Genomic DNA, 110303 nt, shown 5'->3' on the forward strand with positions numbered 1-110303 from the left:
CGCCGCGATCTGGCACAACCGCGCCACCGGCCAGCCCTTGACCAGGTCCTTGATCGCCTACGACCACTGACCTGAGTTAGGACTTACTCGTCTAGGACGTCTGCGACGAGGTGTACGCGCTGTCCGGGTGTCGCGGGTCGGCCCGCCACCTGGCGAGTGACATGGTGTTCCGTGACGACCTGGCCGCCACCCGGACCGCGGTCATGACCGGTGACCCGGCACGGGGCCTGCGGGCCGCCCTGACCGTCGATGTGCGGCGCTGGTGGCTTCACTCGGTTGACGCTTGAACCTCTTGCGCGACCCGGTTCGCGAGTGCCGTACCTAATAGCTTTAGGTTTTCGCCTTATGCCTGTAGTTTGTTGGTGTGGCACGCGCGAACCTGACCTCGGCGGCCGTCATCGCCGCGGCCGCCGACCTGGCCGACCGGGACGGCTTCGACACGATCACCCTGTCCGCCCTGGCTCGCGGTCTCGGAGTGCAGACCGCGAGCCTCTACTCCCACGTCCGTGACCGGTCGGCGCTCGTCGAGGGTGTGCACCGGCTGGCCCTCGGCGAGCTCGCCGATCGGATCGCCCTGGCGATCGGCGGCCGCGCCGGCCACGACGCGCTCACCGCCCTGGCCGGCGCGCACCGCGACTACGCCCGGGAGTTCCCCGGCCGCTGGACGGCCCTGCAACGGCCCGCCACCGAGGCGACCGTCCGGTCCGAGGCGGCCGGCCGGGTGGCCGGGCTGACCCTGGCGGTGCTGCGCGGATACCCCCTGCCGGAGAGCGAGCTGGTCCACGCCGTGCGGCTGCTCGCCGCGACCGTCAACGGGTTCCTCGCGCTGCAGGCCAACGGCAGTATCGCGCACCGCGAGCCCGACCCCGATCTCTCCTGGCGGCGGGCGCTCGACGCGCTCGACGTCGCCTTCCGATCCTGGCCGGCGCCCGCCGCCGGATCGTCGCCCGCTGAAAGGAAATCCTGATGCCAGTCCCGTCCGAGCTGCTGCGCGGCGCCGCCGAGACCGAGGTCACCGCCCGCGGGTTGCGGCCGCACCGGCTGCCCGCGTGGGTGCGCGACCAGTTCCCGGACGGGCAGCTGCTGTCGATGCAGAGCCAGCCGTCCGGTGTCCGTCTCGTCTTCGCCACCACGGCGACCCGTATCGAGCTGGTCACCCACCCGACCCGCATCGCCTATCCCGGCGTGGAGCGGCCCCGCGGCCGCGTCGACGTCCGGATCGACGGTGACCTGGCCCTGCGTGACGAGCTGACCGGCGGCGACACCATCGAGGTCGACCTCGCCACCGGCGCGACCGCCTTCCACGCCGGCCCGTCGCACACCACCACCGTCGCCGGGCTGCCCGCCGGCCGCCGCCAGGTCGAGATCTGGCTGCCGCACAACGAGAGCATCGAGCTGGTCGACCTGCGTGCCGACGCCCCGATCGAGCCCGACACCACCGTGCGCCGGCTGTGGGTGCACCACGGCAGCTCGATCAGCCATGGTTCGAACGCGACGGCGCCCAGCGAGATCTGGCCGGCCGTCGCCGCCCGCCGTGCCGGGGTGGAGCTGCGCAACCTCGGCCTGGGCGGCAGCGCGCTCGTCGACGCGTTCCTGGCCCGGGTCATCCGCGACAGCCCCGCCGACCTGATCAGCCTCAAGCTCGGCATCAACGTGGTCAACCTGGACGGGATGCGGGTCCGCACGTTCGTCCCGGCCGTCCACGGTTTCCTCGACACCATCCGCGACGGCCACCCCGACGTGCCGCTGGTGCTGATCTCGCCACTGTTCTGCGGCATCCACGAGGACACGCCCGGCCCCGGCGCGATCGACCCCGCCTCGATCGGCAGCGGCCAGGTGCGGTTCCTGGCCACCGGGACGCCCGGCGACACCGCCGGCGGCCGCCTGACGCTGCAGGTCATCCGGCGTGAGCTGCGTTCGCTGGCCGACCGCCGGGCCGCCGACAAGAACCTGCACTTCCTGGAGGGCACCTCGCTGTACGGTCCGGACGACGCCGCCGACCTGCCGCTCCCCGACGGGCTGCACCCCGGCGCGGAGGCCCACCAGCTGATCGGCGCCCGCTTCGCCGATTACGCCTTCACCGGGGCGGGCCCGTTCGCCGGCGGTTGATCCCGGCCGTCACAGCCAGCCCGCCCGGCGCAGCGAACGGTACAGGGCGGTGCCGCTGAGCAGCATGAACAGGGCAACCGTCGGGTATCCGTAGCGCCAGCCCAGCTCCGGCATGTGGGTGAAGTTCATGCCGTAGACGCCGGCGATCGTGGTGACCAGCGCGGCGATGGCGGCCCACGAGGCGATCCGGCGCATGTCGTTGTTCTGTTCCACGGTGACCTGGGTGAGGCGGGCCTGCAGCAGCACGTTGAGCACCTCGTCGAGGGCGACGACCTCCTCGACCGCCGCGGTGTGGTGGTCGGCGACGTCGCGCAGGTAGCGGTGGATCTCCTTCGGCAGGTCGGCGAACTGCTTGCCAGCCAGCGCCACCAGCGGGCGGTGCAGCGGCAGCACCGCCGCCTTGAACTTCATCAGCTGACGCTTGAGCTGGTAGATCTGCTCGATCGCCACCGTCGAGCCGGGGGTGAAGACGGCCGCCTCGGTCAGGTCGACGTCGGTCTGCATGGCGCCCGCGATGTCCACGTAGCCGTCGACGAGCCGGTCCAGGATCTCGTGCGCCACCGCCCACGGGCCGCCGGCCAGCCGCTCCGGGATGGCGGTCAGGTCCAGGCGCAGCGAGCCCAGCTCCACCACCGTGCCCTGACGGACGGCGATCACGAAGTGCGGGCCGACGAAGAGACGCACGAAACCGGTGCTGACGATCTCGCTGGTCGCGGTGAACCGCTCGTGCTCGGCGTAGTGGGCGGCCCGCACCACCAGGAACACCACGTCGTCGTACCGCTCGACCTTGACCCGCTGCTCCCGCTGCAGGATGTCCTCGATCGCGAGCGGGTGCAGCCCGAACACCGTGGCGACCCGGGTGAGCGCCGCCTCGGTGGGCTCGTGCAGGTCGAGCCAGACGAACCCGCCGTCGCGCTCGCGCGCCCGCTCGTGCAGCAGCGCCAGGTCGGCGGCCGAGCCGGGGCTCTCCACCGCCACGCCGTCGAGGAACAGGTCGCAACCCACGATCGCGGTGTGGTCGGCCCGCCGCACCGGCGGCCGGGAGCCTCGTATGTCCACCGTCGTGTCACCCCCGAGGGGCAAGCCTAGAGGGGTGCCCCGGCGCCGCGGGCACCCCTCCGATCGCGGTCAGCCCGCCATGATGGCGTCGATGATGCCCTGCTGGGTCACCGTCGCGGAGTTCCTGTCGAACAGCGCGAAACCGTACTGCCCGTTGTGGCCGTTGTCCCAGTACGCGGTGGCCGCACCGTACTTCTTGGCGGTGGACACCAGGGTTCGCGCGTAGTCGGCGCGGTACCTGTTGTTCGCCGGGTCGGCCGACGTCTTGTCGATCGAGCCGTACTCGCCGACGAAGACCGGGTAGCCCCGCACCACGAACGTGTCGTACATCTTCTTCAGCTGCGCGTCCATGAAGTCCTGCTGGCCCCACGTCGACTTCTTCGACGCGTCGGTCGCGTTCGGGCCCCACTGGGTGATGGCGCCGCTCTCGGTCCCGGTGAAGTCCCACGGGTCGTAGTAGTGGACCGAGATCATGATCCGCTGCTCGGCGGCCGGGATGGCGGACGACCGGTACTGGTCGGTGGGCAGGGCGAAGCCGTAGTTGCCGGCGGTGTAGTCGATGTTGGTGTTCCAGCCCGGCACCAGCAGCCACCGCGACGTGTTGTTGCCGCCGGTACGCCGGACGGTGTCCACGAAGATCTGGTTGTAGGCGTTGATGTTGGAGTAGCACGGCTGGGTCGGGTTGCCGTACTGGCCGTCGAAGTTCTCGTTCATCGACTCGAAGATCAGGCGCCCGCTGTAGCTCTGGAACCTCGACGCCACCTGCTGCCAGACCTTCTGGTACTTCTCCCTGATCGCCGTCTGGGAGGCCGCGTCGCAGATCAGCCAGGCGCCGCCGATCGTCTTGTAGCCGTCGCCGTGCATGTTGATCAGCACGTAGAGGCCCCGGTTGTGGGCCAGGTCGACGACCTCCTGGATCCGGGTGAGCCAGGCGGCGTCGACGGTGTAGCCGGGCGCGGCCCCGATCTTGCCCAGGTAGGAGACCGGGATGCGGATCGTCTTGAAGCCGGCCGCCTTGACCCGGTCGATGAGCGCGCCGGTGATCACCGGGTTGCCCCAGGCGGTCTCACTGGGGATCCCGTTGCTGTTGGCCTCCAGCTGGTTGCCGAGGTTCCAGCCCTTGCCCATGTCGGCGATCAGCTGGGCGGCGTTGCCGGTCACCGGCCCGGTGCCCGGGCTGGTGCTGGGGCTCGGCGGCGTGCTGGGGGAGGCCGCCGGTGAGCTGCTCGGGGTCGTGACGCCGCCGGTGCAGGCGGCGCCGTTGAGGGTGAAGGCGCCGGGCACCGGGTTGCCGGTGGTGAACGCGCCGTTGAAGCCGAACGACGCCGTGCCGTTGGTGGCGATCGCCCCGTTGTAGGAGGCGTTGCGCACGGTGACGGCGGCGCCGGACTGGGTGAAGGAGCCGTTCCACAGCTGGGTGACGGTCTGGCCGGCGCCGAAGGAGAAGCCGAGGCTCCACTGGGTGATCGGGTCGCCCAGGTTGGTGATCTTCACGGCGGCGCCGAAGCCGCCCTGCCACTGGCTGGACACCGTGTAGTCGACCTGGCAGCCGGCGGCCGCGCTCGCTTGCAGCGCGACCGCGACCGAACCGCCGGCGGCGACCACGGCCATCGCAGCCATGGACAGCACTTTTCGGGTTCGAGACATGGGGATGAATTCCTCGAGGGGTCGGGAGCGCTCCCATTTGGGGGATGGGTGGCGGCTCCGATAGGGATAGGGGTTGATGCATACTATGCCGGATCCTGCCGGGCCGGGCGGGCGGCCACCGGCCGATCGGCCGGAGCCTCGCCGGAATCGCGTTACTTCCGTTCCGGGCCGGATAGCCTCATTCGAGCGGTCCGATCAGCCGAATGGGTGTCTGTGGCTTCGTTGACGATGGTGCCGGCCCGTGGCCGATGGTGGCTGCGGGCCGCCTTCGGGCTCGGCACGGTGCTGTTGATCATCCAGTCCGCGGCGGTCTTCCCGGCGGGCCGGGCATGGCTGGAGGCCAACCTCGGCTTCCGCACCGTCGTGCAGGACGGGATCTATCTGCTGGCCGCCGGCCTCGTGCTGGCGCGGGCCCTGCTGGTGCGCCAGGACCGGGGCGCCTGGCTGCTGATGGCCGGCGGGCTGGCCTTCTACGCCGCCGGCACCGTCTACTGGGTCGCCGTCCTGGCGCACATCAGCCCGACGCCGTATCCCTCGGTCTCCGACTTCATGTGGCTGGCGTACTACCCGTTCGCCTATGCCGCGGTGCTGCGGCTGCTGCGGGCCCGGGAGTCGCGGATCAGGCTGTCCTCGTGGCTGGACGGGGTCATCGCGGCCGCCTGCGCGGCGGCGTACGCCTCCGTGGTGTTCCTCGGCGGCGTCACCGTCGACTCGTTCGGGTCGGGGCTGACCATGCTGGTCAGCATCGCCTACCCGATGGCCGACATCGTGCTGGCCGGCGTCCTGCTCGGCTCGTGGGCGCTGAGCAACTGGCGCCTGGACCGGGTGTGGACGCTGCTGCTGACCGGCATGGGGATCAACACCACGGCCAACGGGCTGCGGATGCTGCAGACGACCAGCGGGGTCTACACGCCGAGCGGCTGGGTCGACGTGCTGTGGGCGGTCGCGCTGGCCCTGATCGCGGCCGCGGCCTGGCGGTGCCCGGGGGCCGGCGCCCAGCAGCGTCCGGCGCGGGCAATGGTCGGGATGCTGCTGCCCGCCGTGCTGGCCTGGGCGTCGATGCTGCTGCTCGTCAGCGACAGCTGGCGTCACCGCGGGCTGTCCGTGATCAGCGGCGGTCTCGCGGCCACCGCCATCACCGGCGCGATCGTGCGGATGCTGCTCACCGTGCGTACCGTCGAGAAGCTCTCCGACGCTCGCAGGCAGGCCCGCACCGACGACCTGACCGGGCTGCCCAACCGGCGCCGGTTCCTGGAGATCCTGCGCCGGGAGCTGCCCGAGGGCGACGGCGGCGCGCCGATGGCCGTCGCGATCATCGACCTCGACCGGTTCAAGGAGATCAACGACAGCTTCGGCCACGACCTCGGCGACCGGCTGCTGCAGATGGTCGCCGCGCGGCTGACCGAGGCGGTCGGCGACGACGGCGAGCTGGCCCGGCTCGGCGGCGACGAGTTCGGCGTGATCATGCGTGACGCCGACACCGCGGGCGCGCAGAAGATCGCCCTCGGGCTGCTCACGGCGCTGCGCCGGCCCTTCGACCTGGACCAGATCGAGCTGCACGTCGACGCCAGCATCGGCGTGGCGGTGCACCCCGATCACGGCGCCGACCACAGCATGCTGCTGCGTCAGGCGGGCAACGCCATGTACGCCGCGAAGAACGACCACCGCGGGGTGGCCCTGGCGACCGGCGAGGCCGACGACGTCGCCGGCCGGCAGCGCCTGACCACCCTGGAGGAACTGCGGGTCGGCCTGGACCGGGGCGAGCTGACCCTGCACTACCAGCCGCAGATGCACCTCGCGTCCGGCACGGTGACCGGCGTGGAGGCGCTGGTCCGCTGGGAGCACCCGCGCCGGGGGCTGGTCTTCCCGGACGTGTTCCTGCCGCTGGCCGAGCACGCCGGGCTGATGGGCCGGCTCACCCTGCAGGTCCTCGACATCGCCCTGGCGCAGTGCCGCGACTGGCGTGCCGCCGGGCTGCACCTGGTCGTGGCGGTCAACCTGTCCGCGTCGAACCTGCAGGACACCACGCTGCCCGGGCACGTCGCCGACGCTCTGTCGCGCTACGACGTGCCGCCGGCCGCGCTGCATCTGGAGGTCACCGAGGAGATCCTGATGCGCGACGCGGCCCGGGCCACCGCCGTGCTCGCCGAGCTGCGCGCCATGGGTGTCCGGCTGGCCGTCGACGACTACGGCACCGGTTACTCCAGCCTCGCCTACCTGCACGCGCTGCCGGTGGACGACCTGAAGCTCGACCGGGCGTTCGTCACGCACTGCGACTCCGACCCGCGCAGCGCGGCCATCGTGAAGAGCACCGTCGAGCTGGCCCACAACCTCGGGATGCGGATGATCGCCGAGGGTGTGGAGTCCGAGGCGGCGCTCGACCGCCTGCGCGAGTGGGGCTGCGACCTGGTCCAGGGTTACCACCTCAGCCGCCCGCAGTCCGCCGACCGGTTCACCGCCTGGCTCGACGAGCGGTATCCCCGGCGCGGCGCCGAGGCGGAGATCGCCCTGCACTGACGGCTCAGGCCGGGCGGCGGCGCAACCCGTCGAGCACCAGCGTGACCACGCCGTCGGCGTCAGCCCGGGAACCCGGCTCGCCGCAGACCGAGCAGATCCCCTGCAGCGCCATCAGCACGGCGCCGGGGCCCACGTCGTCGCGCACGACGCCCTGCTCGACGCCCGCGGTGAGCAGCTCCGCCACGGCCTGGCTCAGCTCCCGTCCGCCCTCCGCCAGCGTCCCGGCACGGGTGGCCATCAGGGTGGCGAGCGTCCGGGCCAGCCCCTCGTTGCTGTGCAGGTGGCTGACGAACCCGCGCAGGAACGCGGCCAGCGCCTCGCCCGCGGGCCGGCTCTCCCGCAGCCGCCGCGCGTCGGCGCAGATCGCGGCGAGCTCCTCGCGGTAGACCGCCTCGGCCAGCGCCTCCCGGGTGGGAAAGTGCCGGTAGAGGGTGCCGACGCCGACGCCGGCCAGCTTGGCGAAGTCGTCGAAGCGCAGGTCGAAACAGCCGCCGGCGAACAGCTCACGGGCCTTGGCGAGCAGCGCGTCCCGGTTGCGGCGGGCGTCGGCGCGCAGCGGTTTGGGGGTGGTCACCCAGCGCCTCCTTTGACAAACGGAAACTGTCTCCATATTTTGAAGTGGAGACGATCTCCAGATTCTAGAGGGTGGACATGCGGATCCTGATGTTCGGCCGGGGCGTCATCGCCACGGCGTACGGGTGGGCGCTCGAGCGGGCCGGGCACGACGTCGAGTTCTACGTGCGCCCCGGGCGGGCCGCGGCGTACGGCGACACGATCGGCCTCGACCTGCTCGACGCGCGGCGCCGTCTGCGCGGGCGGCGCGTCACCGAGCAGTGGCCGGTGCGCTACCGCGAGACGCTGGAGCCCGGCCACGACTTCGACCTCATCGTGGTCAGCGTCCAGCACTACCACTTCGCCGAGGCCGTGGCCTGGCTGGCGCCGCGCGTGGGCAATGCGACGGTGCTCGTCTTCAACAATCTCTGGGTCGAGCCGCACGAGGCGGTCGCCGCCCTGCCGGCCGGTCAGGTGGCGTGGGGCTTCCCGGGCGCGGGCGGCGGCTTCGGCGACGACGGTGTGCTGCACGCGGCCCTGCTGCCCATGCTGTTCCTCGGCACGCTCGGCGGCCCGCCGACCGAGCGCGAGCGGGCGGTCCGCGCGGTGTTCCGGGAGGCGGGGTTCCGGGTCCAGGAAAGCGACGACTTCCGGGGCTGGCTGATGATCCACTTCATTCAGAACGCCGGGCTGCACACCCAGACCCTGCGGCAGGACTCCTTCGCCGCGCTGGCCGGGCAGCCCCGGGCCGTGCGCGAGGCGATCCTCGCCACCCGTGAGTTGCTGCCCCTCGTCCGAGCGCGGGGCGTCGACCTGCGCCGGCACCGTGGCTCGCTGCTGCCGTTCACCCTGCCGGTGTGGCTGACGGCGCCGCTGATGTCCTGGGCCTTCGGGCACTTCCCGCCGGTGCGTACCGTGATGGAGGCCCACGCCAACCCCGAGGAGCCCCGCGCGGTCTGCCGCGACACGCTCGCCGAGGCCCGCCGTCTCGGCGTGCCGGTCCCGCGGCTGGAGGCGGCCGAGCCCCATTTCGCGGCGGAGGTGATCGAATGAGGCGGTGACCGTCACCTTCAGCGCCGCCGAGGCGGCCGCCCTCCAGGCGATCGACGAGCAGGCCGTCGCCCGCGATCTCCTGGAGATCCTCGCCGTCCCCAGCATCACCGGCAGTCCCGCCGAGAGCGAGCTGCAGCACCTGCTCGCGGCCCGCCTGGACCGCCTCGGCCTCGACGTCGACCTGTGGTCGATGGACCTGCCCGCCCTGCGCGCCGACCCCGGTTTTCCCGGCACCGAGGCCCCGCGCGAGGAGGCGTGGGGGCTGGTCGCGACGACCCCGGGCGACGGGGACGGGCCGACCGTCGTCCTGCAGGGGCACGTCGACGTCGTGCCGCCGGGCGATCGCGGGCAATGGGCGGGCGACCCGTTCGTCCCGCGCGCCGACGGCGACGACATCCACGCCCGCGGCGCCTGTGACATGAAGGCCGGCGTGGTCGCCAACCTCGCGGCGATCGCCGCGATCCGGGCGTCCGGCGTCCGGCTGCACGGGCGCATCGCCGCCCACTGCGTGGTCAGCGAGGAGGACGGCGGGCTGGGCGCCTTCGGCACGCTGCGGCGCGGCCACACCGGCGACGCCTGCGTCATCACCGAGCCCACCGGCGGCACGGTGATCACCGCCAACGGCGGGGCGCTCACCTTCCGCATCGAGGTGCCCGGCCGGGCCACCCACGCCAGCACCCGGTACGCCGGGGTCAGCGCCGTCGACGCCTACCTGCCCCTGCACGCGGCGCTGGCCCGGCTGGAGACCGAGCGCAACGCCGGCGCCGACCCGCTGATGAGCGAGTACCCGATTCCGTACCCGCTGGCCGTCGGCGTCGTCCGCGCCGGCGACTGGGCCAGCACCGTGCCCGACCTGCTGGTCGCCGAGGGCCGGCTCGGGGTGCGTCTCGGCGAGGACCCGGCCGCCGCCCGCGCCGACCTGGAGCGCTGTGTCGCCGAGGCGGCGGCGGCCGACCCGTGGCTGCGGGCGCACCCGCCGGTCGTGGCCTGGACCGGCGGCCAGTTCGCCAGCGGGCGCCTGCCGGCCGGGCACGCCCTGCGCGACCTGGTCCGCGACGCGCACCAGGACGTCACCGGCGAGCCCGGCCTGCGGGAGCGCGGCGCGCCGTACGGCAGTGACCTGCGCCTGTATGCCGCGGCCGGGGTGCCGACCCTGCAGTACGGGCCGGGTGACGTACGCCTGGCGCACAGCCCGTTCGAGAAGGTGTCGGTGGCCGAGACCGTCCGGGTGGCCCGCACCCTGGTCCTCGCCACGCTGCGCAGCCTCGGATAGCTGGCGGCACCCCGTACACATTTATTAGGTTGGATTCCTTATAGGTCTTTGAGGAGTCCGCCCATGAGCCTGCGACTGCTGCTGGCCGCCGCGACCGCCGTCGTGCTCACCGCGGGGCCGGCCGCGGCCGCCGACCCGCCCGAGCCCCTGCCCACGGCCGGCCCCGGCACCGCCTTCCTCGACCGGGACGCCTTCGTCGGCGGGTTCGACGACCCCGCCTGGTACCGGGCCAACATCCCGTTCCTCGAGGTCCCCGACCGGCAGATCCAGGACGTCTACTACTACCGCTGGAAGACCTGGAAGGAGCACCTGGTCTACACCGGGCCGCAGTACGGCTGGATCTCCAGCGAGTTCCTCGACCCGGTCTCCTACGGCGCCCCCTACGGCGGCATCTCGGCCGCAGCGGGACACCACATCAACGAGGGCCGGTGGGTACGCGACAACCGGTACCTCGACGACTACATCGACTACTGGCTCACCGGCCCCGGCGCCGGCCCCAAACCGGCGGAGGAGTCGGTCAACCCGAACACCACCGACTGGGGTCACGAGTACAGCTTCTGGGCGGCGTCCGCCGTGTGGAACCGGTACCTCGCCAACGGCGACCGGGCCTTCGTGACCGCCCGCCAGTCCGTCCTGCAACGGTTCTACGACCGGTGGAACGTGCAGTACGACGCCGCTCTCGGCCTGTACTGGCAGGTGCCGGTCTGGGACGCCAGCGAACTGTCCGCCGCCTCCTACCAGTCCAGCGACCCCTACCACGGCGGCGCCGGATACCGGCCCAGCATCAACGCCTACCAGTACGGCGACGCCCGCGCGATCGCCGCCATCGCCGGCCTGCGCGGCGACACCGCCACCGCCGGCCTCTACAGCGGGCGGGCGGCGGCCCTCAAGACGGCCATGGACGCCCGGCTGTGGGACCCGCAGCGCGCCTTCTACTACCACGTCATGCGCGACCAGAACCCCGCACTGGCCAGACTCGACACCCGCGAGCACATCGGGTTCGTGCCGTGGATGTTCGACATGCCGGAGGCGAGCCGGTCGGTCGCGTGGGCACAGATCACCGACCCGCAAGGCTTCTTCTCGGCGTACGGGCCGACGACCGCCGAACGCCGCAGCCCGCAGTTCATGCGCGACGCGCTCACCGGATGCTGCCGCTGGAACGGGCCGTCCTGGCCGTACGCCACCTCGCAGGTCCTGTCCGGTCTGGCGAACCTGTTGCAGGACTACCCGGCGCAGCCGTACGCCGACGGCGCCGACTACCTGGACCTCCTGCGCAGATACGCGCTCACCCAGTACCGCGACGGCGTGCCCTACGTGGCCGAGGCGCACCACCCCGACGAGAACCGGTGGATCTACGACGGCGCCGGGCACAGCGAGGACTACAACCACTCCACCTACGTCGACAACGTCATCTCCGGCCTGATCGGCGTCGACGCGCGGGCCGACGACGCCGTCACGATCAAGCCGCTGGCCCCGGCGAGCTGGGACTACTTCCTCCTGGAGAACGCGCCCTACCACGGCCACAACCTCACGGTTCTCTGGGACCGGACCGGTTCGCGGTACGGCCGGGGCGCCGGACTGCGGATCTTCGTGGACGGCGTACCGCAGGCGGCGCAGCCCGATCTGACGCCGTTGACCGTCGCCGTCGGGAGCCCGGTCGCCCCGCCGGCCGGGGAACGGGTGAACGTCGCCGCCAACCCGCAGCGCCACGGCAACGGCTCCACCAGCCCGTTCGCGTCGTACACGTTCACCGTCGACAACGCGTGGCGGGCCATCGACGGCGCCGTCTTCGACAGCGACGTCCCGCAGAACACCCGCTGGACCACCTACAGCTCACCGAACGCCACCGACCACCTCGGCATCGACCTCGGCCGCCCGGTGACCGTCGACGACGTGCGGCTGTACTTCTACGACGACGGCGGGGGAGTACGGGTGCCCACCTCCTACGAGCTGCAGTACTGGACCGGCGCCCAGTGGCGCACCGTCGCGACCGGCGCGTCACCGCTCGCCAACGGGCTCACCCGGCACACGTTCGCCCCGGTCGCCACGTCCCGCCTGCGGGTGCTGGCGCCCAACCGCGGCGGTGGCGTCGGCTGGGGCCTGAGCGAGCTGCAGGTGTGGACCCGCCCCACCTTCAAGATCTTCAACCGGCACAGCGGCAAGCTCCTCGCCGTCCGGAACGCCTCCACCGCCGACAGCGCACCGGTCCAGCAGTACAGCGACACCGGCACCCTCGACCACCGCTGGGAGCTCGTCGACAACGGCGACGGCTGGTTCCGGATCAGGAACCTGAACAGTGGCAAGGTCCTCGGCGTGGCCGGCATGTCGACCGCCGACAGCGCCCAGGTCGTCCAGTACGCCGACAACGGCACCGCCGACCACCTGTGGCTGCCGGTGGACGCCGGGGACGGCAACTACCAGCTGCTCAACCGGCACAGCGGCAAGCTCCTGGCCGTCGACGCGATGTCCACCGCCGACAGCGCCGCCGTCCAGCAGTACCGCGACAACCACACCGACGACCAGCAGTGGCAGCTGCGGCCCAGCGTCGGCCGTTAGCGCACGCCTTCGGCGAGGATGAGCAGGCCGATGCCGATCAGCACGACCGGCAGCAGCACGTGGCCCCAGCGGCTGAGCGCCCGCGCGACGACCGGCCGGGTGGCGAAGAACCGGCCGGCGGCGACCCAGACGGCGACCAGCAGCAGGAAGACGGCCACGAACACGGTCATGCCGGCGGCTCCGGAGGTGGCGAAGACCGGCACGTAGACGCCGATGTTGTCGCCGCCGTTGGCGAACGTGACGGCGGCGACGGTCAGCACGCCGGGACCGCCGTCACCGCCCGGGCTGTCGTCGTCATCGTCGTCGTGCCGGCGCCGCCACGCCTGCACGGCGGCCTTGACACCCAGCGCCAGCGGCAGCAGGCCGAGCAGCGGGATCGCGCGGCCGGGCAGGAAGGTCGCGCCGACCGCGGCCGCCACGGCGACCGCGAGGATGCCGGCGAACCCCAGATACTGCCCGGCGCCGATGGTCCGGGTCGTGTGCGGCTTTCCCGCGCCCTGCGCGAAGAACAGCGCCAGGATCACGATGTCGTCGATGTTGGTGACGGCGAACAGGCCTGCCGCCTGCCCGATGAGGCCCGGATCCATGCGCTCCCCGCCGTGCTCCGCCGTCCACGAGAGACCGGATCATCTCATGCGGCGACCCGGCGGGCGTCCTTCGCCTGGTACATCGACCGGTCCGCCTCCTGCAGCAGGTGGTCCACGGTGGTCGTCGGGCCGCACTCGGCGGTGCCGATGCTCACCCCGATGTGCACGGCCTCGTCACCGAGCTGGAACGGCGACCCGATGGCCGTCGCGATCCGCTCGACCACGTCCTCCAGCTCCGGGCCGGCGGCGATGTCATCGAGCAGGACCAGGAACTCGTCACCGCCGAACCGGCCGATCACGTCCTCCCGGCGCAGGCAGTGCCGCAGCCGCTCGGCGACACACACCAGCAGACGGTCACCGGTGTGATGCCCCAGCGAGTCGTTGACCCGCTTGAACCCGTCGAGGTCGAGGAAGAGCACGACAGCGGGCCGGCTCTCGGTACGGCGCCGCGCGATCGCCGACTCCAGCGACGCCACGAACGACGCCCGGTTCGGCAGCCCGGTCAGCCGGTCCGACTGGGCCTCCCGTTCGAGGCGCTGCTGCTGCTCCCGCAGGTCCAGCGCGATGGTCAGCAGCGCCGCGCACTGGTTGACCATCTCCCGGCCGTCCTCGACCCGGCTCTCCACCGCGTCGACCAGGGCGAGCCACCCGCGGTCGCTGTCGCCGACCTTCGCCTTCACCACGAACACCGTCTCCCCGGGCTGCGCCGCCTCCAGCAGCTCCACCGGCGGGAACGCCGCGTCGGAGGTCGGGCCGGGCGGGATCATCGGGCCGGGCCGGCGCCGCCACCCCCGGGTCCTCGACAGCCTCCCGTCGGAGCGGCGCAACGCGATCGAACCGGCCGTCGCCGGCGTCAGCCCCAGCCACGACGGGTCCTGCGGCTCGACGTCACGGCGGTGCAGCAGCGCCCGGTTGAGCGTGTAGTTGACGCTGATCAGCGACCGCAGGTGCAGCTTGTCACCCAGCTGCGCGTGGGCGCCGGCCCGGCCCAGCGACAACACCAGCGCCTGCACCGCAGCGCCGGCCCGGGTGGCGGCCTCGGCATCGGCGGCGGGCATCTCGTCGGCGTACTCCTGGATCGCCCGGCACATCACCCGCAGCGCGTCCGGATCGGTGCTCCCGGTCAGCAGCGTCTGCAGCTCGGCCGCCGCCGCGCCGATCGCCGAGGTGTCCCCGGCCGCCGCCTGAGCCAGCGCGTGGGCGGTCAGCTCGGCGGCGCGTGCCCCCGGGCCCTCCGGCGTCACACCGGCCAGGCGCGCGCCCAGAAGCCGTACCCCGTCGTCGTCCGCCGCCGGGGTCGGCAGCTGCTCGGCGAAGTCGACGCACCCGCACGAGCTGCGCGGCACGAAACCGGTCGGCAGCACGTACGGCCCCGGCGCCACCTCCGCCCCGTCCAGCAGGCCCACCAGCAGATCCACCGCCCGCCGGCCCATCGCGTCCAGCGGCTGGCTGACACTGGCCAGCTCGGCCCGCAGCAGACGGGCCTCCTCGATGTCGTCGAACCCGGTCACCAGGATGTCGTCCGGGCAGTCCAGGCCGGCCGCCGCGAGCACCTGCAGCGCCGCGATCGCGTTCCGGTCGGTCGCCGCGACCAGGGCGTCCGGCCGGCCGTGCCGCAGCAGGTCGGCGGCGTCCCAGCCGACGCCGCTCTCCACGTTGTTGTGCGCCGGCAGGAACACGCCCGGCTCCAGGCCGTGCGCGGCCAGCACCTCCAGGTACGCGTCGTGGCGCTCACGGACGTCGCTCGCCCCGAGATGACCGGTGAACGCGAACCGGCGGCACCCGTGCTCCCGGATCAGGTGGGTGACCACGGCCCGGATGCCGGCGCCGTTGTCGGACAGCACCGCCGGCAGGTCCATTCCCGCGACCGTGTGCCCGACCAGCACCACCGGCTTGCCGGCCTGCGCCAGCCGGGCCAGATAGGCGGGGTGCACGGCGTCGGCGAGGGCGACGAACCCGCTGATGTGATCCCACGCGACCGGGTCGTCGAACCCCGGATCCCCGCCGGTGACCGCCAGGTCCGCCGCGGCGTCCAGCGTCTGGATCGCGATGAGCCGCCGCCCGTGGAGCTCGGCCGCCGCGGCGACACCGGCGACCAGACTGCCGTAGTACGTCCCACCGACGAACGGCGACAGCAGTCCCAGAGCCCCGGCATCAACCATGCCCGGGCTATCGGCCGCCCCCGGACCGACCTGAGCAGAAAGTTCACACGAGCGGTGCGCGAGAATGGGCCGGTGGCGAAGAGCGAATCCCGTACCGTGCTGCATCCGGACGTCGCCCAGGGCGACCTCGAAGGCTTCCTGCTGGTACGCCCGGACGCGTCCCTGACCGGCGAGGTCGAGCACGTGCAGTGGGAGGACAACCATCCGGCCGGCCCCGACACGCACGTGACAGTGTCGTTCGACGACGGCACGAACGTCGAGTTCCCCTTCGGCGTCCCGGTCGTGAAGGTCGCGGCGCGAGACGTGCCGTCGCTGACCCCGGCCCAGCTGACCGCTGCCGCGCCGGCGCGCTGGGGTCGCGACGCCGGCCGCTGGGACGACGCCTGACCGCGCCGGAGCACCAAACTCAGCGAGCGGGTGCTCCGGCGTACCGTCACCGGACGATCACCCGGTGGTGCCGCGCCGCCTGGTCGTGACCACCGCCGCCACGCCCGCCAGCACGAGGATCAGGCCGGCGGCCGCGAACCAGATCGTGTTCGGGCCGGTGATGGGCAGCCCGCCCCCGCCGCCGGGCACCGGAGAGGCGGTCACCGACGGTGACACCGTGGCGGACGGTGACGCCGACCGCGAGGCCGACGGGGACGCGGACGCCGCAGTGGACGCCGACGGGGACGCCGACGCCGACCGGGAGGGTGACGGCGACGCCGACGGGGGAGGGGCCGGCACGCACACGTTGACCAGGTGGAACGTCTCCGCCTCGGCCGCGTCGGCCTGGATCTGCAGGCCGCCGGCGATCAGGATCCAGTCCTCCGGGGCACGCAGCCACAGGCCACCGGGGCCGCCGTCGATCAGCGCGCCCGCCATGCCCTCGGGCAGTGGCGCGCCTTCCGGCTGCAGCCGCTGGACGCCCTCGGGGTTCACGCCGATCACCGCCTCCTCACCGGCGGGCGTCGCGAACCAGATGACGTACGCGACCCGGGCCGTGCCGCCCGCGGGCTGGTCGAACACCCAGCCCGCGGTGCCGGCGACCGCGCCGCCGGGGACCTTCGCGCAGCCGCGCAGCGACGCCGGCTGCTGCGCGGCGGTCTTGGCCGTCGGAGCCTCCTCCAGGTGCAGGATGACCGCGGCGTGGGCGGGCGGCGCGGTGAGAGCCACGAGCCCGGAGGCGAGCACGCCCGCGGTGAGCAGCCGGGCGCAAGGACGATTCATCTGTCTCTCCTGATTCGGTTGAACAGGCGGGTGGGACGGCGCTGCCGGGGCAGCAGGTCACGGATCCGGCCGGCGTGCCGCCAGGCGGTGGCGGCGTCGGCGGCGGTCGGCTGGTGGGCGGCGAACAGGCCACGGTCCAGAAGCCGGGTCAGCGCCGCCAGTTCGGTCAGCGCGGGTATCCAGCGGCGCGTCACGATCTCGGGGTCCGCGTGGGTGGACACCGCGGCGGCGCCGATGTGGACCGTGCGGTGGCTGTCGCCCGGCCCGGCCCGGTAACCGGCCCGGGCCAGGGTGTCCAGGGTGTCGGCGAAGGCGCCCGCGAGGCTGTCGGCGGGCGGGCCGGCACGCCGCCGTCGCCGCCGGAGACGAATTGCCGCCGCGACGATGATCCATCGGCCGAGGAGCAGGGCGAGCACCACTGCCGGTACGAGCCACAGCAGGTCACGGCGGCCGTCGAGCACACCGGGGCTCGGCGCCGCCGCCGGCGGGATCGCGGTGGTGATGATGTCGGGAACGGGTTCCGCCGAGACGGCCGGCGCCGCCGACGGGGCGGGCATCGTCAGCGCCGGAGGTCCGGGCCGGGGCCCCGGGGCGGCGACGCCGAGCGGGTCGAGGGCCACCCAGCCCACGCCGTCGAAACGGACCTCCGGCCAGACCGCGACGTCTCCGGCCCGGACCCGGCGGACACCGCCGGGATCCGCGGCGGGCGGGTCGAAACCGACCACGATCCGGGCCGGCAGGCCGAGCCGCCGGGCGGCGAGCACGAAGATCGGGACGATCTGCTCGGCGCTTCCGGCCCCGCCGGTGAGCACCGCTGCCAGCCGTGCGGGGCTGTGCCCGGGTTCGCCGGACGGCCGGTTCGCCAGGGTCCGCAGGCGGGCGGCGAGCAGGGTGGCGCGCCGGCCGGGGCTCGGCTCGGCCGCGATCGGGCCGGTGAGGGCGAGGACCTCCGGCGGCGTTCCCGGTGGCAACCGCAGCGCCGGATCCGTCCCGTCGTCGACACCCACGGTGAGCGCGGCGATGTCCGCGGACGAGGTGACGGCGTCCGACGGCGGCGGGAACGAGGCGACCCGGTAGGTGAACCCGGCGTGCAGTGGGTCGGTGCTCAGGACCAGGCCGGTCGACGGGTCGGCGGCGAACACGTCACCGTCACCGGTGGCCAGCCGGGCGCCGGCGGGCGCGGGAAGGGCGTGACCGCGCAGGCCGTCCACGGTGATCACGGTGGTGACGGCGCCGGGCGGGACGGCCGGTCCGGTGCGCCGATAGCGGGCCGCGCTCGACCAGCGCAATCCGTCGTACGTGTCCAGGGCGGCCAGCCGCAGCCGTCCGCCGGCGGCCGGGCCGTCCACGTGGAACAGCGGTGTCTCCGGGGCGGCCAGCCAGCCCGCGACCTGGTCAAGAGGGCTGCGACCGCCGAGCGGCAGCCCCGCCTGGGTCAGGTGATCCCGCGGATCGATCCGGTCCCGGACGGGCAGCGGCACCGCGATCAGCGCCACGGCCACGACCGCCGCGCCCGAAGCCACGGCCGCGGGCCATCGGCCGTGTCCCCGCGCGGTGAACCTTGCCGTGATCAAGGCTGCGACCAGCAATATCGCGGGTCCCGGGCCGCCCGGCGTCAGCGTTCCGGTGCTCAGGGGCACGGCGGCCAGCAGCGGTACGACCGCGGGCAGCGCCGCCCACCAGCTGCCCGTTGCGCGTAGCGCGAGGGTCGTGGCGATCCAGACCAGCCCGAACGGCACGGCCATCGCCGCCGGATCCGGGTAGGCGGGCGGTGTCGTGGCCAGCAGCCGCCCCCAGCCGTCCCAGAACCCGGCCGGCACGGCTGTCAGCGCCTGCCGGCCGAGTGAGCCGCTGAGCGTCATCGCGCCGGCCGGCACCAGCAGGGCCAGCGACAACGCCGTGCCGGCCACGGTGGCGACGAGCGGCACCGTGACTGCCACCAGGACCGGTGTCACCACGGCCGTGCCGAGCACCGGCACGAACGCCAGGCCGCTCGCGAAACACGCCACCGCGACCAGCACCCGCGCCACCACCAGCCGGATCATCGGCTGCTCCGGTGCCGCAGCGCGGCGTGCCAGCCGGCGGCGAGGTCGGCCGCGCTTCCGGCGGTGACGACCTGCCAGCGGGTGGCGGTGCCGGCCGCTCTTCCAGTGGTGACGGTCTGCGGGCCGGAGGCGGGGTCGGTCGGGTTTCCGGTGGTGGCGGGGTGCGGGCGGGCGATGAGGGGCGGGCCGGTGGTGGCGGGCGCCTCGGTCGTGCGTACCACCAAGGTCTGTTCGAAGCCCTGCGCCGCTCGGCTGAGCGCCCGCGTCCGTGGGTCGGCGTCGGAGATCACGGCGAGGATCGCGGCGCGTGTGGACGGCGGGCGTGCCGCCCACAGACCGCCCGTGCCGGCAGCGTCGGGCCCGATCCGGGCGAGCGTGTCGAGGATCCGGGTCCGGTCCGCGGGCCGCCCGGCACCGGACAGCCGCAACCCGCCGGTGGTGAGCAGCCGGAACGCGACCCCGGACGCCGCGCAGGCGCACAGCAGGGTGGCGGCCAGGTCGAGGCGCGTCTCGAAGCCGTCGTCGTCCGGGCCGGTCGTGTCGAGCAGCACCACCAGCTCGCCGGTCTCGGTGCGGGCCGGTGGCCGGACCAGCAGCGTGCCCCGATGGGCGGACGGACGCCAGGCGATGTGCCGCACGTCGTCGCCGTGGTGGTAGTCGCGTAGCGCGTCGCCGGCCGTGATGGCGGTGGAACGGCGACGGCCCAGCGGATCGGTGAGGGCCGCCGCCACCGGATGGACCAGAACGGTCACAGCCGTGCCGCCGGCGGGACCGTCGCGGCGGGCGAGGCCGAACGGGTCGGTGCGGTGGCAGCGGGCCGGGCCGACGGTGAGTTCCCCGCGCCGGGCGGTCGGCAGGGCGGCCCGCAGCGGGAGCTGTTCGCCGCCGGCGAGCCGGGGGATCACCGCGGGCGTGGCCGGGGCGAGGCCGAGCACCGCCGGGCGGGTGCGGCCGCCCCGCGCCGTCATCGTCGTCCCGACCGCCACGTCGGCGCCGCGGGGCACCCGCAGCGCGGTCGCCGACAGCGGGCCGGGGACCGGGAACCGCCCGGCGACCTGCAGGACCCCGGCGAGCGGCGCGCACACGGCGGCCGCGGCGAGCGGCACCAGCTCCGGATAGCCGAGCAGCCACGCGCCGGCGCCGACCAGCGACCCGGCGCCGAGCAGGGCCCGGCCGGCGGCGGTGAGCACGCCGGTCACCGGTCCGTGCGGTGGCGCGGCACCGGGACCGTCGCCAGCGCGTCGGTCACCACGTCGGCGGCGGTGCGCCCGTCCGCCTCCTCGGCGGGGCCGAGCAGGATCCGGTGGGTGAAGACGTACGGCGCCAGCCCACGCACGTCGTCGGGATGCACGTGGTCGCGCCCGTCGACGGCCGCCCACACCTGCACGGCCCGCTGCAGGGCGACCGCGCCGCGCGGGCTGACGCCGAGCGAGTCCCCGGCGCGTTCCCGGGTCGCCGCGGCGAGCCGCACGACGTACCGGGCCAGTTCGGCGCCGACGTGCACCCGGCGGGCCGCGGCGGTCATCGCGGCGACCTGCTCGGCGGTGAGGACGGTGCCGGCCCGGCGCTCGGCGGGCCCGCGGCCCTCCCGGTCGGCGGCGAGGATGGCCAACTCGGACGCCTCGTCGGGGTAGCCCATGGCGATCCGCATCAGGAACCGGTCGAGCTGTGCCTCGGGCAGCGGGTAGGTGCCCTCCATGCCGATCGGGTTCTGGGTGGCCAGCACCATGAACGGCCGGGCTGTCGGGCGGGCCGTGCCGTCGACCGTGACCTGCCGTTCGGCCATCACCTCCAGCAGCGCCGACTGTGTCTTGGGCGAGGCCCGGTTGACCTCGTCGGCGATGACCAGGTTGGCGAAGACCGGGCCCTCGTGGAACTGGAACAGCCCGGTGCCGGGGTGGTAGACGGTGACGCCGGTGATGTCGGCGGGCATCGAGTCCGACGTGAACTGGATCCGGGCGAGGGTTCCGTCGATCGAGTCGGCGAGCGCCCGGGCCAGCGACGTCTTGCCGACGCCCGGCACGTCCTCGATGAGCAGGTGCCCCTCGGCGAGCAGGCAGGTCACGGCGAGCCGCACCTGCTCGTGTTTGCCGGCCACCACCTGTTCGACGTTGGCGGCCAGGGCCGCGGCGAGATCCCGGAACCGTTCGAACGGCATCTCCGGCGCGGTGGTGAGGATCGTGCTCTGGGCCATCGGTCCTGCCTCGTTGCTCGATGTGGACGTGCGGGTGTGGCCTACGACGCGGCCAGCGTGACGGTGGCGGTGAACCGGTTCACCACCAGCGAGTGGAACTTCTGCCCGTTGACCTCGGCCCACGTCTCGGACCGGGCGGTGTAGGTGAGCGTCATGACGTCGGGTTCGCCGAGCCGTACGGTCCCGGTGACCTCGAGGGTGTTGTGGGCGGTGTCCGGGATGTCGAACTCGGACGAGGCGGCCCAGGTGACCCGGGAACCGTTGACCCGGTAGCCGCCGGTGGCCGGGAGCAGGGTCGAGGCGATGCCGGGCGCCCGGAAGCCGATGCCGCCGCCCCGGGTCAGCCGCCAGGTGGCGCCGCTGAGCTTGGCCCGGTCGCGGGCCGCCGATCCGGGTCCTTCGAGGTGCTGCAGGGAGCGGATCGACGCGACCCGGTAGGTGACCGGCACGGTCAGCGCCGGCCCGGTCGGCGTGGGTTTCGGTCTCGGTCTCGTCGGCTCCGGTTTCGAAGGCGCCGGTTCCGGCCGGGAGGTGGGCGGCGAGCTACGGGACGGCCTGGGGCTGGACGTCCGTGACGGCCGTGGCGAGGCGCTCGGCGACGGCGAGGCGCTCGGTGTCGGAGAGGCGCTGGGCGACGCGCTCGGTGTCGGAGAGGGCGCCGGCCGCCGCGTGTACTTCAGGATCGGCCGGACCGTCTCCCCGTCGCTGACCAGGGCGTGCGGCCCGCCCGGCTCGTTGGCCCAGAGCAGCTCGTTGACGACGGAGACCTCGACGCCGGCCGGATACCCGGTGACCACCAGCGGCGGCAGCGGCTCGCCGGTGTCCAGGTCGTGACGCAGCACCCGGCCGGAGCCGGGCACGTACACGACGGAGCCGTACACCGCCGGCGGCCCGCGGTCGCCGGGCCCGCCGTCGAGCGGGACCTGCCGGACCGGCTGGTCGCGCCGCAGCAACAGCAGGACCCCGGCGTCCACGTCCACGATCGGCAGCACCGGCCCGGCCGTCGCGGGCGGTGTCGCGAGGTCCCCGGACGTGCCCGGGGGCAGCGCCGGCCACGACGTGACCGCCCCACCGGCGTCGACCTCGACGACCATCCGTTTCGTCCGGTCGACCAGGATCGCGCCGTCCCCGTGTCCGACGAGCGCGACGTCGTCGCCGTAGAAGGCGGTGGCCACGGCCGGCCCGGCACGGCCGTCGCGGATCGGCACGACAGCGCCGAGCGGGATGCTGTACGCCCACAGGCCGCCGTCCGGACGCCCGAGGACCGCGCCGATCGGCGGCAGCAGACCGACCGGCTCCCCGCGTGGCTCCAGCGTGTCCGGGTCGACCTCGGCGACCGATCCGTCGCCCGGCGTGACGACGTAGCGCCGGTCACCGGCGACGGCGAGGAGCACCTCGGCCGGATAGTCCCGCTCGGCCGCGACGGTGAGGGTCCGGGCGCTGATCCGGCTGATCCGGCGGGCGTCGACGTCGGTGACGTACACGTCCGGGTCCGCGTGGTCCACCCGGAGGCGGTGGCCGGCGGATCCGGCCGGCTCGACGGTGGCGCCGACCCGCGCCGCGAGCCCGTTCACCTCCGACAGCACGCCGGGTACGGTGCTGGGCAGCCACGCGGTCGCGCCGGCCGGCTCCGGCTCCGGGCGGGCCGGGTCGCCGGTGCCGCTCACCACGACCGCGGCGGCCAGCGCGGCCGCCGTCGCGCCGGTGGCCACGCCGTTGCGGCGGGCCAGCCGCGCCAGGCGGGCGATCACCGGCCGGCCTCGACCGCGAGGACCACCGTCGCCGACACGTCGCTGGCCGGGCCGGTGGCCGGTACGCGCGTCCACAGCAGCCGTCCCGACGGGGGAGCGCCGCCCAGGTCGGCGTGCAGTTCCGCGGAGCCGGTCCCGCCGCCGGGCAGCGCCTCGTGGACGACCACCCGATATCCGCCGGACGACACCTTCCAGCAGGTCCCGGAGACCTGCCGGCCGGTCCGCGGGAAAAGCCACGTGGCGGTGCCCCGCTCGGGCAGCGTCCAGACGGTGCCGATCACCGTCGCGCGGATCGTCCCGGCGCTGTCCGGTCCGGCGTGCACCGCCACGTCACGCGCGTCGACGACCCGGACCACGACCGGGTCGCGGCCCGTCCGGGACGGCACGGCGGCGTCCGGCCCGGCGAACCGCTCGCCGGGCGTGAACGGATAGTCCGCACCCCAACCCTGGAGATCCGGCGCGGGACGCAGCGCCAGCAGCAGCGCGGCCGTCGTGATCATGGCCACCACGGGCGCGCCGGCCGTCGTACGGCGCGCCGGCGCCACCGTCCGGACGCCGGACCACGCGCGCGTCCACGACCTCGCGGCCAGGGGCCACACGATCAGCACCACCGCGCCGACGGCACAGATTGACGTCCCGGAGCGGATCAGCCAGCTGTAGGCGGGCCCGTACCAGTAGGCCACCCGCGGCCCGAACCCGTCCTCGGCCACCCAGGTCACGCCCGCGGCGACGGCGAGCAGCACGGCCTCCCCGGCGAGCACCACCGGGACGGCGACCGCCATGGCCGTGCCCGAGCCCGGCGCGAGAGTGCGCACCAGCCGCCGCAGCGCCTTCGGCGGGTGGGTCAGGAGATTGCGGGGGTACGATCGGCCGCTCCCGACAGCACGACCCAGATCGGCCTCACCCGCGACCGCGACGGCGAACCGGTCGGCCGCCAGCTCCGCGGCCCACAGCACCGCGACGGGTGTCACGACCGCGCCGGGCGCCGCGGCCAGCGCGAGCGGCAGGAGCCGGTTGACCGGGACGAACACGCGCCAGTCCAGATCGAGCAGCGCGGGCGGGATCAGCACCAGGATCGTGTAGAGCGGCGCCCACGCCCTGGCCAGCAGCGGATACGGTCCGAGCATGCCGAGCAGCACGTGATCACCGGCGCGCAGGTGGCCGATCTCGTGCAGCAGCAGCGCCCTGGCCGCGCCGGGATCCTCACGCCAGAGCTTGTGGAACGGCCGCAGCACGATGATCACCGGCCGCCACCCGGCTCGGATGCACACCTTGGCCGTGCCGTGCGGTGGGCGCTCGTGGGTCACGACAGTGGCCCGTGGCACGTACCGCTGAACGTAGACGGTCATCTCGCCGACGACCCCGGACGGATCCCGGTCGTCGCGGCTTCCCCGCCGGTCGGCGCGCGTGCCACGCAGGCCGGGGAGCAGGGCGAGCGCGAGCGCGGCCGCCACCGACACGCCGGGCAGGATCGCGCCGAGATCCAGCGCCGCCACCGCCAGGGCGCTGTGCCAGTCACCGTCGCGGACCAGCGCGGACAGCACCGTGCCGATCTCCGGCTGCAGGCGCAGCACCGCGGGCAGCGACCAGGCGGTGGCCGCCACGCCGGCGGCGCCGAAGATCCACGGCCACGGCGGATCGGCGTCGGGCAGCCGGTCAGCGGCGGTCACGACGGAACCATCGGGTACGCCGTGAGCCCTGCTCGGCAGCCGCGATCGCGGCGAGGAACCTGGCCGCCTCCTCCGGTGAGGACGCCAGGATGCGGACCGTCACCTCGACCCGGGCCGTCGCGATCTCCGGTGGCGTGTCCCGGCGGACCAGCTCCTGCTCCATCCGCTCGGCCCCGGCCAGCGCGTGCGCGGCCAGCTCCGGGTCGGCGCCGAGCGGCGGGCGGAACTGCTCGGCCGGCTTCGACCGCCGGTCCTGCAGGTACGCGGCGACCGAGGTGACCAGGCTCGCCACGGCCACGGTGTTGGCCAGCACCGCCGACTCGAGGAAGGCCCGCAGGTGCGGGCCGGCCGCCTCCAGCGCCTGCAGCAGCGCCACCATGTCGAGGACGGCGTCGACGCCGGACGCCCCGGTCCCCGAGGACGCGCGGCCGGTCAGCCCGGCACGCTGCGATCCGCCGGCCGCGAATCGTACGGCGACGCCGGGCGCGTCCACGGCCTCGTGCGGCAGCACCTCCGCCGCCAGCCGCGCCGCCCAGGCCTCCACCAGCTGCTGGTCGCCGGGCGTTTGGTGGGTCGTGTGTCGAGCGCTCAAAAGGGTCACCGCACTTTGTGATCGGTCGATTGCGGATAGGTGATACCACGGCCGAAATCGTGATCGGAACAACCCGCAACGGTGAACGGAACGAAGACTGGCCCACCGGTGCGGACCTCCCGCCGCCCGGACGATCGCCGATCGGATGATCGTCGGGAGGTGCCGGTCACCTACCCTCAACGACTGTCCGATGCGGTGGGTCACTCGCCGTCCCGGACGGAGTGACACTCCATTGCGGACAGACCTGGAGCGCCGTCCGGTTGCCCTGGCGGACGCTTTCTATGCTGTCCGCGTGATCGACATCGTCCCGGACCGGCATCCGGTCGCCTGCCGGCGATGCCGGACGCAACCCGTGGGCGCACACGGGTTCCACGTCGACGCGACGACCAGGTCCTGACCGTCCGACCGAGAGGGATGCCCATGTCGCGCCGTGCTTCCGGGATCCTGCTGTTCGTGCTGAGCGTCCCGCTGCTGCTGCTCGGCGTCACCGCCGGGAAGGACGCCGCCCGCGAGACCGATGTGCGTGCCTGGCAGCTGTCGCAGGCCGCCGGCACCACCGACGCCATGGAGCGCGAACGGTTCACCGAGTACGCCGAGAGCACGCAGCGGCGCATCGACGAGGCCGCCTACAACCGGACCATGCTGCTCGTGGCCGCCGCGGCCGGGATCGCCGGCGGGATCGTGGTGCTGGCCACCGGCCGGCGACGGCGGCAGACCGAGCCCGCCGATCCGGCGACCGCGCCGGTCTTCGTGGCCTGCGCGGCGTGCGGCTGGAGGATCTCGAACGCGGCGACCGCCTGCCCGCAGTGCGGCCACCCGCACCAGCTCGTCGCGCCCGCGGCGGACGCCCCGCCCACCCGCGCCGGCCAGGCGCTGCGGGTGTTCTACGCCGGCCTGATCGTCGCCGGTCTCGGCGCCGCCGTGGTGATCTACACGGTGCTGTTCGACAGCCTGTCCGAGACCACGCTGGTCCGCGTCTCGCCGTTCTGGATCTTCCCGGCCGTGTTCGGCTACTACGGCCTGGTCGCGCAGCGCATGGAGGCCCGGCTCCAGGCCACCCACCTGGACACCGTCTCCGACCAGTTGCTGCGGGTCATCCGGGAGACCGGCACGCTCGGCCAGATCTTCTCGTTCCTGGTCCACGCCCCGTTCCTGCTGGTCAAGAGCCGCCAGCCGTGGGTGACCGCACTGGTCGGCTCACTGATCTGGGCGATCGCCCTGACCCTGTTCTTCAGCGTGGTCTTCCCGACGCTCTGAGACGGCGGTCGCGGCGAGCGAGTCCCCGAGCGCGGTACGCCAGTAGAGCACCTCGCGCCCGGCCCGGCGGCGCAGCACCAGCCCGGCGTCGAGCAGCACCCGCAGATGGTTGCCGACCGCGCCGAGCGGCAGCCCGGAGAGCGCCGTGAGCTGGGTCGTCGACCGGGGATCGGCGAGCGCGTGCAGCAGGCCCGCCCGGTTCGCGCCGATCAGGCGGGCCAGCCCGGCGCCGCTCGCCGTGCCGGTCGGCGCCAGCACGCCGGTGACCGGGTAGACGATGGCGTACCGGCGGGGCTCGTTCCAGGCCACCCACGAGCCGTTGCTGTGCACCGGCACGAACAGCAGCGACTCGGCGGCGGAGAGATCGCGTTCGGGTAGGTCGTACCGATTGATCTGCAGTAATCCGTCGCCGAGCCACCTGCGTGTCGCGCCCAGGGTGGGTATCACCCCGGACCAGCCGTGCGCGGCCAGCGTCGCCGTGCGGGACACGATGTCGGCGCGCAGCACCCGCTGCCGGCGCGGCCAGTCGGCGGCCACCGTCACCGTCCACACCCACCGCAGCAGCGCGAGCAGTTCGGCCCGCAGACCCGGTCCCCGCAGCCCGGCGGCCGGCGGGCCGGGCTGTGCCGACCGCAGCTCGGCGCGGATCGTGTCGTCGTCCCACTCGTCGCCGAGCTGGGCGAGCTCCTCGTCGAACGACATCCCGGCAACCGCGGGGACGGTGCCGAGGAAGTCGGCCATCCAGCCCGGCCGGTCACCGCGGCGCGGGCGCCAGGCATGGCGCACCAGCTCCCGGCGTACCGGATGACGCGCCAGCATCTCCTCGAAGGCGTCCCGGTTCGCCGCGTGGAATGCCTGCTGCCAGGGACCCCGCGGCGCCTCCAGAAGGGTCAGCGCCGCCACCGTCTCCTGGATCGGTGACATCACGAACCGGCTCGACGCCAGCAGATCGGCCGACACGGGGTCACCACCTACGCCACCACCGGCTCCCCGGTCCTCACCGCGCTGTCGATGTTCGGCGGGCCGCTGATCACCCTGCTCGGCTCGGCCACCGTGCTGAGCATGTCGGACTCGACGGGCCCGCGCCGGGCGGCGATGGTCATGCCGATCGCGTACGTCGCCGCATACGCGTTGCAGGCGCTGCCGCACCTGGCGTGGGGATGGCGCTTCGCGATCCTGGCGATCCCGTTTCTCGCCGGATCGGCCACCGGCGGGTCGACGATGCGGCTGCTGCACGACATCGTGCCGGCCGGCGGTTTCGTGCTCGGCCGGGCCACCCTCAACATCGCCACCGGGGTCATGCAGATCGCCGGGTACGGCCTCGGCGGCCTCCTGCTGGCCGGGTTCGCCACGCCCGCCCTGTTCCTGATCGCCGCGGCCGCCTCCGCGACGGCCGTGCTGATCCTGCGCTTCGGCATCGGCGAACGGCCGGGAGTGACAGCCGGCAAGGGCGTGGTCGAGCGGACCCGCGAGGTGAACCGCACCCTGCTGGGCTCCCCGGTCACCCGCCCGCTGTACCTGGCGATGTGGGTCCCCAACGGCCTCGTCGTCGGATGCGAGGCCCTGTACGTCCCGTACGCCGGCCGGTCGGGCGCCGGATACCTGTTCGCCGCCGGCGCGGCCGGGATGCTGCTCGGCGACGTCGTCGTGGGCCGGTTCGTCGCGCCCCGGCGCCGCGACCGGATGATCGGGCCGTTGCGTCTGCTGCTGGCTCTGCCGTACCTCGGATTCTGGCTCTTCCCGCCGTTCGGGGTCGCCGTGGCGCTCGCCTTCGTCGCGGCGGCCGGGTTCGCCGCCTCGCTGCCGCTGACCGAGCGGCTCGCCACCACCATCGGGCCGGACATCCGCGGCCAGGCGTTCGGCCTCTACTCGACCGGGCTGATGCTGGGGCAGGCGATCGGCGCGGTGATCGGTGGCGCGCTCGCGACCGGGCTCGGCGCCGCGCGGGCGATGGGCGTGCTGGCGGTGGTGTCACTGGCCGTCACCCTCGCCCTGAACCCGGGGCTGCGCCGGTCCGGGCCGGCCGCGGCTCCCGTCACGGCCGGTCCCCCCGCGCCGGCGCCGCGGTGAGCCCCCGGACCGGTGCCGGAGAGCAGCCCGGCGTGGGCGGCCGGACTACCGTCGTGTGTACCGGTGCTTGACGCCCTTGGGGAAGAACTCCGGATCGTCCGCCGCCCGCAACTCGACCCGCGGAGTCTGCGATCCCTCGGGCACATAATGGGCGAACTCGCTGTTGAGCCGCACCAGCTCCGACCGGATCGACGACGCCGCGATCCGCTCCCGCTCCGCGCTGGCGCCGGCCCCCGGCGCCAGCTCCACCACCACCGACAGATGCCGGTCGCGGTCCTCGTCCTCCACGGTGCTCAGCACGAACCGCCCGGTCGTCCAGGCGCTGATGTCCGCGCGTTCCAGCCCGACGGTCACGTTCTCCGGATAGACGTTGGCACCGAAGAACGACACCGTGAACAGCGAACGCCCGAACACGTACACGAACGGCTGGTCCGGACCGTCGCCCGGATCGAACCCGTGCTCCCGGCAGAACCCGACCAGCTCCTCCTTCGGCAGCACGCCACCCTCGTCGGCGATGTGGTACCGCACCAGCGGAACGGTGCCGTCGGCACTGAACACCAGCGTGCCGTCCGGCGCCGTCTCGAACAGCCGGGTCGCCGGGTCGTACTGCACGAGCGTCGGCAGGCGGGGCTCACCGAAGACGGCCGCGGCCAGGTCGGGCCGCCCGGCGAGAAAACGCCTCAGCCGTACGCTCAAAGGTGTCTCGTTGCCGAGCACCCCCGCATCGGCCGTCCCGTACAGCGACGCGACGCCCGTCTCGGGATCGGAGATCCCGGCCCGCGCGGCGACCAGGTCACGCCACTGCTCGCTGAAGACCTCACCGGCCAGCACCAGCTTGACCCGCAGCGACGGCCAGTCCACCCCGCGGGCCACCCCGGCGTCGATCACGTTCTTGACGAACGGCGGATAGCCCAGCAGCACCGTCTGCTCGAAGTGGCCGCCGAGTTCGCCGACGACGCGCAGGATCTCGTCGATGTCGTTGCCGGGCGCCGCCACGGTGACCGGCAGCCGGCGGCACGCCGCGACCGTGTACATGCCGCCGACCCAGTTGCCGAGCGCGAAACACACCACGGCGAGGGTGCTGCGCTCGCCGGCCCGGAACCCGTCGAGGAACACCTGCGCGAACCGGTCCGTCACCGGCGCCTCGTCGGCGATCGTTCGCGGCCAGACGGTGGGCCGCCCGGACGAGCCGGACGACACCGCCACGGTCGCCGCCGCGTCCAGCCGCCCGCCCCGGCAGCGCTGCGGCAGGTCGAACCGCTGGTGATAGCCCTGCTTGGTCATCAGCGGGATCTGTGCCGGATCGGTCACCGACGCCGGGTCGACACCCTGCTCGCGAAGGAAGACCGGATAGGCGGGGACACTCTCGACCGCGTCGCGGAACAGCTCCAGCACCTGCATGCCCCCAGATTAGACGGGCCCGAGGGGTGGAGATCCCGGTCTGACAGCCTCTGTCACAACGAGCGCCCGCGTGGTGACATGGAGTCCGGAGACATCGACGAATACCGGTGTCCCGCGCTCCCGGGGAGGTGACGCGACCATGGGCGCCGTGCTCGTCCTGTTCGCAGTGATCCTGCTGATGAAGGTGGTCGGCTTGATCGCCCTGTCCTGGCTCGACCGCCCGGCCGCCACGCTCCCGCACCCCGATCCGTGCCTGGGCCCGCTGATGGACCTGCCGCTGCCCCCGCCCGACCCGGAGAGGTCACTGCTGACGAGCCTGGCCGCCGGCCGGATCACCCGGGCCGACTACCGGGCCGCCATGGCCGCGCTGGCCGCCCGTGAAGCCGCGACCCACCCCTTGCAGACCCCCGGCGGCCCGGATTCCTAGGCCGCTGCCGGGCCGGCTCGACCTGCCGTCTGCGGCCGATGGTCCCGGGCAGGCGGGTCGTTGAGTCCTGCCGTACCGGCCCGGTCCGCGCCTAGCGTCGGTGTCGGGAGGGAACGAAGATGAGGATCTGGCATGTCAGTGATGTGATGACCAGCGATGTCGTCACGGTCGGCCCGGCGACGCCCTACCGGGAGGTGGTGGCCTTGCTGGCGGCCTACCGGATCAACGCGGTGCCGGTGGTCGACGCCGACCGGCGGGTGCTCGGGGTGGTCTCCGAGTCGGACCTGCTCCGCAAGGTCGAGTATGCGGGCGCCGATCGCCCCCAGTGGTTCGAGATCCGTGGACGGGCCGCCCGCCGCAAGGCCGGCGCGCTGACCGCTGGCGAACTGATGTCCGCCCCCGCCGAGGTCGCCCTCGCCACGACCGGCATTCGCGCCGCCGCCCGCCGCATGGACGAGGCCCACGTCAAACAGCTGCCGGTGGAGGACCTGCTGGGCCGGCTGGTGGGCATGGTCAGCCGCAGCGACCTGCTGAAGGAGCACCTGCGCCACGACGACGACATCCGCGTCGACGTGCAGGAGGCCGTCCGGGAGGCAACCCTCACCGAACGCGACGCCACCGTCGAGACGACTGTGGAACGCGGCCAGGTGACCCTGTCCGGCCACGTCGAACGCTGGTCCACCGCGGTCCTCGTCGAACGCCTGGTCCGTCTGGTGGCCGGCGTGGTCTTCGTGGACTCCCGGGTCGCCTTCGACATCGACGACCACGACCTGGTGGATCCGGCCCCCGCCTATTTCGTGGCCTGACCGTACGTCGCCCGGGACTTCGGGCCTCCGAACCGGAGGCCCGAACCCGGCGGGCTCAGAAGAGCCCCACCAGCGCCGCGGCCCGCCGGATCGGCGCACTCCGGGAGGCGCGAACCACGAGCACCGGCCCGCGGGCATGATGCAGCAACGCTTGACTCACCGATCCGAGCAATCCGTGGTACGGCAACTCGCCCCGCGCCCCCACGACCACCAGGGACGCCTCCCGTGACCGCTGCCGGAGCACCGCGGCCGGATCGCCGGCCACCACGTCGAACCGGACGCCGACCCCGTAGGCGAGCGCCCGCGAGGTGATCACGTCCTCGAGCACCCGCACCCGCTGCGACACCTCGCCGACGTGCACGACATCGAGGCCGACGGCCCGTCCGGCCGCCGCCTCGCACGCGCGCGCCAGCACCGCCCCCGACATGGTCGACCCGCTCACCCCGACCAGCACCGGCCCCTGTGGAGCCGCCGGCGCCCGCACGACCAGCACGGTGCTGAACGCCCGAGCCGCCACCTGCACGGTCGTGGCCTCCCGGGGCAGGCAGACCTGCTCGCCGAGACTCCCGTCCCCGAGAACGGTCAGCGCGGCCTGCCGGGACAGGCGCAGCAGGCCCGTCACCGGATCGCCCTCGACCAGCTCGACGGTCGTCCACAGTCCCGGCGCGGTGGCGAGCGCGGTCTCTCGTGCCTGCCGCAACAGGTCACCGGCCTGCCGGGCCTGATCGATCACCCCGTGCCGATACTGCAGAGCGTGCACCAGCCGCAGCGGAAGCCCGCGAACCGCCGCTTCCCGAGCGGCCATCTCCACGGCGCGCGAGCCGGCCGCCGATCCACTCACGCCGGCGACGACCGGTGTCACTGCGGAACCGTTCATGCCTGCACCTCGGCGTTCCTGTCCCCATCGCCGGGCTCTCCCGGCGAGCTGTCCGGTTTGTCCAACCGTCAGGCTATGCCCGCGAACCGGCGGCACGACAGGGCCGAAGGGCCCGCACGACGGGACACACCGGGCATCGGCCGGCGGTCAGTGGGGCTGGACCTGGCCGGTCAGTTCGCTGATGCGGCCCAGGTGGTCGAAGGAGACGCGCATGTGGGAGCCGTCGGAGTGCCGGCCGAGCACGCCGCCCTTGCCGTCGTCGACGCGCCACCCCTGCTGGCGCAGGAACGACACGACGACCGTCCGGTGGTCGACGGCGAACGCCTGCAGCACCTGGCCGAGGACGGTGAACGCCCGCTCCGGCGACACCGCCCCCTGGACCTTCGACGGGAGGTTCTCCAGGTGGAAGAAGATCGCGCCGCCGTTGTAGGTGCCCCGGTAGTAGGGGCGCCCGGTCAGTCCCGAGGCGACCAGCGACAGCCGGTGGCCGTCGATGTGGTCGAGCCGCAGCGACGGCTCGTACAGCTCACGGATGCCCTCGCTGCGGCCGTGCTCGCGCAACCAGCCGGCCAGCTGCAGCAGGGCCGGGTCCAGGCTGCTGGCGCTGTTCGCCCACGCCCACAGCCAGGTGCGGTCGGCGTGACTCTCGGTGCCCAGTAGCTGCACGGGGTAGCGGAGGTCGTCGCCGAACGTGACCAGTCCGGCGTTCAGGTCGAGCTGCCAGCCGCGGTCGCCGAGCAGGTCGGCGAGCGCCAGCTGGCGGGCCATGCCGGTGGCGACATGGTGGGCGAACAGGTCTTCGAACGGGGACACGGACCGGCCTTTCGATCAAGGGAGCCGGTGCAGTGTGACACGCCTTTGCGCCGGTGCCGACCCCGCGGGTCGGCACCGGCGGGTCGGACTTCAGACAGCGGGGAAGGGAGCGACGTCCTGCGAGCACCGCGTGCCGGCCGGGGGCAGCTCTCCGTTGATCAGATAGCGGGTGTACCACCCGGTGACGCACGCGCTGTAGCGGCTCGTGTGGCCGAAGCCGTCCAGTGTCAGCAACCGTGCGTTACCGAGCTGGCGGGTCATCCGGACCGCGAAGTCGTACCGTGTCGCCGGGTCGAAGGTGGGGTTGACGACCAGGACCGTCTGCGCGGTACGGCGGTTCCACGGCCCGTCGTACGCCTCCTTGATGATCGGCCAGTTGGCGCAGCCGACCTCGCTGAACGCCTCGGACCGGCCGAAGGTCGGATGAGCCTTCTCGAAGGCCGCCGCGAACGCGGGGTACAGCGCCGGGTTGCGGGGCAGCGGCGCGTCCGCGCAGTTGACCGCGAAGAACGAGTCGTTGCCGTTGTACGAGTACGCGTCACCGAGCCAGCCGCGTGCGGGCGGCGCCTTCGGCAGTCCCGCGGCGGTCGAGCGCAGCGCCGCCGGGTCGCCGAAGACGGCGTCGTAGGCGTCCTGCAGGGTCTGTGCCGCGACCGGGAAGCTCGCCATGTTGTAGAGAGCCTGGCCGATGTATCCGGTCAGATCGTCGATGGTGACGGTGCCCTCGCCGGGGATCTCGGCCGGTCCCTGGCGCAGGCGGTCGCGCAGCCTGTCGAACTTGCCGCGCGCGTCACCGGAGAACGCGCACGCCGCCCCGGCCTTGTCGCACTCGGCGAGGAAGCCGGCGAGGGCGATCTCGAAGCCGCCGGCCCGGCCGAACTTGTTCGCGAGCCGGTGGTTGGTGCGCTGATCGGGGTCGACGTTGCCGTCGATGACGATCGCCCGGACCTTCGCCGGGAACAGGTTGGCGTACGTGGCGCCGATCAGCGTGCCGTAGGAGTAGCCGATGTAGCTGAGCCGGGAGTCGCCGGCGCCCTGACGGAGCAGGTCGAGGTCCTTGGCGACGTTCAGTGTGCTCATGTGGGTCAGCAGCGGGCCCATGTTCTTCTTGCAGGCCTCGGTGTACTCCCGGTTCGCCGAGAGGGTGCTGCGGATCTCCTCCTTGGTGATCGGCACGCCCTTGATCCTGCTCAGCACGGCCTCCGCCTCCGCGTCGGTCGGGTAGCACTGCACGGGATCGCTGGCCCCGATGCCGCGCGGGTCGAAACCGACGAGGTCGAACCGGGCGAGCACCTCGGGCGAGGCGATCCGGGCCGACGAGCGCACCATGCCCCGTCCGGCGCCGCCGGGGCCGCCGGGGTTCACGAAGATCGTGCCGATCTTCTGGGCCGGGTTGTCGGCGGGACGCCGGGACAGGGCGATGGTCGTGGTCGGGCCGCCTGGTCTGTCGTGATCCAGGGGCACCTCGTAGGTGGCGCAGTCGAAACCCAGCAGCGCGGTCTCGGTGCACGCGGACCAGGAGATCGACGGGGCTGCCGCGGTTGCGGCGCCGGGTACGGCCAGTGCTGCTGCGGTGAGCGCGAGAGCGGCGCCCGCCCGAACGGCGAGTCGGCGCATGGACACTCCTTCCGGTGGGAAGCAGGAACCAGCGCATGCTCTCACGTATTCAGATGCGTCGCTGCCTCATGCCGGTCGCGGGCGGGGCCCGCGACCGGGTCCGGCAGCGGATGCGGCGGCGGCCGACGGCCGTGGCGGTGGCTACGGCCGGGCGTGTCCGGTGGCGCGGCGTCGTGCCCGGACGGCCGCCCGCAGGGCCGGCCACAGGCGCAGACGGCGTGAGCTGTCGCAGGCGGCGAGCAGGCGGGCCAGCCCGTCGCGTTCGTGCGGTGGGACGAACAGCAGGACGATCACCATCGGCAGCACCGCCGCGGCGATCTCGGTCAGCACCAGCAGAGCGATCGTGGTGGCCGCGGTGACGGCGAGGGCTTGCTCGAACACGGGCTTGCTCCTGTCTTCCGCGGCGGATTCACGACGTGAACGCGACCACGGCGACCATCGCCAGGGCCGCCAGGGTGGTGAGGGTGACGACGACGGCAGCCGCTGTCGCGCGCAGCAGCGGCGCGAGCGGTGCCAGCGCCCGCTTGAGAGCCGCCAGCCCCACGAACAGGCAGGCGGCCGCGACGGCCAGGCAGACGACCGGCACGTCGGGAAGTGACATCAGAGAGGTGGAGAAAGACATGGTCGACCTCCATTCCAGCGATGCGCCGGATCCCGACGCATGTGCACCGGTGAGGGCCTGACCTCGATGTCAGAGGCCACGACGCCCCGTTGCCGTGACCTTTCCGTGACCCTCGCACTGAGAATGAGGCCTAATCCCTACAAAAGGCAATATTCATCGCTAAGGTTGAATGGACAAAAATCGGTGGGAGGCCGGAAAAATGCTGTTTCACGCACCGGCAATCGCCCGCCGGGAGCCAGACGGGGACGTACCCCTCACAGGCCTGAACGGTGGAGGGCACGCATCACGAAGCCGCGTGTGGCGCGGGACCAGCCGGGGACGTCGCGGAGGGTTTCCCGGTCGGCGGCGTCGATCAGCAGGGACACGGCCGCGGGGTGGGTGTCCGGGCCGTTGCGGTACGCGCAGGCGACCGCGGCGGTGACGGCGACGAGTTCGCCGCCGGTCGGGGACGGCGTGTCCAGCATCTCCTGGAGAGCCGCGTCGACGGAGGCGCCCGGGGAGGGGCAGCAGGCGAGGGCCAGGTTCGCCGAGGCGCGTGGGCCCTCGCGGTCGCGGGGGACCGCCAGCCAGGCGGTGACGGCCGGCGGGTTCGGCGGGAGCCAGGCGGTGAGCGCGGCCGCCCCGGCTGCCACCTCGTCGTCCGGGTCGGCCAGCCAGCCGGTGATCGTCGGCGCCAGGGCCGCGGTCCGGTGGTAGCAGTCCGACGCCCAGCGGACCGCCACCGCGTCCAGGAGGCCGGCCTCCTCGTCGGTGTACTCGTCGCCCTCGCTGTGGAAACGGGCCACCAGCGCCGTCACGTCGGCGTGGTCGAGGATCCGGGCCGCCGCGAACGCCGTGTCCGGGTCGAGCGGCGGCTCGTCGTGGTTGCCGACGGTGATCGCCGTCAGCAGGCGGAGGATCCCGGCGCGGCCGGGAGTGCCGGGGGACTCGATCAGCGCGGCCAGGAACGGGATCACCTCCCGGCTCGCCTCCCACGTCGTCCCCTGGTGGCAGACACTTCCGGCGAGGGCGTTCAGCGCCTCGCCCCGGGCGCCGGGGTCCGGCGAGCGCAGCGCGGCCAGACGGCCGGGCACGTCGGCGGCGGGGCCGTACGCGTGATGCAGCTCGCCCCACCGGACCGTGTCGAGGCCGGCCAGCGGGTCGCCGGGCTCAGTCATGGCGATCCTCCTGCCCTTCGGGGACGCCGTACGCGGCGCGGCTCAGGCGCACCAGGTCCGGCAGATGCGCCGGTGGGTCGTCGCGCCACCAGGCCAGCCACACGTCGATGCGCGGGACCCGGCGCAGGGTGCGGTAGGCGACGCCGGGACGCGGGTTCTGGTTGGCGGTCGCCTCGGACGTGACGCCGACGGCCTGGCCGGCCGCGATCAGCAGCAGCCACTCGTCGACGCCGGTGGTGTCGCGGACGTTCGACGGGCCGGGGCCGGGCGCCCACAGGTCGAGGGTGGTGGTGCCGGTACGGGCGTCGATGGCGACCGGGTAGCGGGCCAGATCGCTGACGTGCAGGGTGCGCCGGCGGGCGAGCGGGTTGTCGGTGGCGACGGCCGCGCACCGGGCCTCGGTGCCGATGTGCGCCGAGGCGAACCGCGGATCGTCGAGGGCGCGGCGCACCACCGCCACGTCGGCGGTCCCGTCGCTGAGCCCGGCGCTGGGGGTGTTGGTGTGCACGAACACGAGCGGCGTGCCCGGGTGCAGGGCCGCCCACGTGCGCTGCAGGCGGCGGGTGTGTTTGCCGAGGGCCGCCCACGCGTACCCGATGCGCAGCTCGCTGCGCTGCCGCTCGGCGAGACGGCCCAGGTGGGCGACCTCGTCGAGGATCCGGCGGGCGCCGGCCAGGACCTGCGTACCGGTCCCGGTGAGCGTGACGTGGCGGGTGGTGCGTTGCAGCACGCGTACGCCGAGCGCCCCCTCCAGCGCCGCGATCGACCGGGACACCGCGGCCTGCGAGACGCCCAGCTCGGCGGCGGCGTCGGTGAACGTGCCCGTGTCGACGACGGCGACGAGCGCGCGCAGGTGACGCAGTTGCAGATCCATGCGCCCAGCGTATAGATCGCGCACGCCGCGTATTTCCCCCCACCCCGTCACGACGCCCACACTCGAGACATGACGGCTGTGGTCGAGGAGAGAACGGTGACGGGGCGCGGCTCGCGGCTCGCCGGGCTGGCGATGATGGCGGGCGGCGCGGCCAGCAACCAGACCGGCGCGGCGATCGGCGCGCACGCGTTCGGCCTGATCGGCCCGTCCGGTGTGGTCGCGGTACGGCAGCTGGTGGCCGCATCGGTGCTGCTGCCGGTGGTCCGGCCGAACCTGCGCCGGTTCACCTGGGCCCAGTGGTGGCCGACGATCCTGCTCGGGGTGGTGTTCGTCTCGATGAACCTCACTCTCTACACGGCCATCGACCGGATCGGGCTGGGCCTCGCGGTCACCCTGGAGTTCCTCGGCCCGCTCGCGGTCGCGCTCGCCGGCTCCCGTAGCCGCCTCGACCTGCTGTGCGCGGCCGGCGCGGGCGTGGGGGTGTATGTGCTGGTCCTGCCGTCCGGCGCCAGCGACTGGACCGGCATCGGCTGCGGCCTGGTCGCGGCGTGCTGCTGGGCGTCGTACATCCTGCTCAACCGGCTGCTCGGCCGCCGTCTGCCCGGCCTGCAGGCGACCGCGGCCGCCACCACCGTCGCCGCGGTGCTCACCCTCCCGATCGTGATCATGCTCGTCGTCCAGGGCCGGATGACACCCCTGGCGCTGGTGTACGGCCTGGCCGCCGGCCTGATGGCGTCGGTCGTCCCGTACGCGATCGACCTGCTCGCGCTGCGCCGCGTGCCGACCGCCTACTTCGGTGTGGTGATGAGTGTCCACCCGGTCTTCGCGGCGCTCGCCGGGTTGATCCTTCTCGGACAGGTCCTGGCGCTGCACGAGTGGATCGGGATCGCCGTCGTGGTGGCGGTCAACGTGGTGGCCGTCCGGCAGAATGCGGGGCGTGGCGGAGCAACTGGTTCACTCGACGGCCAATGAGGTCACCGGCGGGGTGTGGCGGATCCGCCACGGCGGCGGCACGGCGATCCGCAAGATCGTCAACGCGCGCCGGGACGGGGCCGCCGCCCACCTGGCCGCCAGCGACGATCCGGGGCATTTCAACTACTGGCGGCGCGAGCCCCTCGTCTACCAGACCGGGCTGGCGGCGTCGGCGTTCGCGGCCGGCGGGCTCCGGGGTCCGTCGCTGATCGCGCTGAACGAGCTCGGCGACGGTGTGGCCGAGATGATCCTCGAGGACGTCCAGGGCACGGCCGGAATGTCCCTTGAGACCGGTGAGCTGGGCGACTGTGCGTACCGGCTGGGGGTGGCGCAGAGCGGATGGGCCGGGGACCCGCCGCGGACCGCCTGGCTGGCCCGCGATTTCCTCACCGACTACACGCTCGCCCAGCCGGTTCCGGACGATCTGCGCTGGGATCATCCGGCGGCCGAGGCCGCGCTCGCGGCGCCGCTGCGGGCCGGTCTGCTGCGGCTGTGGGAGCGGCGACGCGAGCTGATCGAGGCCTCGGCGGCGCTGCCGCGCACTCTCTGCCACCACGACGTCTGGCCGATGAATCTGATCGGTTCCGGTCGCGGACCTGTCCTTCTCGATTGGGCGTACGCGGGACCCGGCGCCCTGGGTGAGGACGCCGCCAACCTCGCGCTCGACACGTTCTGGGACGGCTACGCCGACGTGACCCGTCTGCCCGCCGTCGTCGACGCGGTGATCAGCGGATATGCGCGTGGCGTCGCGGACGTGCTGCCACCGGAGCAGGCGCGGCGGGCGATCATGGTGACCGGGGCGACGAAGTACTTCTGGCTGCTGCCGCGCATGCTGGCGTCGGCATGGAGCAGCCCCCGCGGCAAGGGTTACGACACCCGCGACTGGGAGTCGATGTTCACCGGCCGCGCCCCGATGTTCCAGCTGATCGTGGACTGGTCCGAGGCCGTGTGACCGGCTGCCGGGTGGAGGTCACCGGCCGGTGAGACGGCCGGTGGCGGCGGCGCGCACCTCGGCCGTCTCCATCGGGTCGTCGCGTAGGTACTCCAGGCGCCGGCGAAGGAGGTCGTCCATCGGTGTGTGCCGCACGGCCAGCAGACGGACGTCGGCCTCGCAGTCCCACAACCCCTCGACGATCTTGCGCTGCGCGCCGTCGGCATCCAGGGTGACCAGGGCGTCCAGGTATCCGGCGCGTTCATAGGAGTGCGGACTGAACCACAGCTGATGCAGGCGGGACACCACTGCCACGGCTGCCGGACCGCCGACACGGGCCAGGCCGCGCGCCAGATCGTGGTAGCCGCATCGATCATTCGGCCGCGCGTCGAGCCACTCCAGCCCCGCGGCCAGCGCCGGCGCGTCACCGGCGTCGCCGTGCGCGGCCAGCACCCGCAGCGCCGTCCAGGTCAACGGATGATCGGCCACCGTGACCCAGCGCCGGGCGGCGGGTACGGCGACGTCACCCATCTCCTCGATCACACCGTGCAGTCGTCCCGCGCCCCGCTCGCCCGCGAGGTCCTCGGCGATCTCCAGCACCGCCGGCTCGGGCGGGCGGCGACGCAACTCGCCCAGCGCCGCGGACCAGTCATCGGCCCGTTGGCCCTGCCGCAACAGATCCAGCAGCGTGGCCGCCGGTGTGTCGGCGAACGGGCGGCGCGGGCGTTCGTGCCTGTTGCTCGTGGCCTGGATCGCGGCGGCGATGCGCTCGTCCCGGTCTGCCCACACCGTCCACGGCGCCGCCGGCCACCAGGCGTCGTACTCGCCGATGCCGTCGATGCGGTCCGCGACCAGTGGATACAGATCTTCCCAGTACTCCGGAGGCCAGGTCCGGGCCACCGTCTCCAGCGCGTCCACCCAGCGCACGCCTCGGCGGACGTGGTCGCGTACCCCGTCGACGGCCGCACCGATCCCGGCCCGGCCCAGCGCTTCGAGCACACCGAGGGCGACCGGATACGACTTCTCACCGTCCAGCAGGCCGATGACCGGCGCGATCGGCATCCGCAGGTCACGGACGAGCCGCGCCAGATACACTTCGCGCTCGTCGACCTGCGTATCCCAGCGCCAGTCGTCCTCGAGGCAGGCGGTGACCGGGCCGGCCGCGCCGAGCGTCGACGCGGCCCCGTGGGCGCCGCGCCCGAGTCCGCGCTGCAGCGCACCGAGAACGGTGTTCGGGCTCGCGTAGTAATCCATCGACGGACAGTGTGGCGGCTGATTTTAATGATCACCATGAACATCCGGTATGACGACGTCCTCGATCCGCTGCGCCAGGCCTACGACAACCGTGCCGGCTGGCGCGACGGCCTCACCAAGGAACCGTGGAAGCTGGTGGAGCGGCAGGCCTTCCGCGACCGGCTGGCCCCCGGCGCCCGCCTGCTGGAGGTGGGGGCGGGCACCGGGCAGGACAGCCTGTTCTTCCAGGAGCAGGGCCTGACCGTGGTCGCCGCCGACCTGTCGCCGGTGATGGTGGAGCACTGCCGGGCCAAGGGCCTCGACGCGCACGTGATGGACTTCCTGCACCTGGACTTCCCGGCCGGCTCGTTCGACGCCGTCTTCGCGATGAACTGCCTGCTGCACGTGCCGAACCGGGATCTGCCGACAGTGCTGGCCGCGATCCGGTCCGTACTGCGGCCCGGGGGTCTGATGTTCGCCGGGGTCTACGGCGGTGACGGCGACAGCTGGGAGGGCACCGTCGACACCGACGAACACGTGCCGCCGCGGTTCTTCTCGTGGCGCAGCGACGAGCAGCTGATCGGATTCGCCACCGGCGCCGGGTTCGCGGTGGTCGACTTCCACCCGGTCGACACCGGCCGCGGGTTCCGGTTTCAGTCGCTGACCCTCACGGCCACGGCAGCGACTCCCACAGCCGAGGGTGACGGGTGAGGTGGATCAGCCGGTCGGCGAGGCGACGGTGAGCGGGGCTCCCGGCTGAGCCGCCCCACAGCGGGGCGCTGCTCATGCCGTCGGCGGCGGCCACCACCAGGGCCAGCACGTCCTCCGGCAGACCGTCGGCGGCCAGGGCCGCGTCGATGCGCTCGGCGTCGGCCCGGGCCACCTCGGCGACCGCGGGCAGCGTCATCAGCTGGGTGATCAGGGCCAGCGACTCGCGGGCCTCGTCGTCGCCGCCGGACAGCACCGCCCGGATGTAGGCGCGGGTCAGCCGCCCGGGCGCGGCGTCGGCCGGGTCGAGCGCGGCGTCGACGGCGGCCTGGAACGCCGCCAGCTCGGTGCGGACCAGCTCCAGGATCAGCTCGTCCTTGCTGGCGAAGTGATAGATCAGCCCGCCCTTGGAGACACCGGCGAAGCGGGCGATCTCGTCCAGGGAGGCGTGGATGCCGCGCACCCGGATCGCCTCGGCGGCGGCTGCCAGCAGCGACCGCCTCGTCTCCTCCGGTGACCGGCCGGCTGTGCGTCCCACGACCGACAACCTACCCACGGCCGGGCCGCGGACGGCGCCGGGGCCGGGTCGGGGTGGGCGACGGGCCTACGGCTGGGCCTACGGCTGGGCCGGGGTCGGCGATGGGCCTGCCGTGGGTCGGCTGGGTCTACGGCCGGGCCGGGGACGGTGACGGCGCCTGCTGCGGGCGCGACGGGATGAGGCGCCACGCCAGCAGGGCGGCCGCGAACGTCAGGGCCGCCGCGACCAGGGACGTGACCTGCATGCCGGCGATGAACGCGGCGCGGGCGGCGTCGGCGGCCGGGGACTGCGGGCCCAGCACCTGCAGGGCCGGGCCGAGCGAGTCCCGTACCGCCGCGGTGTCCTCGGCCGAAAGGCCGGAAGGGATCATCACGGTGCCGCGGTAGACGAACGACACCAGCGATCCCAGGACCGCGATGCCCAGCACGACGCCGAGCTCGTTGGCGGCCTCGGTGATCGCCGACACCGAGCCGGCCTTGCGCGGCGGCGCTGCGGAGACGATCGCGTCGCCGGTCAGCGTCATCGCCAGCCCGATGCCGAGACCGATGGGGACAAGAGCAAAACCCATCCAGAGGTACGGGCCACGCGCGGCCGCCGCGACCAGCGTGAGCCCGGCCGCGGCCGTGGCGAGACCGAAAGCGATCGCCCGGCCCCGTCCCAGGCGCGTCACCGCGACGCCGATCAGCGCGACGACGGCGATCGAGGCGACCGTCGCCGGTAGCTCGGCCAGGCCGGCCCGCAGCGGGGTGAGCCCGCGGGCGAGCTGCAGGTACTGCGAGAAGAAGAACAGCAGCCCGGTCAGCGCGAAGATCGCGATCACGTTCGCGGCGACGGCCCCGGAGAACGCGGGGCTGCGGAACAGCCGCACGTCGAGCATCGGCTGGTCCAGGCGCCGCTGCCGGCGCACGAACAGCCACCCCGCGGTCACGCCGGCCAGCACGCACCCGGCCGTCACCGCGTCGGCGCCGTGCCCCGCGACGTGCTTGATCGCGAACACCAGCGGGACGATCGCGGCCATCGACAGCGCCGCCGACAGCACGTCGAACCGGCCCGGCTGTGGATCACGCGACTCCGGCAGCAGCAGCCACCCGGAGACCAGCACCACGATCATCACCGGCACGTTGATCAGGAAGACCGACCCCCACCAGAAGTGCTCCAGCAGGAAACCGCCGGTCAGCGGGCCGATCGCGGAGCCGGCGCCGAACGCCGTCGACCAGATGGCGATGGCCCGGGCCCGCTCGGTGTCGTCGGGGAACAGGTTGCGGATCAGCGAGAGCGTCGACGGCATCAGCGTCGCCCCGGCCACCCCCAGCGCCAGCCGGGCGGCGATCAGCTGCCCCGGGCTCCCGGCGAACGCGGCCAGCAGTGACACCGCGCCGAACGTGGCCGCGCCGAGCAGCAGGACACGCTTGCGGCCGAAGCGGTCGGCCAGGTTGCCCATCAGCACCAGCAGACCGGCGAGCGCCAGGGAGTAGACGTCGCCGATCCACAGGACCTGCTCGGCGGTGGGGGAGAGGTCGGCCGTCAGGGCGGGCACGGCCAGGGCCAGCACGGTGTTGTCGATGGCGAGCAGGAGCACGGCCGCGGCCAGGACGGCGAGCGCCGCCCAGCGGTGCGGAGAAGGAAGCATGCCAAAACTTTACCGACCAGTCGGTAAAGTTTGCCAGCCGGCTGTTCAGGCCAGGTCGAGCAGGGCCGTGCCGGCGTCCGGGACCAGCCAGTCGTCCCAGAAGCCGAGGCGTCCACACTCCACGCAGCGGCTCGTCACGGCCAGGGCGCGGACCGTGTCGCGGCGCTCGCCCAGCGCGAAACCGACCGCCAGGTTGAAGTCGTCGCTGCCGCAGTCGCAGCCCAGCAGCGTCACCTCGTCGTCCGGGAAGTGCCCGGCGCCGGCGGCGATGACGTGGGTGCCCGCACAGCCCCGGCAGTCGCGCCGTGCCGCCCGCCGGGCCAGGTCGCCGCGAAGCCCGAAGACCCGGCCACCGCAGCCGGCGCAGGCACACAGGCGTACCTCGTCGATGTCGTAGCCGGCGGCGCCCTGCTCACGTGCGTACCCGATCAGGTCCTCGATGGACGTCATGGGAGACATCATGGTGCCCGGCCGCCCGCAGCGTGGCCCCTCCGGGCCATGGCCGAGAAACCTGGCTGTCTTCCTAGGATGATTTAGGGAGTGTGGCGTCGGTCGGCCGGTACTCACTCCGGCGAGTCGATGAGGTCGAGTGTCTCCAGATGGGCGCGGATCTCGGCGGCCGTGGGCATGCCGAGTTCGGTGTAGAGACCCAGGGCCACTTCGCACTGGCCCTGGGTCTCTACACCGTTACTCCTCTGCCCGGCCATTCCCGCGTGTGCCGCGGCCTGCTCGTCCCGAGCGTTCATACCGAGCGTGATCGTCGAACGGCGGTCCAGCTTCGGCGTCTGCGGCAACATGGTCGGCGCCGGTTGGCAAGGAGCGCGCGTTGTCCGGAGAAGGGCGGCGCCCGGGGAGACACGCCGATCCCACTAGTATCCTAGGATGGCCTAGAGCACGTGGCCCTGAGAACCAGAACGACGGCTTCGCCGGCTGACCCCTGTCGAGTGGTCTGTGGGGGAGGGCCGGGAGCTGTCGGGCTTTGGTGGTTAGCGTCGCGGTGGGGTGGAACGATCGGCGACTCAGGAGAGTTCACATGCGATCGCCAGCGCGTCAGCTCCTGGCGGCGGTGTCGGCGGCCGCCGGTCTGGTCCTGGTTCCGGCGCCGGTCGCCGCTCACGACCGTGGTCCGGTGCGGGGCTTTCAGGTGCCGGGGCCCTCGCCGCGCCCGGATCTCAAGGGCAAGCGGCTGCGGTGTGACGGCGGGCCGGCGACGTTCCTGATCGATCCCGAGGGCTATCGGCGGGGCATCCCGACGGCGGCGGTGGGGACGAAGCTGTTCGCCGACACGGTCAAGGTCGAGTTCAAGGGGTGTGACTCGATTCCGCTGGCCGGGTATTTCAGCCAGGACGCGTACCTGGCCCGGTTGTCCGGGACGTTCGATCTGTTCCTGGTCACCAACGGGGTCAGGTACGCGATCGCGGACGCGGCCACCTTCGACGCGTTCCACTTCGACTGGGACAAGGTCATAGTGCTGTCGGTGGGCGAGCTGCGGCGGATACCGCTCGCGGCGACCTGGCGTATCTGAGCGCCGCATCAGGCATTGCTCACCCGGGACCGGCCCGGCCCGCGCGCTGTCGTGGGCCGGGTTCGGCCCTGTGACGCTTCAGGGCTGGGGCCGCAGCCGGCTGCCCGGGCGCAGCCGGCCCTGGTCGTCGAGGTCGTCGAGCAGGGTGGGCAGTCCCTTGGACAGCATCGTGCGCCGGACCCGGGCGAGCAGCCGGGACATGACGAAGCCTTCGATGCCGCGGAAGCCGGTGTGCTGGTAGGTGAGACGGGTGCCGGTGGCGGTCTCGTCGAGGCGGCAGGTGACGAGGCTCGGGGTGTCGGTCTCCTTGTTGCGCCAGGTGAAGCGCAGCAGTGCCGGGCGGTCGGCGGTGAGGACCTCGCAGCGGACGATTCCGTCCCAGCCGGGGACCGGCTTGCCGACGAAGCGGAACCGGGTGCCGGCCACGGGCTCGAATCCTTCCGGCCGGCCGCCCTGTCCGGTCGAGGTCCACAGCGGCACCAGCGCCGGGTCGGTCAGCGCCTGCCACACCACCGGCCGTGGGCGGGGGTACTCGTTGACGATGGTGAACTCGCTCATGTGACCGTCTCTCCCTCAGGCAATTTTTTACAGTCACTGTAAACAAGTGGGTTGCTGTACGCCAGCTTCGGGAGCCGGTATCTTCGAGGCGTGCCCGATCTGCCTGCGCCCGCACGAACCTCGTCGCCGGGGCGCGACCACCTCGCCGGGAACGGGTCCGAGCCCCTGCGCGAGCGGCGCCGGCGGGAGCTGCGGCGGCAGCTGTCGGAGGTGGCGACCCGCATGTTTCTGGATCGTGGCTTCGACGCGGTGCGCGTGGCGGATGTCGCGCGGGCCTGCGGGGTGGCCGAGAAGACTGTCTTCAATCATTTCCGTACCAAGGAATCCCTGCTGGTGGACCGTTGGGAGGAGCAGACCCGGGCACTGTGCGACGGCCTGGCCGACCCGGACACCGCGCCGGTGGACGCGGCGCTGGCGGTTCTGGACGGCGAGCTGGCCTTCCTCACCTCGCCGGCCAGTCAGCGGGCGGGTGGATTCGGCGTCGACGAGCTACGCCGCTTCAGCCGGCTCGTCGCCTCCACGCCGTCGCTCGTGGCACACAACCGGGAAGCTCTGGACCGGCTGACGGCGGCGGCCGCCGCGGCGCTCGCCGGCCGTACCCGGAGCGCTCCTGAGGATCCGGAGGCGTGGATCACGGCTGTCGCGCTGGCCGGGCTCTGGCAGGTCTACACGGTCAGCCTGCACCGGCACCTGGACGGTGACGACCCGGCCGCGATCGGCCGAGCCGTCACCGTCGACCTGCGGCGCGCCGCGGGCAAGCTGCGTGGTGGCATCTGACGACGAGGTCGCGTCGTTCCATCCTAGGATGCGTTAGAGGTGGTGCGGCAAGCCGCACCCGGTCAAAACCTATAAGGACGGCTTCGCCGACACGACAAGGGATTCGGTAAGGTGTCGTTCGTGACTGCCGGGTCGGCCTTGGGCCATTACCGAGTGGGGCACCCGGCTGACGCGTGATCGCCGGGCGGCCGCCACGGTCGCCTGTTGCCCGCGCTCGTTCGCCGCCTGATCGTTCGTCTTTCTCTGCGTGTGGCCGTCTGTGTGACGGCGGATTTCTGCTGCCCGCCGGTGTGCGGGTTTTCTGGGTGGACTACCGAAAGCTGAGAATGTCGAACGATTTCAACTCTTCTGTCATCGCCGAGTTCCGGGCCAATCAGGGCCGGGTCGGTGGGATGTTCGAGGGTGGCCGGCTGTTGCTGTTGACGACGACCGGTGCCCGCAGTGGGCGGCCGCACACCGTGCCGCTGGGTTATCTGCCGGATCAGGATCGGGTTCTGGTGATCGGGTCGGCTGGTGGGTCCCGTCGTCATCCGGCGTGGTTCCACAATGTGCTCGCGGATCCGGTGGTCCGGGTCGAGGACGGTCCGTTCGTGTACGAGGCGACGGCGACCGTGCTGACCGGTGCGGAGCGGGACGAGGTGTTCGCGCGGGCTGTCGAGCAGGATTCCGGGTGGGCCGATTATGAGCGGCGTTCCGGGCGGGTGTTGCCGGTGGTGGCGTTGCGGGCGGTGCCGGTCGCGGGGCCGCCGCGGTCGAGTGGTGGGTCGCCGTCGTCGCCGGTGGAGGTGTTGCGGCTGGTGCACGGCGCGTTCCGGCGGGAGCTGGAGTTGATCCGGCGCGAGGTGGTGGCGTCGGGTGCGGTGGTGGGGGCGCAGTTGCGGGTGAACTGCTTGACGTTGTGCGCGAATCTGCACGGCCACCATGTGAAGGAGGATCAGGGGCTGTTCGCGATGCTGGAGTATGCGCATCCGGAGCTGGCTTCGGCGGTCGGGGAGTTGCGGGCCGAGCACGGTGTGGTGGCTGTGTTGCTGGAGCGGTTGCGGTCGGTGCTGGGGGAGCCGGGTGTGAGCCGGGAGGCGTTGCTGGCCGAGGTGGATGCGTTGACCGGTGATCTGATCGCGCATCTGGATCGTGAGGAAGCGGTTCTGGCCGGGGTCCGGTAGGGGCTGGGGGCTGTCCCGGAGGTTTGCTGTCAGGTCTCCGGGACAGCGTCGGCGAGGGTGCGTGCGGGTGCGCCGAAGTGGCGGGTGAGGGCGGCGCGGAGGGTGTCGTGGGTGCCGGCTGACCAGGCGGTGAAGCAGTCGGGGCGGACGAGGAGGGCGGTGGCGGTGGTGCCTTCGAGGTGGCCGGTGAAGATGTCGACGCGGTCGTTCCAGGGTGCGGCGGTGGGTGCGTAGGCGCCGGTGGAGTCGAGGAGCAGTGGCCGGGCGGTCCGGGTGAGCTCGGCGAGGGTGCGGGGGCCGTGGTCGGTGTGGATGGTGAGGTCGGGGGTGATGCGGCCGGCGAGGGGGTCGGTGGGGTCGCTGGGGTAGTGGGTGTCGGCGCCGGACATGAGGGCGGCGATGTGGGCGGTGACTTCGGGTTTGTGGAGTAGTTCGGTGAAGAGCTGGCGTAGGCCGGTGATGTCGTCGCCGGGGCTGATGAGTGCGGATTGGGCGCGGGTGGACATGACGACGCGTTCGGCGACGGGGCGGCGTTCGGTTTCGTAGGTGTCGAGCAGGTCGGGTGGTGCCCAGCCGTGGAGGGTGGCGGCGAGTTTCCAGCCGAGGTTGGCGGCGTCCTGGAGGCCGAGGTTGAGGCCGGGGCCGCCGATGGCGGGGTGGACGTGGGCGGCGTCGCCGAGCAGGAGGATGCGGCCGGTGCGGTATCGGGTGGCGATGCGGGTGTTGCCGGCGGTGAGTCGTCGGAGGAGTCCGGGGTGGTCGGGTGGGTTGATGGGGATTTCGGTGCCGAGGACGCGGGTGACGCTGGTGCGGAGTTCGTCGAGGGTCATGGGGGTGTCGTCGTCGGTGGTGGGGGTGTCGGGCCATTCGGTGGTGCCGAGGATGGCGGGGCGGCCGGGGAAGGGTGCCCAGACGATGAGGCCGTGGGGTGTGCGGGTGTGCTGGAAGGGTGGGACGGTGCCGTATCCGGGGGCGTTGATGGCGCCGGTGTGGGGGTCGAGGGCGCTGGTGGGGATGGTGACGTTTGCGGTGCGGGAGATGGTGCGGTCGTGGGTGACGCCGGGGAAGTCGATGCCGGCGAGGCGGCGTACGGTGCTGCGGCCGCCGTCGGCGCCGATGAGGTATCGGGTGGTGATCCGGGTGCCGTCGGCGAGGGTGGCTTCGATGCTGTCGGGGTGTTGGTGCAGGTCGGTGAGGTGGTGTCCGCGGCGGATGTCGGCGCCGAGTTCGAGGGCGCGGGTGGTGAGGGCGGCTTCGAGTTGGGCTTGGGGTATGCCGAGGCCGTAGTGGGGGTTGTCGTGGAGGGTGGTGAGGTCGAGGGGGAAGCCGCCGAAGGTGAAGGCGGGTTGGGGGGTGGGTGGGTCGGGGTTGCCGGTGAGTCGGCTGTGGAGGCCGCGGCGGTCGAGGAGTTTGACGACTTGGCCGATGAGGCCGTTGGCGCGGGGTTCGTGGGTGGGTGTGGGGTGGCGTTCGAGGATGACGGGGTGGATGCCGGCGAGGGCGAGTTCGCAGGCGAGCATGAGGCCGTTGGGTCCGGCGCCGATGATGAGGGCGTCGATCATGGTGTGGTCCTTTGTGGGCGTGGGTGATCGCCGCGGGGCCCGGTGGGGTCGCGGTGGTGGGTGGGTGTGGGTCAGGGGGTTGGGGTGGGGAGTCCGGCGGCGATCTGGGTGAAGGCGTCGGTGATGAGGTTTTGGATGGGGGTGGGTGTGGGGTTGTCGAGGTAGTGCTGCATGGCGACGGAGATGGCGGCGGTGGCGGCGGCGGCGACGAGCCGGGGGTACATGTCGGTGGGGTGGGTGCCGGTGCGGTCGGCGATGGCGGCGACGAGTTCGGTTTCGGCGATGGCGGTGGCGCGGAGTCGTTCGCCTTCGAGTGCGGGTTCGGCGAGCATGGCGCGGATGCCGGTGGCCCAGTGGGGGTGGGCGGGGGTGGGCATGGCGTCGACTTCGGGGCCGCGGGTGAATTGTTCGAGGGCGGCGGCGGTGAGGGCGGTCCAGAGGGGTTCGTCGGTGGGGCGTTGGCGGAGGGCGGTGGCGGTGCGGAGGCTGCGGTCGAGGTGGCGTGAGGCGATGGCTTCGGCTTTGCTGGAGAAGTAGTTGTTGAAGGTGCGGGGGGAGACGCCGGCTGCTTCGGCGATGTCTTCGACGCGGACGTTGTCGTAGCCGCGTTCGGCGGTGAGGTGGATGGCGGCCCAGCCGAGGGCTGCGCGGGTTTCGGCTTTTTTGCGTTCGCGGAGGCCGCTCATGTGTCCACCGTAGCTTGAATTGCGTGGCACGCAAAGATGCGTGCCACGCAATTTTCTTAGCCCCAGGGGTCCGTGAGGTCCATCCACGGGTCGGTGGGGCCGAGCGGGTCCGGCCACCGGTCGGGGCACGGGTCGTCGGGGTCCGGGTAGGGCCAGGTCAGGTAGTCGTACTCGGAGTAGTCGCCGACGATCGGCAGCGGTGGCGGGTCGGCGGCTCGGGCGGGGCCCGGGGTGAGCAGCAGGGCCCCGCCGGCGAGGCTGCCGATGAGGATCAGTGCGCGCATGAGATGCCTCCTGGTGATGGGTTGTCACCCAGAAGGGTGATCCGCTGTGCGTCCCGGTGTGGCGGGTTTCCGTAGCTGTCTCTGAACCGCTTCGCCGGTGAACCGCCGCCGGCCGGCGACCCACTCGAGCCCGCGTTGCAGTGCGGGCGCCTCATCGCTCGTTCACCCGGGCCGCGACGATCCGGGCGCGGCAGGCCTCTCAACTCGATCGTGAGGGAGGGGCGGGCGCTCAGGGGCGGACGAGGACGGTCCGGGTATGGGCGGGGCGGAATCCGGCGGCCTGGTAGAAGGCGGCGGCGGGGGTGTCGCGGCCGGTCAGCAGATACCAGTGGGTGACGTCGGGCAGCTGCTGGGCGAGGTCGGTGAGCAGCCGGGCGCCGAGGCCCCGGCGCTGGTGGGCGGGGTGGACGCACATCTCCTGGAGCAGGAAGTGGTCGGTGGCGCCGTAGCGTTCGCGGTGGCCGATGGCGAACCCGGTGACGGCGCCGTCGTGGCCGGTGGTGTGGGTGGCGTGGGCGCGGGGTGTGGTGAGCATGTCGTGCAGGCGCTGGGTGGCGTCGGCCGGGTGCCAGGTCTCGTTCCACGGTGGGCGGGAGAACACGTCAACGTAGAGGCGGGCGTAGGCGTCGAGGTGGTCGAGCATTCCTCAGAGGGTAAGGCTCAGGTGGACGCTGTTGGGGTCGGGGCGGTAGCCGGCGAACGGCGGGCACGGCTGGAACCCGAATCGCCGGTAGAGGGTGCGGGCGGGGTGGAAGAAGTCGCCGGCGCCGGTCTCCAGGTAGAGGTGCTGGTATCCGCGGTGGCGGGCCTCGGTGATGAGGTGGGTGAGCAGCGCGGCGGCGACACCGCGGCGCTGGGCGGTCGTGGCGGTGCGCATGGATTTGATCTCGGCGCCGGCCGGGTCGAGGTGTTTGAGGGCGGCGCAGCCGACGAGGTTGCCGTCGTCGTGGGCGGTCCAGACGGTGATGCCGGGGGCGCGGAGGCTGTCGAGGTCGAGGGCGTGTTTGCTCTCGGGTGGGGTGATGGCGCGCATCTGGTCGACGTGTTCGCGCAGGAGGGCGGCGATGGCGGGGCCGGTGAGGTCGTCGACGGTGATGTGCAGGGTCACGGCGGCTGATTTTACGGCGCCGTCACAGGTGCAGGGTCCATCCGCGGTGGTGGGTGAGGCGGATGACGGTGAGCGGGGCGACGGCGAGGCGGGGTGTGCCGGGTGGCAGGCCGAGGGCGGCGGCGACGATCAGGCGGATCACCAGGGGGTGTGCTATGGCCGTACCTCTGGTGGTGGTTTGTCGTTGCAGCCAGCCGGTGAGGCGGCCGGACGCGGTGGTGAGGGATTCGCCGCCGTGGGGTGCCGCGGTGGGATCGGTGAGGAATCGCTGGAGGGCGGCCGGGTCGATCTGGTCGAGGGGGCGGCCGGTCCAGGCGCCGAAGCCGGGTTCGGCCAGGGCCGGGTCCTCGGTGGTGGCGGGGGCGTCGAGCAGGTGTGCGGTCTGGCGGGCGGCTCGGGTGGGTGCGATGAGCCAGGGCCGGTCGTCGGGGAACAAGCGTGGCAGCAGCGCCGGGGAGTCCTTGAGGGCGCGGGTGGCGGTGCGGCCGGCGTCGTCGAGGGGGTCGTCGCCGCCGAACACGGCCCGGCGCAGGGCGGGGGTGTGTCCGGCGGCGATCAGCCGTAGTGCGGTCATGCGGCGGTGACGGTGGCTTTCTGCCGGGCGGGGGTGATCAGTCCGGCGAAGCCGATGCCGAGGGCGGTCCAGAGGATCGCCTGGGTGCCCAGTGACGAGATCCGGAAATCCCACAGCAGGGTGGCCGGGAAGTCGGCGGGGACCTCGTGGAAGGTCGGCAGCAGGGTGTAGGCGATGCCGACGACCACCAGGAACGCGGCCGTGCCGGCGGCCGCGCGGCGCCACTGGTGGCTCTGGGTGCGGGCGGCGAGGACGGCGGCCCAGACGGCGACCAGGCCCAGGGCGAGCACTGCCAGGTAGGCGGCGGTGCGCTGGTCGATGGTGTCGGGGTTGCCGACCGCGGGCGGGTTCGGCGGGTATTTCAGGAACGGGACCACGACGATGCCGGTGAGAGCGGCGGCGGCCAGGCCGAGGGCGGCCTGGGTGTCGCTGCCGGTGCGCAGGTGCCGGCGCAGCAGGGTGTAGGCGGTGGCGAGGATCCCGCCGAGCGCGACGCCGTAGAGGCCGGTGGCCAGGAACAGCCCGACGGTGCTCTGGATGTCGCGCTCGACGAGGGGCGCCTCGCCACCGGCGCCGCCGGATGCGGCTTCCTCGATGGCGATGGCGGCGTTGATGTGCGGCTCACCGGCCAGGTAGGCGAAGCCGCCGGCGAGCAGGCCGGCGGCGAGGCCGGCCAGCAGGCCGCGCAGCAGCAGCGGCAGGTAGCCGGGCCGGTTGCTCAGTGGCACGGGACACCGAGCAGGTGGCGGCCGTCGTGCATCAGCTCGTGCAGGTACATGCCGCTCTGGGAGAGCGCGCCCTGGTCGAAGGCGACGAGGTAGGCCAGCAGGAGCATGAGCCCGGTGAAGCCGGCGGCGGTGGCCAGGAGCTTGCCGGAGACCGCGGGGGTGGTGAGGGCTTGTGCCTTGGGCATGGTGGAGTGAACCTCCTACGGGATGACGCGTCCCGATCGATGGGGCCTGCGGCGCATGAGCGTCCTGACTCACGGCCCTCTGGCTGAGGCCCGTTCACAGTGGCGCGACCGCACCGGACTTGCACCGGTTTCCCTCACACACCGCAGAATTGGCTGGTCTCAACCTAACGGCCGGGGTGGCCGTGGCACAACCGGGCACGGGTAGCATCCACGCCGGTCGCTGGGGTACGGGGGTGGGTCGCGGTGCGGGTGATGGCGGCGGTCGCGGCGGGTGTCGTGGCCGGTGGGCTGGTGGCGCCGGCGCTGCCCGCGGTGGCGGCGCAGTGTCTGGGCGCGGGCACGGTGGCGGCCGGGGTGCCGGGGGAGCTGCGGGCGTATTCGCCGGAGCGGCTGGCCGGGCTGGCGACCGGCGCCGGGGTCAGGGTCGCGGTGATCGATTCGGGTGTGGATGTGCGTCATCCGCAGCTCACCGGCCGGGTGGCGGCGGGCCGGGACCTGTTGCACGGCGCCCCGGACGGGCGGCGTGACTGTGTCGGGCACGGCACGGCGGTGGCCGGGATCATCGCGGGCCTGCCGGACGGCGGGACCGGGGTGCGGGGGCTGGCGCCGGGGGCGACGATCATCCCGGTGCGGGTGACCGAGGACACCGACACCAGGGGCCAGCAGCAGATCCCGCGGTCCCGGTCGAGTGCCGACACGTTCGCCGAGGCGATCCGGTGGGCGGCCGGCCCGGCCGGCGCCGACGTGATCAACATCTCGCTGGTGATGGACGAGCCGGACCCGGCGGTGCGCGACGCGATCGCGGCGGCGGTGCGCACGGGTGCGGTGGTGGTCGCGGCGGCCGGCAACGGCGGCGCGGACGCGCCGGTGGCGTACCCGGCCGGGTTTCCCGGGGTCGTCGGCGTCGGCGCGGTCACCGCCGACGGGGTGCTGGCCGACTACTCCCAGCCGGGCACGCAGGTCGACATCGCGGCGTTCGGTGACCAGGTGACCGTGCTGTCGCCGGTCCGCGGGCACCGGGCGGTGCAGGGCACGAGTTTCGCCGCGCCGTTCGTGTCGGCGACGGCCGCGCTGCTGCGGGAACGGTATCCGGCCGACAGCGCCGAGGAGATCGTCGACCGGCTGCTGCGGTCGGCCGACCCGGCCCCCGGCGGGGCCCGCAGCGCCCGGTACGGGGTGGGGCTGCTCAACCCGTACCGGGCGCTGACCGAAGCCGCCGGCCCCGTCGTCGCCGCCGTGCCCGAGGGTCCGGTGGCGCCGGTGGCCGCGCCCGGCCGGGACACCGCCTGGCAGCGGGCCGGGGTGTTCACGGCCGGCGGCGCCGCGCTCGCGGTGCTCGCCGGGCTGGTGGCCGTGGTGGTGTCGCGGGGACGCCGGCGGGGCTGGCGGGCTGCCGCCGACACCCATCGTCATGATCAAATGCCCGGATGAAGTGGGACACCGTCACCGAAGCCCTGAGCCGCCTCTACCCCCAGGCGCACCCGTGGCACGTGACATATCCGGCCGAGGGGTTCGCGTTACCGGCCGCGTCGGCGTATCCGGCCGACGGGCACTGGCACTACGTGTCGTACGGGCTCGGCGAACGGCACGGGTTCGAGCTGACGTTCCGGGTCGCCGGCGTCGGTGAGCAGCCGCCGCAGTGGCCGTTCCTGCTGCTCAACCAGGTCGCCGCGCTGGCCGCGCTGGCCGGTGAGGCGGGCGAGCCGTTCGAGGAGGGCCAGTGGGCCGACCTCGGCGCGCCGATCACCGGGCACCCGCACACCGACGGAGCGCCGACCGGGCTGACCGTGGTGATCCTGGCCGCCGACCCGCAGCTGGGCGGCTCGTTCCTGCAACTGGTCGGGGTGACCGCGGCCGAGGCGCAGGCCGGTGAGGTCGACAGCGACGATCCGCTGCTGGTCACCGACCCGGCCCGCGCGTGAGCGGGGCTCGGCGGATGCCGGCGGCAAGCGATCTGCTCGGCCGTGCGGCGCCGCGGGACGGCGGCGCCGGGCAGCTGATTGCCGCGGCCGGCCGGGACCCGCGACGGCGGGCCGGCTGATGCGGTTCCTGATCCTCGGTGGGACCGGCGGGCTCGGTGCGGAGCTGACCCGGCAGTGCGGTCCGTCGGCCACCGCTGCGGGCAGCCGCGACGCCGACCTTCGCGACCCCGCGGCGGTACGCGACCTCGTGCGCCGCGTGCGCCCGGACGTGATCGTCAACGCCGCCTACCGGCAGGACGACTGGGCGGTCACCGCCGACGGCGCCGCTCACGTGGCCGTCGCCGCCCGCGCACACCGGGCCCGGCTGGTGCACGTGTCCAGCGACGCGGTGTTCTCCGGCCGGCCCGGCCGGTTCGACGAGACCTGCCCGCCGTGCCCGGCGACCATGTACGGGGCGGCGAAGGCAGCGGCCGAGACAGCTGTCCGGGCGATCGACCCGGCAGCTGTCGTCGCCCGGACGTCGCTGATCGTCGGCGGCCCGCAGACCGTGATCGCCGCCCGCGTCCACGCCGGCGGCGTGTTCTTCACCGACGACGTGCGCTGCCCGGTCCACGTGGCCGACCTCGCGGCGGCGCTGCTCGAGCTCGCCGTGTCCCGGTATGCGGGGGTGCATCACGTCGCCGGCGCCGATGCGGTCAGCCGGTACGAGCTGGCGCTGCTGATCGCCGCCCGGGACGGCCTGGACCCGTCCGGGGTGGTCGCCGGGACGCGGGCGGCGGCCGGGCTCAGCGGCGCCGGGGACGTGCGGCTGGACAGTGCCGCCACCCAGGCCCGCCTCACGGTGACCCTGCGTGGCGCCCGCGACTTCCTCACCCCTGGCTGAAGAACCTCCATGGCGGGGGCTTTGCCTGACGGAGAGGCTTTCCGTGGTGGATGGCGGCGGCCTTGTCGTGGATGGCGGCGGCTTTTCGTGGTGGAAGGCGGCAGGGGGCAGCGCCGACGGCGACCGGCCGGACGACCGATTCCGGCGTGCCGGCCCACGCCGGAATCCTGAGGAGGGCAGCCGTGACCTGGGCCGGGAGGTCAGCCCGACGCCCGCCACTGTGCCGGTGTGACGCCGTGTTCGGCGCGGAACCGTTTGATGAAGTACGACGCGTCGGGATACCCGCAGTGCCGCGCCACCGTGGCGACCGGCAGATCCGTTTCGGTCAGCAGGCGGCGGCCCTCCTGCAGCCGCCGCAGGGTGATCCACTGCTGGACGGTGCGGCCGGTGCGGAGGCGTACCACCGTGGTGAGGTGACCCGGGGTGAGCGCGACCGCGGCAGCCACATCAGACAGTGACAACGCCTGCGGGAACCGGTCCTCGATGACGTCGAAGACCGCCGCCAGCAGCGGGTCGCCCGCCGACCGCGGCGACAGCCGGGCCACCGCCACCAGCAGCAACGTCAGGTGGGCGAGCGCCGCCTGCGGGTAGCCGTCGCGGCGGGCCGACAACTCGGCGTCCAGGTCGGCGAACCGGCGTACCCAGCCGTCACGGTCCGCGGCCGGAATGTGGAGACGCTGGGTGCGGTCACCGCCGCCGGCGAACGGGGACAGCAGCGGATGCGCCCGCCACGACGAGCCGTGCGCGCGGACCACCTCGGCCGGGAACCACACCGCCCACCCGTCGACCGGCGCCGCCTCGAACGCCACCACCTGCCCCGGCACGAGCACGAACAGATCACCGTCGGACACCGTCCACGACCGGCCGTCGATCAGCGCCTGCGTGCCGGCGCGGTGGGCGTAGAACACCACCAGGAAGTCGTGGGCGTGGCTGCCGGCGTGGACCGGATGCCGCGGGAACCGGGCCACCTTGATCGACGGGTGGCCCGGCTGATGCGCAAACCCCACCACCGGAACCGAGGATCGTCGCATCATGCCCGAGGATCGACCATTGGACGGTGCTGCCATGGCGCTGATGCTAGAGGCATGACCAAACTTCGTCATACCCCTGAGGGTGACTACCTGCCCGGCATGGGCCGGCAGTGGCTGATGCCGCTCTACGACCCGTTCAGCCTGCTGCTCGGCGCCCGGCGGCTGCACCGCGAGCTGCTCGACACCGCCGCGGTCCGGGCCGGCCAGCGGGTCCTGGAGATCGGCTGCGGCACCGGCAACCTGCTCACGGCGCTGGCACGGCGTACCCCCGGCATCGACGCCGTCGGCATCGACCCGGACCGGGCCGCCCTGCGCCGCGCCCACCGCAAAGCGCAGCGCGGCGGGCTGCAGATCCGCTACGAGCACGCGTTCGCCGCCGGCCTGCCCCTGCCGGACGGCCACGCCGACGTGGTGCTGTCGTCGCTGATGCTGCACCACCTCGACGAACCCGGCCGTGACCGGGCGTTGCGGGAGGCGTGGCGGGTGCTCGCGCCGGGCGGGCGGCTGCACGTGCTCGACTTCGAGACCCCCGGGCTGACCGGGGACGTCTTCACCGGCGCCGGCTTCGCCGCGGTCACCGAGACCGGCCGGGGCCGGCTGCACCGGCTGCGGTACGTCATCCTGCGAGCCGACCGCGATGGCCCCGCCGTGCCCGAGGGCCGTCCTTGACCACATCGCGCCCTGAACCGCGCGCGCCAATAGTGATCACCGTCCGGAATGGATCGTCACGGCGCGGCCGGTGACTATCGCGGAACCGACAGCACGCTGACCGAAAGGGTGAGCGCGCCGAGCCCGGAAGTGCCAACGGTGAATATTGATGAACACTTTGGCAAAGAGTTATGGTGGCCGCACTGAGCATTGACGGGGGCGGCGCGACACCATTTCACACCGATTAATCAAGATCGAGGCTGCGCAGAAAGTCCCGCCGCACTTATCGGTGAAGGGACGACAATGCCATGCGGATTCAACGTGCCTTGACAGCGGTTTGCCTTTTTTCGGCGTCATTTCTGGTCGCCGTGTCCGGTCCGGCGGGACCGGCCGCCGGCAGCGCGCCGCCCCACGATCACAGCACCCACAGCCACGCCCCCGGCGCCGCGGACGACGACGAGCACCGCGCGCAGGACCTCGTCGGCGTGCCGCTGCACGAGATCGAGAAGACCACCGCCGACAACGCCGCCCGCATCGAACGCCAGACCGGCCGGCGGCCCGGCCGGGCGCAGCTCAAGGCCAGCGCCGACGCCGACCCGGGCGTCTCCGGCCAGTGGAGTCCCGTGCTGGCCACCCCGGTCGTGCCGGTGTTCACCGCGGTCCTGCCCAACGGCAGGGTGCTGATCTGGGACTCCGTCGGCGACAACGCCGCCGAGACCTACCCCACCCACAACTTCACCCGCGCGATGGTGTGGAACCCGGCCGACAACACCAGCAGACGCGTCGACCTGCAGGGCACCAACCTGTTCTGCGCCGGGTTCGCGCACCTGGCCAACGGCAACATTCTCGTCGCCGGCGGAAACGCCAACGCGCAACTGGCCGGCACGGTCCGCACGTACGTGTTCAACTGGCAGACCGAAACGTGGACCCGCGGCAACGACATGGCCGGCGCCCGCTGGTATCCGTCGGTCACGGAAATGGCCAACGGCGAAGAAGTGATCATCGGTGGCGGGCCTGCGACCGCCGAGGTGTACCAGACCAACGGTGCTATTCGCCCATTGCCGAACTTCACCAAATACAACGCCCGGATCTACCCGTTCATGATTTCCCGGCCCGATACGCAACTGGGCCTTTTCGGACCCTACAATCCGGGATACACGATCACCACCATGGGCAACGCGGCCATCACGGGCACCGCCAACCGTGACACGATCAGCCGCGAATACGGCAGTTTCTCCACCTTCGACATCGGCCGGACCCTGGTCGTCGGTGGTGGCAGCATCACCGAGGACGGCGTCGCCAAACGTCCCACCCGCACCGCGGTCATCCTCGACAGCAACAAGGGCCTCACCCCGACGGTCACCACCACCGGATCGATGTCGGTCGGCCGCCGCCAGCACAACGCCACCATCCTGGCCGACGGTACGGTCCTGGTCACCGGCGGACTCAGCAGCACCGCCAAGAACGCCCTGGTCGACCTCGACAACGCGGTCACCACCGCCGAACTGTGGAACCCGGCCACCGGGCAGTGGACCGCCCTGTCGGCCGCCGACCGGGTCCGCCAATACCACTCCACCGCCGCGCTGCTGCCCGACGGACGGATCATGACCGGCGGCGGCGGCATCTGCGCGGCCTGCATGAGCGCCGGCTACCTGGAGAAGAACGTCGAATACTTCAGCCCGCCCTACCTGTTCAAGAAGGACGGCAGCGGTGAACTCGCCGACCGGCCCGTCATCAGCGCCGCCCCCGCCACTGTCGGCATCGGCACGGCGTTCACCCTCACCAGCCCGCAGGCCGCCACCATCGGCAAGGTCGGCCTGGTCGGCCTCGGCGACGTCACCCACAGCATCGACCAGGGGCAGCGCTACGTGCCGCTCAAGTACAGCGTCAACGGCACCACCCTGACCGTCACCGGCCCGCCGACCGGCGGCGTCGCCCCGCCCGGCTGGTACATGCTGTTCGTCACCGACAACGCCGGCGTCCCCTCGATCGCCAGGCTCGTCCAGGTCGCCAAAGCGCCGGCCCCGCTGATGAGCCCGCTGAGGAACAGCACCGGCAAATGCGTCGACATCCCCAGCTCGGCGCTGACCGCCCGCACCTACCTGCAGACCTACACCTGCAACAACACCAAGGCGCAGGCGCTGACCCGGTTCACCGACGACACGCTGCGGGTGTTCGGCATGTGCGCCGACGTGCCCAGCAGCAACTTCACCAACGGCCAACGGATCTGGCAGTACGGCTGCAACGGCACCGGAGCCCAACGATGGCAGTTCCGTACCGACGGCACCGTCCGGCCGGTCAGCAACACCGCCCTGTGCCTGGCCGCGACCGCCAACACCAACGCCGCCCAGATCAAGATAGTCACCTGCACCGGGGCGGCCCTGCAGAAGTGGACCTGGTGAGCACCGGCCCGGCGAGTCAGGCGGTGAGGATCGGCGGCCGGGTGTGCCAGGTCGCCATCCGCACCACCTCGAAACCCAGCGACTCGTAGAGCGGCCGGCCCGCCTCCGTCGCGACCAGCGTGAACACCTGGTCCGGGCGGGCCGCGATCGCCGCCGACAACACCGCCCGGCCCAGCCCCCGCGACCGGTGCCCGGGCAGCGTCGCCAGCCAGTACAGTCCGGTGGCGTGCCCGTCGTCGTAGGTGTACGCCGCGGCGGCGGGCACCCCACCGTCATGGGCCAGCCACACCCGCCAGCCCGGCAGCTGCAGCACCCGCGGCGGCAGCGCCTGCGCCCGCACCCACGGCTGCAACTGCGGAAACGGGAACCCGTCGACCATCACCCGCTCCGCCGCGGCCAGCGTGTCCACGTCGCGGACCTCGACCACCGGCGCCCCGGCCGCCTTGAGACCACCCGGCGGCCGGTCCATCACCGGCATGCACACCGCCCGCGAATTCGGGAACACCGGCGGCGCGTCCGGACTGGTGAACACATCCTCCACCACCACCCGGCTCTGCAACGCCATCCCGGCGACCTCGGCCACCGTCGCCGTCGTCGGCGGCTCCCGCAGGATCACCCGGGTCGTGCCCGGCCGGTCCACCCGCAGCAGCCGCTCGTCCAGGCGCGCTGTCGGGAACAGGGCGGTCCACATGGCCGCGGCATTCCGCAGGTAGATCACGACCGGCAGGGTAGCCGATCACCGGCCGGTCAGAAGCCCGATGATCCGGTCGACATACGATTGGCGCACCCGGGCGTCGCGCGGGCCGGCCGCGCAGCCCCCGGACGGGCTGCGGCCCGCGGGCCGCACGCGACGGGCCGCACGCCTCTTGCGCGACCGGGTGCAGGCCACGGCCGTACCATCCGATGATCTCCTGCCGCACGCCTGCCCGGCGCCGCGGCCACCGCGACGCCCCACGCCTTCGCCGCGGTCACCGGCAGCCCGGATCGGGCGGATCCTGGCCGAGATCGGCGAGCCAGGCGCTGACCTCGGCGAAGTCGGCGGCGGTGAGCCCCGCGTGCGGATGCACCCGATGCACCAGCGCCGGCCGGGGATGGAAATCGCGCACCCACCGCCGGTCACGGCCGGTCACCTCGTCGTCGAGCCACACGAACGCACGATCGGCGGCCCACGCCATCACCGCGAGCGTCTTCCAGTGCAGGCCACCGCCGGCGGGCCGGTCGTCGTCCGGGAACGCCACCACCGGCAGCGGCGGCAACCCCAGACGCGGGCCGACCACCTCGTTCGCCGCCTGCATCCACGTCGTCGCCCACACCAGGTCACCGCCGAGCGCCAGCAGCCGCGGCCCGTCGGCAGGGTCGAGCCGGTGGATCAGCGGATGCCCCGACGGGTCCGCCGCCACCACCGGCGGCGTGCCCGGCCGCTCCCGCAACGGGATCAACGGCCCGTCGACGTCGACGAAGATCAGTGGCCGTACCCGGGCGCTCACGCCCAGCGGGCCCGCAGCCCGCACGTCACCATCGGCAGCACGAACTCACCGTCCGCGGTCTCCGGCCGCCCGGCCAGGAACCCGCCGATCCGCTCCAGCAGCTGATCACGCCGGGCCGCCGGCATCACCAGCACCCCGGCCCGCGTCGCCAGCGTCTGCACCAGCGACTGCGCGGTCCGCACCTGACCGTGCGCGAACACGGCCCGCTCCACCCGCGGCCCGAGCAGCCCGGCGGTCGCCGCCCGCCACGCCGCCGGGGTGTCACGCGGCCCGACCACCTCCGGCCCGGCCACCCGCGCCAGATCGGCGACCCAGCCGACCCGGTCGTCGAGGGTGTTCCACAACCCGGCCAGCACCCCGCCCGGCGCCAGCACCCGCCGGATCTGCGGCCCCGCCACCGCCATGTCGAACCAGTGCAACGCGTTACCGGCCACCGCCGCATCCACCGCCGCGTCCGCCACCGGGATCGTCTCCGCGCTCCCGGCCAGCGCCGCCACCTGCGGGAACCGGTCGCGCAGCGCGGCCAGCATCGCCGGATCCGGCTCCACCGCCGTCACCGTCGCCCCGGCGTCCAGCAGCGCACCGGTCAGTTTGCCGGTGCCCGCACCCAGATCCAGCACCCGCGACCCGGGCGCCGTCTCGATCGCCCACCGCACCGCGGCCGCCGCATAGCCGGGACGATGTCGCGCGTACGCGTGCGCCGCCGTTCCGAAGACCCGCATCCGGGCACTGTACAACTCGGTGGACGAAAACCGGCGCCTGCGGCAGGCTGCCCTGTCGTGGCGGACACCGAGGTCAGCAAACTCCACGACGACGAGGTCGACATCGACACCCACCTGGTCCGGCGGCTGCTGGCCGACCAGTTCCCGCAGTGGGCGCACCGGCCCGTGCGGTACGTCACCGGCTCCGGGACCGACAACGCCACCTTCCGCGTCGGTGACGACCTGTCGGTGCGCCTGCCCCGCACCCCGCGAACCACCGGCCAGGTCGAGAAAGACCTCGCCTGGCTGCCCCGGCTCGCCTCGCACCTGCCGCTGGCCGTCCCCGAACCGGTGGCCGCCGGCGCACCCACCGGCGACTACCCGTTCACCTGGGGCGTCTACCGGTGGCTCGACGGTGAGCCCTTCGACCTCGCCCACCTCGACGACCCGCGAACCGCCGCCCACCAGCTCGCCGGCTTCGTGCAGCGGCTGCAGCAGATCGACACCACCGGCGCGCCCACCCCACCGGACTCCCCGTACAGCCGCGGCACCCCGCTCGCCCCGCGCGACGCCCTGTTCCGCGACGCCGCCGGCCGGCTCCGCGCCGACCTCGACACCGGCCGGCTGCTCGCCGCCTGGGACCAGGCCCTGGCCGCCGACACGTGGACCGGGCCGCCCCGCTGGATCCACGGCGACCTGATGGCCGGCAACATCCTGGTCACCGGCGGGCGGCTCACCGCGATCATCGACTTCGCCACCGCCTGCGCCGGCGACCCGGCCGCCGACATCATGCCCGCCTGGTGGCTGTTCGAAGGCCCCGCACGGCAGGCGTTCCGAGACGCCCTGCAACCCGACGACCATCTGTGGGTACGGGCCAGAGGCTGGGCGTTGTCACTCGCGGTGATCGCGCTGCCGTACTACCGGGCCCGGCGCAGCCCTGACGCCGTGCGTGACAGCCTCACCTACATCGAGGCCCTGCTCGCCGACGTCTAGCACCTGTCCAGGAGCTCTTGACCTGGAGCGCGCTCCAGGTCGTAGCTTTCGCCGGCATGGAGCTCACCCGTCTGGGCCGCACCGGCCTCCAGGTCAGCCGGCTGTGCCTGGGAACCATGACGTTCGGCCGTGAGATCGACGAGCCGGACAGCCACCGGCTGCTGGACCGGTTCGCCGACGCCGGCGGCACCTTCGTCGACACCGCGGACGGCTACAGCGACGGCCGCTCGGAGCAGATCGTCGGCAGTTGGCTGGCCGGCCGCACCCGGCACGACGTGGTGCTGGCGACGAAGGTCCGCTTCGGAGGCGGCCTGAGCCGCCGGCACCTGCTGCACGCCGTTGACGCGAGCCTGCGGCGCCTGCGCACCGACCACATCGACCTCTACCAGCTGCACATGTGGGATTACGGCACTCCGCTGGAGGAGACGCTCAGCGCCCTCGACGACATCGTCCGGGCCGGCAAGGTGCGCTACCTGGGCGTCAGCAACTTCGCCGGCGCGCAACTGCAACGGGCCGTCGACCTGAGCACGGAGCCGATCGTCGCGCTGCAGCCGCTCTACAACCTGCTCGACCGGGAAGCGGAGTGGGAGCTGATCCCGGTGTGCCTGGCCGAAGGGGTGGGTGTGCTGCCGTACAGCCCGCTGCGCGGCGGCTGGCTGACCGGCAAGTTCCGCCGCGGCTCGTCCCCGATCGGCGGCACCCGGCTGGCGGCGACGGACCGCGCGGGCGAGCCGACGTGGACGGAGGCGTGGGCCAACTACGACAACGACCACACGTGGGCCGTCCTCGACGAGCTGACCGCCGTGGCCCGCGAGATCGGTCGCTCGCCGGCGCAGGTGGCACTGAACTGGCTGCTGCGACAGCCCGCCGTCACCGCCCCGATCGTGGGCGCCCGCTCACCGGCCCAACTCGACGACAACCTCGGCGCGGCCGGCTTCACCCTCGATCCGGCGCTGACGGCCCGCCTCGACCGTGCGAGCGAACGCCCGAAGCCCTACCCGTACCAGCTGCTCGCCGACCTGCACGACGCCTGACGCCGCCGCCGGCCGGTCGCCGGTTCTCGTGCGTCATATGCGCGGGACATCGACAGGGGTCGACATGTTGGGGCCGCTGAACCTAGGGTCGCGACGAGTGACGACACGGGGGGAAACAGAATGGACAGCCATGACAAGAGGCCTTCCGCTGCGCGTTTCGCGCTGACGGCCCTGCTCGCGGCCGGGCTCGCGCTGACCGGATCCGCGCAGCCGGCCGCGGCCACGCCGGTGGATCCGGTGGTCGCCGACCGTACCGCCGCCATCGATCTGATGTGCACCGGCGGACCCGTCGTCGCCCGCGCCGCCCAGGCCGCCCTGCTCGAATCGGACGCCGCCGTGCGGCGCCTCCTGGAAACCGAACTGCCCGGCCTCACCGCCCTCGACAACCGCGTCAAGGTCGCCAACCTGATGGCCCTGTCCGGCCCGTCCATGACCGCGGCCGGGCAGAACGTGCTGTCCGGCTCCGACGCCGACATCGCCGCGTTCCTCGCCGGCGGGCAGAACGCCCCGATGCGCAACGACCTGCGCGTCCGGGTCGCCCGCCTGATGGCCGTCGGCGGTCAGGCCACCCGTACCGCCGCGCAGGCCGCCCTCAACGACGGCGACGACGCCATCGCACGGTTCCTGCTCGAAGGCCAGTACAGCGCGGCACGGACCGACGACCGGATCGCGATCGCCCGGCTCATCGCCGTCGGGGGACCGGAGATGGTCCGTACCGGGCAGCTCGCCCTCAACGGCACCGCCCAGGACATCACCGACTTCCTCGCCCAGGGCCAGCACGTCGCCCGGGCCCGCGACGCCGAGATCGCCACCGTCAGCCACCTCGCCGAACTGGCCCGGCAGGCCCAGACCGAAGCGGCCACCCAGACCGAGATCGCCCGCGCCGAATCCGAACGCGCCGTCCAAGCCGCACAACTGGCCAAGGAAGCCGCGCTGCGCGCCGCCGCCGAAACCGTCGCCGCCGGCGCCTCCGCCCAACGCGCCACCGCCGCGGCGGCCCGCGCCGCCGACGCGACCCGCCGCGCCGCCGACGCCGCCCAGGACGCGATCGGCGCCGCCCGCGCCGCCAACGAAGCCGCCCGGGTAGCCTCCGCCGCGGCCAGCCGCGCCGCCACCGCCGCCGTCCTCGCCGGACAAGCCGCCACCCAGGCCAACCAGGCCGCCGCCGCGGCCGCCGGCGACGCCACCAAGGCCGCCGCCGCCCGGCAGGCCGCCGAACAGGCCCGCGCCGCCGCCCAGGCCGCCGACAGCGCCGCCGACGCCGCAGCCCAGGTCCAGGCCGCCGCCCTCGCCGCCGGAAACGCCGCCGGCGCCGCCCGGGGCGCCGTCGACAACGCCCTCGCCGCCGCGACCGCCGCCGAACAGGCCGGCGCACAGTCGAACGTGGCCGGCGCCGAAGCCGCCCGCGCCCGCGAAGCCGCCGCCCGCGCGCGAGCCCTCGCCGACCGGGCCGACCGCGCCGCGAACGCCGCCCAGAACCTGGCCGCCCAGGCCGCGGCCGCCGCACAGGAGGCCACCCGCTGGGCCCGCGACGCGGCCGGCCACGCCCGGGCGGCCGCCGCGGCCGCCGACGAAGCCGCCCAACACGCCGGAGAAGCCGCCGAGGCGGCCCGCCGTACCGCCGCCGCGGCCGACGCCGCCGACCGGGCCGCCACCGTCGCCGCCGGCGCCGCCACCGCGGCCCAGCAGGCCGAACAGACCGCACGCGCCGCCGACGCCGAACGACTGCGCACCCAGACCGACGAGGCGATGGCCGCCGCCCGCGAGGCCCGCCAGATCGCCTCCCGGCAGCCCGCCACCATCGCCTGGGACGACCCCGAATCGGTGCGCGTCGACAACCAGACCGCCGCCCTGCTCGCCACCGCCGAAGCCGCCGGCACCGACCCGCAGGTCGCCGTCCGCAGCGCACGACAGGCGGCGCTGCGGCTGATGACCGCCGGCGGGCCGTGGAGCCGTGAAGCCGCCGAATCCGCGCTCGGCGGCACCGAACAGGACCTGCGCCACTGGCTCGCCACCGGCCGGGAACTGGCCGCCGAACAGGACGACCGCAGCCGCGTCACCCAGCTCGCCGACAGCAGCGACAAACCCGCGCTCAAAACCGCGGCCGCCACCGCGCTCGGCGGCAACCACGCCCAGGTCGTCGAGTTCCTGCGGCTGCCCATGTACCCGACCAAGATCCAGGACGACCGGATCGCCGTCGCGCAGATCATCACCCGCGGCGGAACCGCCACCAAGGCCGCCGCCCAGGCCGCGCTGCGCGGCACCGCCGCCGACGTCCACGCCTTCCTGCGCACCGGCCAATACCAGGCGGCCGACACCGACGACCGGGTCGCCGTCGCCGCGGCCATCGCCGAGGGCGGAGACGAGGTCGACGCCGCCGCACAGATCGCGCTCGCCGGGCCCCGCGAATACCTGCGCCGCTTCCTGACCGTCGAGCTGCCGCGCGCCCGCCAGCGTGACCACGACGCCGCGGTGCACGTCGCCACCGTACGCCGCTATGTCGCCGAAGCCTCCGCCTCCGCCGCCACCGCCCGCAAGGACGCCGCCGAAGCCGCCCGCCTCGCGGCCGTCGCCCGCCAGGCCCAGGAGGAAGCCGCGCGCTGGGCCGAACAGGCCCGCCAGTCGGCGGCCCAGGCCGCCGACTACGCCACCCAGGCCCAGCAGGCCGCCCAGGCCGCCCAGCAGTCCGCCGACCAGGCCGCCGCCTCGGCCGCCGCCGCCCGCAAGGCCGCCACCGACGCCGCCCGCGCCGCGCAGACCGCCACCAACGCGGCCACCCGCGCCACCGCCTCCGCGGCCCAGGCCAAAGCCTCCGCCGACAGCGCCGCCACCGCCGCCGCCCAGGCCCGCGACGACGCCCTGCGCGCCGGCCAGGACGCCGCCGCGGCCGCCCAGGCGTTCCTCGACACCTACCAGATCTGGCTGCAGAAACAGCGCGCCGAGGACCTCGCCCAGCTGCGCAACGGCGAAGGCCGGGAAGTCGTCACCTACAACGACGGCGACAGCGACCCCACCACCCCCGGCGCGAACGGCCCCTACGGCGGCAAGGACATCCCCTGGGACGAACCGACCGCCGCCATGGAGATGCGTGCCCAGCTGTGGCTGACCATCCAGGGCGTCTGCCAGGTCAGCGGCCGCGACGGCCAGGCCTGCGCCCTGTGGTGGCACTACTACAACCGCAGCGGCGCCGACTTCATCGCCAGCGTCGACAACTACCTCAAGGACCGGCAGTTCAAAGCCGCCGTCGACGAGTCGCGCGAGCAGATGCTCGCCCAAGCCCGCAGCAAATGCCTCAGCAGCGGACGCTCCACCTGCGAATACTGGATGGACAGCCTCTGGTTCGGCGTCAGCATGACCGAGAACATCGACTACCGGCTCGGGGTGCGCGGCGTCCAGCTGCGCCTGCGCGGACCCATCACGGTGACCGTCGCCAACGGACAGGCCACCGTCCACGGACAGTACGGCGTCGACGTCTACAAGGACTGGAACTTCGACCACGGCGAGGAGATCTGGGGCATCTCCTTCGACGACTACGCCGACATGCACAGCTACGGCATCGCCCGCGAGTTCACCGTGCGCGGACGCAGCAGCGTGCAGACCATCTAGGGTCGGAAGCCGTGAAACAGCGTCTCGTCACGGCCGTCCTCGCCGTGCTCGTGCTGGCGGTCGGCGCGACGCTGGTGACGACCCGGGGGGCCTGGCTGCTCGACCAGCGGGCCTACCCGGGCAGCCGGCTCGGCAGCAGCCTCGACGACCTGCTCGCCCAGTTCGGGTTGCGGCTGCCCGGCTGCCCGGCCGACGACCTGCGGTACTGGTCCGGCGACAACGTCGAGGACACGTTCTATCTCACGTTCACCGCCGACCCGTCCTGCGTGGCAGCGTTCCTGGCCGACAACGCGGTGACCGCGGGGGAGCCGCTGCCGGGGGACCGGCTGGCGCTCGGCAAGGACCCCCGGGTGCAGCGGTGGGGGTGGCCGTTCACGGAGGCGGGGCTCTACGCCACCTACAGCGGCGAACCGGTACCGGACGTCGACGTGGACGTGGTCGTCGTGCCTTCAGGGCGGCGGGTGTTCGCGTACGCCTTCGAAACCGGGTAGGCCGCCGGGCCGGTTGTGTCCACGCGCAAACCTCGTCCCGTAACCGGCGCTGACGGTGGCGAGCCCTGAGGCGGCCCCGACCGCCGACCGGTCGCGGCCGTCGGTGCCGGGGTGGTCACCGCGGGCACGTCGACCTGATGACACCTGGACCATCGGGGCTGCCCGCCGAGTTGGATCGGCGGCTGGTCGCCGAAGTTCCCGGTGCGGACCAGTGAGGGGGTGTCCGAAGCCGGCCGTTGCCGTTCCGTCGGCCCGCCCCCAGGACGCGAGGGTTATCCGGACCGCCCCCTGCCTCAATTAATGGATTACTGTTATCGGCAATCCGATAATCGCGAGAGAGGCTTGAAACGGACAAAACGCCGTTACACCATAAGGTCCGTTCTGTTGTAACTCGGATTGTCGGACCCTGGGCGTACGGTCTGCGCCATGGAACAGACCGACCAGATCCGGTGCCGCTATTGCCGGAAGACGTGGCCACCGGAGCAGTTCCGAACCCGCCACGGCAAGCCGACCACCCACTGCAGTGCGTGCCTTGAGGCCAAGCGCGAGAGAAGCCGCCTGAGACGGGAGCGGATGGGACCCGCAGGAGTTCGTGCTGCGAATCTGTGGGACAAGTACCGGATCACCGTCGAGCAGTACGATGCGCTGCGTGCGGCCCAGCAGTATCGGTGCGGGATCTGTGGAACGCACGAGGACGACATCACCGCGATCCCGACCGGCAGGCCTCGCCTCGACGGCACGCCGACAGCTCCGGCTGTCCGGCTGGTCGTCGACCACTGCCATGAGAGCCACCGTGTCCGTGGTCTGCTTTGCAACAACTGCAACACGATGATCGGGCTGTCCTCGGAGAACCCGATCATCCTGCGTGCCGGAGCGGCCTACCTGGAGGGGATGCCCGTAGTTGCGGCGCAGGACCCAACAGAGGTCGCTGACCAGGGGGAACGCACGGTTGAGGTCGACTGGCCAGGGCCGCCGGGCGATGGCGGAATCGGCGGTGAAGGGAAGGTTGGACCACTGCCGGCCATGGTGCGCCGATAAGGAAGTCCGGCCGCCGAGTCAGTGGCGGACCTGGTGGAGGGCTGGGACGGATCGACGAGGCGATCGTCCTGCTGCGCACGCGAAGGACCACCTCGATCAACAACCGTGACCAGCTTGCCGACCTACCGGCCCGGCACGGCCGGATCGAAACCATGGGCGTACGCGGTCTTGGAGTGCCACGGGCACGCTGCGAAGCGTCGTGCGGACCCGCTGGGAGAACACGGCGCCGTGGCGGTGGGACGGAGGTCTTGCGGCGCTTCTGTCGACGCCACGGCCGGGGCGACCAGGCCCTGGAGGCCCTGCTGATCACTCGCGGACTCCCGGTAGGTGGACGAGGCAGTCGTCCGCCTACCGGGAATCCGCGAGGGCAGAACCTCGTCACGAGATCTTCACCTCCGCGCCCGGTGTCCCGCAGCAGGGGGCGGGACCCGCCGCCCCGCTGCGGGAGGGGACCGGTCACCGGACGAAGTGGATCTCCGGGTAGCGCGGGTCCGGGGCGGCGAGCAGGCGGCCGTCGCGGCATCGCAGGTGCTGGTCGAAGAACGCGCGCAGGTAGGTGCGCTGGATCTCGACGGATCGTGGCGGGGCGAGGGTGCCGACCATGCCCGCCAGCTGTTGGGGGGTCAGGCCGATCTCGAGGGCGGCCTGGGGGTAGAGGGATACGCCGTCGTTGAACGAGCCGTGGACCGTGTCGCGCAGTCTGAGCTGCCTTTTCCAGCCCTGTTGGGCGGACCAGAACCTGGTCCACGTGGGGTCTTCGGCGTCGGGCCCGTGGTCGCTGCTGATCAGCAGGAACGGCCGGGCCGAACCGCCCGTGGCGGCGGGGCCCACGAAAGTGCCGTCCAGGTTGACGCCGGCCTTGAGGCGGGGGTCGTCGTGCATCACCGCGGCGGCGGTGCTGCCGCCCAGGGAGTGGCCGAACATGCCGATGCGGCTCAGGTCGAACGCGCCGCGCAGGCCGTCCGGCAGGCGGCGGCGGGCGGCGTCCGGATTGCGGCCGGCGTCGAGGGCGGCCAGCTGGTCGAGGACGAACCGGGTGTCGGCGTCCCGGACGGCGGCGGCCTGGACGACGACCTCGTCGGTGAGGTCGGGGGGAAGGGCCGCGACCTCGACCCGCCCGCCGGGGAACTCGACCTCGGACGCGTCATGGGTGTGATCGATGGTCACGACGATGTAGCCGTGGGCGGCCAGATCCTCGACCAGGACGGTGCCGGTGCCGCGGTCGCCGCCGAGGCCCGGCGAGTACAGCAGCACAGGGTGGCCGCCGCGCCGGGGCAGGACCGGCGCCCCGGTCCGGCCGTGCGTGCGGGTGCTGCGGATCCGGTCGGCGGGCAGGCCGAAGGTCTCGGCGAAATGGGGCACGGCGCCGGGGGACAGCCACGGCTCGGGCAGATGGCCGCACAGGTCCCGGGCCGGATACCAGATCTGGATCATGATTTCTCGCGGCGGGTGGCCCGGCGCCCACGGATCGGTGCGGGTCGTGTCGCGCAGGTGCACAGCGACGGTGCCGAGATCGGCGGGGCCGGTGGGCGCGGGCAGAACGTAGCCCGCGGCGGCCCGGCGGCCGGTGGCCGGGCCGGGATCGGACGTGCGGGCGGCGGCCGGTGCGGCGACGGCCAGGCCGGCACCGGAGGCCAGGACGGCGGTGAGCAGCGTACGGCGGCGCAGTGGCCGTACCGCGGCGGGCTTGTTCGTGATCGGTTCCAGCATGCCGATCACGCTGCCGGACGCCGGACGCGTTGTCGGTGGGGCGGCCCGCCGGTCCGGGGTGGGGTTTTCCGCACCCCGAGCCGGCGGGTAGCCCCGTCGCCGAGGCACCGGACGGTGTCTACGGTGATCGCATGACAGCGGCGCATGCGGTGAGCTCCTGGCGGGTCGTGCTGCACACGCTCGTGGGTCTGCCGCTCGGGGTGTCCGGTTTCGTGCTGACCGGTGTCCTGCCGATCGGCGCCGCCTACTGCGCGGGCTGGAGCCTGCTGTATGCCGCGCCCGGCGACCGGCCGATGACCGGCGTGTTCGTGCTGCTCGCGGTGGTGGCGCCGGGGCTGGCGCTGGCAGCCGTGGGTCGCCTGGCCGCGGTGCAGCGGCGGCGGTTCCGGGCGCTGCTCGGCGCCGGCATTCCCGCGCCGGCCCGGCCGGCCCGCGGGCGGCTGATCGCCTACCACCTGCTGGCGTTGTTCACCGCTCCGGTGTTCGCCGTGGTGGCGGTGGCGGCGCCGTGGGCGGCCGCCCGGGTGGCGCGGGCCGACACGGCGCTGGCGCGGGCGCTGCTCGGGCCCGGGCGTCGTGCGGAGCTGTCGATGCGGGTGGAGTCGCTGGCCCGCAGCCGGGCCGACATCGTCGCCGCGACCGACGCCGAGCGCCGCCGGATCGAGCGTGACCTGCACGACGGCGCCCAGCAGCGACTGGTGTCGCTGGCGATGAACCTGGGCATGGCGCGTGCCGGTCTCGCCGGGACGCCGGGGCCGGCGATGCGCGCGATCGAGGACGCCCACGACGAGGCCGTCGAGGCTCTCGCCGCGATGCGCGAGTTCGTCCGGGGGCTGCATCCCGCCGTGCTCGACGACCGTGGGCTGGACGCGGCCCTGTCCGGTGTCGCCGCCCGCGCCCCGCTGCCGGTGCGGCTTCGTGTCGACGTGCCGGTGCGCTGTTCGCCGGCGGTCGAGGCGATCGCGTACTTCGTGGTCTCCGAGGCGCTCACCAATGTCAGCAAGCACGCCGGCGCCACTCACGCCGAGGTGGCCGTGCACCGCGCGGCCGGCCGGCTGCGGGTGGTGGTCACCGACGACGGCCGGGGTGGCGCGAGCACCGGTGGTGACGGCACCGGGCTGCTCGGGCTGGCCCGGCGGGCGGCCGCTGTCGACGGGACGTTCGCGCTGCACAGCCCGGTGGGCGGGCCGACGACGATCACCGTGGAGCTGCCGTGCGGATCGTGATCGCCGAGGATTCGGTGTTGCTGCGGGCCGGGCTGACCAAACTGCTCACCGACGGCGGTTTCGAGGTCGTCGAGGCGGTCGCCGACGCTGACGCGCTGCTGCGTGCGGTCGCTGTGCACCGTCCCGATGTGGCGCTCGTCGATGTGCGGATGCCGCCGTCGCACACCGACGAGGGCATCCGGGCCGCCCTGGTCATCCATCACGAGTTCCCGCGGGTCGCCGTCGTGGTGCTGTCCCAGTTCGTCGAGGAGCGGTATGCCACCGATCTGCTGTCGGTGCGTACCAGTGGTGTCGGCTACCTGCTGAAGGACCGGGTGGCGCATGTGCCCGACTTCCTGGCCGCGGTCCGCCGGGTGGCCGCCGGCGGCACCGCTCTGGACCCGGAGGTGGTCGCTCAGCTCCTGGTCCGGCATCGGAGCGACCCGCGGGAGCGGCTCACGCCCCGGGAGTCACAGGTGTTGCGGCTGATGGCCGAGGGCCGTTCCAACAACGGCATCACCGCCGAGCTGAGGGTCAGTCACAGCGCGGTGGAGAAGTACATCAGCAGCATCTTCACCAAGCTGGATCTTCCGCATACCGACTCCGACCACCGCCGGGTCCTCGCCGTCCTGAGGTATCTGCGTCCCTGAGGCGACCGCTCGGCAGGATTGCGGTCAGGAAGTGGCCGCTGTGCGGGGCAGGCTGGCACCATGATACTTGACCGTTCAGGATCACGGATCGACCACCTCAACGTCGCGGTGCCGGATCTGGCCGCCGCGGTGGCCTTCTACGAGCCGGTGCTGGCGGCCATCGGGATCAGCAAGATGCTCGAGATCCCGCCGAACGCGACACCCCACCAGCCGACGGCGATGACCGGGTTCGGGCTGGCCGGTGTCAAGCCGTACTTCTGGCTCATCGACGGCGGCGTCGTCGGCACGAACATGCACCTGGCCTTCACCGTCGACACCCGCGCGGACGTGGCGACGTTCCACCGGGTCGCGCTGGAGGCCGGTGCCACGTCGCTGCTGGCGCCCGGCGTCCACCCGGAGTATCACGACGATTATTTCGGCGCGTTCGTGCTGGACCCGCACGGGATCAACCTGGAAGCGGTCTGCCACCGCCCCGGATGACGCGATCTGGCGTCTCCGGTGAGCAGGCCGGTCGGTCTGCTCACCGGAGACGGCTCTGCTACGGGGCGGTGCGCCAGCTGGTCGGCACGCCGGGCACGCCGATGGTGTGCTGCTGGGCGCCGGTGGCGGTCATCAGCCAGATCTGCGGGGTCAGGGACGCCGTGCTGATCGGGTCCGGCGGGCTCGGGTCCTCCGGGTCCGGCGGGGTCGGCGGGGCGGCCGGGCCGCTGCCGAAGGCGATCCACCGGCCGTCCGGTGACCAGACCGGCGACGACTCGAACACGTCCGGCGTGTCGGTCAGCTGCCGTCGCCGGCCGGTGACCGCGTCGACCAGCCACAGGTCACCGGCGGCCTCGACGGCGAACGTACGGCCGTTCGGGCTCCAGTCGAGCTGCTGGGCGCGCGGCAGGTCGCTGACGGTTCGCGTGCCGGAGCCGGTGGCCCGGTGGACGGTCACGCCGGGCGCGTTCGCGGTGGCGAACCGGTGGCCGCCGGGTGACCACGACGGTGACATCTCGGTGAGCGCGCTCTGGGTGACGTTACGGAAACCGGCCGCCGCGCCGCCCCCGTCGACGGTGTAGATGTCGCCGCAGGACTCGAACGCGACCTGCGTGCCGTCCGGTGACCAGCGTGGGGTCGACGGCACGCACGGCCCGTCGACGAGCCACCGGTCATCGGCGCCGCCCGCGGCCGTGGCGCGGACGCTGAACCCTTCGATGTAGGCGATCTGTGTTCCGTCCGGTGAGTAGTCCGGGCTGGAGTACCAGGCGAGGTCCCGGCCGTGGTCGATGGGTGCGCTGCCGTCGGGCCGGATGCTGCGCAGGTGGCCGGCCGCGTCGCTGCGCGGCAGGTCGAGGTAGAGGATGCGGCCGCCCGGGGCCGGCCCGGTCGCCGCCGCGACGGCTCCGGCCGGGGTGAGGGTCAGCAGCATCGCGGCGATCGCCCCCGTGGCGAGCATGGTGCTACTTCGGTGCATCAGGTGCTCCTTTCACCGCTCGACATCTGTCGGCCGCGACGATGTCAGGGCTGCTCGACGGTGCCGGGTCGTCGCCGTGTAGATCAGCCGAACATTGGTGGTCACCTCTTCGTGACGATGACCTTCCTGCCGGACGGGGAGCGGATCCTCGTCGCGTGGCGGGCGGACCGCACCGGGGCCACTGCGGCGATACTCCTGGCATGGGTTTCATCGACAAGATCGCCTGGATCCAGGTGGCGGACGGCGCGGTGCTGAGCACCCGCAGCGTGGGCCGGGACGTGTTCTATCTGCCCGGCGGCAAGCGCGAGCCCGGGGAGAGCGACGTCGACACGCTGGTACGTGAGGTCCGCGAGGAGCTCAGCGTCACGATCGTGGCCGGCAGCGCCGCGCATCTGGGCACGTTCGAGGCGCAGGCGCACGGCCACCCGGACGGCACGATCGTGCGGATGGCCTGCTACACCGCCGATTTCGACGGGGTGCTGCGGCCGGACAACGAGATCGAGGAGATCGTCTGGCTGACCGGTGCGGACCGGGACCGCGTGTCGCCGGTCGATCAGCTGGTCTTCGACGAGCTGCTACGGGCCGGGCTGCTGCGGCAGCGCCCGTAGCGGTCAGAGGCCCAGCGGTGTCGGCCGGTCCGGTGGCCCGGCGGTGAGCAGCGCGGTCAGCGGGGTGGTCAGGTCGCGGGGCGAGAACAGGCCGGGTCCGGTGTGGCCGGCGATCTCCGCGAGCCGCCACCACCGGAAGGCGTCCAGGTGCTCCTCGGTGGCGAGCTCGTCGGCGGTCAGCTCGCCGCGGGGCTCGAAGTGGCTGGTCCGGACCAGGTAGTAGTCGTTGACGATGCCGTCGAGACCCGGCGCGTGGCCGGGGCCGATGATCTCCTGGTGCCAGATGTGCGGGGGATCGGCCGTGACCGTCAGACCGGTCTCCTCGCGCAGCTCACGGCGCAGGGCGGTCAGCCTGTCCTCGCCGGGCTCGATGCCGCCGCCGGGCGCGGCCCAGACGGTCGTCGTGCCCGCGGGCACCGCCGGGTGGGGGAAGACGAACCGGCACAGCAGGACCCGGTCGTGCTCGTCGACGACGATCGCGCGCACCGAGCGGCGCAGGTGCAGCGTCACGGCGTGCCGGGCGCGGTGGCGGGGCGGGCGATGATCGGCACCACGGCAGCCTACCAACCGTCCTGGTAGGGCGGAGGCCGCCGATTGCACCCGGACTGCACCGGGGAAGTCCGACGATTGCGGGACGGCCGCACGATGGTTCGCGGCGTGATCAACAAGAACAGGGCCCGCCGTGCTGCGGGGATCGTCGTCGCCGCCACGGCGGCCGGGGCTGTCGGGGTGGCGGGGCCGGGCGCGAGCGCCGCGACGGCCGGAGGATCGCCGGCCACGCCGGCGTCGCTGGGTGTCGCCGGGCTGGCCGCGCCGCTGTCGGGCGCCGAGGTGCCGTTGTCCGCGTCGGCGAAGGCGATCCTCGCCGGGCACGGCATCGCCGTCGACGGGACGAGCCCGCAGGCGACGATCACCGCCACCGGCGCCGACACGTACCGCAATCAGCAGTGGGGTTTCGACGCGATCGACGCCCCGGCCGCGAACACGGTCAGCACCGGCGAGAACGTGGTCGTCGCGGTCATCGACACCGGCGTCGCGCGGGTCTCCGAGTTCGGGTCACGGGTGCTGCCCGGCACCGACCTGATCGCCTCCGGCGACGGGACCAACGACCTGGACGGCCACGGTACGGGTGTCGCCAGCATCATCGCCGCGACCACGAACAACGCCTGGGGCATCGCGGGGATCGCCCCGAACGTGAAGATCCTGCCGGTACGGGTGTGCGCGCCCGGCGGGTGCCCGCTGGACGCGGTCGCCGCCGGCATCATCTGGGCCGTCGACCACGGCGCCCAGGTGATCAACCTGAGTCTCGGTGGGGTCGGCACGCCCGCGCTGGAGTCCGCGATCACGTACGCGGAGGGCGCCGGCGTGCCGGTCGCGGCGTCGACCGGGAACTCCGCCAAGGACGGCAACCCGGTCCTCTACCCGGGTGGGTACGACAGTGTCGTCGGCACGGGCGCGGTGAACAACACGCGGGCGCGCGCCGACTTCTCCGAGTTCGGCCCGCAGGTCGACGTGGTCGCCCCTGGTGTCGGTATCGCCATGGCGTACCCCGCGGAGAAGTTCGTGCTCGGGTCGGGCACCTCGCAGGCCGCGCCGCACGTCGCCGCCGCGATGGCGCTGGCGAAGTCGGTCAAGCCGTCGGTGACCCCGGCGCAGCTGCGGGCCGCGATCGCCGCGTCCGCCGTCGACCTGGGCGTGGCCGGCCGGGACGACCAGTTCGGCGCCGGCCTGCTCAACGCGGCCGGGCTCCTCAAGGCCCTGGGCGCCGCGGCGGCGCCCGCGCCGGGACCGTCCGTCCCGGCGCCGGTGGTGTCGGCGGTCACGCCGGTCTCCGGGTCGACCGGCGGCGGCACCCTGGTGACGATCACCGGCAGCGGCTTCACCAGCGTGGACGCGTCGAACCCGGCCGCGGTGAGGTTCGGGTCGACCCCGGCTGCCTCGTTCACCGTCACGTCGAACACGGCGATCACCGCGATCGCGCCGGCCGGCGCGGACGCGCAGCAGATCACCGTCACCAACGGCGCCGGCGCGAGTGTCAACACGAAGGTGACGTTCACCTACCGGGCTCCGCTGGGCGCGTCGTTCACCAGCACGGCGGTGCCGCTGACCGGCGGCACGGTGATCCCGGTGACGGTGACCGGCGGGACCGCCGGCGCCACGGCTGCCGCGTTCGCCGGCGAGCGGATCACCGCCAGGGTCGGCGGGGTCGCCGCCACCGTGGCGTGGGTCGACGCCACCCACCTGAAGGTCACCGCGCCCGCCTCGACCCGCTCGGCGGCGCTGCGCATGCAGCTGGTCCACGACGGGGTGGCCGGACCGGAGTCGGAGTCGGCCGTCCAGTACGGGCCGGCGGTCACGGCTGTGGCGCCGCAGATCGTCAACGGTGGCGGCGGGACCACGGTGAAGATCACCGGTGCCGGGTTCGCCGGTGTCGACGCGTCGGACCCGGCCGCGGTCCGCTTCGGTGACCTGAACGCGCAGTCGTTCACGGTCGTCAACGCCACCACGATCACCGCGGTCACCCCGGCGGGCCTCAGCGGCCCGGTGCCGGTGCGGGTCACCACCGGCGGCGGATCCAGCGCGGCGACGGTCGCGGCGACGGTACGGGCACGGGCGCCGCTCGGGTTCACCGTCGCGGACGGCACGGTCGCGAAGGCCAGCGGCGGCACCGTCGTCACGCTGACCGTCACCGGCGGCACGGTCGGCGCGACGCCGAAGGAGTTCGCCGCCGAGTCGATCAGCCTGCTGCTCGGCACGACCCGGATCAGCCCGGTGTGGGTCGACGCCACCCACCTGAAGGCGACGCTGCCGCCGTCGGCGACGGCCGTCACCCTCGACCTGGTGATCGTGCACGACACCGTCACGGGCCCGGCGACGCCGATCACGTACGTGCCGGTGGTGACCGGCCTGTCGGCGAACACCGACACCACCGCCGGTGGCCGCAAGGTCGTGGTCCGGGTCGCCGGCGCCGGTTCCGGCCCCGCCGGGTTCCGGTTCGGCGACACCCCGGCCGTGTGTACGGCACAGGCGGCCGGCGCCTGGTCGTGCACCGTGCCCGCCGTCTCGTCGGCCGGGCCGACCTGGGTGTCGTTCACCACCGCGTCGGGGGCGGTCAGCCGGTTCACCGCGGCGGCCGCGTTCTCCTACACCGACCTGGACTGAGCCGCACGTCGCACCACCGGAGCCTGCACGGTCACCGCACGTGACCGTGCAGGCTCCGGTGTCTGATCCCCGGCTAGGGTGGGGGCATGGGTTGCTTCGCCTGCATGCAGATTCGCGCTGCCGCTTAGCGGCGGTGTCACGGTTCCAGTGACGTGCCCGGCCCCGGGTGGGCCGGCGTCTGGCCGTACCGCCGGATCGAGGTCCTTTCCGGCAGCCCTGCCACGTGCCCTTTTCCGTGCTGCCGGTTCGTTCACGGATGGTCCGGGGAGCATGGGGTGCACGAGATCGGCGAGTCGGCGACGGGGCGGCGGTCACCCGTATCCGGCACATTGTTCCTGATGGTGGGTCTTCCCGGCGCCGGGAAGACCACCCGGGCCCGGCAGCTGGCGGCCGCGCATCGCGCGTTGCGGTTGACCCCGGACGAATGGATGGTCGCGCTGTTCGGCGATCCGGACGCCGGCGGCCGCCGCGACGTGCTGGAAGGCCTGCTGATCACGATGGCGTTGCGGGCGCTGGTGGCGGGCACGAACGTGGTGCTCGACTTCGGGTTGTGGGGCCGCGACGAGCGGTCGGCGCTGCGGTGGCTGGCGGAATCGGCGGGCGCGCCGTGCCGGGTGGTGTATCTGCCGGTCGACCCGCGGGTGCAGGCGGCCCGGGTCGCGCACCGGCAGGCCACCGCGCCGCACACCACGTTCCCGATGAGCGGCGCCGACCTCGACGCGTGGCGGCGGATGTTCCAGGAACCGGACGCGGCCGAGCTCGATACGGCGGCGCGGGTCCCGGCGCCGCCCGCGGGATGGGCCGGGTGGCCGCAGTGGGCGGCCGGGCGGTGGCCGTCGCTGGCCGGGTGACCGGTTGGTTCGATCCTCGGCACGACCAGGTTTGGGAAGCGGCCGGTGCGGACAAGGCGGTGGCCGGGCCCACCCTCGGGCGGTAACCCAGGGTGGGTCATGCGCCGGTCGCCACGCTGGACGAGAATGAGCCTGCACGAAAGCTTCTCGACTTGAAGGGACCTCTTCCTTGAGCGCTGGACTCGCAGCCCTGCTGGACGACATCGCGGTGCTGGCGCGTGCGGCGGCCGCGTCCGTCGATGACGTGGGGGTCGCCGCCGCCAAGGCCGGGGCCAAGGCCGCCGGTGTGGTCATCGACGACGCCGCCGTCACCCCGCAGTATGTGCGCGGCCTGGCCGCCGAGCGGGAGATCCCGATCGTCAAACGCATCGCCATCGGGTCGCTGCGCAACAAGTTCCTGATCATCCTGCCGGTGATCCTGGTGCTCAGCCAGTTCCTGCCGGTGCTGCTGACGCCGCTGCTGATGGTCGGTGGCGCCTATCTGTGTTACGAGGGCGCCGAGAAGATCTGGGAGAAGATCGCCCACTCCGATCACGGCGAGGAGAAGCAGGAGCGCGTCGACGAGAAGACGCTGGTCGCCGGGGCGATCCGCACCGACCTGATCCTGTCGGCCGAGATCATGGTGATCTCGCTGAACGAGGTCGCCGCCGAGGCGTTCTGGTCGCGGCTGATCATCCTGTCGATCGTCGCGGTGATCATGACGGTGCTGGTGTACGGGGCGGTCGGCCTGATCGTCAAGATGGACGACGTCGGTCTGCGGCTGGCCGAGAAGCCCGGCAAGGGTGTCGCGAAGTTCGGCCGCGGGCTGGTCAAGGCGATGCCGAAGGTGCTGACCGGGCTGAGCGTGATCGGCACCGCGGCGATGCTGTGGGTCGGCGGGCACATCCTGCTGGTCGGGGCGGACGAGCTGGGCTGGCACGGGCCGTACTCGATCGTGCACCACATGGAGGAGGCCGTCCACGACGCGACCGGGGCGCTCGGTGGTGTGTTCGGCTGGTTCACCAACACTCTCGCGAGCGCGGTCGTGGGGCTGGTGATCGGTGCGGTGATCGTGGCGTTCATGGCGGTCACGTTCCACCGCAAGTCGCACTCCGCGCCCTCGGCTCCGGCCGCTGCCGCCCCGGCACCGTCCACGGCCTCGGATCCGGCCGCCGCCTCAGGTCCGGCCGCTGCTGTGGCGCCGTCGTCCGGTTCGGACGCGGCGGCCACCTCGGCGCCGTCGTCCTCCGCCGAGCCGTCCTCCGAATCCAAGCAGTAACAGTGTGTGGTAGGGCGGGCCCGGCACCGATCACGGTGCCGGGCCCGTCTGTCACAGGTGGCGGGCGAAGAACCGGACGGCGCTGTCCAGCTCGTGCTCCGGCAGACGGTCCGAGTGGCCGCCCGGGTTGGCGTGCAACGTCTTGTCCGGTGACGCGAACGCGTCGAACAGGGCCAGGCTCTGCTCGCGGGGCACCCGCTCGTCGTGCCACTGGACCAGGAACTCGACCGGCACGGTGATCCGGGCGGCGTCGCCGGCATTGGCCAGGCCGCTGCCCAGGCCCAGCACGGCGGCCCGGACCCGCGGCTCGGCGGCCACGAATGGCACCCCGAGCCCGCAGCCCAGCGACATGCCCCAGTAGCCGACCGGGCCGGCGCCGACATGATCGAGGGTTTGCACGGCGTCGAGCACGGCCCGCCACTCCGGGACGGTCTGCTCGGCCACCATCGCCTGGAACGCGGTGATCAGGGCGATCGGATCCTCGCCGGCGTCGATGCGGGCCTGGTTGGCGGTGGCGGCGGCGTCGAACGCGGCGTGGACCGGCCGGTCGCCGTGGCCGGGCGCGTCGATGCTGACGACCGCGGCGCCCAGATCGGCGACGAACCGGCGGGCCCGGTGCAACACGGCCGGGGCCGTCTTGTGCTGGCCACCCCCATGACCGATCACGATCAGGGGACGGGCGCCCGAGGCGCTCTGCGGGGTCCAGAGAGCGGCAGGGACGTCACCGACGGTGAGGATCAGATGTCGAACGCCATCAGCGGACGACGTGGAAAGGGAGCGCACGAGTAATCGAGGCCTTTCGGAATGCCTGGACGGGCACTCCCCGGGCCATGCGAGGCGGGGAGCCCCGATCGGTCACAGCGTTTGATCGGTCTCACCTCCCCGGGTAGTCGTGGCGCACGGCACCGGCGAACCTATCAGATCGTCTGGACGGCGACGTCGTGGCCGTCGTAGGGCTCCGGGACCCGGGTGACGATGACACCGTTGAGCATCTGCGCCTCGTGCAGCACCTGCGCGGTCATCAGCGGGCCGGCCAGCGGCGGGCGCACCGGGTGCCGGGCCAGCCGCGGCGCGGCGAGCCGGCCGATCTCGACGGCGACGTGCGGGCTCAGGTCGATGGTGAGCAGGCTGCGCACGCCGAGGATCCGGTCCCAGTGCGACTGGCGGGCGTTGAGCACGGCCTGCGCCTCGGCGATCGCCAGCGTCGGGACGATCACGAACCGGTCGCCGGCGTCGGCGTCGTCGAGCAGCCGCATCAGCCGGGGATGGCCGGAGAACAACTCGACCAGGGCGGAGGCGTCGAGGATGTGCGGGCGGACCTGGATCACGCGGCGCGTTGCCGGCGGCGGGCGAGAAGGGCCTCGACCTGCGCGTCGCCGTCGGCGAGCCACTGCTGGTAGGCGCGCTCCTCGGCCTCGTCGAACGGTTTCGGCTCGGGCAGGCCGAGCAGGGCCGCCAGCCGGCGGCTCGGCGGGACGTCGGGGTTGTCGGCGTCGTCGGTCACGCCGGGATTCTATCCGCGCCCCACGTGAACCGGATATGGGCCTCGCGGTGATAGAGGAGGTACGGGAGGTGGTGCGCATGGAGGGGGACGGGCACGCTGGGGCGTTTCCGCTCGTGCGGGGCGGGCGGTGGGGTTCGCCGGGCCGGTGGCCGTGTCTGGCGGCCCGAGCGGTCGAGCGGTGTGCAGGGCCGGCGCCTCTGGCGGGGTGGCCGTCAGGCCAGCCGCGAGGGATACCCGAGGTGGGACAGGTCGGTGCGGAGGGCGGTTGTCGACCGGTCGGCGTTCAGGCGCCGGACCAGGGTCGTGGTCAGCGGGGTCAGGCCGAAGACCTCGCGGACCGCGTCGCGATCGACGGATCGGCCGTAGTTGTCCTCGGCGAAGCGATGGTATTCCCGGCCGGTCGGATCGAGGAGCACGGCGAAGAGCCGGTCGGCGCCGTCCGGGTCGGGGCGGTCGGGGAAGTCGATGTCGCCGGCGTGCCACCGGTCGTCGCCGGGCTGCCGCCACAGGCAGATCGTCGCTTCGAGCGCGTCGTCGTAGCTCAGTGCCGGCTCGGTCAGCGCGGCGGCGAACGCCTCCGGGACCGTGTCGATCAGTCCCGGCCACGGCTGTTCGTCGTTGGCGGCCGGGCTCATCGGCGACTCGTGGTCGAATCCCAGGAGGAACGCCCCGGCCGGGGAGAACTCGATCGACCAGGCGTCACCGGAGCCGTTGTCCATCGACGCCGTCTCCGTGCCGTGCGGCCGGTCGGACCCGAACCCGTGGTGCCGCGACAGCTCCGCCGGGCTCAGGATCGCGTCCAGCACGGCCAGCGCCCGGCAGCGCTCGCGGAGGGTGGTGATGTCCGGCAGGGCAGCGGCCAGGTCGTGAGCGGTCACCGGCCCATTGAAGCGCACACGCCCGTGTATCGTCCGGTCGTCGATATTCGATCACGTCTATGCCGACGGATGTGGGAGTCGGCGGCGGGGGACCATCATGGGGGAAACATCTATGCGGCGAGTCTCGCGGCGGCGGGTCATCGGGGTGACGGTGGCAGCGGTGTCGGTGGCGGCGGTGCTGGTGCCGGTTCCGGTGGGGGCGGTGAGTGGCACGACGGTCGACGGGGCCGTTCATCCGTATCTCGCCAAGGTTGTCGTGGGCGCTCCCGGCACCGGGTTCGCCTGCACGGGCGCGCTGGTCAACACGCGTTGGGTGGTGACGGCCAAGTCGTGTTTCGAGGCCGGTGGCCAGGTGGTGACCGACGGCGCGCCGAAGGTGGCGACCACCGTGACGGTGGCCGGGGTGGGCCGGGCGGCGACGCGGGTGGTGCCGCACGCGAGCCGTGACGTGGTGCTGATCAAGCTCGCGACCTCGGCGGCCGGGGTGACGCCGGTCACGGTGGCGACCGCGGCGCCGGTGGCGGGTGAGACGGTGTCGGTCATCGGGTATGGGCGGACCGCCACCGAGTGGGTGCCGGGCCAGGCGCATCTGGGCACGTTCACGGTGGCCGGGGTCGGCGCGGCGGCGATCACCGTCGAGCCGGCCGCCGAGGGTCAGGCCGGGCCGTGCCGGGGTGACGCGGGCGGGCCGGGGCTGCGCAGCGTGGCCGGCGGGTTCGAGCTGGCTGCGATCACCTCCTCGGGCGGCCAGGGTGGGTGTCTCGGCGCGCCGGCGGACGCCACGGCGGGTGGCACGCAGACGCGGCTTGACGACATCGCCGCCTGGGTGGCGCAGACGGCCGCCGAGATCAAGCCGCGCGGCGACTTCAACAACGACGGCAACCCGGACGTCGCGGCGATCAACAACAAGCAGGATCTGCTGCTGTTCCCCGGCGACGGGGCGGGCAGGCTGCCGTCGTATGCGGCGATGTGGCCGACCGGCGGCGCGTGGACCGGGTACAAGGCGATCGCCACGGGTGACTTCGACAACGACGGCAAGGCCGACCTGGCCGGCATCAACAAGAGCAACGACCTGCTGTTCTTCCCGGGCAACGGGGCGGGCAAGCTGCTCGGGTACACGGCGATGTGGCCCGGCAGCGGCGCGTTCGCGAACTACAAGGCGATCACCGCGGGTGACTTCAACGGTGACGGCCATCTGGACCTGGCCGGCATCAACAACAACAACGACATGCTGTTCTTCCCCGGCAACGGCACGGGCAAGCTGAGCACGTATGCGGCGATGTGGCCGACCGGTGGCGCGTTCGCGAACTACAAGGCGATCACGGCCGGTGACTTCAACGGTGACGGCAAGGTCGACATCGCGGGCATCAACAACAACAACGACATGCTGTTCTTCCCGGGTAACGGGGCGGGCAAGCTGACGTCGTATGCGGCGATGTGGCCGACCGGTGGGGCGTTCGTGAACTACAAGGGCATTGCCGCTGGCGACTTCAACACCGACGGCCGGCTGGACATCGCGGCGATCAACAACAACAACGACATGCTGTTCCTCCCGGGTGACGGGGCGGGCAAGCTGACGTCGTATGCGGCGATGTGGCCCACCGGTGGGGCGTTCGCCGGTTACGGCGCGATCGGCTGATGCCCGGGCTGCGCAGCGTCACGCCAGCCCGCGCTGCGCAGCGTCACGCCAGGTCGTCGACGCTGCGCAGCGCGGCCGCGAGCAGGGCCGGTTCCGGGCCGGAGGCCAGGACGTCGGCGACCGCGTCGGCGTATTTGATCGCGTGCGCGTCGCCGATGGCCGCGGCCCGGGCGGTGAGGTCGGCGACGGTGAGGCCGGGGCGCGGCGCCGGCAGCGGGCGGGGTTCGGCCGGGGAGTAGGCGGCGGTGATCGCGGCCGTCGCGGCCCAGGCGGCGGCCAGGCTCGCCGGCCAAAGGCTCGGCGGCAGGGCGGGCAGCACCCGCTGGACGGCGTTGGGTGCGGTGACGGCGTGGACCATCATCACCGGGCTGCCGTGGCCGTATTCGCCGTGGCGCCGGGCGGCCGCGGCCACGACGGCGGCAAGCCGTTCCCGCGTGTCACCGCCGCGACCGTCATCGCCATCGCCGCGGCCTTCACCGCGGTCGCCGTCACCGCCGTCACCGCCGCGGCCGTCACCTCGGTCGCCGTCGGCGCCGCGTCCGCTGTCGCCGTCGGCGACGGGTGGGGACGGTGGTTGTGGCAGGTCGGCGAGCTGGGCCAGCCGGTGTCGGATGCCGAACCGCTGGTCGGGGATCCGTGGCACCGCGTCGAGGGCGGCTCGCGGGTCGGACGTCCGGTACGGGCCGGCGCCGGCCGGTGCGAGCGGCTGCCAGCGGGCCGCCCAGTAGGCCAGTCCCTGTCCGAGTTCGGTGATCCGGGCCGGTGTCGGTGCGGCGCGCAGTGCCCGGACCGCGTGGCCGACCCGGATGACGCCGTGGGTGGCGCCGGCGGCGATGCCCGGCAGCAGCCGCGGCCACCAGCGCGTCAGCACGTCCTGCCAGGGTGCGGCGCGCAGCTCGATGTCGAACAGGTCGAGCCAGTCGCCGGTGCGGACCGGGTCGCCGAGCGGTTCGCGCCACTCGTCGGGGTGGATGCGGGCGATGCCGCGGGGCCGTTCTTCGAGGCGGTCGGCGTAGTCGTCGATCCATCGGTGCACGCGATCGCTGTGACCTGCGTGGACCAGCGCCTCCACGGCCATCGGCGCGTGGTTGGACAGCCAGCCGTCGCGTTCCGGGCCGGTGTCGCGCAGCCGGTCGAGGGCTTCGTCGAGGATCATCACGGTCATGGTTTCCAGCCTCATCCCTCAACCGTTGTTGAGGTCAAGCATCAGTGCGGTGGATCTGTTCGCGGGGCTGGTCGACACGTCGGTGCGGCGGATCGCGGAGATCGCCGCGGACGGGCGGCGGTTCGACCGGCAGGAGGTCGCCCGGCTCGCCGACGTGTGGGACAACAACACGTCGAACTTCTTCGGGGTGCTCGGGATCCGGGGCCGGTGGCGGCGGGAACGGGCGGCGCGGGCCGCGCTGCGGTGGATGGGTGGGTTCGGCCGGGAGCGCTACGAGTGGATGGCCGGTGCCGGTGGTGACCCGATGCGGCGGCTGCTGCGGGAACCGGTGGACCGCAGGTACTCCCGCGACTATGGCGGGCGAATCCGTGCCGGTGTGCTGCCGGTGGCGGCTGCCGGGCTGGAGCGGGACTACGATCTGGCGCACGCGCAGGTCGAGACGGTGCGGATCGAGCGGTCGGGTGACGGGTTCGCCGGTTCGGTCCAGGTGCGTGCGCCGCGGACGTTCGCTGCCGGGGACGGCGAGTTCTCGCTGTTCATGCCGGTCGAGGGGGCGCGTGTCGACACGGCGGACCTGCACGGGCTCGACCTGTCGGCCGGGCACGTCCGCATCGGCGGCGGGTCGCTGCGGGGTGGGCCGGTGACGGTCTGGCCGAGCGATGACCAGTGGTATCTGTCGCGCGCGGCCGGGCAGGTCGCGGCCGGGGTTCCGCCGTGGCGTAAACAGGTCGGTCGCCGGGTCTCCGGCGTGGTGGCGCAGGCGTCGGGGGCCGCGAGTGCCGCGTCGTTGGCGTTCTTCATGTCGATGCTGCACATCCGGCGGGTGCGGTATGCGGATCATGTCGGCCGGGTGGCGCTGGAACGGCTGGTGGAGCCGCTGGCCGGGGCCGGGACGCGGGCGGTGGCGGCGTCGCGGCTGCGGGGTGCGGCACGGGAGCAGGCGTTCCGGCGGATGGCCGACGCGTGGGGTGAGGTTCCCGACCGTCCCCGCGGTGACGAGCAGGTGCCCGACGGCGCGGTTCTGACGCTGGTGTCCTGCGGCGGCGGGGTGCTGGTCAACTTTGCGGAGCCGGTGGACGGGCGGTGGCCGGTGCGGGCGGCACGCCTGCAACGACCGGGCGGGATGGTCGTCAGCTGCGTGGACGGGGTGCTGCGGCTGCAGTGACGCGACGGCCGGGAGGCCTCTTGCGCGGGTTTGGGGGCGCGTGGGCCGTACCCCCGCTTGATTATTGTCGGGTGCCGGCCGGAAGCTGGCCGAAGCCTGGCAGGACGCGCTGGGTGACGGCTCGGGTGGCGGCGAGCTGCGCCGCGGAGCGGCGGCGGCGTTCGGCGAGGACCGCGACCAGGAACAGCCACGGTGGGGTGCCGGGTGGTGGTGGCGGGGTGACCTTGGCTTTGACCTCGGCGTGCAGGTTCTGGCCGAGGACGGAGCGGTACGGTTCGGCGAAGTTGAAGGAGCGGGCGGTGAACTGGCGGATCGCCTCGGCCAGGTCGTCGTCGACGGCGGACAGGTCGGCGTCGGCGGCCCAGGGGGCGAGGCCGGCGGGCATGCCGGGCACCAGGTTCCAGGGGACCGGGCGGCGTTCGTGGACGACCAGGGTGCCGGCGGCGAGGTCGCCGAGGCGGCGGCCACGTTCGGAGGCGATCATGGTGGCGAGGCTGCCGGCCCAGGTGATCAGCGGCAGCAGCAGGCCGGGCCATTCGACGGCCAGGCCGATCAGGGCGCGGGTGAAGGCGTGCCGGGCGCGGACCGGGCCGCCGTCCTCGCGGATGACGCGCAGCCCCATGATGCGTTTGCCGACGCTGCGGCCGTTGGTGAGCGTCTCGATCGTGGTGGGGTAGCCGACGGCGACGAGCGCGATGCCGATCAGGTAGGCGGTGTCGGGGCGGATCAGGTCGCTGTACGAGGCGGGCAGCAGGTCCAGGCCGATCAGGTACACCGCGGTGAGGAAGCCGAAGACGATCGCCTGCATCAGGATGTCGAACATCAGGGCGATCGCGCGGGAGCCCAGGCGGGCGGGGCGCACGTCGATCTCGACGGCTTCGGCGGTGGTGAGCACCCCGACAGTCAACACGATGGGCCCTCTACGCTGCGAGGGTGGATCTCGATGCGTACGTGGCCGAGCACGGCGGTGAGTGGCGGCGGCTGGAGGTGCTGGTCGGGCGCCGGAGGCTGAACACGGCGGAGATCGACGAGATGGTGCTGCTGTATCAGCGGGCCGCGACGCATCTGTCGATCGTGCGCAGCCGCACCCCGGACGCGGTCGTGCTGGCCGATCTGTCGCGGCTGGTGCTGGCCGGGCGGGCGGCGATCAACCGGAGCGAGCGGTTGTCGTGGCGGCCGGTCGCGGCGTTCTTCGCGGTGCATCTGCCGGCCGCGTTGTACCGGACCCGCTGGTGGTGGCTGACCGTGATGGTGGTGATGGTCGGCGCGGCGTGGGGCCTGATCGAGTATGTGCAGGCGTATCCGGCGGTGCTGGAGGCGTGGTTCGGGGCGCATCCGGACGAGGCGCGGCTGGTGGAGCAGTTCGTCGGCTACTACAGCGAGTATCGGGCGGAGACGTTCTTCAGCGCGGTGTGGGTGAACAACGCGATGCTGGCCGCCCAGTGCCTGGCGTCGGGGGTGCTGATCCTGCCGGTGTTCTACCTGCTGGGCAGCAACCTGATCAGCATCGCGATGATGGGTGCGGCGATGTTCGACGCCGGGGCCGGTGACATCTATCTGACCTACATCGCGCCGCACGGTTTCCTGGAGCTGACGGCGATCTTCATCGGTGGCGGGGTGGGGTTGCGCATCGGCTGGGCGTGGATCGCGCCGGGTCCTTCGTCGACGCGCCGGGAGTCGCTGGTGCGGTGGGCGCGCGAGGGCATGGTCGTGGCGGTCGGGCTGGTGTTCGTGCTGCTGGTGTCGGGGCTGCTGGAGGCGTATGTGACGCCGTCGGGGCTGCCGGCGGCGGCGCGGGTCGGCATCGGGGCGGTGCTGTGGCTGCTGTTCCTGGGTTACGCGCTGGTGTGGGGCCGGGCGGTTCAGAGGCGGCCGGAGGCTTTGAGCAGCAGGTAGACGTCGGCGACCTGCCCGGCGAAGGTGTCGGCGTCGGCGTCGACGACGGTGGCCCCGGAGTGGGCGAGCACGTCGCGGACCCGGTCGCGTTCGGTGAGCACCCGCTGGGCGGCGGCGGCCCGGTGCACGTCGGCGGGGCCGGGGTCGGCGGGCAGTTCGGCGAGGCGGCTGACCAGCGGGTCGCGGACGGCGGCGACGATCACCTTGTGCCGGGCGGTGAGCCGGGGCAGCAGCGGCAGCAGCCCGGCGATCATCGGGGCGGTGTCCAGCGCCGTGAAGATCACCAGCAGGGCGCGTTTGCGGTCGCGGCGCAGCATCTCCTGGCCGAGCAGGGTGAAGTCGGTCTCGGCCAGTTGCGGGTGCAGTGACGCCATGCCGTCGATGAGCCGGGACAGTTTGCGGTTGCCGTGGCCTTCGATGCGGGTTCGTACCGTCGCGTCGAGGGCGAGCAGGTCGACGCGGTCGTCGGCGCGGGTGGCCAGCACCGACAGCAGCAGCGCGGCGTCGATCGAGGCGTCCAGGCGCGGGGCGTCGCCGATCAGCACGGCCGAGGTGCGGCCGGTGTCGAGGACGCAGAAGACGCGCCGGTCACGTTCCGGGCGCCAGGTCCGTACGACCACGTCGGAGGCGCGGGCGCTGGCCCGCCAGTCGATCGAGCGGACGTCGTCGCCGATCACGTATTCGCGCAGCGCGTCGAACTCGGTGCCGTGGCCGCGGCCGCGGGTCACCACGGTGCCGTCGACGACGCGCAGGCGGGCCAGTTTCTCCGGCAGCACCCGGCGTGACGGGAAGCGGGGCAGCACCCGCAGCGTCCACGGCGGGGTGTGGTGTTCGTTCCAGGCGCGGCCGCGCTGGCGGTAGGCCAGTCCGAGCGGGCCGGCCGAGCGCAGCGTGACCCGCACGGCGGGCCGGTCGCCGTGCCGGGTCGGGGTGAGTGTGGTGGTGACCGAGTGTTCGGTGCCTTCGCGCAGGGTGGCGGTGTGAAAGAGCGGGCCGGCGCCGGCGGACGGGACCCAGCTGTCGCGCAGGTGCAGGCGCACCGTGCGGGGGCCGGTGTTGGCGACGGTGAGGATGACCCGGGCGCCGGCGCCGAGCCACACGGTGCGGTCGCCGTCGCGGCGCAGCCGCAGCCCGGTCAGCGGTCCGGCCATCGCCACGTCCAGCAGTGCCAGCAGCACCGCGGCGGCGGTGACGGCGGCCAGCGCGTACCAGGGTTGCGGGGTGAGCGCGGTGAACGGCAGCCCGAGGGCCAGCAGCACGGCGAAGCGGTGGGTGACCATCAGCGGGGTGCGGGCACGGCGGCCAGGACCGCGGCGAGCACGCCTTCGACGGTGGCGCCGTCGAGTTCGGCGTCGGCGCGCAGCCGGACCCGGTGGCGCAGGGTGGGCACGGTGAACGCTTTCACGTCGTCGGGCAGCACGTAGTCGCGGCCGTGCAGCCAGGCGTTGGCCTTGGCGACCGCGAGCAGGGCGGTCGCGCCGCGCGGGGAGGCGCCGAGCTCCAGGGCGGGTGCGGTACGGGTGGCCCGGCACAGGTCGACGATGTAGGCGAGCACGGGTTCGGCGACGGCGACGCGCTGCACGGCGTGGCGGCCGGCGAGCAGGTCGGCGGGCCCGGCGACGGCGGTGACTCCGGCGGCTTTCAGGTCGCGGGGGTCGAAGCCGTGGTGGTGGGCGCGCAGGATGCCGAGTTCCTCGTCGCGTTGCGGCAGCGGCACCGACAGTTTCAGCAGGAACCGGTCGAGCTGGGCTTCCGGCAGCGGGTAGGTGCCCTCGTACTCGATGGGGTTCTGGGTGGCGGCGACCAGGAACGGCTGGGGCAGCGGCCGGGGGTGGCCGTCGACGGTGACCTGGCGTTCCTCCATGGCCTCCAGCAGCGCGGCCTGGGTTTTCGGCGGGGTCCGGTTGATCTCGTCGGCGAGCAGCAGGTTGGTGAAGACCGGTCCGGCGCGGAAGTTGAACGCGGCGCTGTGCGCGTCGTAGATCAGGGAGCCGGTGACGTCGCCGGGCATCAGGTCGGGGGTGAACTGGACGCGTTTGGTGTCCAGGTCCAGGGCGGTCGACAGGGCCCGGATGAGCAGGGTCTTGGCGACGCCGGGGACGCCTTCGAGCAGCACGTGGCCGCCGCAGAGCAGCGCGACGAGCACCCCGCCGACAACCGCGTCCTGGCCGACGACGGCTTTGCCGACCTCGGCGCGCAGCCGGCCCAGAGCTTCGCGGGCCTGGTGGGTGTCGGTTGTCACGACTGCTCTCCTTCGAAGGGCTGGGTGGTCACGTCGCGGACCAGGCGTTGCAGCAGGGTGGCGGCCTCGACCAGGTCGGCGTTGCTGCCGGGGGCCTCGCCGTCGAGGATGTCGCGAACGTAGCGGACCGGCAGGCCGGCGTGGGCGGCGATCTGTTCGCTGTCGGCGTGCGGGGGCAGGCCGAGGTGGGTGGTGAGCCGGCGGCGGGCCTGGGCGCGCAGGATGTCCAGCGACGCGGTGCGGGCGCGGGCGCGCTGGTAGAGGCGGGCGTGGCCGAGCATGGTCTCGTTGGCGGGGACCTTCGACGGCAGCGGCTCGCTGACCGGGGTGCCCAGCCGGCGGGCCGCGGCGGCGGCCAGGGCCAGCAGCACCAGGGCGAGCAGGATGAGGGTGGCCAGCAGGGCCGGGGGCAGGCTCTGCAGCAGCGGGTCGTCGGGCGGGCCGCCGGCCTGCTGGTCGCCGCCGCCTGGGCCGCCGTTGCCGCCGCCCGGGCCGCCGCGCCCGCCGTTGCCGTTGCCGGGATTGCCGCCGCCCTGGTCGTAGGGGTCGGTGCCGGCCGGGGCGGGGCTGCGTGACGGCGGGCCGTCGGTGGTCACCGGGGGCCGGGGCCGGGTGGTGGTGGGTGTCGGGGACGGGGTGGGCCGGTCGCGTTCGTGGACGTCGAGCCAGACGACCCGGTCGTGGCGCGACAGCAGGCCGACGGCGAGGGTGGCGTTGCCGTGTTCGGCGATCCGGTCGTCGCGGAACGGGTCGGGCGAGCCGACGAGGGTGACGGTGTGCTCGCCAGCCGGGAAGGTGGCCATCGCGCCGTCGTAGCAGACGCCGCCGCGGGTGACGGCGTACGCGGTCTTGCGGACGGCGGCGGGCCCGGCTTCGACGGCGATCCGGTCGTCGCAGGCGGGGTCGGTCACGGTGGTGTTCCAGTAGGTGGCGTCGACCTCGGCGGGCCAGCCGCTGCGGCGCAGCGCCGAGGCGGACGGGTCGACGGCCACCACGTGGCTGCCGGCCGGCAGGGTCCGCAGGCGGGGCAGGTCGGCCAGGTCGGGGGTGGCGACGAAGACGGTGACCGGCTCGTCGCCGATGGTGTCGAGCGCGGCGCGGGTGGTGGTGACCCGGTCGACGGTGACGCCGCGTTCGCGCAGCCGCTGGGCGAGCGTGCCGCCGCCGATGCCCTGCGCCTTCGCCGGGGTCAGGTAGGCGGGGTCGTCGTCGTCGGGCTGCTCGATGGCGTGGACGATCAGGGTGCCGGTGATCAGGGCGGTGAGGGCGGCGAACGGGATCGCGGCGCGCAGCCAGCGTCTCATCGGCCGCCTCCGAGCCGGTCGCGGACCTCGGTGGTCAGGTGGCGCATCCGGTCGTCCTCGGGTGGGCCGGCGGGGCGGTGGCCGTACCAGATGTCGGAGAACAGGTCGGTGGCGCCGGTGAGGGCGGGTCCGACGGCGGGGTGGCCGGTGCCGGCGGCGGTGGTCAGTTCGGCGGCGGTGGTGCCGGGGTCGGGGTCGATCAGGCCGGCGCGGGTGAGGTCGGCGACGGTGTCGCGCAGCCGTTCGCGGATGGCTTCGGCGTAGCGGCCCTCGGCGGCGAGCCGGTCGGCGAGTGTTCCGCCCGGCGCCGGCGCGGCGGTGGCGCCCGGTGTGCCGGGGGCGGCGGGGCGAGCCGGGGCGGATGTCGCCCGTTTCGGTTTGCGGCGCCGCCACCTCGGCAGGGTGAGCCGGGGCAGCCGCGGCAGCCGGGGCCGGCGGCGGGGGATCCAGGCGGGATACCAATACCACAGGGCGGCGGTCAGGGCGGTGGCGGCCAGCAGCAGGAGCAGCAGCAGCGGCGGCGACACGATCGTGAAGACCCGGCCGACCAGGTCGTCGTAGCCTCTCATCAGCGCACCACCAGGGCGGCGGCCGGGTCGGCGCCGAGGCTGCGGGCCCGGTTCACGCTGATGTCGAGCCCTTCGGTGCGGATCCTGATCTCCAGCAGCAGCACGGCGTCGAGGCAGGCCAGCGCGGCGTAGGCGACGGCGTTGGCCAGCGCCCAGGCGACCGGGACGGCGAGGCCGACCCACCAGGAGCCGCCGGTGATCGGGGTGATCATGTTGGCGGCCAGGATCCAGCCGCTGCCGAGGGCGAGCCGGATGGCCAGCCACACCAGGTAGCCGAGCAGCCGCAGGAACACCCCGCGCATGCCGCTGCGGGTGGCTCGGCCGACGGCGCGGCCCATCGCGGTGAAGGGGTTGGCGGTCCGGTCGACGGTCAGCACCGCGGTGGCCAGGCCGGCCAGCCCGTAGACGAAGATCACGCCGAGGAAACCGGCGACCGCGGCGCCGAAGGTGAGGGCGGCCAGGGTGACGGCCAGCAGCAGGGCGGGCAGCGGCCGGGCCCGGCGCAGCATGTCACGGGCGCGCAGCCGCCGGCCGAGCAGCGCGGGGCCGGCGGCTGCGCCCGCGCAGGCGCCGAGGATCGCGATGATGAACGCCTCGGCGGCCAGCCCGGCGGCCACGACCGGCACCCAGTCGATGTCCTCGGAGTTGATCCGCCAGTAGTAGATCAGGGGACTGAGCTCGGCGAACGTGCGCAGTTTGCCGAGCAGGAACTGCTCGAGCGCGGACAGGGCCAGCGACAGGCCGAGCAGCGGCGCGGCGTGCCGGCGCAGCAGCGCCACCGCCGCGTCCAGGATCTCCCCCGCGGTCATCGCCCGCAGCGGGATGATCCCCGTTTCCCCGTCCACCCGCATGGCGGGCATCCTAGGTGAACCGGGCGCGGGGCCCGGCGTCCGGTCTGGCATGGTTGCCGGCATGCGACTCTCGATCTGGCCCACCGCCGCCCAGCCGTATGCCGACATTCTGGAGGTGGCCGCGCACGCGGCGGCGACCGGCTGGGACGGGGTGTGGATCGCCGATCACTTCATGGCCAACAAGCCGGTCGGTGAGCCGGTGGATCTGCCGGTGCTGGAGGCGGGTTCGCTGGTGGCGGCGCTGGGTGCGGCGGTGCCGCGGGTGCGCATCGGCACGCTGGTGTACGGCAACACCTACCGGCATCCGGCGGTGGTGGCCAACATGGCCGCGACGGTCGATCACATCACCGGTGGCCGGTTCGTGCTCGGGGTCGGGGCGGGCTGGCAGGTCAACGAGCACGCCCAGTACGGTATCGGCCTGCCGCCGGTGTCCGAGCTGCTGGACCGGTTCGTGGAGGCGCTGCAGGTGCTGCGGGGGCTGCTGCGCACGCCGGTGACGACCTTCCACGGCGAGCACTACCGGCTCACCGACGCGACCTGCGACCCGAAGCCGGTGCAGGACCCGCTGCCGATCCTGATCGGCGCCAAGGGCGAGAAGCGGATGTTGAAGGTGGTCGCCGAGTATGCCGACGAGTGGAACACGTGGGGCCTGCCGGAGCTGATCGCGCACAAGTCGCGGGTCCTCGACGAGCACTGCGCGACGGTCGGCCGTGATCCGGGGGCGGTCAAACGCACGGCGCAGGCGCTGGTCGTGGTCGACGGGCCGGTCCCGGCGGATCTGACGGCGCCGGTCTACGGCGGGTCGCGCGCGGCGATCGCGGCCGCCGTCGAGGGTTACCGTGAGCTGGGCCTCGACGAGTTGATCATCCCGGATGGGCTGCTCGGCAAGGGTGCGGCGAAACTCAAGGCCCTCGACACCATCCGGTCGATCGTCACCACCTTCTAGGGGTACGACCCACGCCGGGAGCCGTGGCTGTCCCCGCGAGGCAGGCGGTGCGTCGCGGTCCCGGCGCGTCCGCCGGGGCGGCGGGCGGTGCGTGCCGGTCAGATCCCGAACGCCTGCGCCCAGCGGATCGTCCCGGCCGGCACGGGTTGCCGTGGATCCAGGGCGAGCGCCATCAGGGCGTCGTCGGGCACCTCGATCGGGGCGGTGATCCCGAACCCGGAGGCGCGGGTGAACCCGAACCGCGGGTAGTAGGAGGCGTGGCCGAGCACGACGACCAGGTTCTCCCGGCGGCGGGCGCGGGCGGCGTCGAGCACGGCGTGGATGGCCGCGGTGCCGGCGCCGGTGCGCTGGGCCGCGGGCAGCACGGCGCAGGGGGCCAGCGCGAGGGCGGGTGTGCCGTCGATGTGGCAGCGGGTGAGCAGCGCGTGCCCGGTGACCGTGCCGTGCTCGTCGACGGCCAGCATGGACAGCCCGTCGATCCAGGCGTCCTGGTCGGCGCGCAGCGCGTCGACCAGGTGGGCCTCGTCGGCGGTGGGGAACGCGGCGGCGACCAGGGCGTGGATCGCCGGGATGTCGGCGGGTGTCTCGGGACGGGTGGTCCAGGTCATCAGCACGGTGTCCGTTTCGCGAGGCGAGGCGGGCTGACGCTAACACGACGGTGACCGGGGGCTTGCGGAGCGCGCATGCTCTATGGTTCGTTAGTTGAGTAACGAACTGAGGGAGTCGGGGAGTGTTCGACGACCGGAGCCCGATCTACCGGCAGATCGCCGATCAGATCAAGGACGACGTGCTGCGCGGGGTGCTGAGCGCCGACGACCAGGTGATGTCGACGAATCAGTACGCCGCCTGCTACCGCATCAACCCGGCCACCGCGGCCAAGGCCTTCGCGCAGCTCGTCGACGAGGGGGTGCTCTACAAGCGCCGCGGGGTCGGCATGTTCGTGCACGCCGGCGCGCGGGAGCGCATCCGCGGTGACCGGCGGGAGCGGTTCTTCGCCGAGGTGCTCGAGCCGATGGCCGACGAGGTCCGGGCCCTGGGCATCCCGGTCGCCGACGTGGTGGCCCGCCTACAGCAGCTCATCCCGGGAGACAGCCGATGATCAGCACCAGTGCTCTGCAGGTCCGCTACGGCGACGTGGCGGCTCTGCATTCCCTCGATCTGGATCTGCCGGCCGGGCGGATCTACGGTCTGCTGGGCCGTAACGGCGCCGGCAAGACCACTCTGCTGTCCACGCTGGCCGGCCTGCGCCGGCCGTCGGCGGGCTCGGTCACCGTCGACGGCGCGCCGGTGTTCGAGAACGCGCGGGTCACCACGCGGATCTGCCTGATCCGTGACGACGGCGGCCTGGGTGACGGCACCGACACGTTGCACGACATCCTGACGATGGCGGCGATCCTGCGGCCCGGGTTCGACACCGGCTACGCCGCGTCGCTGATGGACCGGTTCGCGCTGCCGCGCCGGCGCACGCTGCGGGCCCTGTCGCGGGGGCAGCGTTCGGCGTTCGGGATCGTGGTGGGCCTGGCGTCGCGGGCCGATCTGACCATGTTCGACGAGGCGCACCTGGGGATGGACGCCGCCAACCGGCAGGTGTTCCACGACGAGCTGCTGGCCGACTACGCGAGCCGGCCGCGCACGGTGATCCTGTCGACGCATCTGATCGAGGAGCAGGGTCCGTTGTTCGAGCAGGTGCTGATCCTGCACGAGGGCCGGCTGCTGCTGCGTGCCGACACCGACGAGCTGCGCTCGCAGGGGGTCGCGGTGACCGGTCCGGCGGGGCTGGTCGACGATTTCGTGTCGGGGCTGACGGTGCTGGGTGAGCGGCGGCTGGGCCCGACCAAGCAGGTCACCGTGTTCGGCGCGCTTGACGAGCGGCGCCGGGCGCTGGCGCGCTCGCTGCAGCTGCAGCTGGGACCGGTGGCGTTGCAGGAGCTGTTCATCCATCTGACCGGAGGTGCCGCGTGAGCCGTTGGCCGATCCTGCGTTTCCTGCTGTCGCAGCATCTGGTGTTCCTGACCCTGTTCGTGGCCGGTGGTTGCCTGCTGGCGGCGGTGGTGACGCCGGTGTTCCTGCTGTTCACGCCGATCACCCTGTCCGCGGTGGACATCGGTGGGCAGGTGCTGTTCTGGCTGGCGGTGGGGTACGGCTACGGGGCTGCGGGCATGCTGGCCACGATGGTGGCCCACGGGCGCACGCGCCGGGAGTTCGCCGTGCAGTATCCGGTGTTCCAGCTGGTGACGGCGGTGGTGCTGGCCGCGTTGATCACCGGGGCGTATGCGGCCGAGGCGGTGCTGTACCGGCTGGCCGGGTGGACGCGGCATCTGCAGGATCAGCGGGTGTTCGCGGCCGGCGACTATCCGTCGATCTTCGTGGCGTACCTGTGCATGCTGGTGTTCTGCCTGATCACCGGCGCGTTCGTGGCGACGGCGTTCTACCGGTGGGAGGCCGGTGGGGTGCTGGCGCTGCTGCCGGCGGCGGCCGTGCTGGGGTGTGGCGGTGCGGCTACGGGTTTCTTCAGCCTGTCGTTCGCGCGGTTCGCGGTGGCCGGGCCGCCGGCGATGGCGGTGGTGACCGTGGCGGCGGTCGTCGTGGGGTGGACGCTGCTGTGGGTGAGCGTCCGGGACGTGGCGGTGCGCACCGGGGTTTCGGCATGATCGGTCGTCTGCTCGTCACCGGGGGTACCGGTTCGCTGGGTCGCCGGGTGGTGGCCCGTGCGGCCGCGGCCGGCTGGGAGGCGGTGGGCACCTATCTGTCGGCGCCGGCCGCGACGGCCACGGTGCGCCTGGACATCCGGGACCCGGCCGACGTGCGGCGGGTGATCGCCGCGGTGGCGCCGGACGCGATCGTGCACGCGGCGGCCGGGCGCAGCCGTGACGACTGGCCGGCCACGGCGGACGGGGCGGCGCACGTGGCGGTCGCCGCCGCGGGGATCCGTCTGGTGCACGTCTCCAGTGACGCGGTGTTCTCCGGCCGGCAGGGGGAGTACGACGAGGACGCGACCCCGGATCCGGTGTACGCCTACGGGGCGGCGAAGGCGGCGGCCGAGACCGCGGTGCGGGCGGTGGATCCGGGGGCGGCGATCGTGCGTACCTCGCTGATCCTGGGTGACGGGCGCGGAGCGCACGAGGTTCTGACCCACGACCTGGTGGCCGGGCGGGTGCGGGGCGCGTTGTTCACCGACGAGGTGCGCAAGCCGGTGCACGTCGACGATCTGGCCGATGCGCTGCTGGAGCTGGCGGCCGGTGACTACGCCGGGGTGCTCAACGTGGCGGGCGCGGACGCGATCAGCCGGTACGACCTGGGGGTGCTGGTGGCGTTGCGCGACGGGCTGGATCCGGCGGCGATCCCGGCGGGGAGCCTGGCGCAGCTGGGTTTGAGCCGGCCGCCGGATCTGCGGCTGGTCACCGATCGGGCCCGGGCACTGCTGTCGACGCGGTTGCGCGGGGCGACGGAATTCGTTCGCCCCGGGTGAGGGAGCGCACGATACTGGCGCGATGAGCACGAGCCGTACGATCCGTGTCACCGTGCGCGGGTCCTTCGACAACCTGTCCGAGCAGCAGAAGGCGGAGCTGATGGCCGCCGGTGACGCCCACGCCGACATCCTGGCGGTGCAGTACACCGAGCAGGGGCACCTGACCTACGACCTGGCGGCGCGGCCGTTCTTCACGTTCCGTTTCGCCGAGCAGGTCGACGACGAGCGGGAGGTGCCGAAGGTGACGGCGAGGTCGGAGGCCAAGGCGGCGGCGTGGATGACCGAGCGGGGGTACGGGTTCAAGCGCATCACCTCGCAGACGGTGGATCTGTCGGAGGTACCGTTGGGCAAGGCCGGCCGCAAGCGTCAACTCTGAGTTGACGATCCGCATGCCGTCAACCTAGAGTTGACGGCATGACACAGTCTTCCGTTCGTCTCGACGACCTCATCCACGCCGTCACCGCCGGCCACCCGGACAGCCCGCTCGACCGGGTGGCCGGCGCCGTCGCGCTCGGCGAGCATCTCGGCGAGCTGGCCGACCACCTGGTCGGTCACTTCGTCGACCAGGCCCGCCGCTCCGGCGCCTCGTGGACCGACATCGGCCGCAGCATGGGCGTCAGCAAGCAGGCCGCGCAGAAACGCTTCGTCCCCGCCGCCAAGGAGGACGTCTCCCAGGGGTTCTCCCGTTACTCCGACCTCGCGCGCGCCGCGGTGGTCGCCTCGATGGCGCACGCCGCCCGGCTGCGCCACGCCGAGATCAGCCCGGGCCACCTGGTGCTGGGCCTGCTGGATCAGGCCGACGGCCTGGCCGTGCAGGCGGTGCTCGCCCAGGGCCGCACCGTCGACGAGGTGCGCACGGCGATGACCGCGGCGCCGGGCGAGGCCGAGCCGGCGCCGCTGATCCCGTTCGACAGCCACGCCCGCAAGGCTCTGGAGCTCAGTTTCCGCGAGGCGTTGCGGCTGGGCCACGAGCGGGTCGGGACCGGGCACGTGCTGCTGGCGCTGCTGGAGGAGCAGGAGCCCGAGGGCGGCCCGCTGGATCTGCACAAGGCGGCGGTGGAGCAGACCGTGCTGACCGGCCCCCAGGAGTAGCCGCCGGCCGCCCCGCAGCACTTGAGGAAAAATTCTCGGTGCAACCAAGCGGCAACCGAGAGTGCCCGCCGGTTGCACCCGTAGCCGCGAAAAGTTCCCCCTGCCAGCCGGTCAGCCGACACAGGGGGAATCGCAATGACCGCTATCGTCCAGCCTCAGCCCGCCGGCCCCGCCGTTGTCGACCGGGCTCAGGAGGAGCTCATCCGCGACAACATGGCGCTGGTCGGTCACATGGTCCGCGAGATGCTGTTCAAGGTGCCGCCGCACGTGCACCGTGACGATCTCGCGTCGGCCGGCTACGCCGCCCTGGTGACGGCGGCGCAAGCCTACGACCCTGAACGCGGCATCCCGTTCGGCCGGTTCGCGGCCGTCCGGGTCCGCGGCGCCCTGCTCGACGAGTTGCGCAGCATGGACTGGGCCAGCAGGTCGGTGCGGGCCCGGGCCCGGCGCGCCGACGTGGCCCGCGAGGAGCTGACCCGCCGGCTGGGCCGTACGCCGACGCCGGAGGAGCTGGCCGAGCTGCTCGGTGTCGCCGTCGGCGAGCTGTCCAGCGTCGACGACGACGTGCAGCGGGCCGCCGTGCTGTCGCTGCAGGGGTTCGCGGCCGGCACCGCCGAGGACATGGTCACCGAGTCCGCGATGAACCCGGAGGAGATGCTGCTGCACCGGGAGCGGCTGGGGTATCTGCACGACGCGGTGGAGGTGCTGCCGGAGCGGCTGCGCTTCGTGGTGGAGGCGTCGTTCCTGCAGGAGCGTCCACTCGCCGAGGTCGCCGCCTCGCTCGGGGTGACCGAGTCGCGGGTGTCGCAGCTGCGCACCGAGGCGCTGGCGCTGCTGCGTGACGGCCTCAACACCCACATGGAGCAGAAGAAGTCGCCGGCGGCCAAGGACGGCTGCGTGGCCCGGCGGCGGGCGGCCTACGCCGCGCAGATCGCCGCCCGGTCCACGATGAGCACCCGGCTGTCGGTGACCGACGTGCACGGTCAGCGGCTCGCCGCGGCGGCGTGACGCGTCAGCCGCCGGTGGCGGGGCGCAGGTAGACGTCCTCCAGGCCGTCCTCGGGATCCCACTGTTCACCGATCTTGCGGAACCCGAAGCCGGCGATCACCTTCTTCGAACCGATGTTGTCCGGCCGGATGCTGGCCCGTACCGCGGTGACCTCAGGGTCGGCGTCGGCGCGGGCCAGCAGCTGTTCGAGCATCTGCCGGGCGTAGCCACGCAGCCGGTACTGCGGCGCCACCGTGTACGCGACCTCGACCACCCCGTCGGCGTCCGGTGGGCCGTGGAAGCCGCCGTGGCCGACGACCACCCCTTCGGGTTCGGCTATCGCCGCCCGGGCGATCCAGTCCGCGGCCCGCGGGTCGCGGCGGATGTCGTCGAGCCGGATCTCCCACAGCCAGTTCTCCTCGATGAGAAACGGGCTCAGCGGATGGCCCGCGGCGCTGCCGGCCGCGTCGAGGTCGCCGTCGAGCAGGGCGGCCAGGGCGGTGGGGGAGAGCTTCAGGAAGCGGATCGCCATGGCCGCATGATCACACAACGTGGTGACCTGCGGCACCAATCAGTTGTGCACAATTGAATTGGGCACTACTGTTCCGGGCATGCGAGAGAGCACCGCCCTCGACCGGATGATCTGCTTCCAGCTCTATGCGGCCAGCCGGGCGATGACCTCGCTCTACCGGCCACACCTCGACCCACACGGCCTCACCTACCCCCAATACCTCGTCATGCGCGTCCTCTGGCACGACGGCCCCACCACGGTCCGTGACCTCGGCCGCACCCTGCGCCTCGACTCCGGCACCCTCAGCCCCCTGCTGAAACGCCTCGAAACCCAGGGCCACATCCGCCGCGAACGCGGCACCCACGACGAACGCACCGTCTGGATCCACCCCACCCCGACCGGCACCCGCCTGCAGACCGACATCGGCGACCTCAGCCACGCCCTCGCCTGCGCCACCGGCCTGACCACCGACGAACTCCACCAACTGCACACCCTGCTGCACCGCGCCAACGGCACAGCACCGACCCCTCCCGGAGGAACCCCCGCATGAGCACCCTCTACACCGCCTCGGCCACCGCAACCGGCGACGGCCGCAACGGCCACGTCCGCTCCAGCGACGGCGTCCTCGACCTCGACCTCGCCGTCCCCAAGGAACTCGGCGGCGCCGGCGGCGCCCTGACCAACCCCGAACAACTGTTCGCCGCCGGCTACGCCGCCTGCTTCCACAGCGCCCTCAAACGCGTCGCCTCGGCCCAGAAGATCACCCTCACCGACACCGCCATCACCGTCGACGTCGGCATCGGCCCGCTGCCCTCCGGCACCGGCTTCGGCCTCGCCGTCACCATCGAAGCCGAACTGCCCGGCCTCGACGAGACCACCGCCAAAGCCGTCCTCGACGCCGCCCACCAGGTGTGCCCCTACTCCAACGCCACCCGCGGCAACATCGAGGTCCAGCTTAACCTCGCCTGACCCACACACGACGGGCCGCGCCGACACCGGCGCGGCCCGTCACCGTTTCCACCGGCACACCTCACCCGGCACATCTCACCGATGAGCGAACAGGAACACACCCTCCGACTTCGGATCCGGACGGTGCACCAGCTCACCCTCCACCGTGAAACCCGCCTCCACCAGCCAGCCCGCCACCCGCGCCGCCGACCGCCGATGCACCAGCACATTCATCGGATGACCGCCGTACCCCTCCGTCACATGCCGCACCCCCTCACCGGCATGAAACCCCAGCAGCACCACCCCACCCGGCGCCAGCACCCGGCAAAACTGCGCCAACACCCCCGGCACCGCCTCATCCGGCACATGAATCAGCGAAAACCACGCCAACACCCCACCCAGCGACCCGTCCGCCACCTCCAGAGCCGTCATCGACCCCACCTCGAACCGCAACCCCGGATGATCACGCCGCGCCTGCTCCACCATCCCCGGCGACAGATCGACACCGAACACGTCCACCCCCAGCCCCCGCAGGAACCCGGTGATCCGCCCCGGCCCACACCCCACATCCACCACCGGCCCACGCCCACGCACCAACTCCGCGAACAACCCCAGAATCCCGCGCTGGAACGGCTCCTCGGCCAACCTGCCGCGCAGCAGATCCGCATAACTCGCGGCCACCGTGTCGTACGAGATCCGCGTCTGATCGAGCCACTCCGGAACACGCATGGCCCGCACCCTAGCCCGACACACCCGGCGACCGGTGCTCCCGCATCCACGCCGTCGCGAAATCCACCACCGCCCGCTGCGACATCAACCGCGACACCGCCGCACCCACCAGCCCCACCGACACCGGCCCCACCGCATCGAACGCCACACCGATCTCCTCGAAATCCGAGGAATCACTCGCCGGCGCCGTCCACGTCACCCACCGCGCCCTACCGTCCGGATCACGCACCGCCGCACCGTTGACGTCCATCCGCGGCCGCAGCTGACGCGTCTCCGACAGATGCATCGACGTGTTGTTGCCGTGCCCACACCCGATCAGCAGCACCTTGCCGTCCACCCGGTACACCGCACCCAACGGCGACCCGTCACCCAACTCGTCCTCCACCGGATGACCAGCGACGATCTCCGCCGCCCGCGCACCCACCGCCGCGAACGACACCTGCGGATGACCACTGCGCACCGCCCCCGGCCACGTCCGCACCACCTCCGGCAGCACCCCCACCCACCGGCTCGGCGACAACACCCGATCGAACCCCGGATTCTCGTCCCGGATCACCGGCCACCACGACTGCGGCACCGGCGGATTGCTCCACCCCGCCGGATCCGAGTTGTACCCCGTGTGCGTCGGCACCACCAGCGTCCCCGCCGGCCCCAGCACCTCCAGCAACGCATGCACCACCGACTGCACATGCCCCACCACGAACCCCACCGACCGCAATGCCGAATGCACCAGCACCACATCACCGGCCGCCAACCCCAACCGCCGCAGATCGACAACCAGCGAACCGACCGTGTACGGCACATCCTGAGCGGGACTCTCCTGAATCACCGCGCAAGTATCCCGGCGCCCCCACCCGGTGTCGCCCCAATAACCACCCCACCGGTCCCGCCTGCCCCACACCCGCACCGCCGGCACCGAAGCCGTCCGCCGAACTCGGCCAGCCGTAACGGCCGCTCAACGGTGGGCCGGGTGCACGACTCGGGCACCCACACCGGCTCAGCTGCGGTCACGAAACGACGGTAAGAACGACAACGGCCACGCCCGCAGCAGGGGAGTGGCCGTCATCCGTACCCATGTCCGAACTCAATCGTCGTCGTCCTCGCCACCGTCGTCATCGTCATCGTCCTGGTCACCACCGGGACACCCGGTCAACGTCGTCAACGTCGCCACGCCCCCGGCCACCAGCAGCACCCGCCCGAACAGCGACCGCCGATTGAACCTCTCCTCACTCATACCCCCGGATTCTGGCAGACCAGAAGTCACCCCAACTCACTCAACACCCGATTAGTCCGATTAGCCTGAACCGCCGCGCGCTGCTGCTCCGCCGTCACCTCGATGTACGACTGCGACGTCGCCAACGACGCATGCCCCAGCAACCGCATGATCTCCGACGCGTTCGCCCCGTCCTCCGCCAACCGCGTCGCGAACGTATGCCGCAACGCATGCAACTGCGCACCCCGCGGCACCCGATCCCCGACACCCGCCCGCCGATAACACGACCGCACCAGATACTGCAAACCACCCCGCTGCAACGCCGCCCCGCGCCGATCCACCAGCAGGGGAGCAGTGGCGCCCACCCGCCCGAACCGCACCCGCCGGCTGTCCAGATACCGCGACACCGCCGCATCCAGCCCCGACTCGATCGGCACCGTCCGCGGCCGCCCACCCTTGCCCGCCACCTCGACCCGCCGCTCACCGGGCCGGCCACTCACCGAACCGACCCGCAACGCCAGCATCTCCGACAACCGCAGACCAGCACACAACGCCAACGCCAGCACCACCACATCCCGCTCCGGCCACGGATCACGCTGCGTGTCATCCGCCGTGCTCACCGCCCGCAACAACACCTCCGGCGTGTCCTCACCCTTCAACGGCTTCGGCACCAGCACCGACTGCCGCGGCTTGTCCACCGCCGACATCGGATTCCCCGGAATCACCTGCTCAGTGACCAGAAACGTGAAGAACGCATTCCACGACGACCAGGCCCGCGACACACTCGCGGGGGAGCGGGACGCGGCGAAACGCGCAAAAGCGCCGCGCAGCACGCGAGGGGAGAGGTCACTCACCGTTAGCGGGGCGGGCTCGACAAGCTGCACCACGAGATGCAGATCGCGACGGTACGCCGAAAGCGTGTGCACCGAGGGTTTACGAGTGGCCCGCGCCGCCAGAAACTCGTCGATCAACTCAGCGATTGACAGATCGTGCATAAGGCATATTATGCACGACTTTGCGACGTTCGTCCTGGTCCACGCATGATCATGACTGTGAGTGCCTGTTATGAACCCAAAGTCCGGTTCGCCTGCCGTCGCGGACCGGATCGTCAGGCCTCGACGCCGGGGCAGGGGCACCCGCCACCAACCTGCAGACCCTTGTCCGGGGTAGGCCTTCCGTCCGCGGCATCACACAGGTGCAGACCTCACGCCGCCCGTGTCGGCGACTCCGGCAGTCCGTCGCCCAGGCAGGCAATTCAGCACGATCCAACGCCCCTGAAGGCTCAGCCAGGTTCGCTCGGCCCGCGAGCCGTCGCCCTGAGAGGACACTTCGCACTCTTGGGGGAAGCCCCTCCCAGGCTCTACTTGACATAATATAGATTATCGACCTGAGAAATATCAGGCGTTCGGCGGCTGTCAGGCCGCGGGCGCGACGCGGAAGTTCGCCAGGAACGGTTGTGTGGGAGTTTCGTGCGCATGCGCCACGTCGCCCGCTCGGTTTCGACAGTGTCGCGAGCATGTCCTCTCACGTCCGGGTGCCGACCAGGCGCCGGCGCACCGTCGCGCCCCTGTGCACCCTGTGCGGCGGTGCGGACGAACTCCACTCCCCTCGCTGCGACCAGCGCCACCAAGATCACCTTGCCCGACCCGGGCGCGCGACGTGGGCCGGTTCGCACGGTCTTGCCGATCACCCGCGGAAGGCGGGCGGGCCACCGCATGGCCGAGACGCCCTCGGGATCGCGGTCCGCGTCGCCATGGGCGAGAGTCCCGGCCACCTCGGCATAGTGGCGCTTCGTGTCGGTGGCGCGAGCGGCTCCGGGATAGCGTCGTAACCGTTTTTGGCGATCCGCACCTTTCGTCATCTGAATACTCTCCGTGGTGACAACCGGGCGAGTGTCGCCGGCGGTGTCTACGGTTCAATCATGACCATCGATTTAATACGGTCGCCTGCTCGCCGGTCGGCGGCCCTCGCCGGCGCCCTGTGTCTCGTGCTGGCCGCGGTGTCGCCCGTCCCGGCCGCCGCGGATCCGGGGACACCGCCGGGGGCGCCGCCGGGAGTGTGCGACACCGGCACCCCCGGCGGACCGCCCCTGCCGGGCACCGCGCCGGCGGCGACGCGGCTTCTCGGCGGGTTCTCGTTTCTCGAAGGTCCGGTCTGGATCGCCGGCGCCGGGCAGCTGCTGGTCTCGGACATGAGCCCGGCCACCGGCGCGCAGCAGGTGCAGCCGTCGACGATTCACCGGCTGGTGCCGCCGGCCCGGGCGGGGACGTTTGTCGGTGCTTCGGGAAGCAACGGGCTGGCGTTGAGCCCGGACGGGCAGCAGGTGATCGCCGCGACCCACGACAGCCGTACGGTCTCGGCGTTCCGGCTCTCCGACGGTGCGCGGACCGTGGTGGCGAGCGGGTATCAGGGGCGGGCGTTCAATTCACCGAACGATGTCACGGTCCGTGGCGACGGAGTCGTCTACTTCACCGATCCGAATTTCCAGCGGGGGCGTCGCGCCGATGAGATGGGCGGCCGGACCAATGTGTTCCGGGTCGTCAACGGGCAGGTTTTTCTTGTCGACGGTACGGTGCGCCAGCCCAACGGCATCGCTCTGTCGCCCGACGGGCGGGTGCTCTACGTCGGTGCGTACGGCGAGAACAGGATCTATGCGTACGCCGTTCAGCCGGACGGCAGCACGGGGGCTCGGAGCGTGTTCGCGTCGATCGCCACGCCGGACGGGGTGACCGTGGACTGTGCGGGCAACGTCTACTGGGTGTCCAACGGCGAGGGCCGTGTTCATGTCTTCTCCCCCGCCGGTGTCGAGCTCGGCACCATCTCCTCCGGTGCGGGCGCCACGAACGTGGCGTTCGGTGGGTCCGGTAGGCGCACCTTGTTCATCACCGCGGGTCGGACCGGCGATTACGGGGTCTACGGCATCGAGCTCGGCGTTCCCGGCTACCCGTACTGAGGAAGGTGTTTTCGATGCGCTCTGTTGCGCTGTCTCTGGTTGGTCCTCTGCTGATGGTCGGCCCGGCGGCTGTGGTGTCGCCGGTGGCGGCCGATACCACGCCGCCGAGTGCGCCGGCCCGGTTGCGGGTCACGGCGGTCACCTGTGATTCGGTGAGTCTGCGCTGGTCGGCGGCGACCGACAATGTGGCGGTGACCGGTTACGACGTGTATCACGACGGGCAGTTGGTGAGGTCGGTGCAGGGTGGCAGCACGCAGGCGACCCTGCCGGCTGTCGGTGGTGCCAGTTGGGGTTGGTATGTCAACGCCCGTGACGCCGCCGGTAATGTCTCGCAGGCCGGTCCGACGGTGTCGGTCACCCCGCCGTTCTGTCAGGCGGACACTCAGGCGCCGACGGTGCCCACCGGGCTGAGCGGGGTGGCGAGCGGCACCACGGTGACGTTGTCGTGGGCGGCCGCTACCGACAACGTGGCGGTGACGGCGTATGTGGTGTATCGCGACGGTGTGGTGGCCGGGACTGTCAGCGGGTCGGGGGCGAACCCGCCGGCGACGACGTTCATCGACAGTGGGTTGCGTGCGGACACCGCGTACCGGTATGCGGTTGTGGCGCGCGATGCTCAGGGCAATTCGTCGGCGCAGAGTGCTGCGGCGGCGGTCACCACCGGTGGGGCTTGTACCAGTGGGGTGTGTGGCAGCAGTCAGGTGACCGCTGAGCGGGATCTGCCGTGGGGGTTGGTGCAGATTTCCGACGGTACGGTGCTCTACGGTCGGCGTGACGTGTTCGACATCGTCGCGATGAATCCGGACGGTAGTGGTAAGCGCAGCGTCGGCACTGTGCCGGGGGTGCAGGGCACCAATGGTGAGGGTGGGGTGCTGGGTCTGGCGGTCTCGCCTGAGTTCGCGTCCGACCGGTGGTTGTACATCTATCACACCAGCGCGACGGACAACCGGATCGTGCGGATCCGTTATGACGGCACGTTGCGTACCGAGACTCGTGAGGTGTTGCTTACCGGGATTCCGCGCAACAAGTACCACAACGGTGGCCGGTTGCGGTTCGGTCCGGATGGCATGTTGTATGCCGCGGCGGGTGACGGTCAGGATCCGGATCAGGCGCAGGATCTGGCGAGTCTGGGTGGGAAGGTGCTGCGGCTGCGGCCGGACGGTGGGGTGCCGGGTGACAATCCGTTCGCCGGTAGTTATGTGTGGAGTTACGGTCACCGGAATCCGCAGGGGCTGGCGTTCGATTCGCAGGGGCGGCTCTGGCAGCAGGAGTTCGGCAACAACGTGATGGACGAGACGAATCTCGTGGTGAAGGGTGGTAATTACGGCTGGCCGGCGTGTGAGGGCACGGTCGGTGATTGTGCGGGGTCGGTGGCGCCGGTGCGGACGTATCCGGTCGCGGCTGCCTCGTGCAGTGGTATCGCGATCGTGCGTGATGTGCTGTACATCGCCTGCTTGCGGGGTGCTCGTCTGTATCGTGCGTCGATCAGTGGCAGCTCGCTGACTGACGTGCAGCAGTATTTTGTGGGTACGTACGGTCGGTTGCGTACGGTCGAGCCGACGATCGACGGCAATCTGTGGTTGACCACGAGTAGCGGTGGTGACAAGGACAGTACGCCCAACAACAGCAATGAGCGCATCTTCAAGGTGGCCGTCGGTCTGTGACGGGTGCTGGTGGGCCGTGCCGGTGCGGACGTGGGGTTTGCGCCGGCACGGCCCGTGGGGGTCAGCGGGTCTGGAGTTTGGCGGAGCCCTGGAGCGGGGCGGTGCCGCTGCGGCAGTTGGCGTAGTTGGTGGTGGGTGCGTTCTTCCAGGTGCCCCACTGGAAGTAGGACTGTCCGCCGGAGCCGAGGATGAGGCAGGTGGCGCCGACGCGGAAGCTGCCGCTGCCGGAGCAGGTGACGCCGACCCAGTTGGCGGTGTAGTTGGGTGCGCCGCAGGCGAGTGCGGCGTGGGCGGCGGTGGGGCCGAGTGCTACTGCCCCGATGCCGGCGATGGTTGCTGCGGTGATGCCGATGATTCTGCGCATGTGTGGCCTCCTTGTGCGCCCCCCGTTGGAGCAGCATGGCCAACGTAGCGGTGGTGATCTATGGGTGGTGTCCCGTTGACGGAGACAAATATCACGGAAACTTTCCTAAGAGATGATTGCGGCGTCGTCCAGCACCCACGGTGCCCAGCTGTCGGCTCCCATGCGGCCGTGTTTCGGGTCCACCGCCACGAAACAGCCGCCGGTCAGCCGGGTGACGGTTCGTCGGGCGTCCCAGTCGGCCGTGGACCGGACCCGGATCCGTTCCTCGCACACCCAGGAACGGTGCTGGTAGTCGACCACCGCCGAGTGCCCGTGTGCCTGCGAGAACGGCATCGTCAGCCGCTCGTCGAGCCACGATCCGTAGACCTGTGCGGGCTCGGCCCACAGCGGGCCGCCGTAGCTCCACAGCAGCGTTTCGGGGCGGGTGTTGAGCAGGTCGGCGGCGGTCGAGGCGGTCACCGGCTCCCCCAGTTCCCGCCAGGCCGCGACGGTGAGTCCGGCGTGGGTGAGCAGGAACTCCTCCCCCTCGGCCGTACGTATCGCGGCGGCGACCCGGAGCCGTTCGGTCAGCCACCAGTGGCGCAGCAGTGCCGCGTCCGCGTCGTCGAGGGGTTCGGGCCAGAACGGTTCGGCGCCGAGGTAGGGCGACTCGTGGTTGCCGATCAGCTGTATCCAGCGGGGTGCGGTGGCGGCGAGTCGTCGGCTCACCAGTCGCAGCACGCCGGGTGAGTCGGGTCCGCGGTCGATCAGGTCGCCGACCTGGATCACGACGGTGTCCGGTGTGCCGATCAGGGGTTCGAGCGCGCGGGTGAGGTGGTCGGCGCAGCCGCCCACGTCGCCGATGACCACGATGCGTGTCATCGCACCGTCCAGCCGGAGGTGGTGGCCCACTGCTCGGCCACGACGGCGACGAGGTCGACGACGGGGTCCTTGACGTCGGTGTACCGGTCCGGGTCGTGGGAGACGGCGGCGGCGAGGCTCTGCTTGAAGGCCGCGTACGCCGGTACGGCTTCGGGGTGTGCCCGCAACCAGTCCCGGAACAGCAGGGCCAGCCGTTCGTTGGGTGAGCCGGCTGTGCGGCAGTGCAGGTTGACCGGCTCGGTGATGTCGGGTCCGCGCAGGTGCCAGAAGCGTTTGGCCCACCGGTGCGGTTCGTCGGGGTGTCCGGCGGGGACGTGGTCGTGCAGGTACGGCAGGCGCACGAAGCCGAGGTCGGTGAGGGGTCCGTCGAAGGCGTCGGCGGCGGTGTCCAGGTCGGTGACGCTGACCTGGATGTCGTAGACGGGTTTCGCCGCCATGGCGGGCACTGCCGTGCTGCCGATGTGGTCGACCCGCAGAGCCAGTGGTCCGAGGGCGGTGCGCAGGTGCCGGGCGATGGCGGCGCCACGGCCGGCCCATCGGGTGTCGGGCGCGGTGATCAGTGGCGGGGCGGGGGCCGTGCGGGAGTTCCGGTCCGGGGGAAGGGCGAAGAGGTCGTCGACGGGGATGACGCAGTTGCTGAGCGGGCCGGGTGCCAGCGGCCAGGGGTCGCCGGTGACCACCTCGGCGCGCCATCCGCCGGGGTCGAGGCCGTCGTCGCGGTAGGTGGCCAGCCGGTCGTCGGTGGCGTCGCCGATCAGGCCGGCGTGCTCGAGGACGACGTAGAGGGCGTCGGCGGCGCCGGTCACCATCGTGTCGGCGGTGTCGCTGCCGGCGTCGGGGTTGAGGTCGCGGTACGTGCGGCGGGCGGCGGTGAGCAGGCGGGCGGCGTCGGTGACGGTGAAGTCGCGGCGCAGCCGCAGCGACAGGTTCATGCCGTCGGCCAGTGGTTCGGCGGTGTCGTCGGTCCCCGTCATGCCGGCAGGATAGCGGGGCGTGTCCGGTGGGCGGGGCCGGTGGTTTCGCGGGGCGTGCCGGGTGGGCGGGTGGCCGTACCATCGCGGGTTTATGGATGTGGGTTTGCTGGAACGGGCGATGGCCGGGCCGGGTGGGCCGGTGCGGGTGCTGCCGGCGGAGGTGGCGCGGTTGCTGGTGGCGGGGTGTGCCGCAGCGGCTGGCGCGGTTCGCCGGGACGCACGGGTCCTGGGCGGCGCCGGAGGTCGTGGTCGAGGATCTGCTGGTCAGTGTGGCCGACAAGGTGTGGAAGGCGAAGCGGGTCGAGGATCTGGAGCAGCTGCTGACGGAGCGGATCGCTGTGGCGTCGGGGGTGGCGCCGTGGGAGGCGCTCCTGTCGCTGGAGGACTGTCTGCAGTCTCTGGCCGCGGGGGCGGACTGGCGGCTGGAGTTTCAGAACGCGTTCCCGGTGTAATGGCGCGATGCGTATCGCGGTGATCTCGGATGTGCACGGCAATCTGCCGGCGTTGACGGCGGTGCTGGCGGCGATCGACGCCGAGGGGGTTGATCTGACGGTCAATCTCGGTGATCTGTTGTCCGGTTATGTGCAGCCGGCGCAGACGGCGGACCGGTTGCTCGCGGCGGGTCTGGTGACGGTGGCGGGCAATCATGAGCGGCAGGTGCTGACGTTCGGCGCGGATCGGATCGGGATGGCCGACCGGCTGGCCCGGCAGGTGTTGTCGGATCGGCATCTTGGCTGGTTGCGGTCGCTTCCGGTGACGGTGTCGCCGGTGGCCGGGGTGCTGGCGTTCCACGGTACGCCGTCGGATGACCTGCAGTACCTGCTGCACACGGTGGAGCCGTCGGGGGTGCGGGCGGCGACGGTCGACGAGGTGGTGGCGCGGCTGGGTGACGTGTCCGGCGTCGATCTGTTGTTGTGTGGGCACACGCATCTGCCGGGGTCGATGCGGTTGCCGGGTGGGGCGCTGGTGGTGAATCCGGGCAGTGTGGGGTGGCCGGCGTACGAGGACGACGAGCCGTTTCCGCATCGGATGGAGGCGGGGTCGCCGCATGCGCGGTTCGCGGTGGTGGACGACGTGTCGGGGCGGTGGGAGGTGTCGTTGCGGGCGGTGGAGTATCCGTGGGAGCAGGCGGCTCGGGCGGCGGAGGGCTTCGGGCGACCGGATGTGGCGGCGGCGCTGCGGAC

At 72.7% G+C, this 110303-nt stretch carries 114 protein-coding genes and 1 riboswitch (1 of these 115 running past the window's edge); of the genes, 52 read left to right on the plus strand and 62 right to left on the minus strand.

The window, feature by feature from the left end:
- Positions 1–161: 161 nt before the first annotated feature.
- The 3 genes from BM290_RS50740 to BM290_RS23395 all read left to right on the plus strand — a co-directional run bounded on the left by BM290_RS50740 (position 162) and on the right by BM290_RS23395 (position 2109).
- Positions 162–287 carry a hypothetical protein gene (locus BM290_RS50740; RefSeq protein ID WP_280522848.1) on the plus strand — a complete coding sequence of 42 codons (126 nt, stop codon included), beginning with the start codon at positions 162–164 and terminating at the stop codon, positions 285–287.
- 77 nt (positions 288–364) lie between these two features.
- On the plus strand, positions 365–967 hold the full coding sequence (locus tag BM290_RS23390; RefSeq protein ID WP_093617557.1) for a TetR-like C-terminal domain-containing protein: 603 nt from the start codon (positions 365–367) through the stop codon (positions 965–967).
- Positions 967–2109 (plus strand): GDSL-type esterase/lipase family protein, encoded by a 1143-nt coding sequence (locus tag BM290_RS23395; RefSeq protein WP_093617560.1) that lies wholly within the window; start codon positions 967–969, stop codon positions 2107–2109. Before BM290_RS23390 ends, BM290_RS23395 begins: the two co-directional genes overlap by 1 nt.
- 9 nt (positions 2110–2118) lie before the next feature.
- Here the strand turns inward: BM290_RS23395 and BM290_RS23400 are convergent, their stop codons facing one another.
- Positions 2119–3168, minus strand: a complete 1050-nt coding sequence (locus tag BM290_RS23400) for a magnesium and cobalt transport protein CorA (protein WP_093617562.1) — start codon at positions 3166–3168, stop codon at positions 2119–2121.
- 69 nt (positions 3169–3237) lie between these two features.
- Positions 3238–4788: a cellulase family glycosylhydrolase gene (locus tag BM290_RS23405; RefSeq protein WP_239143679.1), complete on the minus strand. Its 1551-nt coding sequence runs from the start codon at positions 4786–4788 to the stop codon at positions 3238–3240.
- A gap of 240 nt (positions 4789–5028) precedes the next feature.
- Between BM290_RS23405 and BM290_RS23410 the strand changes: the two genes are divergently transcribed.
- Complete coding sequence (locus tag BM290_RS23410) at positions 5029–7332, plus strand: putative bifunctional diguanylate cyclase/phosphodiesterase (protein ID WP_143133899.1); 2304 nt, start codon at positions 5029–5031, stop codon at positions 7330–7332.
- Between the two features lie 4 nt (positions 7333–7336).
- On the opposite strand, the gene BM290_RS23415 is transcribed toward BM290_RS23410, so the two are convergent.
- The gene (locus BM290_RS23415) at positions 7337–7906 is read right to left on the minus strand and encodes a TetR/AcrR family transcriptional regulator (RefSeq protein ID WP_093617566.1); all 570 of its coding nucleotides are present in this window, start codon (positions 7904–7906) and stop codon (positions 7337–7339) included.
- A gap of 77 nt (positions 7907–7983) precedes the next feature.
- Between BM290_RS23415 and BM290_RS23420 the strand changes: the two genes are divergently transcribed.
- The 3 genes from BM290_RS23420 to BM290_RS23430 all read left to right on the plus strand — a co-directional run bounded on the left by BM290_RS23420 (position 7984) and on the right by BM290_RS23430 (position 12766).
- Positions 7984–8937 (plus strand): ketopantoate reductase family protein, encoded by a 954-nt coding sequence (locus BM290_RS23420; protein ID WP_093617568.1) that lies wholly within the window; start codon positions 7984–7986, stop codon positions 8935–8937.
- Positions 8938–8941: 4 nt separating this feature from the next.
- Entirely contained in the window at positions 8942–10210 is a 1269-nt protein-coding gene (locus tag BM290_RS23425; protein WP_093617570.1) for an ArgE/DapE family deacylase, read from the plus strand.
- 63 nt (positions 10211–10273) lie between these two features.
- Positions 10274–12766 (plus strand): MGH1-like glycoside hydrolase domain-containing protein, encoded by a 2493-nt coding sequence (locus tag BM290_RS23430; protein WP_093617572.1) that lies wholly within the window; start codon positions 10274–10276, stop codon positions 12764–12766.
- On the opposite strand, the gene BM290_RS23435 is transcribed toward BM290_RS23430, so the two are convergent.
- Together BM290_RS23435 and BM290_RS23440 are read right to left on the minus strand one after the other, a co-directional pair.
- A complete protein-coding gene (locus tag BM290_RS23435) occupies positions 12763–13353 on the minus strand; it encodes a cadmium resistance transporter (RefSeq protein WP_093617574.1) in 591 nt (196 codons plus the stop codon). The genes BM290_RS23430 and BM290_RS23435 overlap by 4 nt on opposite strands.
- Before the next feature lie 44 nt (positions 13354–13397).
- A complete protein-coding gene (locus BM290_RS23440) occupies positions 13398–15515 on the minus strand; it encodes a substrate-binding and GGDEF domain-containing protein (RefSeq protein WP_177319865.1) in 2118 nt (705 codons plus the stop codon).
- A gap of 72 nt (positions 15516–15587) precedes the next feature.
- Here BM290_RS23440 and BM290_RS48550 point away from each other — a divergent pair, with 72 nt between their 5' ends.
- The gene (locus BM290_RS48550; protein ID WP_177319866.1) at positions 15588–15902 is read left to right on the plus strand and encodes a hypothetical protein; all 315 of its coding nucleotides are present in this window, start codon (positions 15588–15590) and stop codon (positions 15900–15902) included.
- A 57-nt stretch (positions 15903–15959) separates the two neighbouring features.
- Here the strand turns inward: BM290_RS48550 and BM290_RS23445 are convergent, their stop codons facing one another.
- The 7 genes from BM290_RS23445 to BM290_RS23475 are packed head-to-tail and all read right to left on the minus strand — an operon-like array spanning position 15960 to position 24976.
- Positions 15960–16724, minus strand: a complete 765-nt coding sequence (locus BM290_RS23445) for an LPXTG cell wall anchor domain-containing protein (RefSeq protein ID WP_143133902.1) — start codon at positions 16722–16724, stop codon at positions 15960–15962.
- On the minus strand, positions 16721–18769 hold the full coding sequence (locus BM290_RS23450) for a transglutaminase domain-containing protein (RefSeq protein WP_093617580.1): 2049 nt from the start codon (positions 18767–18769) through the stop codon (positions 16721–16723). Before BM290_RS23450 ends, BM290_RS23445 begins: the two co-directional genes overlap by 4 nt.
- Positions 18766–19968 carry a DUF58 domain-containing protein gene (locus BM290_RS50745; protein ID WP_093617582.1) on the minus strand — a complete coding sequence of 401 codons (1203 nt, stop codon included), beginning with the start codon at positions 19966–19968 and terminating at the stop codon, positions 18766–18768. The genes BM290_RS23450 and BM290_RS50745 overlap by 4 nt, the downstream gene beginning before the upstream one ends.
- On the minus strand, positions 19965–20963 hold the full coding sequence (locus BM290_RS23460; protein ID WP_203779479.1) for an AAA family ATPase: 999 nt from the start codon (positions 20961–20963) through the stop codon (positions 19965–19967). Before BM290_RS23460 ends, BM290_RS50745 begins: the two co-directional genes overlap by 4 nt.
- A gap of 41 nt (positions 20964–21004) precedes the next feature.
- Positions 21005–22714, minus strand: coding sequence for a YncE family protein (locus BM290_RS23465; RefSeq protein WP_143133903.1), 1710 nt, complete (start codon positions 22712–22714; stop codon positions 21005–21007).
- The gene (locus BM290_RS23470; RefSeq protein WP_093617586.1) at positions 22711–24384 is read right to left on the minus strand and encodes a M48 family metalloprotease; all 1674 of its coding nucleotides are present in this window, start codon (positions 24382–24384) and stop codon (positions 22711–22713) included. The genes BM290_RS23465 and BM290_RS23470 overlap by 4 nt, the downstream gene beginning before the upstream one ends.
- Positions 24371–24976 (minus strand): hypothetical protein, encoded by a 606-nt coding sequence (locus tag BM290_RS23475; RefSeq protein ID WP_143133904.1) that lies wholly within the window; start codon positions 24974–24976, stop codon positions 24371–24373. Before BM290_RS23475 ends, BM290_RS23470 begins: the two co-directional genes overlap by 14 nt.
- 420 nt (positions 24977–25396) lie before the next feature.
- On the opposite strand from BM290_RS23475, the gene BM290_RS23480 reads away from it, so the two are divergent.
- The gene (locus tag BM290_RS23480; protein ID WP_093617590.1) at positions 25397–26233 is read left to right on the plus strand and encodes a zinc ribbon domain-containing protein; all 837 of its coding nucleotides are present in this window, start codon (positions 25397–25399) and stop codon (positions 26231–26233) included.
- On the opposite strand, the gene BM290_RS23485 is transcribed toward BM290_RS23480, so the two are convergent.
- The gene (locus BM290_RS23485; RefSeq protein ID WP_239143678.1) at positions 26174–27193 is read right to left on the minus strand and encodes an ArsR/SmtB family transcription factor; all 1020 of its coding nucleotides are present in this window, start codon (positions 27191–27193) and stop codon (positions 26174–26176) included. The genes BM290_RS23480 and BM290_RS23485 overlap by 60 nt on opposite strands.
- Before the next feature lie 51 nt (positions 27194–27244).
- Here BM290_RS23485 and BM290_RS23490 point away from each other — a divergent pair, with 51 nt between their 5' ends.
- Entirely contained in the window at positions 27245–28303 is a 1059-nt protein-coding gene (locus tag BM290_RS23490) for an MFS transporter (RefSeq protein ID WP_093617592.1), read from the plus strand.
- A 45-nt stretch (positions 28304–28348) separates the two neighbouring features.
- Here BM290_RS23490 and BM290_RS23495 read toward each other — a convergent pair whose 3' ends face one another.
- Positions 28349–29704: a phenylacetate--CoA ligase family protein gene (locus BM290_RS23495; RefSeq protein ID WP_093617594.1), complete on the minus strand. Its 1356-nt coding sequence runs from the start codon at positions 29702–29704 to the stop codon at positions 28349–28351.
- A gap of 139 nt (positions 29705–29843) precedes the next feature.
- On the opposite strand from BM290_RS23495, the gene BM290_RS23500 reads away from it, so the two are divergent.
- On the plus strand, positions 29844–30131 hold the full coding sequence (locus tag BM290_RS23500) for a hypothetical protein (RefSeq protein WP_093617596.1): 288 nt from the start codon (positions 29844–29846) through the stop codon (positions 30129–30131).
- Positions 30132–30250: 119 nt separating this feature from the next.
- Complete coding sequence (locus tag BM290_RS23505) at positions 30251–30937, plus strand: CBS domain-containing protein (RefSeq protein WP_093617598.1); 687 nt, start codon at positions 30251–30253, stop codon at positions 30935–30937.
- A 55-nt stretch (positions 30938–30992) separates the two neighbouring features.
- On the opposite strand, the gene BM290_RS23510 is transcribed toward BM290_RS23505, so the two are convergent.
- From BM290_RS23510 to BM290_RS23540, 7 genes are all read right to left on the minus strand, one after another.
- Complete coding sequence (locus BM290_RS23510; RefSeq protein WP_093617600.1) at positions 30993–31814, minus strand: universal stress protein; 822 nt, start codon at positions 31812–31814, stop codon at positions 30993–30995.
- 147 nt (positions 31815–31961) lie between these two features.
- Positions 31962–32627 carry a DUF6882 domain-containing protein gene (locus BM290_RS23515; RefSeq protein WP_093617602.1) on the minus strand — a complete coding sequence of 222 codons (666 nt, stop codon included), beginning with the start codon at positions 32625–32627 and terminating at the stop codon, positions 31962–31964.
- 90 nt (positions 32628–32717) lie between these two features.
- Positions 32718–34244, minus strand: a complete 1527-nt coding sequence (locus tag BM290_RS23520; RefSeq protein ID WP_093617604.1) for an alpha/beta hydrolase — start codon at positions 34242–34244, stop codon at positions 32718–32720.
- A 141-nt stretch (positions 34245–34385) separates the two neighbouring features.
- A complete protein-coding gene (locus tag BM290_RS23525; protein ID WP_093617606.1) occupies positions 34386–34625 on the minus strand; it encodes a hypothetical protein in 240 nt (79 codons plus the stop codon).
- A 28-nt stretch (positions 34626–34653) separates the two neighbouring features.
- Positions 34654–34866 (minus strand): hypothetical protein, encoded by a 213-nt coding sequence (locus tag BM290_RS23530; protein ID WP_143133905.1) that lies wholly within the window; start codon positions 34864–34866, stop codon positions 34654–34656.
- 254 nt (positions 34867–35120) lie between these two features.
- A complete protein-coding gene (locus BM290_RS23535) occupies positions 35121–36023 on the minus strand; it encodes a hypothetical protein (protein WP_093617610.1) in 903 nt (300 codons plus the stop codon).
- A complete protein-coding gene (locus BM290_RS23540) occupies positions 36016–36897 on the minus strand; it encodes a LysR family transcriptional regulator (RefSeq protein ID WP_093617612.1) in 882 nt (293 codons plus the stop codon). The genes BM290_RS23535 and BM290_RS23540 overlap by 8 nt, the downstream gene beginning before the upstream one ends.
- 69 nt (positions 36898–36966) lie before the next feature.
- Between BM290_RS23540 and BM290_RS23545 the strand changes: the two genes are divergently transcribed.
- Positions 36967–37869 (plus strand): EamA family transporter, encoded by a 903-nt coding sequence (locus BM290_RS23545; RefSeq protein ID WP_177319867.1) that lies wholly within the window; start codon positions 36967–36969, stop codon positions 37867–37869.
- The gene (locus BM290_RS23550) at positions 37835–38821 is read left to right on the plus strand and encodes a phosphotransferase (RefSeq protein ID WP_239143677.1); all 987 of its coding nucleotides are present in this window, start codon (positions 37835–37837) and stop codon (positions 38819–38821) included. Before BM290_RS23545 ends, BM290_RS23550 begins: the two co-directional genes overlap by 35 nt.
- Positions 38822–38839: 18 nt before the next feature.
- Here the strand turns inward: BM290_RS23550 and BM290_RS23555 are convergent, their stop codons facing one another.
- Positions 38840–40054: a hypothetical protein gene (locus tag BM290_RS23555; RefSeq protein ID WP_093617616.1), complete on the minus strand. Its 1215-nt coding sequence runs from the start codon at positions 40052–40054 to the stop codon at positions 38840–38842.
- Positions 40055–40090: 36 nt separating this feature from the next.
- Between BM290_RS23555 and BM290_RS23560 the strand changes: the two genes are divergently transcribed.
- Positions 40091–40744 (plus strand): class I SAM-dependent methyltransferase, encoded by a 654-nt coding sequence (locus BM290_RS23560; RefSeq protein ID WP_373871072.1) that lies wholly within the window; start codon positions 40091–40093, stop codon positions 40742–40744.
- Here BM290_RS23560 and BM290_RS23565 read toward each other — a convergent pair.
- The 4 genes from BM290_RS23565 to BM290_RS23580 all read right to left on the minus strand — a co-directional run bounded on the left by BM290_RS23565 (position 40701) and on the right by BM290_RS23580 (position 43655).
- The gene (locus tag BM290_RS23565; protein WP_093617620.1) at positions 40701–41279 is read right to left on the minus strand and encodes a TetR/AcrR family transcriptional regulator; all 579 of its coding nucleotides are present in this window, start codon (positions 41277–41279) and stop codon (positions 40701–40703) included. The genes BM290_RS23560 and BM290_RS23565 overlap by 44 nt on opposite strands.
- 127 nt (positions 41280–41406) lie before the next feature.
- Positions 41407–42909, minus strand: coding sequence for an MFS transporter (locus BM290_RS23570; RefSeq protein WP_093617622.1), 1503 nt, complete (start codon positions 42907–42909; stop codon positions 41407–41409).
- Between the two features lie 45 nt (positions 42910–42954).
- On the minus strand, positions 42955–43359 hold the full coding sequence (locus BM290_RS23575) for a hypothetical protein (protein ID WP_093617624.1): 405 nt from the start codon (positions 43357–43359) through the stop codon (positions 42955–42957).
- 113 nt (positions 43360–43472) lie between these two features.
- Positions 43473–43655 carry a hypothetical protein gene (locus BM290_RS23580; RefSeq protein ID WP_143133906.1) on the minus strand — a complete coding sequence of 61 codons (183 nt, stop codon included), beginning with the start codon at positions 43653–43655 and terminating at the stop codon, positions 43473–43475.
- A gap of 287 nt (positions 43656–43942) precedes the next feature.
- Here BM290_RS23580 and BM290_RS23585 point away from each other — a divergent pair, with 287 nt between their 5' ends.
- A complete protein-coding gene (locus BM290_RS23585) occupies positions 43943–44434 on the plus strand; it encodes a hypothetical protein (protein WP_093617628.1) in 492 nt (163 codons plus the stop codon).
- 78 nt (positions 44435–44512) lie between these two features.
- On the opposite strand, the gene BM290_RS23590 is transcribed toward BM290_RS23585, so the two are convergent.
- On the minus strand, positions 44513–44992 hold the full coding sequence (locus BM290_RS23590) for an SRPBCC family protein (RefSeq protein WP_093617630.1): 480 nt from the start codon (positions 44990–44992) through the stop codon (positions 44513–44515).
- A gap of 90 nt (positions 44993–45082) precedes the next feature.
- Between BM290_RS23590 and BM290_RS23595 the strand changes: the two genes are divergently transcribed.
- Both BM290_RS23595 and BM290_RS23600 read left to right on the plus strand, forming a co-directional pair.
- Positions 45083–45769: a TetR/AcrR family transcriptional regulator gene (locus tag BM290_RS23595; protein ID WP_203779477.1), complete on the plus strand. Its 687-nt coding sequence runs from the start codon at positions 45083–45085 to the stop codon at positions 45767–45769.
- Positions 45770–46095: 326 nt separating this feature from the next.
- Positions 46096–46932, plus strand: coding sequence for a nitroreductase/quinone reductase family protein (locus BM290_RS23600; protein ID WP_093617632.1), 837 nt, complete (start codon positions 46096–46098; stop codon positions 46930–46932).
- Between the two features lie 29 nt (positions 46933–46961).
- Here BM290_RS23600 and BM290_RS23605 read toward each other — a convergent pair whose 3' ends face one another.
- The 8 genes from BM290_RS23605 to BM290_RS23640 all read right to left on the minus strand — a co-directional run bounded on the left by BM290_RS23605 (position 46962) and on the right by BM290_RS23640 (position 52059).
- Positions 46962–48494: an FAD-dependent monooxygenase gene (locus BM290_RS23605; protein WP_093617634.1), complete on the minus strand. Its 1533-nt coding sequence runs from the start codon at positions 48492–48494 to the stop codon at positions 46962–46964.
- A gap of 71 nt (positions 48495–48565) precedes the next feature.
- Entirely contained in the window at positions 48566–49180 is a 615-nt protein-coding gene (locus BM290_RS23610; protein ID WP_093617636.1) for a TetR/AcrR family transcriptional regulator, read from the minus strand.
- A 56-nt stretch (positions 49181–49236) separates the two neighbouring features.
- Entirely contained in the window at positions 49237–49464 is a 228-nt protein-coding gene (locus tag BM290_RS23615; protein ID WP_093617638.1) for a hypothetical protein, read from the minus strand.
- A 229-nt stretch (positions 49465–49693) separates the two neighbouring features.
- Positions 49694–50107 carry a GNAT family N-acetyltransferase gene (locus BM290_RS23620; RefSeq protein WP_093617639.1) on the minus strand — a complete coding sequence of 138 codons (414 nt, stop codon included), beginning with the start codon at positions 50105–50107 and terminating at the stop codon, positions 49694–49696.
- Between the two features lie 3 nt (positions 50108–50110).
- Entirely contained in the window at positions 50111–50572 is a 462-nt protein-coding gene (locus BM290_RS23625) for a GNAT family N-acetyltransferase (protein WP_239143676.1), read from the minus strand.
- A 22-nt stretch (positions 50573–50594) separates the two neighbouring features.
- Positions 50595–51146 carry a histidine phosphatase family protein gene (locus tag BM290_RS23630; protein ID WP_093617641.1) on the minus strand — a complete coding sequence of 184 codons (552 nt, stop codon included), beginning with the start codon at positions 51144–51146 and terminating at the stop codon, positions 50595–50597.
- Positions 51143–51874 (minus strand): CbtA family protein, encoded by a 732-nt coding sequence (locus BM290_RS23635; protein WP_093617643.1) that lies wholly within the window; start codon positions 51872–51874, stop codon positions 51143–51145. Before BM290_RS23635 ends, BM290_RS23630 begins: the two co-directional genes overlap by 4 nt.
- Positions 51865–52059 (minus strand): CbtB domain-containing protein, encoded by a 195-nt coding sequence (locus BM290_RS23640; RefSeq protein WP_093617645.1) that lies wholly within the window; start codon positions 52057–52059, stop codon positions 51865–51867. The genes BM290_RS23635 and BM290_RS23640 overlap by 10 nt, the downstream gene beginning before the upstream one ends.
- An 8-nt stretch (positions 52060–52067) precedes the next feature.
- A riboswitch (adenosylcobalamin (AdoCbl) riboswitch) is annotated at positions 52068–52219 on the minus strand.
- 92 nt (positions 52220–52311) lie between these two features.
- On the opposite strand from BM290_RS23640, the gene mycP reads away from it, so the two are divergent.
- The 3 genes from mycP (at position 52312) to BM290_RS23655 (ending at position 54864) form a co-directional block, all read left to right on the plus strand.
- A complete protein-coding gene (mycP, locus tag BM290_RS23645) occupies positions 52312–53490 on the plus strand; it encodes a type VII secretion-associated serine protease mycosin (protein ID WP_093618428.1) in 1179 nt (392 codons plus the stop codon).
- Positions 53487–53981, plus strand: coding sequence for a suppressor of fused domain protein (locus tag BM290_RS23650; RefSeq protein WP_093617647.1), 495 nt, complete (start codon positions 53487–53489; stop codon positions 53979–53981). The genes mycP and BM290_RS23650 overlap by 4 nt, the downstream gene beginning before the upstream one ends.
- Positions 53982–54099: 118 nt before the next feature.
- Positions 54100–54864 (plus strand): sugar nucleotide-binding protein, encoded by a 765-nt coding sequence (locus tag BM290_RS23655; protein ID WP_093617649.1) that lies wholly within the window; start codon positions 54100–54102, stop codon positions 54862–54864.
- A gap of 200 nt (positions 54865–55064) precedes the next feature.
- Here the strand turns inward: BM290_RS23655 and BM290_RS23660 are convergent, their stop codons facing one another.
- Positions 55065–55898 (minus strand): AraC family transcriptional regulator, encoded by an 834-nt coding sequence (locus BM290_RS23660; RefSeq protein ID WP_093618430.1) that lies wholly within the window; start codon positions 55896–55898, stop codon positions 55065–55067.
- 51 nt (positions 55899–55949) lie between these two features.
- On the opposite strand from BM290_RS23660, the gene BM290_RS23665 reads away from it, so the two are divergent.
- Together BM290_RS23665 and BM290_RS23670 are read left to right on the plus strand one after the other, a co-directional pair.
- The gene (locus BM290_RS23665) at positions 55950–56564 is read left to right on the plus strand and encodes a class I SAM-dependent methyltransferase (protein WP_177319868.1); all 615 of its coding nucleotides are present in this window, start codon (positions 55950–55952) and stop codon (positions 56562–56564) included.
- Positions 56565–56911: 347 nt separating this feature from the next.
- Positions 56912–58945, plus strand: a complete 2034-nt coding sequence (locus BM290_RS23670; protein WP_239143675.1) for a galactose oxidase-like domain-containing protein — start codon at positions 56912–56914, stop codon at positions 58943–58945.
- Between the two features lie 16 nt (positions 58946–58961).
- On the opposite strand, the gene BM290_RS23675 is transcribed toward BM290_RS23670, so the two are convergent.
- The 3 genes from BM290_RS23675 to BM290_RS23685 all read right to left on the minus strand — a co-directional run bounded on the left by BM290_RS23675 (position 58962) and on the right by BM290_RS23685 (position 61154).
- Positions 58962–59663: a GNAT family N-acetyltransferase gene (locus tag BM290_RS23675; RefSeq protein ID WP_093617653.1), complete on the minus strand. Its 702-nt coding sequence runs from the start codon at positions 59661–59663 to the stop codon at positions 58962–58964.
- Positions 59664–59913: 250 nt separating this feature from the next.
- Positions 59914–60411: an HAD domain-containing protein gene (locus tag BM290_RS23680; protein WP_203779489.1), complete on the minus strand. Its 498-nt coding sequence runs from the start codon at positions 60409–60411 to the stop codon at positions 59914–59916.
- A gap of 17 nt (positions 60412–60428) precedes the next feature.
- Positions 60429–61154 carry a class I SAM-dependent methyltransferase gene (locus BM290_RS23685; protein ID WP_093618434.1) on the minus strand — a complete coding sequence of 242 codons (726 nt, stop codon included), beginning with the start codon at positions 61152–61154 and terminating at the stop codon, positions 60429–60431.
- 57 nt (positions 61155–61211) lie between these two features.
- Between BM290_RS23685 and BM290_RS23690 the strand changes: the two genes are divergently transcribed.
- From BM290_RS23690 to BM290_RS23710, 5 genes are all read left to right on the plus strand, one after another.
- Entirely contained in the window at positions 61212–62126 is a 915-nt protein-coding gene (locus BM290_RS23690; protein ID WP_203779475.1) for an aminoglycoside phosphotransferase family protein, read from the plus strand.
- Between the two features lie 56 nt (positions 62127–62182).
- Positions 62183–63160: an aldo/keto reductase gene (locus BM290_RS23695; RefSeq protein WP_093617659.1), complete on the plus strand. Its 978-nt coding sequence runs from the start codon at positions 62183–62185 to the stop codon at positions 63158–63160.
- 120 nt (positions 63161–63280) lie between these two features.
- Positions 63281–66766, plus strand: coding sequence for an ALF repeat-containing protein (locus BM290_RS50750; RefSeq protein WP_093617661.1), 3486 nt, complete (start codon positions 63281–63283; stop codon positions 66764–66766).
- Between the two features lie 11 nt (positions 66767–66777).
- A complete protein-coding gene (locus BM290_RS23705; protein WP_093617663.1) occupies positions 66778–67257 on the plus strand; it encodes a hypothetical protein in 480 nt (159 codons plus the stop codon).
- Between the two features lie 426 nt (positions 67258–67683).
- Positions 67684–68295: an endonuclease VII domain-containing protein gene (locus tag BM290_RS23710; protein WP_143133907.1), complete on the plus strand. Its 612-nt coding sequence runs from the start codon at positions 67684–67686 to the stop codon at positions 68293–68295.
- Between the two features lie 456 nt (positions 68296–68751).
- Here BM290_RS23710 and BM290_RS23715 read toward each other — a convergent pair whose 3' ends face one another.
- Positions 68752–70005: an alpha/beta hydrolase family protein gene (locus tag BM290_RS23715; RefSeq protein WP_239143673.1), complete on the minus strand. Its 1254-nt coding sequence runs from the start codon at positions 70003–70005 to the stop codon at positions 68752–68754.
- Between the two features lie 131 nt (positions 70006–70136).
- On the opposite strand from BM290_RS23715, the gene BM290_RS23720 reads away from it, so the two are divergent.
- Genes BM290_RS23720 through BM290_RS23730 form a run of 3 tightly spaced genes read left to right on the plus strand, consistent with a single transcriptional unit; the run spans position 70137 to position 72340 of the window.
- Positions 70137–71231, plus strand: coding sequence for a sensor histidine kinase (locus tag BM290_RS23720; protein WP_093617665.1), 1095 nt, complete (start codon positions 70137–70139; stop codon positions 71229–71231).
- The gene (locus tag BM290_RS23725) at positions 71219–71860 is read left to right on the plus strand and encodes a response regulator transcription factor (RefSeq protein WP_093617667.1); all 642 of its coding nucleotides are present in this window, start codon (positions 71219–71221) and stop codon (positions 71858–71860) included. The genes BM290_RS23720 and BM290_RS23725 overlap by 13 nt, the downstream gene beginning before the upstream one ends.
- A gap of 60 nt (positions 71861–71920) precedes the next feature.
- The gene (locus BM290_RS23730) at positions 71921–72340 is read left to right on the plus strand and encodes a VOC family protein (protein WP_093617669.1); all 420 of its coding nucleotides are present in this window, start codon (positions 71921–71923) and stop codon (positions 72338–72340) included.
- Between the two features lie 58 nt (positions 72341–72398).
- Here the strand turns inward: BM290_RS23730 and BM290_RS23735 are convergent, their stop codons facing one another.
- Positions 72399–73316 (minus strand): TolB family protein, encoded by a 918-nt coding sequence (locus BM290_RS23735; protein ID WP_143133908.1) that lies wholly within the window; start codon positions 73314–73316, stop codon positions 72399–72401.
- A gap of 200 nt (positions 73317–73516) precedes the next feature.
- Between BM290_RS23735 and BM290_RS23740 the strand changes: the two genes are divergently transcribed.
- Entirely contained in the window at positions 73517–73924 is a 408-nt protein-coding gene (locus BM290_RS23740) for an NUDIX hydrolase (RefSeq protein ID WP_093617673.1), read from the plus strand.
- 3 nt (positions 73925–73927) lie between these two features.
- On the opposite strand, the gene BM290_RS23745 is transcribed toward BM290_RS23740, so the two are convergent.
- Positions 73928–74434, minus strand: coding sequence for an NUDIX hydrolase (locus BM290_RS23745; protein ID WP_093617675.1), 507 nt, complete (start codon positions 74432–74434; stop codon positions 73928–73930).
- Positions 74435–74581: 147 nt separating this feature from the next.
- On the opposite strand from BM290_RS23745, the gene BM290_RS23750 reads away from it, so the two are divergent.
- The 3 genes from BM290_RS23750 to BM290_RS23760 all read left to right on the plus strand — a co-directional run bounded on the left by BM290_RS23750 (position 74582) and on the right by BM290_RS23760 (position 79195).
- Positions 74582–77086, plus strand: coding sequence for a S8 family serine peptidase (locus BM290_RS23750; protein WP_177319869.1), 2505 nt, complete (start codon positions 74582–74584; stop codon positions 77084–77086).
- Between the two features lie 338 nt (positions 77087–77424).
- Complete coding sequence (locus tag BM290_RS23755; protein ID WP_093618440.1) at positions 77425–77937, plus strand: P-loop nucleotide/nucleoside kinase family protein; 513 nt, start codon at positions 77425–77427, stop codon at positions 77935–77937.
- Positions 77938–78106: 169 nt separating this feature from the next.
- Positions 78107–79195, plus strand: a complete 1089-nt coding sequence (locus BM290_RS23760; protein ID WP_093617679.1) for a DUF808 domain-containing protein — start codon at positions 78107–78109, stop codon at positions 79193–79195.
- Between the two features lie 51 nt (positions 79196–79246).
- Here BM290_RS23760 and BM290_RS23765 read toward each other — a convergent pair whose 3' ends face one another.
- From BM290_RS23765 to BM290_RS23780, 4 genes are all read right to left on the minus strand, one after another.
- Positions 79247–79978 (minus strand): alpha/beta hydrolase family protein, encoded by a 732-nt coding sequence (locus BM290_RS23765; RefSeq protein ID WP_093617681.1) that lies wholly within the window; start codon positions 79976–79978, stop codon positions 79247–79249.
- Between the two features lie 134 nt (positions 79979–80112).
- Positions 80113–80523: a PIN domain-containing protein gene (locus BM290_RS23770; RefSeq protein WP_239143672.1), complete on the minus strand. Its 411-nt coding sequence runs from the start codon at positions 80521–80523 to the stop codon at positions 80113–80115.
- A complete protein-coding gene (locus BM290_RS23775) occupies positions 80520–80699 on the minus strand; it encodes a hypothetical protein (RefSeq protein WP_093617683.1) in 180 nt (59 codons plus the stop codon). The genes BM290_RS23770 and BM290_RS23775 overlap by 4 nt, the downstream gene beginning before the upstream one ends.
- A 212-nt stretch (positions 80700–80911) precedes the next feature.
- Positions 80912–81577: a hypothetical protein gene (locus tag BM290_RS23780; protein ID WP_239143671.1), complete on the minus strand. Its 666-nt coding sequence runs from the start codon at positions 81575–81577 to the stop codon at positions 80912–80914.
- 112 nt (positions 81578–81689) lie between these two features.
- Between BM290_RS23780 and BM290_RS23785 the strand changes: the two genes are divergently transcribed.
- Complete coding sequence (locus tag BM290_RS23785; RefSeq protein ID WP_177319870.1) at positions 81690–83216, plus strand: FG-GAP-like repeat-containing protein; 1527 nt, start codon at positions 81690–81692, stop codon at positions 83214–83216.
- Between the two features lie 43 nt (positions 83217–83259).
- On the opposite strand, the gene BM290_RS23790 is transcribed toward BM290_RS23785, so the two are convergent.
- Complete coding sequence (locus BM290_RS23790) at positions 83260–84396, minus strand: questin oxidase family protein (RefSeq protein ID WP_239143670.1); 1137 nt, start codon at positions 84394–84396, stop codon at positions 83260–83262.
- 34 nt (positions 84397–84430) lie between these two features.
- Here BM290_RS23790 and BM290_RS23795 point away from each other — a divergent pair, with 34 nt between their 5' ends.
- Positions 84431–85546, plus strand: coding sequence for a hypothetical protein (locus BM290_RS23795; RefSeq protein WP_093617689.1), 1116 nt, complete (start codon positions 84431–84433; stop codon positions 85544–85546).
- Positions 85547–85607: 61 nt separating this feature from the next.
- Here the strand turns inward: BM290_RS23795 and BM290_RS23800 are convergent, their stop codons facing one another.
- A complete protein-coding gene (locus BM290_RS23800) occupies positions 85608–86456 on the minus strand; it encodes an RDD family protein (RefSeq protein ID WP_239143669.1) in 849 nt (282 codons plus the stop codon).
- Positions 86457–86479: 23 nt separating this feature from the next.
- On the opposite strand from BM290_RS23800, the gene BM290_RS23805 reads away from it, so the two are divergent.
- A complete protein-coding gene (locus BM290_RS23805; protein ID WP_093617691.1) occupies positions 86480–87442 on the plus strand; it encodes a stage II sporulation protein M in 963 nt (320 codons plus the stop codon).
- Here BM290_RS23805 and BM290_RS23810 read toward each other — a convergent pair.
- The 5 genes from BM290_RS23810 to BM290_RS23830 are packed head-to-tail and all read right to left on the minus strand — an operon-like array spanning position 87409 to position 92408.
- Entirely contained in the window at positions 87409–88722 is a 1314-nt protein-coding gene (locus BM290_RS23810) for a DUF58 domain-containing protein (RefSeq protein ID WP_093617693.1), read from the minus strand. The two genes, BM290_RS23805 and BM290_RS23810, sit on opposite strands and share 34 nt — an antisense overlap.
- A complete protein-coding gene (locus BM290_RS23815) occupies positions 88722–89684 on the minus strand; it encodes an AAA family ATPase (protein WP_093617695.1) in 963 nt (320 codons plus the stop codon). The genes BM290_RS23810 and BM290_RS23815 overlap by 1 nt, the downstream gene beginning before the upstream one ends.
- On the minus strand, positions 89681–90988 hold the full coding sequence (locus BM290_RS23820) for a DUF4350 domain-containing protein (RefSeq protein ID WP_093617697.1): 1308 nt from the start codon (positions 90986–90988) through the stop codon (positions 89681–89683). Before BM290_RS23820 ends, BM290_RS23815 begins: the two co-directional genes overlap by 4 nt.
- Complete coding sequence (locus BM290_RS23825; RefSeq protein ID WP_093617699.1) at positions 90985–91557, minus strand: DUF4129 domain-containing protein; 573 nt, start codon at positions 91555–91557, stop codon at positions 90985–90987. Before BM290_RS23825 ends, BM290_RS23820 begins: the two co-directional genes overlap by 4 nt.
- Positions 91557–92408 carry a hypothetical protein gene (locus tag BM290_RS23830; protein WP_143133910.1) on the minus strand — a complete coding sequence of 284 codons (852 nt, stop codon included), beginning with the start codon at positions 92406–92408 and terminating at the stop codon, positions 91557–91559. Before BM290_RS23830 ends, BM290_RS23825 begins: the two co-directional genes overlap by 1 nt.
- A gap of 49 nt (positions 92409–92457) precedes the next feature.
- On the opposite strand from BM290_RS23830, the gene BM290_RS23835 reads away from it, so the two are divergent.
- Positions 92458–93354 (plus strand): LLM class flavin-dependent oxidoreductase, encoded by an 897-nt coding sequence (locus BM290_RS23835; RefSeq protein ID WP_093617703.1) that lies wholly within the window; start codon positions 92458–92460, stop codon positions 93352–93354.
- 98 nt (positions 93355–93452) lie between these two features.
- Here the strand turns inward: BM290_RS23835 and BM290_RS23840 are convergent, their stop codons facing one another.
- Positions 93453–93962, minus strand: a complete 510-nt coding sequence (locus BM290_RS23840) for a GNAT family N-acetyltransferase (protein ID WP_093618448.1) — start codon at positions 93960–93962, stop codon at positions 93453–93455.
- Between the two features lie 122 nt (positions 93963–94084).
- Between BM290_RS23840 and BM290_RS23845 the strand changes: the two genes are divergently transcribed.
- The 7 genes from BM290_RS23845 to BM290_RS23875 all read left to right on the plus strand — a co-directional run bounded on the left by BM290_RS23845 (position 94085) and on the right by BM290_RS23875 (position 98923).
- The gene (locus BM290_RS23845; RefSeq protein WP_093617705.1) at positions 94085–94453 is read left to right on the plus strand and encodes a GntR family transcriptional regulator; all 369 of its coding nucleotides are present in this window, start codon (positions 94085–94087) and stop codon (positions 94451–94453) included.
- A complete protein-coding gene (locus tag BM290_RS23850) occupies positions 94450–95316 on the plus strand; it encodes an ATP-binding cassette domain-containing protein (RefSeq protein WP_093617707.1) in 867 nt (288 codons plus the stop codon). Before BM290_RS23845 ends, BM290_RS23850 begins: the two co-directional genes overlap by 4 nt.
- On the plus strand, positions 95313–96005 hold the full coding sequence (locus BM290_RS23855) for a hypothetical protein (protein WP_093617709.1): 693 nt from the start codon (positions 95313–95315) through the stop codon (positions 96003–96005). Before BM290_RS23850 ends, BM290_RS23855 begins: the two co-directional genes overlap by 4 nt.
- Positions 96002–96823: a sugar nucleotide-binding protein gene (locus BM290_RS23860; RefSeq protein ID WP_093617711.1), complete on the plus strand. Its 822-nt coding sequence runs from the start codon at positions 96002–96004 to the stop codon at positions 96821–96823. Before BM290_RS23855 ends, BM290_RS23860 begins: the two co-directional genes overlap by 4 nt.
- 22 nt (positions 96824–96845) lie before the next feature.
- Positions 96846–97199: a DUF6204 family protein gene (locus tag BM290_RS23865; protein WP_177319871.1), complete on the plus strand. Its 354-nt coding sequence runs from the start codon at positions 96846–96848 to the stop codon at positions 97197–97199.
- 38 nt (positions 97200–97237) lie between these two features.
- Positions 97238–97915, plus strand: coding sequence for a Clp protease N-terminal domain-containing protein (locus tag BM290_RS23870; RefSeq protein ID WP_093617713.1), 678 nt, complete (start codon positions 97238–97240; stop codon positions 97913–97915).
- 135 nt (positions 97916–98050) lie between these two features.
- The gene (locus tag BM290_RS23875) at positions 98051–98923 is read left to right on the plus strand and encodes a sigma-70 family RNA polymerase sigma factor (RefSeq protein ID WP_093617715.1); all 873 of its coding nucleotides are present in this window, start codon (positions 98051–98053) and stop codon (positions 98921–98923) included.
- 4 nt (positions 98924–98927) lie between these two features.
- On the opposite strand, the gene BM290_RS23880 is transcribed toward BM290_RS23875, so the two are convergent.
- Positions 98928–99434, minus strand: coding sequence for a GNAT family N-acetyltransferase (locus BM290_RS23880; protein ID WP_093617717.1), 507 nt, complete (start codon positions 99432–99434; stop codon positions 98928–98930).
- Between the two features lie 79 nt (positions 99435–99513).
- Between BM290_RS23880 and BM290_RS23885 the strand changes: the two genes are divergently transcribed.
- On the plus strand, positions 99514–99963 hold the full coding sequence (locus tag BM290_RS23885; RefSeq protein ID WP_093617719.1) for a MarR family winged helix-turn-helix transcriptional regulator: 450 nt from the start codon (positions 99514–99516) through the stop codon (positions 99961–99963).
- The gene (locus BM290_RS23890) at positions 99960–100382 is read left to right on the plus strand and encodes an organic hydroperoxide resistance protein (protein ID WP_093617721.1); all 423 of its coding nucleotides are present in this window, start codon (positions 99960–99962) and stop codon (positions 100380–100382) included. Before BM290_RS23885 ends, BM290_RS23890 begins: the two co-directional genes overlap by 4 nt.
- A 75-nt stretch (positions 100383–100457) precedes the next feature.
- Here BM290_RS23890 and BM290_RS23895 read toward each other — a convergent pair whose 3' ends face one another.
- From BM290_RS23895 to BM290_RS23905, 4 genes are all read right to left on the minus strand, one after another.
- Positions 100458–101090, minus strand: coding sequence for a class I SAM-dependent DNA methyltransferase (locus BM290_RS23895; protein ID WP_093618452.1), 633 nt, complete (start codon positions 101088–101090; stop codon positions 100458–100460).
- Positions 101091–101100: 10 nt separating this feature from the next.
- Complete coding sequence (locus BM290_RS23900) at positions 101101–101997, minus strand: AAC(3) family N-acetyltransferase (protein WP_239143667.1); 897 nt, start codon at positions 101995–101997, stop codon at positions 101101–101103.
- A gap of 177 nt (positions 101998–102174) precedes the next feature.
- Positions 102175–102324 carry a hypothetical protein gene (locus BM290_RS48555; protein WP_177319872.1) on the minus strand — a complete coding sequence of 50 codons (150 nt, stop codon included), beginning with the start codon at positions 102322–102324 and terminating at the stop codon, positions 102175–102177.
- Between the two features lie 26 nt (positions 102325–102350).
- Positions 102351–103298: a tyrosine-type recombinase/integrase gene (locus tag BM290_RS23905; RefSeq protein ID WP_093617725.1), complete on the minus strand. Its 948-nt coding sequence runs from the start codon at positions 103296–103298 to the stop codon at positions 102351–102353.
- 926 nt (positions 103299–104224) lie between these two features.
- On the opposite strand from BM290_RS23905, the gene BM290_RS23910 reads away from it, so the two are divergent.
- Positions 104225–105256, plus strand: a complete 1032-nt coding sequence (locus BM290_RS23910; RefSeq protein WP_093617727.1) for an SMP-30/gluconolactonase/LRE family protein — start codon at positions 104225–104227, stop codon at positions 105254–105256.
- Positions 105257–105270: 14 nt separating this feature from the next.
- The gene (locus tag BM290_RS23915) at positions 105271–106920 is read left to right on the plus strand and encodes a PQQ-dependent sugar dehydrogenase (protein WP_093617729.1); all 1650 of its coding nucleotides are present in this window, start codon (positions 105271–105273) and stop codon (positions 106918–106920) included.
- A gap of 61 nt (positions 106921–106981) precedes the next feature.
- On the opposite strand, the gene BM290_RS23920 is transcribed toward BM290_RS23915, so the two are convergent.
- The 3 genes from BM290_RS23920 to BM290_RS23930 form a co-directional block, all read right to left on the minus strand.
- Entirely contained in the window at positions 106982–107284 is a 303-nt protein-coding gene (locus BM290_RS23920) for a hypothetical protein (protein ID WP_093617731.1), read from the minus strand.
- A 105-nt stretch (positions 107285–107389) separates the two neighbouring features.
- The gene (locus tag BM290_RS23925) at positions 107390–108145 is read right to left on the minus strand and encodes a metallophosphoesterase (protein WP_093618454.1); all 756 of its coding nucleotides are present in this window, start codon (positions 108143–108145) and stop codon (positions 107390–107392) included.
- Positions 108142–109119, minus strand: a complete 978-nt coding sequence (locus BM290_RS23930; protein WP_203779473.1) for a GrpB family protein — start codon at positions 109117–109119, stop codon at positions 108142–108144. Before BM290_RS23930 ends, BM290_RS23925 begins: the two co-directional genes overlap by 4 nt.
- A gap of 185 nt (positions 109120–109304) precedes the next feature.
- Here BM290_RS23930 and BM290_RS23935 point away from each other — a divergent pair, with 185 nt between their 5' ends.
- Positions 109305–109571, plus strand: a complete 267-nt coding sequence (locus tag BM290_RS23935) for a hypothetical protein (RefSeq protein ID WP_093617733.1) — start codon at positions 109305–109307, stop codon at positions 109569–109571.
- Positions 109572–109578: 7 nt separating this feature from the next.
- On the plus strand, positions 109579–110303 hold the 5' portion of the coding sequence (locus BM290_RS23940; RefSeq protein ID WP_093617735.1) for a metallophosphoesterase family protein. 19 nt of this gene lie beyond the right edge of the window; 725 of the gene's 744 nt are visible here — the first part of the coding sequence; it begins with the start codon at positions 109579–109581; its stop codon lies beyond the right edge, outside the window.

Origin of the sequence: Actinoplanes philippinensis (genome assembly GCF_900113015.1) — a bacterium.
Lineage (GTDB): Bacteria > Actinomycetota > Actinomycetes > Mycobacteriales > Micromonosporaceae > Actinoplanes > Actinoplanes philippinensis.

Bases quoted from the DNA above. Each gene is read 5' to 3' on its own strand.
- BM290_RS23615 (WP_093617638.1), bottom strand. From the start codon at position 49,464: ATGCGCGCACTGATCCTCATCGGCAGCCTCGCCGGCGGGGCCCTGCTG.
- BM290_RS23920 (WP_093617731.1), bottom strand. From the start codon at position 107,284: ATGCGCAGAATCATCGGCATCACCGCAGCAACCATCGCCGGCATCGGG.
- BM290_RS23605 (WP_093617634.1), bottom strand. From the start codon at position 48,494: ATGATCGACGCCCTCATCATCGGCGCCGGACCCAACGGCCTCATGCTC.
- BM290_RS23790 (WP_239143670.1), bottom strand. From the start codon at position 84,396: ATGAGGCTGGAAACCATGACCGTGATGATCCTCGACGAAGCCCTCGAC.
- BM290_RS23520 (WP_093617604.1), bottom strand. From the start codon at position 34,244: ATGCGCCGACTCGCCGTTCGGGCGGGCGCCGCTCTCGCGCTCACCGCA.
- BM290_RS23885 (WP_093617719.1), top strand. From the start codon at position 99,514: ATGCGAGAGAGCACCGCCCTCGACCGGATGATCTGCTTCCAGCTCTAT.
- BM290_RS23640 (WP_093617645.1), bottom strand. From the start codon at position 52,059: ATGCCCAAGGCACAAGCCCTCACCACCCCCGCGGTCTCCGGCAAGCTC.
- BM290_RS23540 (WP_093617612.1), bottom strand. From the start codon at position 36,897: ATGGATCTGCAACTGCGTCACCTGCGCGCGCTCGTCGCCGTCGTCGAC.
- BM290_RS23860 (WP_093617711.1), top strand. From the start codon at position 96,002: ATGATCGGTCGTCTGCTCGTCACCGGGGGTACCGGTTCGCTGGGTCGC.
- BM290_RS23880 (WP_093617717.1), bottom strand. From the start codon at position 99,434: ATGGCGATCCGCTTCCTGAAGCTCTCCCCCACCGCCCTGGCCGCCCTG.
- BM290_RS23495 (WP_093617594.1), bottom strand. From the start codon at position 29,704: ATGCAGGTGCTGGAGCTGTTCCGCGACGCGGTCGAGAGTGTCCCCGCC.
- BM290_RS23865 (WP_177319871.1), top strand. From the start codon at position 96,846: ATGAGCACGAGCCGTACGATCCGTGTCACCGTGCGCGGGTCCTTCGAC.
- BM290_RS23875 (WP_093617715.1), top strand. From the start codon at position 98,051: ATGACCGCTATCGTCCAGCCTCAGCCCGCCGGCCCCGCCGTTGTCGAC.
- BM290_RS23930 (WP_203779473.1), bottom strand. From the start codon at position 109,119: ATGACGGGGACCGACGACACCGCCGAACCACTGGCCGACGGCATGAAC.
- BM290_RS23440 (WP_177319865.1), bottom strand. From the start codon at position 15,515: ATGGTTGATGCCGGGGCTCTGGGACTGCTGTCGCCGTTCGTCGGTGGG.
- BM290_RS50750 (WP_093617661.1), top strand. From the start codon at position 63,281: ATGGACAGCCATGACAAGAGGCCTTCCGCTGCGCGTTTCGCGCTGACG.
- BM290_RS23500 (WP_093617596.1), top strand. From the start codon at position 29,844: ATGGGCGCCGTGCTCGTCCTGTTCGCAGTGATCCTGCTGATGAAGGTG.
- BM290_RS48555 (WP_177319872.1), bottom strand. From the start codon at position 102,324: ATGAGTGAGGAGAGGTTCAATCGGCGGTCGCTGTTCGGGCGGGTGCTG.
- BM290_RS23630 (WP_093617641.1), bottom strand. From the start codon at position 51,146: ATGACCGCACTACGGCTGATCGCCGCCGGACACACCCCCGCCCTGCGC.
- BM290_RS23710 (WP_143133907.1), top strand. From the start codon at position 67,684: ATGGAACAGACCGACCAGATCCGGTGCCGCTATTGCCGGAAGACGTGG.
- BM290_RS23585 (WP_093617628.1), top strand. From the start codon at position 43,943: ATGCGATCGCCAGCGCGTCAGCTCCTGGCGGCGGTGTCGGCGGCCGCC.
- BM290_RS23560 (WP_373871072.1), top strand. From the start codon at position 40,091: ATGAACATCCGGTATGACGACGTCCTCGATCCGCTGCGCCAGGCCTAC.
- mycP (WP_093618428.1), top strand. From the start codon at position 52,312: ATGGCGGCGGTCGCGGCGGGTGTCGTGGCCGGTGGGCTGGTGGCGCCG.
- BM290_RS23925 (WP_093618454.1), bottom strand. From the start codon at position 108,145: ATGACACGCATCGTGGTCATCGGCGACGTGGGCGGCTGCGCCGACCAC.
- BM290_RS23580 (WP_143133906.1), bottom strand. From the start codon at position 43,655: ATGAACGCTCGGGACGAGCAGGCCGCGGCACACGCGGGAATGGCCGGG.
- BM290_RS23505 (WP_093617598.1), top strand. From the start codon at position 30,251: ATGAGGATCTGGCATGTCAGTGATGTGATGACCAGCGATGTCGTCACG.
- BM290_RS23665 (WP_177319868.1), top strand. From the start codon at position 55,950: ATGACCAAACTTCGTCATACCCCTGAGGGTGACTACCTGCCCGGCATG.
- BM290_RS23820 (WP_093617697.1), bottom strand. From the start codon at position 90,988: ATGAGACGCTGGCTGCGCGCCGCGATCCCGTTCGCCGCCCTCACCGCC.
- BM290_RS23545 (WP_177319867.1), top strand. From the start codon at position 36,967: ATGACGGCTGTGGTCGAGGAGAGAACGGTGACGGGGCGCGGCTCGCGG.
- BM290_RS23490 (WP_093617592.1), top strand. From the start codon at position 27,245: ATGTTCGGCGGGCCGCTGATCACCCTGCTCGGCTCGGCCACCGTGCTG.
- BM290_RS23430 (WP_093617572.1), top strand. From the start codon at position 10,274: ATGAGCCTGCGACTGCTGCTGGCCGCCGCGACCGCCGTCGTGCTCACC.
- BM290_RS23850 (WP_093617707.1), top strand. From the start codon at position 94,450: ATGATCAGCACCAGTGCTCTGCAGGTCCGCTACGGCGACGTGGCGGCT.
- BM290_RS23785 (WP_177319870.1), top strand. From the start codon at position 81,690: ATGCGGCGAGTCTCGCGGCGGCGGGTCATCGGGGTGACGGTGGCAGCG.
- BM290_RS23905 (WP_093617725.1), bottom strand. From the start codon at position 103,298: ATGCACGATCTGTCAATCGCTGAGTTGATCGACGAGTTTCTGGCGGCG.
- BM290_RS23755 (WP_093618440.1), top strand. From the start codon at position 77,425: ATGGTGGGTCTTCCCGGCGCCGGGAAGACCACCCGGGCCCGGCAGCTG.
- BM290_RS23720 (WP_093617665.1), top strand. From the start codon at position 70,137: ATGACAGCGGCGCATGCGGTGAGCTCCTGGCGGGTCGTGCTGCACACG.
- BM290_RS23830 (WP_143133910.1), bottom strand. From the start codon at position 92,408: ATGCGGGTGGACGGGGAAACGGGGATCATCCCGCTGCGGGCGATGACC.
- BM290_RS23740 (WP_093617673.1), top strand. From the start codon at position 73,517: ATGGGTTTCATCGACAAGATCGCCTGGATCCAGGTGGCGGACGGCGCG.
- BM290_RS23535 (WP_093617610.1), bottom strand. From the start codon at position 36,023: ATGACTGAGCCCGGCGACCCGCTGGCCGGCCTCGACACGGTCCGGTGG.
- BM290_RS23890 (WP_093617721.1), top strand. From the start codon at position 99,960: ATGAGCACCCTCTACACCGCCTCGGCCACCGCAACCGGCGACGGCCGC.
- BM290_RS23435 (WP_093617574.1), bottom strand. From the start codon at position 13,353: ATGGATCCGGGCCTCATCGGGCAGGCGGCAGGCCTGTTCGCCGTCACC.
- BM290_RS23620 (WP_093617639.1), bottom strand. From the start codon at position 50,107: ATGCTCGACCACCTCGACGCCTACGCCCGCCTCTACGTTGACGTGTTC.
- BM290_RS50740 (WP_280522848.1), top strand. From the start codon at position 162: ATGGTGTTCCGTGACGACCTGGCCGCCACCCGGACCGCGGTCATGACC.
- BM290_RS23395 (WP_093617560.1), top strand. From the start codon at position 967: ATGCCAGTCCCGTCCGAGCTGCTGCGCGGCGCCGCCGAGACCGAGGTC.
- BM290_RS23895 (WP_093618452.1), bottom strand. From the start codon at position 101,090: ATGCGTGTTCCGGAGTGGCTCGATCAGACGCGGATCTCGTACGACACG.
- BM290_RS23530 (WP_143133905.1), bottom strand. From the start codon at position 34,866: ATGTCTTTCTCCACCTCTCTGATGTCACTTCCCGACGTGCCGGTCGTC.
- BM290_RS23655 (WP_093617649.1), top strand. From the start codon at position 54,100: ATGCGGTTCCTGATCCTCGGTGGGACCGGCGGGCTCGGTGCGGAGCTG.
- BM290_RS23715 (WP_239143673.1), bottom strand. From the start codon at position 70,005: ATGCTGGAACCGATCACGAACAAGCCCGCCGCGGTACGGCCACTGCGC.
- BM290_RS23735 (WP_143133908.1), bottom strand. From the start codon at position 73,316: ATGCACCGAAGTAGCACCATGCTCGCCACGGGGGCGATCGCCGCGATG.
- BM290_RS23445 (WP_143133902.1), bottom strand. From the start codon at position 16,724: ATGAATCGTCCTTGCGCCCGGCTGCTCACCGCGGGCGTGCTCGCCTCC.
- BM290_RS23730 (WP_093617669.1), top strand. From the start codon at position 71,921: ATGATACTTGACCGTTCAGGATCACGGATCGACCACCTCAACGTCGCG.
- BM290_RS23910 (WP_093617727.1), top strand. From the start codon at position 104,225: ATGACCATCGATTTAATACGGTCGCCTGCTCGCCGGTCGGCGGCCCTC.
- BM290_RS23460 (WP_203779479.1), bottom strand. From the start codon at position 20,963: ATGGCCCAGAGCACGATCCTCACCACCGCGCCGGAGATGCCGTTCGAA.
- BM290_RS23915 (WP_093617729.1), top strand. From the start codon at position 105,271: ATGCGCTCTGTTGCGCTGTCTCTGGTTGGTCCTCTGCTGATGGTCGGC.
- BM290_RS23840 (WP_093618448.1), bottom strand. From the start codon at position 93,962: ATGACCTGGACCACCCGTCCCGAGACACCCGCCGACATCCCGGCGATC.
- BM290_RS23555 (WP_093617616.1), bottom strand. From the start codon at position 40,054: ATGGATTACTACGCGAGCCCGAACACCGTTCTCGGTGCGCTGCAGCGC.
- BM290_RS23610 (WP_093617636.1), bottom strand. From the start codon at position 49,180: ATGAGCGGCCTCCGCGAACGCAAAAAAGCCGAAACCCGCGCAGCCCTC.
- BM290_RS23870 (WP_093617713.1), top strand. From the start codon at position 97,238: ATGACACAGTCTTCCGTTCGTCTCGACGACCTCATCCACGCCGTCACC.
- BM290_RS23600 (WP_093617632.1), top strand. From the start codon at position 46,096: ATGTCGAACGATTTCAACTCTTCTGTCATCGCCGAGTTCCGGGCCAAT.
- BM290_RS23590 (WP_093617630.1), bottom strand. From the start codon at position 44,992: ATGAGCGAGTTCACCATCGTCAACGAGTACCCCCGCCCACGGCCGGTG.
- BM290_RS23810 (WP_093617693.1), bottom strand. From the start codon at position 88,722: ATGGTCACCCACCGCTTCGCCGTGCTGCTGGCCCTCGGGCTGCCGTTC.
- BM290_RS23695 (WP_093617659.1), top strand. From the start codon at position 62,183: ATGGAGCTCACCCGTCTGGGCCGCACCGGCCTCCAGGTCAGCCGGCTG.
- BM290_RS23405 (WP_239143679.1), bottom strand. From the start codon at position 4,788: ATGGCTGCGATGGCCGTGGTCGCCGCCGGCGGTTCGGTCGCGGTCGCG.
- BM290_RS23420 (WP_093617568.1), top strand. From the start codon at position 7,984: ATGCGGATCCTGATGTTCGGCCGGGGCGTCATCGCCACGGCGTACGGG.
- BM290_RS23825 (WP_093617699.1), bottom strand. From the start codon at position 91,557: ATGAGAGGCTACGACGACCTGGTCGGCCGGGTCTTCACGATCGTGTCG.
- BM290_RS23835 (WP_093617703.1), top strand. From the start codon at position 92,458: ATGGTTGCCGGCATGCGACTCTCGATCTGGCCCACCGCCGCCCAGCCG.
- BM290_RS23510 (WP_093617600.1), bottom strand. From the start codon at position 31,814: ATGAACGGTTCCGCAGTGACACCGGTCGTCGCCGGCGTGAGTGGATCG.
- BM290_RS23575 (WP_093617624.1), bottom strand. From the start codon at position 43,359: ATGACGTCCATCGAGGACCTGATCGGGTACGCACGTGAGCAGGGCGCC.
- BM290_RS23570 (WP_093617622.1), bottom strand. From the start codon at position 42,909: ATGCTTCCTTCTCCGCACCGCTGGGCGGCGCTCGCCGTCCTGGCCGCG.
- BM290_RS23450 (WP_093617580.1), bottom strand. From the start codon at position 18,769: ATGATCCGGCTGGTGGTGGCGCGGGTGCTGGTCGCGGTGGCGTGTTTC.
- BM290_RS23685 (WP_093618434.1), bottom strand. From the start codon at position 61,154: ATGCGGGTCTTCGGAACGGCGGCGCACGCGTACGCGCGACATCGTCCC.
- BM290_RS23480 (WP_093617590.1), top strand. From the start codon at position 25,397: ATGTCGCGCCGTGCTTCCGGGATCCTGCTGTTCGTGCTGAGCGTCCCG.
- BM290_RS23660 (WP_093618430.1), bottom strand. From the start codon at position 55,898: ATGATGCGACGATCCTCGGTTCCGGTGGTGGGGTTTGCGCATCAGCCG.
- BM290_RS23650 (WP_093617647.1), top strand. From the start codon at position 53,487: ATGAAGTGGGACACCGTCACCGAAGCCCTGAGCCGCCTCTACCCCCAG.